98 protein-coding genes, 1 tRNA gene and 1 riboswitch (2 of these 100 only partly in view) are annotated in these 113389 nt (G+C 70.6%); of the genes, 44 read left to right on the top strand and 55 right to left on the bottom strand.

What is annotated here, in order from left to right:
- Together IEX89_RS13065 and IEX89_RS13070 are read right to left on the bottom strand one after the other, a co-directional pair.
- On the bottom strand, window positions 1-1333 hold the 5' portion of the coding sequence (locus IEX89_RS13065) for an ABC transporter substrate-binding protein (RefSeq protein WP_188913665.1). The gene continues 263 nt to the left of window position 1, outside the view; 1333 of the gene's 1596 nt are visible here — the first part of the coding sequence; it begins with the start codon at window positions 1331-1333; the stop codon falls past the left edge of the window.
- 11 nt (window positions 1334-1344) lie between these two features.
- Window positions 1345-3693, bottom strand: coding sequence for a sensor histidine kinase (locus tag IEX89_RS13070; protein ID WP_188913667.1), 2349 nt, complete (start codon window positions 3691-3693; stop codon window positions 1345-1347).
- 315 nt (window positions 3694-4008) lie between these two features.
- Between IEX89_RS13070 and IEX89_RS13075 the strand changes: the two genes are divergently transcribed.
- Genes IEX89_RS13075 through IEX89_RS13090 form a run of 4 tightly spaced genes read left to right on the top strand, consistent with a single transcriptional unit; the run spans window position 4009 to window position 5113 of the window.
- Window positions 4009-4197: a hypothetical protein gene (locus IEX89_RS13075; RefSeq protein WP_188913670.1), complete on the top strand. Its 189-nt coding sequence runs from the start codon at window positions 4009-4011 to the stop codon at window positions 4195-4197.
- The gene (locus tag IEX89_RS13080) at window positions 4194-4385 is read left to right on the top strand and encodes a hypothetical protein (protein WP_188913672.1); all 192 of its coding nucleotides are present in this window, start codon (window positions 4194-4196) and stop codon (window positions 4383-4385) included. The genes IEX89_RS13075 and IEX89_RS13080 overlap by 4 nt, the downstream gene beginning before the upstream one ends.
- A gap of 45 nt (window positions 4386-4430) precedes the next feature.
- Window positions 4431-4862: a cytochrome-c oxidase gene (locus IEX89_RS13085; RefSeq protein WP_188913673.1), complete on the top strand. Its 432-nt coding sequence runs from the start codon at window positions 4431-4433 to the stop codon at window positions 4860-4862.
- 23 nt (window positions 4863-4885) lie between these two features.
- Window positions 4886-5113, top strand: coding sequence for a hypothetical protein (locus IEX89_RS13090; protein ID WP_188913675.1), 228 nt, complete (start codon window positions 4886-4888; stop codon window positions 5111-5113).
- 36 nt (window positions 5114-5149) lie between these two features.
- Here IEX89_RS13090 and IEX89_RS13095 read toward each other — a convergent pair whose 3' ends face one another.
- The 6 genes from IEX89_RS13095 to IEX89_RS13120 all read right to left on the bottom strand — a co-directional run bounded on the left by IEX89_RS13095 (window position 5150) and on the right by IEX89_RS13120 (window position 10967).
- Window positions 5150-5533, bottom strand: a complete 384-nt coding sequence (locus tag IEX89_RS13095) for a hypothetical protein (protein WP_244645366.1) — start codon at window positions 5531-5533, stop codon at window positions 5150-5152.
- A 5-nt stretch (window positions 5534-5538) separates the two neighbouring features.
- The gene (hemB, locus tag IEX89_RS13100) at window positions 5539-6606 is read right to left on the bottom strand and encodes a porphobilinogen synthase (RefSeq protein WP_188913677.1); all 1068 of its coding nucleotides are present in this window, start codon (window positions 6604-6606) and stop codon (window positions 5539-5541) included.
- Between the two features lie 116 nt (window positions 6607-6722).
- Window positions 6723-7625, bottom strand: coding sequence for an EamA family transporter (locus IEX89_RS13105; protein ID WP_188913679.1), 903 nt, complete (start codon window positions 7623-7625; stop codon window positions 6723-6725).
- Entirely contained in the window at window positions 7615-8682 is a 1068-nt protein-coding gene (locus IEX89_RS13110; protein WP_188913681.1) for a D-alanine--D-alanine ligase family protein, read from the bottom strand. Before IEX89_RS13110 ends, IEX89_RS13105 begins: the two co-directional genes overlap by 11 nt.
- Before the next feature lie 3 nt (window positions 8683-8685).
- Window positions 8686-9930 carry an ATP-grasp domain-containing protein gene (locus IEX89_RS13115; protein ID WP_188913683.1) on the bottom strand — a complete coding sequence of 415 codons (1245 nt, stop codon included), beginning with the start codon at window positions 9928-9930 and terminating at the stop codon, window positions 8686-8688.
- Between the two features lie 191 nt (window positions 9931-10121).
- Window positions 10122-10967, bottom strand: coding sequence for an EamA family transporter (locus IEX89_RS13120; protein ID WP_188913685.1), 846 nt, complete (start codon window positions 10965-10967; stop codon window positions 10122-10124).
- 207 nt (window positions 10968-11174) lie between these two features.
- On the opposite strand from IEX89_RS13120, the gene IEX89_RS13125 reads away from it, so the two are divergent.
- The 3 genes from IEX89_RS13125 to ldtR all read left to right on the top strand — a co-directional run bounded on the left by IEX89_RS13125 (window position 11175) and on the right by ldtR (window position 13413).
- Window positions 11175-12224, top strand: coding sequence for an enoyl-CoA hydratase/isomerase family protein (locus IEX89_RS13125; protein WP_188913687.1), 1050 nt, complete (start codon window positions 11175-11177; stop codon window positions 12222-12224).
- On the top strand, window positions 12224-12697 hold the full coding sequence (locus IEX89_RS13130) for a DUF6163 family protein (RefSeq protein WP_244645367.1): 474 nt from the start codon (window positions 12224-12226) through the stop codon (window positions 12695-12697). Before IEX89_RS13125 ends, IEX89_RS13130 begins: the two co-directional genes overlap by 1 nt.
- Before the next feature lie 200 nt (window positions 12698-12897).
- Entirely contained in the window at window positions 12898-13413 is a 516-nt protein-coding gene (gene ldtR, locus IEX89_RS13135; RefSeq protein WP_188913816.1) for a transcriptional regulator LdtR, read from the top strand.
- 102 nt (window positions 13414-13515) lie between these two features.
- On the opposite strand, the gene IEX89_RS13140 is transcribed toward ldtR, so the two are convergent.
- Together IEX89_RS13140 and IEX89_RS13145 are read right to left on the bottom strand one after the other, a co-directional pair.
- On the bottom strand, window positions 13516-14250 hold the full coding sequence (locus IEX89_RS13140) for a GntR family transcriptional regulator (RefSeq protein WP_188913690.1): 735 nt from the start codon (window positions 14248-14250) through the stop codon (window positions 13516-13518).
- Window positions 14251-14350: 100 nt separating this feature from the next.
- On the bottom strand, window positions 14351-14683 hold the full coding sequence (locus tag IEX89_RS13145; RefSeq protein ID WP_188913691.1) for a hypothetical protein: 333 nt from the start codon (window positions 14681-14683) through the stop codon (window positions 14351-14353).
- A 150-nt stretch (window positions 14684-14833) separates the two neighbouring features.
- Between IEX89_RS13145 and IEX89_RS13150 the strand changes: the two genes are divergently transcribed.
- The gene (locus IEX89_RS13150; RefSeq protein WP_188913692.1) at window positions 14834-14968 is read left to right on the top strand and encodes a ribbon-helix-helix protein, CopG family; all 135 of its coding nucleotides are present in this window, start codon (window positions 14834-14836) and stop codon (window positions 14966-14968) included.
- 4 nt (window positions 14969-14972) lie between these two features.
- Here the strand turns inward: IEX89_RS13150 and IEX89_RS13155 are convergent, their stop codons facing one another.
- The 3 genes from IEX89_RS13155 to IEX89_RS13165 all read right to left on the bottom strand — a co-directional run bounded on the left by IEX89_RS13155 (window position 14973) and on the right by IEX89_RS13165 (window position 18061).
- The gene (locus tag IEX89_RS13155; protein ID WP_188913693.1) at window positions 14973-15455 is read right to left on the bottom strand and encodes a tripartite tricarboxylate transporter TctB family protein; all 483 of its coding nucleotides are present in this window, start codon (window positions 15453-15455) and stop codon (window positions 14973-14975) included.
- Window positions 15445-16980, bottom strand: a complete 1536-nt coding sequence (locus IEX89_RS13160; RefSeq protein WP_188913694.1) for a tripartite tricarboxylate transporter permease — start codon at window positions 16978-16980, stop codon at window positions 15445-15447. Before IEX89_RS13160 ends, IEX89_RS13155 begins: the two co-directional genes overlap by 11 nt.
- A 127-nt stretch (window positions 16981-17107) precedes the next feature.
- Window positions 17108-18061 carry a tripartite tricarboxylate transporter substrate binding protein gene (locus tag IEX89_RS13165; protein WP_188913695.1) on the bottom strand — a complete coding sequence of 318 codons (954 nt, stop codon included), beginning with the start codon at window positions 18059-18061 and terminating at the stop codon, window positions 17108-17110.
- Window positions 18062-18303: 242 nt separating this feature from the next.
- On the opposite strand from IEX89_RS13165, the gene IEX89_RS13170 reads away from it, so the two are divergent.
- The 5 genes from IEX89_RS13170 to IEX89_RS13190 all read left to right on the top strand — a co-directional run bounded on the left by IEX89_RS13170 (window position 18304) and on the right by IEX89_RS13190 (window position 22911).
- Window positions 18304-18591 (top strand): UxaA family hydrolase, encoded by a 288-nt coding sequence (locus tag IEX89_RS13170; RefSeq protein WP_188913696.1) that lies wholly within the window; start codon window positions 18304-18306, stop codon window positions 18589-18591.
- A 10-nt stretch (window positions 18592-18601) separates the two neighbouring features.
- The gene (locus IEX89_RS13175) at window positions 18602-19783 is read left to right on the top strand and encodes a UxaA family hydrolase (RefSeq protein WP_188913697.1); all 1182 of its coding nucleotides are present in this window, start codon (window positions 18602-18604) and stop codon (window positions 19781-19783) included.
- 134 nt (window positions 19784-19917) lie between these two features.
- Entirely contained in the window at window positions 19918-20955 is a 1038-nt protein-coding gene (locus IEX89_RS13180) for a YeiH family protein (protein ID WP_188913698.1), read from the top strand.
- A gap of 17 nt (window positions 20956-20972) precedes the next feature.
- Window positions 20973-21914, top strand: coding sequence for a hydroxyacid dehydrogenase (locus tag IEX89_RS13185; RefSeq protein ID WP_188913699.1), 942 nt, complete (start codon window positions 20973-20975; stop codon window positions 21912-21914).
- A gap of 4 nt (window positions 21915-21918) precedes the next feature.
- The gene (locus tag IEX89_RS13190) at window positions 21919-22911 is read left to right on the top strand and encodes an Ldh family oxidoreductase (RefSeq protein ID WP_188913700.1); all 993 of its coding nucleotides are present in this window, start codon (window positions 21919-21921) and stop codon (window positions 22909-22911) included.
- A gap of 19 nt (window positions 22912-22930) precedes the next feature.
- On the opposite strand, the gene IEX89_RS13195 is transcribed toward IEX89_RS13190, so the two are convergent.
- From IEX89_RS13195 to IEX89_RS13250, 12 genes are all read right to left on the bottom strand, one after another.
- Window positions 22931-23338 carry a DUF4332 domain-containing protein gene (locus tag IEX89_RS13195; protein ID WP_188913701.1) on the bottom strand — a complete coding sequence of 136 codons (408 nt, stop codon included), beginning with the start codon at window positions 23336-23338 and terminating at the stop codon, window positions 22931-22933.
- Window positions 23339-23429: 91 nt separating this feature from the next.
- Window positions 23430-28043, bottom strand: coding sequence for a translocation/assembly module TamB domain-containing protein (locus IEX89_RS13200; RefSeq protein ID WP_188913702.1), 4614 nt, complete (start codon window positions 28041-28043; stop codon window positions 23430-23432).
- A complete protein-coding gene (locus IEX89_RS13205) occupies window positions 28043-30010 on the bottom strand; it encodes an autotransporter assembly complex protein TamA (protein ID WP_188913704.1) in 1968 nt (655 codons plus the stop codon). The genes IEX89_RS13200 and IEX89_RS13205 overlap by 1 nt, the downstream gene beginning before the upstream one ends.
- Before the next feature lie 247 nt (window positions 30011-30257).
- A complete protein-coding gene (gene phnE, locus IEX89_RS13210; protein ID WP_188913705.1) occupies window positions 30258-31115 on the bottom strand; it encodes a phosphonate ABC transporter, permease protein PhnE in 858 nt (285 codons plus the stop codon).
- A complete protein-coding gene (gene phnE / locus IEX89_RS13215) occupies window positions 31112-32062 on the bottom strand; it encodes a phosphonate ABC transporter, permease protein PhnE (RefSeq protein WP_244645388.1) in 951 nt (316 codons plus the stop codon). Before phnE (IEX89_RS13215) ends, phnE (IEX89_RS13210) begins: the two co-directional genes overlap by 4 nt.
- Before the next feature lie 3 nt (window positions 32063-32065).
- The gene (phnC, locus tag IEX89_RS13220) at window positions 32066-32899 is read right to left on the bottom strand and encodes a phosphonate ABC transporter ATP-binding protein (protein ID WP_188913706.1); all 834 of its coding nucleotides are present in this window, start codon (window positions 32897-32899) and stop codon (window positions 32066-32068) included.
- An 88-nt stretch (window positions 32900-32987) separates the two neighbouring features.
- Window positions 32988-33908, bottom strand: coding sequence for a phosphonate ABC transporter substrate-binding protein (gene phnD, locus IEX89_RS13225; protein ID WP_188913707.1), 921 nt, complete (start codon window positions 33906-33908; stop codon window positions 32988-32990).
- 202 nt (window positions 33909-34110) lie between these two features.
- Entirely contained in the window at window positions 34111-35034 is a 924-nt protein-coding gene (phnD, locus tag IEX89_RS13230; protein WP_244645390.1) for a phosphonate ABC transporter substrate-binding protein, read from the bottom strand.
- 124 nt (window positions 35035-35158) lie between these two features.
- Entirely contained in the window at window positions 35159-36100 is a 942-nt protein-coding gene (locus tag IEX89_RS13235) for a glycoside hydrolase 5 family protein (protein WP_188913708.1), read from the bottom strand.
- The gene (locus IEX89_RS13240) at window positions 36097-36891 is read right to left on the bottom strand and encodes a TIGR04290 family methyltransferase (RefSeq protein WP_188913709.1); all 795 of its coding nucleotides are present in this window, start codon (window positions 36889-36891) and stop codon (window positions 36097-36099) included. The genes IEX89_RS13235 and IEX89_RS13240 overlap by 4 nt, the downstream gene beginning before the upstream one ends.
- A complete protein-coding gene (locus IEX89_RS13245; RefSeq protein ID WP_188913710.1) occupies window positions 36875-37504 on the bottom strand; it encodes a histidine phosphatase family protein in 630 nt (209 codons plus the stop codon). Before IEX89_RS13245 ends, IEX89_RS13240 begins: the two co-directional genes overlap by 17 nt.
- Complete coding sequence (locus tag IEX89_RS13250; protein WP_188913711.1) at window positions 37501-38622, bottom strand: inositol-3-phosphate synthase; 1122 nt, start codon at window positions 38620-38622, stop codon at window positions 37501-37503. Before IEX89_RS13250 ends, IEX89_RS13245 begins: the two co-directional genes overlap by 4 nt.
- Before the next feature lie 267 nt (window positions 38623-38889).
- Here IEX89_RS13250 and IEX89_RS13255 point away from each other — a divergent pair, with 267 nt between their 5' ends.
- Complete coding sequence (locus IEX89_RS13255; RefSeq protein WP_188913712.1) at window positions 38890-40248, top strand: polysaccharide biosynthesis/export family protein; 1359 nt, start codon at window positions 38890-38892, stop codon at window positions 40246-40248.
- A 13-nt stretch (window positions 40249-40261) separates the two neighbouring features.
- Window positions 40262-41224: a glycosyltransferase family 2 protein gene (locus tag IEX89_RS13260; RefSeq protein WP_188913713.1), complete on the top strand. Its 963-nt coding sequence runs from the start codon at window positions 40262-40264 to the stop codon at window positions 41222-41224.
- A gap of 69 nt (window positions 41225-41293) precedes the next feature.
- On the opposite strand, the gene IEX89_RS13265 is transcribed toward IEX89_RS13260, so the two are convergent.
- The 4 genes from IEX89_RS13265 to IEX89_RS13280 all read right to left on the bottom strand — a co-directional run bounded on the left by IEX89_RS13265 (window position 41294) and on the right by IEX89_RS13280 (window position 46600).
- Window positions 41294-42733 (bottom strand): exopolysaccharide biosynthesis polyprenyl glycosylphosphotransferase, encoded by a 1440-nt coding sequence (locus IEX89_RS13265; protein ID WP_188913714.1) that lies wholly within the window; start codon window positions 42731-42733, stop codon window positions 41294-41296.
- A 395-nt stretch (window positions 42734-43128) separates the two neighbouring features.
- A complete protein-coding gene (locus IEX89_RS13270) occupies window positions 43129-44457 on the bottom strand; it encodes an O-antigen ligase family protein (protein ID WP_188913715.1) in 1329 nt (442 codons plus the stop codon).
- A complete protein-coding gene (locus tag IEX89_RS13275) occupies window positions 44454-45428 on the bottom strand; it encodes a glycosyltransferase family 2 protein (protein WP_188913716.1) in 975 nt (324 codons plus the stop codon). The genes IEX89_RS13270 and IEX89_RS13275 overlap by 4 nt, the downstream gene beginning before the upstream one ends.
- On the bottom strand, window positions 45425-46600 hold the full coding sequence (locus IEX89_RS13280) for a glycosyltransferase (RefSeq protein WP_188913717.1): 1176 nt from the start codon (window positions 46598-46600) through the stop codon (window positions 45425-45427). Before IEX89_RS13280 ends, IEX89_RS13275 begins: the two co-directional genes overlap by 4 nt.
- 275 nt (window positions 46601-46875) lie before the next feature.
- On the opposite strand from IEX89_RS13280, the gene IEX89_RS13285 reads away from it, so the two are divergent.
- Genes IEX89_RS13285 through IEX89_RS13295 form a run of 3 tightly spaced genes read left to right on the top strand, consistent with a single transcriptional unit; the run spans window position 46876 to window position 49900 of the window.
- Window positions 46876-47721: a family 16 glycosylhydrolase gene (locus IEX89_RS13285; protein ID WP_188913718.1), complete on the top strand. Its 846-nt coding sequence runs from the start codon at window positions 46876-46878 to the stop codon at window positions 47719-47721.
- Complete coding sequence (locus IEX89_RS13290; RefSeq protein WP_188913719.1) at window positions 47718-48740, top strand: glycosyltransferase family 2 protein; 1023 nt, start codon at window positions 47718-47720, stop codon at window positions 48738-48740. The genes IEX89_RS13285 and IEX89_RS13290 overlap by 4 nt, the downstream gene beginning before the upstream one ends.
- Window positions 48737-49900: a glycosyltransferase gene (locus IEX89_RS13295; protein ID WP_188913720.1), complete on the top strand. Its 1164-nt coding sequence runs from the start codon at window positions 48737-48739 to the stop codon at window positions 49898-49900. The genes IEX89_RS13290 and IEX89_RS13295 overlap by 4 nt, the downstream gene beginning before the upstream one ends.
- Window positions 49901-49937: 37 nt before the next feature.
- On the opposite strand, the gene IEX89_RS13300 is transcribed toward IEX89_RS13295, so the two are convergent.
- The 3 genes from IEX89_RS13300 to IEX89_RS13310 all read right to left on the bottom strand — a co-directional run bounded on the left by IEX89_RS13300 (window position 49938) and on the right by IEX89_RS13310 (window position 54437).
- Window positions 49938-52193 carry a GumC family protein gene (locus IEX89_RS13300; RefSeq protein ID WP_188913721.1) on the bottom strand — a complete coding sequence of 752 codons (2256 nt, stop codon included), beginning with the start codon at window positions 52191-52193 and terminating at the stop codon, window positions 49938-49940.
- Between the two features lie 43 nt (window positions 52194-52236).
- On the bottom strand, window positions 52237-53247 hold the full coding sequence (gene galE, locus IEX89_RS13305; protein ID WP_188913722.1) for a UDP-glucose 4-epimerase GalE: 1011 nt from the start codon (window positions 53245-53247) through the stop codon (window positions 52237-52239).
- A 110-nt stretch (window positions 53248-53357) separates the two neighbouring features.
- On the bottom strand, window positions 53358-54437 hold the full coding sequence (locus IEX89_RS13310) for a glycosyltransferase (RefSeq protein WP_188913723.1): 1080 nt from the start codon (window positions 54435-54437) through the stop codon (window positions 53358-53360).
- Window positions 54438-54715: 278 nt separating this feature from the next.
- On the opposite strand from IEX89_RS13310, the gene IEX89_RS13315 reads away from it, so the two are divergent.
- From IEX89_RS13315 to IEX89_RS13335, 5 genes are read left to right on the top strand one after another with little or no spacing between them, the layout of a single operon-like run.
- Window positions 54716-56515, top strand: coding sequence for an ABC transporter ATP-binding protein (locus IEX89_RS13315; RefSeq protein WP_188913724.1), 1800 nt, complete (start codon window positions 54716-54718; stop codon window positions 56513-56515).
- A 5-nt stretch (window positions 56516-56520) separates the two neighbouring features.
- On the top strand, window positions 56521-57726 hold the full coding sequence (locus IEX89_RS13320; RefSeq protein ID WP_188913725.1) for a glycosyltransferase family 61 protein: 1206 nt from the start codon (window positions 56521-56523) through the stop codon (window positions 57724-57726).
- Window positions 57723-59591 (top strand): glycosyltransferase family 2 protein, encoded by a 1869-nt coding sequence (locus IEX89_RS13325; RefSeq protein ID WP_188913726.1) that lies wholly within the window; start codon window positions 57723-57725, stop codon window positions 59589-59591. Before IEX89_RS13320 ends, IEX89_RS13325 begins: the two co-directional genes overlap by 4 nt.
- Window positions 59588-60685, top strand: a complete 1098-nt coding sequence (locus tag IEX89_RS13330) for a glycosyltransferase family 4 protein (RefSeq protein ID WP_188913727.1) — start codon at window positions 59588-59590, stop codon at window positions 60683-60685. The genes IEX89_RS13325 and IEX89_RS13330 overlap by 4 nt, the downstream gene beginning before the upstream one ends.
- Before the next feature lie 24 nt (window positions 60686-60709).
- Window positions 60710-60997 (top strand): hypothetical protein, encoded by a 288-nt coding sequence (locus IEX89_RS13335; RefSeq protein WP_188913728.1) that lies wholly within the window; start codon window positions 60710-60712, stop codon window positions 60995-60997.
- Here the strand turns inward: IEX89_RS13335 and IEX89_RS13340 are convergent.
- The 9 genes from IEX89_RS13340 to IEX89_RS13380 form a co-directional block, all read right to left on the bottom strand.
- Entirely contained in the window at window positions 60994-62202 is a 1209-nt protein-coding gene (locus IEX89_RS13340; RefSeq protein WP_188913729.1) for a PQQ-dependent sugar dehydrogenase, read from the bottom strand. The genes IEX89_RS13335 and IEX89_RS13340 overlap by 4 nt on opposite strands.
- A gap of 148 nt (window positions 62203-62350) precedes the next feature.
- Complete coding sequence (locus IEX89_RS13345; protein WP_188913730.1) at window positions 62351-63796, bottom strand: gamma-aminobutyraldehyde dehydrogenase; 1446 nt, start codon at window positions 63794-63796, stop codon at window positions 62351-62353.
- A gap of 20 nt (window positions 63797-63816) precedes the next feature.
- Window positions 63817-64746, bottom strand: a complete 930-nt coding sequence (locus IEX89_RS13350; protein WP_188913731.1) for an ABC transporter permease — start codon at window positions 64744-64746, stop codon at window positions 63817-63819.
- Window positions 64736-65704, bottom strand: a complete 969-nt coding sequence (locus tag IEX89_RS13355) for an ABC transporter permease (RefSeq protein ID WP_188913732.1) — start codon at window positions 65702-65704, stop codon at window positions 64736-64738. The genes IEX89_RS13350 and IEX89_RS13355 overlap by 11 nt, the downstream gene beginning before the upstream one ends.
- On the bottom strand, window positions 65704-66696 hold the full coding sequence (locus IEX89_RS13360; RefSeq protein ID WP_188913733.1) for an ABC transporter ATP-binding protein: 993 nt from the start codon (window positions 66694-66696) through the stop codon (window positions 65704-65706). The genes IEX89_RS13355 and IEX89_RS13360 overlap by 1 nt, the downstream gene beginning before the upstream one ends.
- 34 nt (window positions 66697-66730) lie before the next feature.
- Window positions 66731-67888 carry an ABC transporter substrate-binding protein gene (locus tag IEX89_RS13365; RefSeq protein ID WP_188913734.1) on the bottom strand — a complete coding sequence of 386 codons (1158 nt, stop codon included), beginning with the start codon at window positions 67886-67888 and terminating at the stop codon, window positions 66731-66733.
- Between the two features lie 137 nt (window positions 67889-68025).
- Window positions 68026-68934 carry a LysR substrate-binding domain-containing protein gene (locus IEX89_RS13370; protein WP_188913735.1) on the bottom strand — a complete coding sequence of 303 codons (909 nt, stop codon included), beginning with the start codon at window positions 68932-68934 and terminating at the stop codon, window positions 68026-68028.
- An 88-nt stretch (window positions 68935-69022) separates the two neighbouring features.
- Window positions 69023-70891 (bottom strand): phosphomethylpyrimidine synthase ThiC, encoded by a 1869-nt coding sequence (gene thiC, locus IEX89_RS13375; RefSeq protein WP_188913736.1) that lies wholly within the window; start codon window positions 70889-70891, stop codon window positions 69023-69025.
- 65 nt (window positions 70892-70956) lie between these two features.
- Window positions 70957-71065, bottom strand: a riboswitch (TPP riboswitch).
- 183 nt (window positions 71066-71248) lie between these two features.
- Window positions 71249-72172, bottom strand: coding sequence for a LysR family transcriptional regulator (locus IEX89_RS13380; RefSeq protein WP_188913737.1), 924 nt, complete (start codon window positions 72170-72172; stop codon window positions 71249-71251).
- A 129-nt stretch (window positions 72173-72301) separates the two neighbouring features.
- On the opposite strand from IEX89_RS13380, the gene IEX89_RS13385 reads away from it, so the two are divergent.
- From IEX89_RS13385 to IEX89_RS13400, 4 genes are read left to right on the top strand one after another with little or no spacing between them, the layout of a single operon-like run.
- A complete protein-coding gene (locus tag IEX89_RS13385; RefSeq protein ID WP_188913738.1) occupies window positions 72302-73585 on the top strand; it encodes a TRAP transporter large permease in 1284 nt (427 codons plus the stop codon).
- 46 nt (window positions 73586-73631) lie between these two features.
- Window positions 73632-74636, top strand: coding sequence for a TRAP transporter substrate-binding protein (locus tag IEX89_RS13390; protein ID WP_244645391.1), 1005 nt, complete (start codon window positions 73632-73634; stop codon window positions 74634-74636).
- A gap of 25 nt (window positions 74637-74661) precedes the next feature.
- Entirely contained in the window at window positions 74662-75213 is a 552-nt protein-coding gene (locus tag IEX89_RS13395) for a TRAP transporter small permease (protein ID WP_188913739.1), read from the top strand.
- 49 nt (window positions 75214-75262) lie between these two features.
- Window positions 75263-76702, top strand: a complete 1440-nt coding sequence (locus tag IEX89_RS13400; protein WP_188913740.1) for an N-acyl-D-amino-acid deacylase family protein — start codon at window positions 75263-75265, stop codon at window positions 76700-76702.
- Between the two features lie 30 nt (window positions 76703-76732).
- Here IEX89_RS13400 and IEX89_RS13405 read toward each other — a convergent pair whose 3' ends face one another.
- Window positions 76733-77731 (bottom strand): AraC family transcriptional regulator, encoded by a 999-nt coding sequence (locus tag IEX89_RS13405; RefSeq protein WP_188913741.1) that lies wholly within the window; start codon window positions 77729-77731, stop codon window positions 76733-76735.
- Between the two features lie 171 nt (window positions 77732-77902).
- Between IEX89_RS13405 and IEX89_RS13410 the strand changes: the two genes are divergently transcribed.
- Window positions 77903-78400 (top strand): cupin domain-containing protein, encoded by a 498-nt coding sequence (locus IEX89_RS13410; protein WP_244645392.1) that lies wholly within the window; start codon window positions 77903-77905, stop codon window positions 78398-78400.
- A 61-nt stretch (window positions 78401-78461) separates the two neighbouring features.
- The gene (locus IEX89_RS13415) at window positions 78462-79946 is read left to right on the top strand and encodes a flavin-containing monooxygenase (RefSeq protein WP_188913742.1); all 1485 of its coding nucleotides are present in this window, start codon (window positions 78462-78464) and stop codon (window positions 79944-79946) included.
- Window positions 79947-79998: 52 nt separating this feature from the next.
- Here IEX89_RS13415 and hutC read toward each other — a convergent pair whose 3' ends face one another.
- A complete protein-coding gene (gene hutC / locus IEX89_RS13420; protein ID WP_210317631.1) occupies window positions 79999-80691 on the bottom strand; it encodes a histidine utilization transcriptional repressor HutC in 693 nt (230 codons plus the stop codon).
- Between the two features lie 35 nt (window positions 80692-80726).
- Complete coding sequence (locus tag IEX89_RS13425; RefSeq protein ID WP_188913743.1) at window positions 80727-82091, bottom strand: formimidoylglutamate deiminase; 1365 nt, start codon at window positions 82089-82091, stop codon at window positions 80727-80729.
- 79 nt (window positions 82092-82170) lie between these two features.
- On the opposite strand from IEX89_RS13425, the gene hutI reads away from it, so the two are divergent.
- The 8 genes from hutI to IEX89_RS13465 all read left to right on the top strand — a co-directional run bounded on the left by hutI (window position 82171) and on the right by IEX89_RS13465 (window position 92201).
- The gene (hutI, locus tag IEX89_RS13430) at window positions 82171-83370 is read left to right on the top strand and encodes an imidazolonepropionase (protein ID WP_188913744.1); all 1200 of its coding nucleotides are present in this window, start codon (window positions 82171-82173) and stop codon (window positions 83368-83370) included.
- Window positions 83367-84887 carry a histidine ammonia-lyase gene (gene hutH / locus IEX89_RS13435; protein WP_188913745.1) on the top strand — a complete coding sequence of 507 codons (1521 nt, stop codon included), beginning with the start codon at window positions 83367-83369 and terminating at the stop codon, window positions 84885-84887. Before hutI ends, hutH begins: the two co-directional genes overlap by 4 nt.
- Window positions 84888-84921: 34 nt before the next feature.
- Entirely contained in the window at window positions 84922-86607 is a 1686-nt protein-coding gene (gene hutU, locus IEX89_RS13440; RefSeq protein ID WP_188913746.1) for a urocanate hydratase, read from the top strand.
- 100 nt (window positions 86608-86707) lie between these two features.
- On the top strand, window positions 86708-87802 hold the full coding sequence (locus IEX89_RS13445) for a TRAP transporter substrate-binding protein (protein WP_188913747.1): 1095 nt from the start codon (window positions 86708-86710) through the stop codon (window positions 87800-87802).
- Between the two features lie 59 nt (window positions 87803-87861).
- On the top strand, window positions 87862-88383 hold the full coding sequence (locus tag IEX89_RS13450; RefSeq protein ID WP_244645394.1) for a TRAP transporter small permease subunit: 522 nt from the start codon (window positions 87862-87864) through the stop codon (window positions 88381-88383).
- The gene (locus IEX89_RS13455) at window positions 88373-89917 is read left to right on the top strand and encodes a TRAP transporter large permease (RefSeq protein ID WP_210317632.1); all 1545 of its coding nucleotides are present in this window, start codon (window positions 88373-88375) and stop codon (window positions 89915-89917) included. The genes IEX89_RS13450 and IEX89_RS13455 overlap by 11 nt, the downstream gene beginning before the upstream one ends.
- A gap of 145 nt (window positions 89918-90062) precedes the next feature.
- Window positions 90063-91379 (top strand): MFS transporter, encoded by a 1317-nt coding sequence (locus tag IEX89_RS13460; RefSeq protein ID WP_188913748.1) that lies wholly within the window; start codon window positions 90063-90065, stop codon window positions 91377-91379.
- Window positions 91380-91475: 96 nt separating this feature from the next.
- Window positions 91476-92201 (top strand): DUF262 domain-containing protein, encoded by a 726-nt coding sequence (locus IEX89_RS13465; protein ID WP_188913749.1) that lies wholly within the window; start codon window positions 91476-91478, stop codon window positions 92199-92201.
- A gap of 174 nt (window positions 92202-92375) precedes the next feature.
- Here the strand turns inward: IEX89_RS13465 and IEX89_RS13470 are convergent, their stop codons facing one another.
- Both IEX89_RS13470 and IEX89_RS13475 read right to left on the bottom strand, forming a co-directional pair.
- Window positions 92376-92663 carry a hypothetical protein gene (locus tag IEX89_RS13470; RefSeq protein ID WP_188913750.1) on the bottom strand — a complete coding sequence of 96 codons (288 nt, stop codon included), beginning with the start codon at window positions 92661-92663 and terminating at the stop codon, window positions 92376-92378.
- Between the two features lie 240 nt (window positions 92664-92903).
- Window positions 92904-93785 (bottom strand): transglutaminase family protein, encoded by an 882-nt coding sequence (locus tag IEX89_RS13475; RefSeq protein ID WP_188913751.1) that lies wholly within the window; start codon window positions 93783-93785, stop codon window positions 92904-92906.
- 133 nt (window positions 93786-93918) lie between these two features.
- Between IEX89_RS13475 and IEX89_RS13480 the strand changes: the two genes are divergently transcribed.
- Both IEX89_RS13480 and IEX89_RS13485 read left to right on the top strand, forming a co-directional pair.
- The gene (locus tag IEX89_RS13480; protein ID WP_188913752.1) at window positions 93919-94818 is read left to right on the top strand and encodes a transglutaminase-like domain-containing protein; all 900 of its coding nucleotides are present in this window, start codon (window positions 93919-93921) and stop codon (window positions 94816-94818) included.
- A 49-nt stretch (window positions 94819-94867) separates the two neighbouring features.
- Window positions 94868-96148 (top strand): DUF2254 domain-containing protein, encoded by a 1281-nt coding sequence (locus IEX89_RS13485; RefSeq protein WP_188913753.1) that lies wholly within the window; start codon window positions 94868-94870, stop codon window positions 96146-96148.
- A gap of 48 nt (window positions 96149-96196) precedes the next feature.
- Here the strand turns inward: IEX89_RS13485 and IEX89_RS13490 are convergent, their stop codons facing one another.
- Together IEX89_RS13490 and IEX89_RS13495 are read right to left on the bottom strand one after the other, a co-directional pair.
- The gene (locus IEX89_RS13490) at window positions 96197-96979 is read right to left on the bottom strand and encodes a sensor histidine kinase (RefSeq protein ID WP_188913754.1); all 783 of its coding nucleotides are present in this window, start codon (window positions 96977-96979) and stop codon (window positions 96197-96199) included.
- A 137-nt stretch (window positions 96980-97116) separates the two neighbouring features.
- Window positions 97117-97758, bottom strand: coding sequence for a Crp/Fnr family transcriptional regulator (locus tag IEX89_RS13495; RefSeq protein WP_244645396.1), 642 nt, complete (start codon window positions 97756-97758; stop codon window positions 97117-97119).
- Between the two features lie 246 nt (window positions 97759-98004).
- Between IEX89_RS13495 and IEX89_RS13500 the strand changes: the two genes are divergently transcribed.
- Genes IEX89_RS13500 through IEX89_RS13510 form a run of 3 tightly spaced genes read left to right on the top strand, consistent with a single transcriptional unit; the run spans window position 98005 to window position 101587 of the window.
- Window positions 98005-98241, top strand: coding sequence for a hypothetical protein (locus IEX89_RS13500; protein WP_188913756.1), 237 nt, complete (start codon window positions 98005-98007; stop codon window positions 98239-98241).
- A 35-nt stretch (window positions 98242-98276) separates the two neighbouring features.
- Window positions 98277-99368, top strand: coding sequence for a glycosyltransferase family 4 protein (locus IEX89_RS13505; protein ID WP_188913757.1), 1092 nt, complete (start codon window positions 98277-98279; stop codon window positions 99366-99368).
- A gap of 20 nt (window positions 99369-99388) precedes the next feature.
- Window positions 99389-101587: an amylo-alpha-1,6-glucosidase gene (locus tag IEX89_RS13510; protein ID WP_244645398.1), complete on the top strand. Its 2199-nt coding sequence runs from the start codon at window positions 99389-99391 to the stop codon at window positions 101585-101587.
- Between the two features lie 12 nt (window positions 101588-101599).
- Here IEX89_RS13510 and IEX89_RS13515 read toward each other — a convergent pair whose 3' ends face one another.
- From IEX89_RS13515 to IEX89_RS13540, 6 genes are all read right to left on the bottom strand, one after another.
- Window positions 101600-101983 (bottom strand): response regulator, encoded by a 384-nt coding sequence (locus tag IEX89_RS13515; protein ID WP_188913759.1) that lies wholly within the window; start codon window positions 101981-101983, stop codon window positions 101600-101602.
- Window positions 101980-105795: a chemotaxis protein CheB gene (locus tag IEX89_RS13520; RefSeq protein ID WP_188913760.1), complete on the bottom strand. Its 3816-nt coding sequence runs from the start codon at window positions 105793-105795 to the stop codon at window positions 101980-101982. Before IEX89_RS13520 ends, IEX89_RS13515 begins: the two co-directional genes overlap by 4 nt.
- Window positions 105776-106786 carry an extracellular catalytic domain type 1 short-chain-length polyhydroxyalkanoate depolymerase gene (locus IEX89_RS13525; RefSeq protein WP_188913761.1) on the bottom strand — a complete coding sequence of 337 codons (1011 nt, stop codon included), beginning with the start codon at window positions 106784-106786 and terminating at the stop codon, window positions 105776-105778. The genes IEX89_RS13520 and IEX89_RS13525 overlap by 20 nt, the downstream gene beginning before the upstream one ends.
- 152 nt (window positions 106787-106938) lie before the next feature.
- A tRNA-Gln gene (locus tag IEX89_RS13530) sits at window positions 106939-107012 on the bottom strand.
- Between the two features lie 166 nt (window positions 107013-107178).
- Window positions 107179-108018: an aldo/keto reductase gene (locus IEX89_RS13535; RefSeq protein ID WP_188913762.1), complete on the bottom strand. Its 840-nt coding sequence runs from the start codon at window positions 108016-108018 to the stop codon at window positions 107179-107181.
- 112 nt (window positions 108019-108130) lie between these two features.
- Complete coding sequence (locus IEX89_RS13540; protein WP_188913763.1) at window positions 108131-108526, bottom strand: hypothetical protein; 396 nt, start codon at window positions 108524-108526, stop codon at window positions 108131-108133.
- Window positions 108527-108784: 258 nt separating this feature from the next.
- On the opposite strand from IEX89_RS13540, the gene IEX89_RS13545 reads away from it, so the two are divergent.
- The gene (locus IEX89_RS13545) at window positions 108785-110659 is read left to right on the top strand and encodes an AsmA family protein (protein WP_188913764.1); all 1875 of its coding nucleotides are present in this window, start codon (window positions 108785-108787) and stop codon (window positions 110657-110659) included.
- A gap of 147 nt (window positions 110660-110806) precedes the next feature.
- Here IEX89_RS13545 and IEX89_RS13550 read toward each other — a convergent pair whose 3' ends face one another.
- Window positions 110807-111340: a hypothetical protein gene (locus IEX89_RS13550; protein ID WP_188913765.1), complete on the bottom strand. Its 534-nt coding sequence runs from the start codon at window positions 111338-111340 to the stop codon at window positions 110807-110809.
- On the opposite strand from IEX89_RS13550, the gene IEX89_RS13555 reads away from it, so the two are divergent.
- Window positions 111312-113389, top strand: the 5' portion of a protein-coding gene (locus tag IEX89_RS13555; RefSeq protein WP_188913766.1) for a hybrid sensor histidine kinase/response regulator. The gene runs 1483 nt beyond the window's last position; 2078 of the gene's 3561 nt are visible here — the first part of the coding sequence; the start codon lies at window positions 111312-111314; its stop codon lies beyond the right edge, outside the window. The genes IEX89_RS13550 and IEX89_RS13555 overlap by 29 nt on opposite strands.

Below are 113389 nucleotides of genomic sequence, written 5' to 3' on the forward strand. Positions count from 1 at the left end.
TGCAGCCGAGCAGCACGTTGAGGAAATTGTCCGGGTCGCCGTTGTCCCCGGTCCAGCCGAAGAGCGCGAGCGGTGCCTCTCCCGCCTGGAGCGTCAGGCGGTAGGCGTCCCAATCGGCCGTCTTCAGCGTCAGGCGGATGCCCAGCTTGGCGAGGTCGGCCTGGATCATCTCGGCGATGCGCCGGCCGTCGGGAGCGTAGGGCCGGCTCACGGGCATGTACCACAGCTCGCTGTCGAAGCCGTCGGCGTGCCCCGCCTGCGCGAGCAGCGCCTGCGCGCGGTCGATGTCGACGGGATCGGGGACGACGGCGTCGTTGTAGGCCCACATGGTCGGCGGGATCGGGTTCTTCGCCGCGACGCCCGCCCCGCCGTAGACCGTGTCGATGATCGCCTGGCGATCGACCGCATGGCTGATCGCCTCGCGCACCAGCGGATCGTCGAAGGGCGGCATCGTCACGTTCATCGCCATGTAGCCGACGTTGAGCCCCTCCTGCTGGAGGAGGACGAGGTCGGGGTCCTGCGCGATGGCCGCGACGTCGGCGGGGTCCGGGAAGGCCATGACGTGGCACTCTCCCGAGCGCAGCTTGGTGAGGCGCACCGCCGGATTGGGCGTGATGGAGAAGACGAGCGACTCGATCGGCTGGCGCCCGCCCCAATAGTGCTCGAACATGCGGTAGCGCACCGCGACGTCCTTGCGGTAGTCGACGAGGAGGAACGGCCCCGTCCCGATGGGCCGGCGGTCGAGCTCCTCGGGCGTGCCGGCGGCGAGCACGTGCGCGGCGTACTCGGCCGAGAGGATGGCGTTGAACGGGTCGGCGAGGGTCGCCAGGAACGGGGCGTGCGGACGTGTCAGCGTGATGCGCACCGTCGTCGGGTCGAGCGCCTCGATGGAGGCGAGGAGCTCGCCCATGCCGTTGTCGCGGAAATAGTCGTAGCGCCCGCCGGAGACGTCGTGGAAGGGGTGGTCCTCCTTCCATTGCCGCTCGAGCGAGAACAGCACGTCCTGCGCCTCCATCGTCCGCGTGGGCGTGAAGTCGCCGCGGGCGTGGAACGGCACGCCCGGGCGCAGGCGGAAGGTGTAGACGCGCCCGTCCGGCGAGATTTCCCAGCTCTCCGCCAAGGCGGGCTCGAGGCTGCCCGCGCCGGGCGCGAAGGCGACGAGGGTGTCGAACATGGGGCGCGCGGCGTTCATCCCCGTCGTCGTCGTGACGAGCTGCGGGTTGAGCGCTTCGGGGTTGCCCTCCGAGCAGAAGACGAGGGTCTTGCCCGCGGCGGGGAGCGCCGGGCTCGCGAGGCCCGCGGCGAGGAGGAGCACGACGGCGAGACGACGCATGAGACCAATCCTCATTGGGCGGCCGCCGGCAGCAGGCCTTCGCGGCCCTCCGGCGAGATCGGCAGGTCGATGACGAAGCGCGCGCCGCTGCCCGGGCGCGGGTCGAGCTCGATGCGACCGTCGAGCTTGGCGGTGACGAGATTGTAGACGATGTGCAGGCCGAGCCCGGTATTGCCGCGCTCGCGGCCCGTGGTGAAGAAGGGCTCGAACACCTTGGCGACGCTCGCCGGCGCGATGCCGCGGCCGTCGTCCTCGTAGACGATGCGCACGAGGCCCGGCGCGGCGCGGGTGACGGCGATGCGCATGGCCCCGGCCTCGCCCCCTGGATAGGCGTGGTCGACGGAGTTCATGACGAGGTTCGTCAGCACCTGCGCCAGCGCGCCGGGATAGGTGTCGAGCACGAGCCCGTCCGGGCAGACGGTCTCCACCGCGTGGCCGCGCTTGCGCAGGGCCGGCCCGAGGCTGGTCAGCAGCTCGTGCAGCCATTGCGCCATGTCGAAGCGCCGGCGGTCCTCGCTCGTCTGGTCGGCTGCGACGCGCTTGAAGCTCTGCACCATCTCCGCCGCGCGCGCGAGGTTGACGTGGACGAGCCCCGCGCCCTCCTTCAGCCGCGCCAGCGAGCGGTCGAGATCCGCGCGCCGGATGCGCCCGCCGTCCACCGCCCCGCCGAGGCGCGAGACCTCGCCCTCGAGGCTCGTCGCCGTGGTCAGCGCGACGCCGAGCGGCGTGTTGATCTCGTGCGCCACGCCCGCGACGAGCTGGCCCAGCGAGGCGAGCTTCTCGGCCTGGATCAGGTCGGCTTGCGTGCGGCGCAGCTCGTCGAGGGTGAGGTCGACCTCGTCCTTGGCGCGGCGCAGGTCGGATTCGCGTCGGGCGATCTCGGTGACGAAGACGTTCACCGCGTGCGCCATGGAGGCGAGCTCGTCGCGGATGCGCCCGTCGCGGCCGAAGCCCCAGCCGCGCTTGGGCGGGGCGATGATGCCCGCCGCGGGGTCCTTGGCGAGGACGAGCATGTCCTCGCGCAGCCGCTTCAGCGGCCCCGTGATCGAGCGCGCCACGAGGAAGGCCGCGATGGCGCCCAGCAGGAGGCCGATGCCTGCGCCGAGCACCAGGATCTGGCGCACGGTCACGCCGATCCGTTTCGCGCGATCGGCGAGCGCCTCGTTGAGATCCTGCACGCCGAGCAGCATGGCGAGCCCCGTCTGGCCCATCTCCTCCAGGAGCGCGTTCTGCGCGGCGAGGCTCTCCGCCGTCGTCGAGAGCCGCTCGCTCCAGCCCTCGATGGCGTCGAGCATCTCGGTCTGGATGAGGGGCGAGATCGGCAGGTCCGCCATGTGGTCGAGCAGCGCGCGGCTCTCCTCGACGATCGCGGCGACGGCGGCGACGTCGCGGCCGGCGAGGGCGTCCGCGGTGCGCCGCCCGAGCTTCAGCGTCTCGACGGCGACGTTCTGCGTCGCCTGCTCCGTCTCGCCGGCCTCCACCGAATAGGCGAGGAGCTGGGCGATGCGCTCGTGGCGCGCGCGGCTCTCGGTGGCGCCGATCTTGATGACGTCCTCGACCCAGGCGTCGAGCGCAGCCGCCTCCCGCCCCGTCGCCCGCCCGCGCTCGACGGCGTCGGCATAGGCGGCGACGACCGCGTCGGCCTGCGCACTCTCCTCGTCGCGGGAAGCGTAGCCGAAGGAGCGCGCGAGGTCCGCGCCCGCGTTGCGCAGGCGGGCGAGCGCGAAGCCGCGCCGGCGCTCCGCCTCGGCGGGATCGGCGATGGCGTCCTGCCAGGCGCGGGCGCGGGAGGCTTCCAGCGCGAGGAAGGCGGCGCGCACCTCCTGGGCGTCGTCGACGATGTCGCGGGTGAGGCGCATGCGCCGGTCGTCGTCGGTGATCGTCGCGACGATGTCGCCGTTCGAGGCGTGCTGGCGCGCGCGCGCCTCGTCGGCGAGACCGACGAGGGCGGAGGCGCGCAGCCCCATCTCGGCGATGAGCGCGTCCGACGTGCTCGCCAGGGCGACGAGCTCGTCCATCTGCTCGCGATAGATGCCGAGCGCCACCGCGAGCCGCCCCGCCGCCGCCCGGCGTGCCTCGTCCTCCTCGGACGCGGCGAGCGCACCGAGCGTCGCCTGCGCGCCGTCGGCCAGCACCGAGAAGCGGATCGCGTGCTCGATGCGCTGCGTGGGTAGCGCCTGGACGAAGTCGTCGGACGCGCGGGTGAGATCGGCGAGCCCGCGATGGGCGGAGACGGCGAGGGCGGCGCCGTCGCGGGCGCGCTCCGCCTCGGCCAGCAGGAGCCAGGCCGCGACCGCGATCGCCGCGGCGATGGCGATCGGGATCCCTCCGACGAGCGCGATCTTGCTCGTGATACGCATGGCGCCGTTCCGTCGAGCCGCTGTGGCGTCGTCCGGTTTCGGCGCTTGCCTGGCGCGGACGACGCTCAATCTACACGATCGATGCGCGGAACGGAAAGTACCGCGCATCGCCCGCGCACAGGCCTACGCGCGCGCGATTGCGCCCGCGTGTCGTCGGGGCGCCGGCTCTGTTTCGTCGCGCGGAGCCGGACGAAACATTTCGCGCAGGCGGCGGAGCGCGCGCAACAGTCCCGCTTCCATCGGCCGATCCCGCGCAATTCGCACGAAATGCCGCACCCCTAGACCTGTCCGGGCCACACGAGAGGAGGCCCGCCGATGCGCCTGTCGCTGATCCGTTTCGACCGACCCTGCCGCCGTAGGCGCGCGGAGCCGGATTACGAGGCGATCCGCGCCCGGCGGATCCGCGCGCTCGCGGCTCTCCTCGAGGAGATCAAGTCCCCGGTCGCGTCTCCCGGCGTCGTCGGCGCCGGGGCGGCCGGCACCCGATCAGGAACGACCCCATGATCATCGCCCGTCACCCCATCGCCGGCGAGGGCGCCCCGCGCCTGCGCCGCCGCAGCCTCCTCGCCCGCATCCTCCGCCGCCTCGCGCTGCGCCTGCGCCGCCGTCGCCGCGGCGGGCGCCTCGACGCGCGCGCCCTCGCCGAGCGCGGCATCGCCGCCTTCGACCTGCGCATCGCCAACAAGCTCTGACCAGGCAACCACCGAGAACAACGACCGAGAACCAGGACCAGAACGATGACCACGCTCTCCAACCGCTTCTTCCGCGCCGCCTTCGTCTTCTTCGGCATCGGCATCGCGCTCGGCATCGGCATGTCGCTGACGCACGATTTCACCTTCCGCCCGGTCCACGTCCACGTGAACCTGATCGGGTGGGTGGGCTTCTTCCTCTACGGCGCCTTCTACCGCCTCTTCCCGGAAGAGGGCGGGACGCGCCTCGCCCAGGCGCATTTCTGGAGCGCCCTCGTCGGGCTGCCGCCCATGGTCTCCGGGCTCGGCTTCCTCGTCTCGGGCATGCCCGCGATCGGCGTGCCGCTGCTTCTCGCCGGCGAGGCCGTGACGGTGCTCTCCGTGGTGCTCTTCCTCGTCGTCGGCTTCAAGGCGACGCGGACCGCCCCCGCCCTCGCCGAGCGCGCGCCCCGCGTCGAGCCCCGCTCGTCGGCGCTCTGAGAGCGGCCGCCAGGAGAAACGCCATGACGACCATGACCACCGCCCCGCTGCCCAGCGCCCGCATTCCCGGCGTCCAGACCCTCGTCGCCGCCAGCGAGGCGCTGCGACGCACCGCGAGCACCGAAACGCGCCCCGCCCGACCGGCGCTCGAGACCTGCGGCGGCTGCGGCACCACCCGCCAGATCGCCTGCCCGGGCCGCGTCCCGTGCGCCGGCTGCGCGCCTGAGGTGGCTGTCGCGACCGCGGCCTGAGCCTCTACCGACGACGCGAGACCGATCCCGGCGCGCTCACCCCGCGCCGGGATCGGCCGCTTGCGCGTCCGGGGTCTCCAGCCAGAAGCGGCGCATCAGGTAGAGGGAGGCGCCCGTGACGGGGCCCTCGTCCGTCTCCAGCGCCACCAGCTCCGTGCGCCCGCCGCGGATCGGGTCGTGCGCGAAGCGGCACAGCGCCCAGCGCTGGCGCGAGCGCCCGCCGATCTCGACGGTGTAGTCCACGCGCACGAGGTCGTCCTCCGGCGCGACGGCGCGCAGGACGGCGATCTCCGCCCCGTCGGGATTGAGGACGGGCAGCGTCAGCCGGCACAGGCGCGCGGCGTCGCGATCCGCCTGCCCGCAGGCGGCGAGCGTCGCGAGTACCGCCGCCGCGGCGGCGATCGTCGAGAAGCGCCCCACGAGCCTCAGCGCCGCGACAGGATCTCGGCGACCCGCGGCGCGAAATAGGTCAGCACCCCGTCGCAGCCCGCGCGCTTGAACGCCATCAGGCTCTCGAGCATGGCGCGCTCCCCGTCGAGCCAGCCGTTGCGCGCGGCGGCGCAGATCATCGCGTACTCGCCCGACACCTGGTAGGCGAAGGTCGGCACGCCGAAGGCGTCCTTCACCTTGGCGCAGATGTCGAGATAGGGCATGCCGGGCTTGACCATGACCATGTCCGCGCCCTCCTCGAGATCGAGGGCGACCTCGCGCAGGGCCTCGCGGGCATTGGCCGGGTCCATCTGGTAGGTGCGCTTGTCGCCGACGAGCGTCTTCGAGGTGCCCACCGCGTCGCGGAAGGGCCCGTAGAAGGCGGAGGCGTATTTCGCGGCATAGGCCATGATCTGCACCTCGGCGAAGCCCGCGGCGTCGAGCGCCTCTCGGATCGCGCCGACGCGCCCGTCCATCATGTCGGAGGGCGCGATCACGTCCGATCCGGCCTGCGCCTGCAGCACCGCCTGGCGCGCCAGCGTCTCGACCGTCTCGTCGTTGAGGATCATCTCGCCGGCCATGAGCCCGTCGTGCCCGTGCGAGGTGTAGGGGTCGAGCGCCACGTCCGTGACGAGGCCGATGCCGGGCACCGCCTTCTTGATGGCCGCGGAGGCGCGGCACACCAGGTTTTCCGGGTTGAGCGCCTCCGAGCCGACATCGTCGCGAAGGCCCGGATCGGTGTTGGGGAACAGCGCCAGCGCCGGGATGCCCAGGGCCGCCGCACGCTCGGCGTCCGCCACCGCCTCGTCCACCGACAGGCGCTGCACGTCCGGCATCGACTGCACGCCCTCGCGCACCCCCGTCCCGTCGGTGAGGAAGATCGGCCAGATCAGGTCGTCGACGGTCAGCGTATTCTCGCGCACGAGCCGGCGCGACCAATCGGCCTTGCGGTTGCGCCGGGGGCGCTGGCGCAGGTCGAGCCGGCCCGCCAGGTCCTGCGCGGCGGCGGCCCCGGCCTCCTCGGCGCGGGAAGAGGGACGCTGGAAGGGGGTGAGGCTCGACATGTCAGGCGTCTCCACGCCGGCGGGGGATGAGGGGGACGCCGACGCTATCGTTTGGAACACGTCTAGCATGCGAGCGCCCGAACGCCATGCGCAAGGTCCCGGATACGGGGCGAGACTCATCTCAACGCGGCGAGCGCAACCAAACCGCCGACGCTTAGACCCCCACCAATATATGCCCCAGATGAGATGGCCTCGTGACGCACGAGCGTCAGGAGCGGAAGGACCAGCAGAGGCGAAAGAGAGGTCGATGCGGCAGCAACAGCGGGAGACGCGAGCGCGACGGATGTCGTAGCGAATAATAATCCAGCCGCGGACGAGAGAAATGCGCTCAATAAAAATGGGCGGCCAATCCCTTTTTCGCTGACGATCGGCCTGAACGACAGCACTTCTCGTCCACGGACCGCCCCGATGACGATACCAAGAACCAAAGCTGCTATACCGGCCCTCAGCGCGCTCGCCACCAATGGATCAGTAGCCGTCGTCAACGCGCCCGCCAGTAGATGCAAACCGACTGCATGACACACAGATGCAATCGTCCCAAAGGCAAGTCCCGCTCGGAAACCGTTTGCAGGCTGCTCGGTCGACTGGTGCGTCCTGCACGCCACACAGACCATCAGACCAACGCAACTGCAGGCAACTGCGGCAGCTTCTAGCGGCATTATCGACTGCGCAGAAAGCACCTTCTCGCCTACAAAAGTCCAAGGAATATTCAATGAGAAAAGGACGAGCGTCAGATGCGGGCCGAGGCGACGAAGCGCTGCATATAAACAGACCTCCCCGACCACGATACCGACGATTGACGAAGCAGCGATCAAGAGGAACATCTCTCGACCCATCGTGCGTACTTCGCCGAACGATATAGCGATCGGAGCGAGAATCAAAGCTCCGAAAGACACTCTGAATAGGCTGAAACGAAGGGTTCCAAGGCGCATGACGACCTTGGTGGAAAAAAGCGATGCAAGAGCCCAGCAGAACGATGCAATCAGCCCAGCACCTGCGCCGACAAACTCAAGATCCATCATTACTCACCCGGTAAGGAGCTTGTGCCTGAACATCCTTTTGGTTACAGATACAGATTTTTATCAGATCGGATATAGACATACCTACTTGCTGCAACATCTGCGGGAATATATTCCCCCTCGTTAGACCTGGAAGTATGTTGTTCTCTAAGAAAAATATTTGGCCTTCATCGTCAATGATAAAATCCATTCTACAGAAATTATCAACTCTAGATGATCGTGCTACTTTTTCAGCTATATTTCTAAGCCGAAGAGCGAAGCAATCTTCCAGTTCAAAATCTACTGCGAATCCGTTGGTCCTTTTCTTTTCTTCAGATCCCAAGAAGCCGTGCTCTGTCCTGATCCAAGCGGGAGGGAGAGCTGTTGGCTCGCCATTCTGCACGATCACACCACAAGCGACTTCCTTTCCATGAATCATCTGTTGCCCCAAACAAAATCTGTCGAAATAGGACGTTGTGCGAACATGCTCTGCAATCAAACGATGATCGGAAGCAAGGAAGCGGCGAGTACAAAACGATCCCCCGAGCGAATTCGGCTTTACGACGATCTCGCCTGAACCAAAGCGCTCGTTGATCGCTTGGACGACTCCCTCAGGCGACGACGTCGGAAGACGCAGGTAAGGTATCTTCTTCAAATCCTTGCAAACGGCAGCAGCAAGTTCCGACATCAACGCCTTGTCCTGCGACATAGCAGCCCCTGCAATTGAGCCGAAACTCGACGGCACCTCCAATAAGGCACCTACGCCTTGGATCGTGCCATCCTCTCCATCACGACCCTGCAGGAGTGAGAATACGAAACAATCGAGACTTGTTAATATTTCTCCAATTTTTTGGATATTCGTTCTTTCTCCATCTCTTAATATATCCTCGTGCGAAAAATTCCCATCGACATCATAGATTACAAGCTCCCCGTCAAGGCTTATATATAGCACCTTGCGAATAGAAAAATCATGCGTTCTGTTGTTTTTCACGGTGTGCATGGTGTTCTCAAGCATAGCTACCGACCAGTCGTGCTCGACTGACCGACCACCGTATATGAGCGCAACATCGGTCGACATGCGTTATCTTTCCCATTCCAGATCTATCACGGAAGCAGCTGCATAAGCTCGCCGTTCCGCCTCTGCTGCTTCAGTTGAGATGGCGATTGCGCATGCGACGCGATCATGGTTCGACCCGCGTGGAGACCATGTCGTGTTCACGCCGCCGCGATGGCCCGCGTAAACGCAACCTTCGCTTTTCAGAGCGCGGTCCAAACTGATCCGTCGGAGGACAGCCTGCTCGTTCACAGTTCGGAAGTGTACGGCGCTGAAGTCATGCTTCGTCGGCTCAAGGCAGTCTCCTAAGGGCAGTCGACAGATCTTTCTTACGTACGCCTCCTCGAGGCGAACTCCGCTGGCGTGCTCAACGATCGAAGGCACATGCCCGCCGCCCAATCTTGGATTGATTTCTATCAGCCCGGCTTGGCCATCTTCCAACCTGAATTGAACATGCGCAGCCCCCCACGTCAGACCCGTTGCGAGAAGAGCTTGCTCGGCGTAGCCCCTCAGCATTGATTCGTCTTCACCGCGTAGTGGAGCAGGGAAAAGATGCCCGATTTCGACAAAAGAATCGATCTTCATCTGCACCTGAGTTACTCCAATAGCAACTCCATCAAAACACTCGACAGAATATTCTCTTCCCGGAATTATACTTTCCAGCAACACTGTGGGTCTTTGAGTACCTAAGTGTTTCAGCAGCTCAAAGAGATTGCCTACATGATTTTTACACTCCTCTATTGAGGCACAACTCGCGACTCCCGTCGCTCCATTTAGACTGTCAGGCTTTACAATGAGCGGGAAACTCAGCAAATGTTTTATTGGATCGATGTCCTCGGGTGAATTCAACACGTAGTTTCCAGGCGAAATTTCTGGCAGCAGTCTTCGTGTTTCGGCTTTTGATCGGCAGGCAGCCAGCGCGACGCCATCTGGGGCGGGTAATCCGCGATTCTTAGCCTCGATCTGCGCTACTTCTAAGCCGAAGTCACTTGTGGTACCGATTCCTTTTATATGAAAATAGCCAGTCAACTGATTCACAATGTCCGAAACGTGCGCATAATTCTTCGTATCGCACTCGATACATTTTGTACACGTGCCCTGATATTCATACGGAGCAAGGTTGGATGCAATCAAAATCGGTTCAAGTCCGAGGCGACGAGAAGCTGTGACAACACGCTCTCCGGATCCCATCAGTGTTCCTTCGATGAAGACGACTGCGGCAGCGTACCCATTTTTCTGTTTCATAATTTCATCTTCTCTTGATAATTTCATCTTCGCAGAGCTTGCGATTACTTTTTTCGGCTGCTTAGTAACCCGCCGCGAAGATTACCTAGCGTCACTTTAAGGTGCACTTGTCGATCAATGCAGCTCATGCGGGCAGGAGATCATGTGGGCATTTCGATTGCAACCCTTCCTCGAAGAAATTGTTTTCGATCCGCACCGGGCGGCCGCCTCTTCCCCGCTCACGCCATGCGGATCAAGAGGATGCCGGCGAGCGCGGCGCCGGCGCCGGAGAGCTTCGCCCGGTCGAGCCGCTCGCGCAGGCGCAGGCGGGCGAGCGCGAGCGCGAAGAGGATGCTCGTCTCGCGCAGAGCGGCGACGAGGGCGATCGGCGCATTCGCGAGCGCCCACAGCGCGATCCAGTAGCAGGTGAACGCGATCGAGCCGGCGACGAGCCCGACCCGCCAATGCGGGATCGTCGCGGAGAACGCCGCGCGCCCGCGCGTCACGCCGGCGAAGAGGATCATGCCGAGCCCGTCGAGCACGAACATCCAGGCCGCGAAGGAGGCGACCTCCCCCGCGAGCCGCACGCCGATCCCGTCGACGATCGTGTAGGCGGCCGCGCTCGCCGCGGCGCCCAGCGTGATCGCGAGGGTGGCTGTCCGCAGCCCGACGAGGGCGCCGGCTTTCGGCCCCGAGAGAACGACGACGCCCGCGCCGATCACCCCGATCCCGACGAGCCCGAGCGGCGCCACGCTCTCGCCGAGGAGACCCACGGACGCGCCCGTGACCAGCGCGAGGGTGAGCCCGCGCATGATCGGGTAGACCCGCGCGAGCTCGCCCGTGTCGTAGGCGCGCGCGAGGAACACCTTGTAGGTCGTGTGCGGGATCGCGGTGAGCACGAGCCAGGGCCACGCCTCCGCCGCAGGCAGCGGCACGAAGGGGAGGATCACGAGGGCGATCGCGGTCTGGACGCCCGCGATCATCAGCATCATCGTGAAGCGATCGACGTTCGCCTTCACGAGCGCGTTCCACGCCGCATGCAGGAAGGCCGCGAAGAGGATCGCGGCGAGGACGAGCGGGTCCATGCGGGATCAAGCCTTCGTTTTGTCGAGCTGGATCGGTGTGCGCCAGAGCACGTTGGCCTCCCGGGACGTCGATGTGCGCGAGCGTTAGCGTGCATCGGCGTCGCGGTGCAACACGAAGCATCCCTCCACCCACCGGCCCGTGCCGCCCCCGGCGTTGACGCCCCCTCCCCCGCCCGCCTAAACCCGTCCTCGACAGGAGCGCCTGCCATGACCGACAGCCAAGACGCCCGTTGCCGCATCGAAGGCGCCGCCGGCCTGATCACGCTCGACCGGCCCAAGGCGCTCAACGCGCTCACGCTCGACGCCGTGCGCGCCATGCGCGCCGCCCTCGACGCGTGGGAGCACGATCCCGCGGTGACGCGAATCGTCATCGAGGGCGCGGGCGAGAAGGCGTTCTGCGCGGGCGGGGACATCCGCCGCCTCGTCGAGGCCGGCAAGGCCGGGCGGCGGGAGGAGGCGCAGACCTTCTGGCGCGAGGAATACGAGCTGAACGCGCTCATCGCGCGCTATCCGAAGCCCTATGTCGCGCTGATCGAGGGCATCGTCATGGGCGGGGGCGTGGGCGTCGCGCTGCACGGCTCGCACCGGGTCGTGGGCGAGCGGGCGCTCTTCGCCATGCCGGAGGTCGGCATCGGCTTCTTCCCGGACGTGGGCGCGAGCCACGCGCTGCCGCGCCTGCCCGGCAAGACCGGGCTCTACCTCGCGCTCACCGGCGCGCGGCTGGGGCCGGCGGACCAGCTCGCCATGGGCCTCGCCACGCACGCGGTGGGCGCGAGCGCCATGCCCGAGATCCGCGAAGGCCTGATCGCGGGGGAGGACGTCGACGCGCTGCTGTCGCGCCATCGCCACGATCCCGGCCCCGCGCCCATCGAGACGATCGCGGCGACGATCGACGCCTGCTTCGGCGAGAGCTCGGTGGAAGAGATCGTCGCGGCGCTCACGCGCATGGCGGGCGAGGGCGACGCCCCGGCAGAGACGATCCTCGCGCAGATCCGCGGCAAGTCGCCCACCTCCCAGAAGATCGCCTTCGAGCAGATGCACCGCGGGGCTGGCCTCTCCTTCGAGGAGGCGATGCGCATGGAATACCGCATCGTCTCGCGCATCCTCGACGGCGAGGACTTCTATGAAGGCGTGCGCGCTGTGCTCATCGACAAGGACCACGCACCGCGCTGGAAGCCCGATCGGCTGGAGGACGTCACGCCCGCGATGATCGAGGCCTATTTCGCGCCGCTCGGCGAGCACGAGCTCGCCGTCTGATGTGGCCCTTCCGGCGCCGGGGCGCGCCCGCCGAGGACAGGAGCCCCGAGCCCTCGCCGGCGGACGCGGCGCTGCGGCTCTCGGAGCCCTCGTCGAAGGCGGGGCTGCGCTGGCAGACGGTGCTGACCTGGTTCATGCGCCTGATGGCGCTCCTGTGGATCGCCAAGGGCCTGTCCTTCTGGGCGGTGATCGTCGGTGCCGGCGACGTGGCGCCGCCCTTCCAGGACCGCTCGCTCGGCTTCCAGGCCACCGTCGTCTATTTCGCGGTGATCGACCCCATCGCCGCCGTCGGCCTGTGGCTCACGGCCACCTGGGGTGGGGTCCTGTGGCTGCTCGCCGTGATGAGCCACCTCATCCTGGCCCTCTTCTTTCCGGGCGTCGTCCCCGTCAGCCTCACCCTCGCGGTGGCCTATTGTGCGCTGATGGTTACCTATCTCCTGATCTCGTACCTCGCATCCGGTGAAGACGGGTAAGGGTTAATGAGATGTCGCCTAGATCTCACAAGGCCTCGCGCCTTTTCAGATGAATATCGGCGTATCTTTCTGGGATTGGCCTGAAAGCGGAAACTTGTCGTTCATCCTGTCGTTTAAACTCGTTTTTATCGGAGCAACCTAGTTTCGCCTCATGAACGAGCCGGGAAGCCGGCCAGTACAGAAAAACAGTGAGGCGCATGATGAACACTCTGGCGAAGTCCATCGTCGAGCCCGTGTCCCAGGAGGACGCCGAGGCCCCCGTGAAGCCCGCCTACCTGGAGGCGCTCCACCTCGTCGAGCGCCTGCACCGGCGCCTCCTCGACGTGATCAAGGACGAGTTCGAGCGTCGCGGTCGCGACGACGTCAACTCGGTCCAGGCCCTGCTCCTCTACAATATCGGCGACAAGGAGCTGACCGCGAGCGAGCTGCGCACCCGCGGCTACTATCTGGGCTCGAACGTCTCCTACAACGTCAAGAAGCTCGTCGAGATGGGCTATCTCCACCACGCCCGCTCGCGCGTCGACCGCCGCGCGGTGCGCATCTCGCTCACCGAGAGCGGCAAGGAGGTGCACGACATCGTGCACGCGCTCTACGAGAAGCACTCGCGCACCATCGCGCCCATCGGCGGCATCTCGGACGAGGACTTCGTGCGCCTCAACACGGCGCTGACGCGGCTCGAGCGCTTCTGGACCGACCAGATCCGCTACCGTCTCTGACGAATTCGGACAGGAACACCGACGACGACACCGGGGGCCGGGGGGCCCGACGGGCGACACGCGGGCGGCGCGGCCGGGAGGCTTCGCCGCCCGCTTCCGCGTTCAGCGCAGGTCGGACGCGTAGTGCACCCTGTCCGTCCGGCACAGCGACAGGCGCCATTCCACCGGCGCGCCGTCGATGGCTGTGGCGACGCGGTCGACCTGGAGGAGCGGGGCGCCCTCCGCGACGCCGAGCGCCGCCGCGATCCCGGCGGGGGCGCCCATCGCCTTCAGCCGCTCCACGGCGCGGGCGACGGGGACGCCGTAGGAGGTCGCGTACATCTCGTAGAGATTGTTGGGCAGCTCGCGCTTCTCGAGATCGGCGAAGCGCGCCTTCTCGACGACGATGCGCTCGTGCACGCAGACCTCGCCGTCGAGCGCCCGCACGCGCTCGAGGCGGGTCACGCGCGCACCGCGCGCGAGGGAGAGCCGCGACGCCTCGGCGGCGTCGGCGCGGCCCGAGCCCACCGAGAGGAAGCGGCTCGTGGGGAAGCGCGCCGGTCCGTCGTCGGGCACGAGCTTGAAGAACTGGAACAGGATGCGCGCGTCGTCGTGGCGCGCGACGTAGGTGCCCCTGCCCTGCCGGCGCACCACGAGCCGCTCCGCCGCCATGGCGTCGAGCGCCTTGCGCACGGTGCCCTGCGAAACGCCGAGATCGGCCGCGAGCTCCGGCTCGCTCGGGATCGCCGCGCCCGCCTGCCAGACGCCGTCGGAGATGCGCTTGACGAGCACGTCCCGCACCTGCCGATAGAGCGGGCGATATCCCAGCGCATCCTGCGCCGCCCCGCGCTCGATCATGACCACACCCGTCCTCTGCTCTTCGATCAGCTATCTTATAGAAGAGTGAGGAGAGGACAAGCGGTTGCGTGTATTCCATGCCACCGCCCGATCCGGCACGCTAGCGGCACGCTTCCTCGAGCAGCGTCGCGACGAGCCGATCGCGATCCTCGGCGTCCTCGGCGAACAGCTCCGGGTCGAGCTGATCCTTCAGGGCCGCGACCTTGAGCGCGAGGTCGTCGCGCGTCTCGCCGGGAAGCCTGATCAGCGTTCGTGCGAGCGCGTCGCAGGCTCTGAGGAGCGCGACCTGAGCCTCGTCGAGCGCCGCGTACTCCCGGCGCAGGCGCATGTCGTCCGCGGCCGCCAGTGAGGCTTTCTCCGCAGGGGTGACGATCGCCCAGAGCGCGCGGTGGCAATCGCGTGCGTCCGAGAGGATCGCGGAGAGCCGCCTCACGCGCGTGTTCGTGCTATCAACGGCTCGCGGCATGCGATCGGCTCCGCGTCGACGGGTCTATAGTTTGGGTACACCGAAATTATGTCCGATGCAATAGGGGTGCACCAAAAAAGAAAGCGCGGGCGACCTGCGACGGGGCGCGACCCGCTCGTGAGCCTGCGCCTGCCGGAAGACGTCCTTCGCGCCGTGGAGGAGATCGCAGCCGAGCAGCACGTCTCGCGCTCGGAAATCTTGCGCGCCGCTGTCACTGAATGGGTCGCCGCGCGCCGATCGAGCGAGCGCTGAACGCTCAGAACAGCACCCCCCGCGGCACCGGCACGAGCAGCACCTCCACGAAGAGGAGGTAGAAGCCGCCCACCATCGCGAGCGCGGCGGCGACGTAGGCGGCGGTGCGCTTGGGCGTCCAGCGATCGTACTCGGCGATGGCCAGCACGGCGAGGAACCCCACGATCGAGGTCGTGAAGAAGCCCAGCCGCGGCATCAGCCCGGCCCACGCCACGAGGGCGAGGCACAGGAGGAGGCGGCGCGGCGTCGAGCCCGTCTCCACCGCCGCGGGCGGGCTCGCGCGGCCGAGCGCGCGCAGGGCGAGGATCGCGAGCGCGCTCGCGATCATCACGCCCGCGATCACCCGCGGGAAGACCGCGCCGAGCGGGCTCATCGCCATGGAGCCTGCGAGCATCCAGATCCCCAGCGCCACGAAGAGGACGCACAGGACGATCGTGCCGAGATCGCCTCTCGAGCGCGCGCCCGGCGTGGTCGGCTCAGTCCGCATCGATCGGCTCCTTCTTCGCGCCGTCGGCGCGGCGCGCACGGCGCGCCTTCAGGGTATCCATCAGGACCGGGTAGAACAGGGTCAGCGCCGCGAGCGCCGCGATGGCGAGGCTGATCGGGCGGCCGAAGAACATGCCGAGCACGTTGCCCTGCGCGTTGCCGATGAGCCAGGCCTGGACGAAGCCCTGCTCCGCGATCGGCCCCAGGATCACGCCGAGCACGATGGGCGAGGGCTGGAAGCCGTAGCGCGCCAGGATCCAGCCGATTAAGCCGAGCCCGAGCATCGTGTAGACGTCCGTGATCGAGTTGTGGATCGCGAACGAGCCGATGATGGTGAGGAAGGCGACGGTGGGAACCAGCACCGCCTTGGGGATCGAGACGATGGCCTGGTAGGCGTAGCGCCCGACGAAGAGGCCCGTCGGCAGCATCAGGATCGTGGCGATCAGAAGCCCGAAGATGAAGGTGAAGACGATGTCGCCCTGCCCCGTGAACAGGCCGGGCCCGGTGCGGATGCCCTGCACCAGCAGCGCGCCGAGGATGACGGCGTCCGGGGGCGTGCCGGGGATGCCGAGCACGAGGGTGGGGATGAAGCCGCCGCCGACGGTGGCGTTGTTGGCGCTCTCGGTGGCGAGGATGCCGCCGGGCTCGCCCTTGCCGAAGCGCTCGGGATGACGCGAGGAGCGCCGCGCCTCCGAATACGAGACGAGGGAGGCGATGGAGCCGCCCGCACCCGGCAGGATGCCCACCACCGTGCCGATGACCGAGGAACGCACGAGGTTGAACCAGTTCGCGACGCACAGCCGCAGCGCCTCCGCCAGCCGGTAGCCGCCCGCCTGGACGGAGACCTTCAGGTGCGGATCGGGCCGTGCCACGAGGTCGATGACGACGGGGATGCAGTAGAGCCCGATCAAGGCCGCGATGACGTCGAAGCCGCCCACCAGCATCGGCTGGTCGAGCGTGTAGCGCACGTCCCCGCCCACCACCGCGACGCCCACCGTCGCCAGGAAGAGGCCGAAGGAGGCGCCCAGGATGCCCTTGAGCGTATCCCCCTGCGAGAGCGCCGAGATCAGCGTCAGGCCGAAGATCGCGAGCCAGAAATATTCCGGCGGCCCGAAGGCGAGCGCCACCTTCGAGAGAGGCGGCGACAGGAAGAGCAGCGCCAGCGCCCCCACGATCCCGCCCACGACCGAGGCGAGCGTCGCCAGCGTCACGGCGAGATTGCCGTCCCCGCGCTTGGCCATGGGAAAGCCGTCGAAGGTCGTGGCGATCGCGGACGGGGTGCCGGGCGTGTTCACCAGGATCGCCGCGAAGGCGCCCCCGTAGATCGCACCCGTATAGATGGCGCCGAGCGCGATCAGGCCCGAGGCCGGCGGCATGGCGAAGGTGAAGGGCACGAGCACCGCCACCGCCATCGTCGCGGAGAGCCCCGGCAGCGCGCCGATCAGCGTGCCGAGCAGCACGCCGCCGAAGGCGAGGAGCAGGTTGAAGGGCGTGAGCGCCTGGGCGAGGTATTGAAGGAGGTCCATGAGCGCGCGATCCGGTGCGCCGGGGCGGCTCGTCGCGCGCCGTCGGCGGGATGCGGGACCCGGCACGCCCGCGCGATCTCGCGCGACGTGCCGGGTATCGGGACGGCTCGGCTGGCGTACGCCGACGTCAGTTCGACGCCTTCGCCGCCTCCTCGATCTCGGCGCGCCGCTCGGACATGAAGCTCTCCATGTCGGAATAGGGCACGTCGATGACGACGAAGGCGCCGTCGTCCATGGCCTTGCGCATGGCGGGCTGGTTGTTCATCGCCTGGAACGCGTCGGAGACCGCCTGGCGCGTCTCCTCGGGCGTGTCCTTGGGGACCGCGACGCCGCGATAGGCGCCACCCGTCATGTCGTAGCCGAGTTCCTGGAAGGTCGGCACGTCGGGGAAGAGCGGCAGGCGCTCCTCGGAGGCGACGGCGAGCATGCGCACCTGGTCGCCCTGCGCGGCGGCCACCGTGGAATAGCCCCACGACGCGGTGACCTGGTCGCCGAGCAGCGCCGTCACCGACGGGCCGGTGCCGGAGAAGGGCACGTAGGTCGTCGTCACGCCGGCGAGCGCGTCGAAGCGCGACTTGGCGAGACTATTGGCGGAGTTCGAGCCCGAACCGGAGAAGGTGACGAGGCCGGGATTGGCCTCGGCGAAGGTCACGAGGTCCTCGAGCGTCTGGAACTGGCTGTCCGCCTTCACGATGATCGCGTCGGGCGTGTAGTGGAACCAGTAGACCGGGGTGAGGTCCGCCGTCTCGTAGCCGGGCGAGCTCATCATCGGCTGCAGGATCACGTGGGGCAGGTTGATGCCCATGATCGTGTGGCCGTCGGCCGGCATCGAATTGAGCTGCGACCATGCCTGCGCGCCGCCGGCGCCGGCCTGGTACTTCACGATGAGCTGATGGTCGTATTCATCGGCGAAGACCGGCTGCTGCAGGCGCGCGGCGATGTCCGACTCGCCGCCGGGCGAGAACGGGATGATGTAGTCCACGTCCTTGTCGGGGAAGGCGAGCGCCGGCGTTGCAGCGATGGCGGCGCCGAGCGTCGCCGCCACGAGGGGCGCGGCGAGGAAGGGTGTCTTGCGGATCATTGCAGCGTATCCTCTCCGGTGGGGATGAGATTGTCCCGATCCGCCCTCTGGCGGGGCGGTTGACCGAGAGGAGAGCGCGGCAGGCTCCCCGAGTCAAACGTTTTTCTATCTGTTGTCTTATGCAAGACTGGATGCGAAATCGCGCCCCGCCAAGGCTTCGCGCACGGCGCGGCGTGTCTTGACCCTCCATCTTATGTCTTATACAAGACCTGCACCGCCACCTGACCCGAGAAGAGGAAGCCATGGGGATCCCGCATCTCCTCGTGCACGACAAGAAGGACACCGTCGGTGTCGTCGTCGTGGAGGACCTGAAGGCCGGCACCGAGATGCTGTGCGTCGTGACGGAGGACAATTCCTCCTTCCACCTCAATGCCAAGATGGACGTCCCCATCGGCCACAAGATCGCGCTCAAGGACATCGCCGAGGGCGACACGATCTGGAAGTACGGCCAGGACATCGGCAAGGCCGTGAAGCCGATCGGCGTCGGCGAGCACGTCCACGTCCACAACGTCAAGACCAAGCGCTGGTGAGGACGATCCCATGACGATGCAATATTCGAACCTCGAGTTCATGGGCTGGCGTCGCGAGAACGGCCGCGTCGGCGTGCGCAACCACGTCGTCCTGCTCCCCCTCGACGACCTGTCCAACGCCGCCTGCGAGGCGGTGGCGAACAACATCAAGGGCACGCTCGCCCTCCCCCACGCCTACGGACGCCTGCAGTTCGGCGAGGACCTCGACCTGCATTTCCGCACGCTGATCGGCATCGGCTCGAACCCGAACGTCGCGGCGGTCGTGGTGATCGGCATCGAGGACGGCTGGACCCAGCGCGTCGTCGACGGCATCGCCAAGACGGGCAAGCCGGTCACGGGCTTCGGCATCGAGGGCACCGGCGACATCATGACGATCGCCAAGGCCTCCCGCGTCGCCAAGGACTACCTGCAATGGGCGTCCGAGCTGCAGCGCGAGACCTGCCCGATCAAGGACCTGTGGGTCTCGACGAAGTGCGGCGAGAGCGACACGACGACGGGCCTCGCCTCCTGCCCCACGGTGGGCAACATGTACGACAAGCTGATCCCGCTCGGGCTGACCGGCGTGTTCGGCGAGACCTCCGAGATCACCGGCGCCGAGCACCTCTGCAAGGCCCGCGCGGCGAGCCCCGAGGTCGGCGAGAAGTTCATGGCGACCTGGCAGGCGTACATGGACGAGGTGATCGAGCCCTTCAAGACGTCGGATCTCTCCGAGAGCCAGCCGACCAAGGGCAACATCGCCGGCGGCCTGACCACTATCGAGGAGAAGGCGCTCGGCAATCTCGAGAAGATCGGCCGCGAGTGCACGTACATCGACGTGCTCGAGCCCGCCGAGGCGCCCGCCAAGGGCCCGGGACTCTACTTCATGGATACGTCCTCGGCCGCCGCGGAGTGCGTCACCCTGATGGCGGCGGCAGGCTACGTGGTCCACACCTTTCCCACGGGCCAGGGCAACGTCATCGGCAACCCGATCGTCCCGGTGGTGAAGATCACGGGCAATCCGCGCACCGTGCGCACGATGTCCGAGCACGTGGACGTCGACGTGTCCGGCGTTCTGCGTCGCGACATGACGATCCCGGAAGCCGGCGACGCGCTCATCGACATGGTGGTGCGCACCGCCAACGGCCGCCTCACCGCCGCGGAGGCGCTCGGCCACCGCGAGTTCGTCATGACGAAGCTGTACCGCTCGGCGTGACGAGGCATGCGCGTCGCGCTTCGGCGAGCCGAGGCGCGACGCGCACCCTCCCCTCCTCCTTCCCTGTAGGGGAAGGAGAAGAGCGGCACGCGCGTCATGCGAGGCTGCCGCCGCATCGAACCAGAAGAGCGCGCATGAACGCCCCCACCTTCCTGCCGAGCGGCTCGACGACCCGCCGTCTCGTGCCCGGCATCCTGTTCGCCGCCGCCGTCGCGGTCGTGGCGACGCTCGCGGCGCCGGCGGTGGCGCTCGTCTTCCCCATCCCCGCGATGGTGCTCGCGCTCGTCATCGGCATCGCGCTCAACAAGCCGGCCGCCGCGCCGATCTTCCAGCCGGGGCTGACCTTCTGCGTGAAGACGCTGCTGCGCTGGGCCGTCGCGCTGCTCGGGCTTCGCATCGCGCTCGGGGACATCGTGGCGCTCGGCCTCGGCGTCGCGCTGATGGTGATCCTCGCCATGGCGGCGACGATCCTCGCGGGCTTCGCCCTCGCCCGGGTGTTCGGCCAGCGCGCGGAATACGGCGCGCTCGCGGGCGCGGCCACCGCCGTGTGCGGCGCCTCCGCGGCGCTCGCGACGACGACGGTGCTGCCGAGCTACAAGGGCAAGGAGGCGGACGTCGCCTTCGTCGTCGTGGCGGTCAACGCGCTCTCGACGCTCGCCATGATCGCCTACCCGCCGCTGGGGGCGCTGCTCGGCTTCGACCACCAGACGACGGGCGTCCTTATCGGCGCCACGATCCACGACGTCGCGCAGGTCGTGGGCGCCGGCTACGCCGTCTCGGAGACCGCCGGCAACACCGCGGTCGTGGTGAAGCTGTTTCGCGTCTTCCTCCTCCTGCCGGTGGTGCTGATCATCGGCTGGTGGTTCGCGCGCGCCGGCGGGCACGCCGAGAACGCGAAGGTGCCGGCGCCGGTCTTCGCCTTCGTGTTCCTGGGCCTGTGCCTCCTCAACACCGCGATGGCCTATGCACCGGCCCTGCAACCGGTGTACGACCCCCTGCGCGAAATCGCCATCCTGGCGTCCACCTGGGGTCTCCTGATCGCCATCGGCGCGCTGGGGCTCGGCACCTCGCTCTCGGCCATCGCCCGGCTCGGCTGGCGCCACATCGCCACCGTGACGGGCACGACCCTCGTCATCCTCGCGCTCGCCGCGGGCGCGCTCCTCGTCCTGTGAAGCAAGAGATCACGGCCATGGCAGACATCGTCGTCAGCGAGTTCATGGACGAGGCCGCGATCGCCGCCTCGCTGTCGGGCTTCGACGTCCTCTACGATCCGGGCCTCGTCGATCGCCCCGGCGACCTCGCGGCGGCGGTGACGGGCGCGCGCGCGCTGATCGTGCGCAACCGCACGCAGGTCCGCGGCGCGCTGCTCGAGGCGGCGGACGCCCTCGTCTGCGTGGGGCGTCTCGGGGTGGGCCTCGACAATATCGACGTCCCGGCCTGCGAGGCGCGGGCCGTGAAGGTCTTCCCCGCCACCGGCGCCAACGACATCGGCGTCGCGGAATACGTCATCGGCACGGCGATGATGCTCTTGCGCGGCGCCTACACCGCCACCGACGAGGTGATCGCCGGCGCCTGGCCGCGCAACCGGCTGATGGGCCGTGAGGTCTACGGCAAGACGATGGGCCTCGTCGGCTTCGGCTCCATCGCGCGCGAGACGGGCAAGCGCGCGGCGGCGCTCGGCATGACGATCGTCGCCTACGACCCCTTCGTGCCGGAGGGCGACGCCGCCTGGTCGCAGCCCTGGGGGCGCGTCGCCAAGCGCGAGCTCGAGGCGCTGCTCGCCGAAGCCGACGTGGTGTCGCTCCACGTCCCGCTCACCGACGCGACGCGAAACCTCGTCGACGCGGCGGCGCTCGCGCTGTGCAAGCGCGACGCGATCCTGATCAACGCCGCCCGCGGCGGTGTCGTCGACGAGCCCGCCCTCGCCGCCGCCTTGAAGGAGGGCCGCCTGGGCGGCGCCGCGCTCGACGTGTTCGAGACGGAGCCCCTCGCGGCCGAGAAGGGCGGGGTCTTCGCCGGCTGCCCGAACCTCGTCCTGACGCCGCACATCGCCGGGGTCAGCGTCGAATCGAACGTGCGCGTCTCGGCCGTCACCGCCGAGAACGTCCGCCGCTGCCTCGAAGGAGCCTGATCCGATGCCGGTCCTGACCATCGCCGAGGCCGAGGCCGAGATCGCCGCCGCGCTCGTGCGGGCGAATACCTCGCCGGAGAACGCCGCCCACGTCGCCCGCGCCCTCGTCGCGGCCGAAGCCGACGGGCTGAAAGGGCACGGCCTCTCGCGCGTTGCGACCTACGCGGCGCAGGCGAAGGCGGGCAAGGTCGACGGGCACGCGACCCCGACCGCCGCGCGGCCGAAGCCCGGCGTGCTCGCCGTCGATGCGGCCCACGGCTTCGCCTATCCGGCGCTCGCCCTCGTCGCCGACGAGCTCCCCGAGATCGCGCAGGCGCAGGGTGTCGCCGCCGCCGCGATCCGCCGCTCGCATCATTGCGGCGCGGCCGGGCATCCGGTGGAGGCGCTGGCGGAGAAGGGACTGGTCGCCCTCCTCTTCGCCAACACGCCGGCCGCGATCGCGCCCTGGGGCGGCAAGCTGCCGGTCTTCGGCACGAATCCCATCGCCTTCGCCTGCCCGATGCCGGGGCGTGCGCCCGTCGTCGTCGATCTCTCGCTCTCGAAGGTGGCGCGCGGCAACATTCTCGCCGCCAAGCAGAAGGGCGAGCCGATCCCGGAGGGCTGGGCGCTCGACGTCGACGGCAACCCGACGACGGACGCCGAGGCGGCGCTCGAGGGCACGATGCTGCCGCTCGGCGACGCCAAGGGCACGGCGCTCGCGCTCATGGTCGAGCTCCTGGCCGCCGGCATCACCGGCGCGAACTACGCGGCGGAGGCCTCTTCCTTCCTCGACGCCGAGGGCCCTCCCCCGGGCACGGGCCAGCTGATCCTCGCCCTCGACCCGCAGGCGCTGGGCGGCGAGGGCGCGCTCGCGCGCGTCTCCGCGCTCGCGGCCATGATCGAGGGTCAGGACGGCGCGCGGCTCCCCGGCATGCGCCGCCTGGCCTTGCGCGAGAAGGCGCGCGCGGAGGGCCTCCAGGTCGCGGACGCGGCACTCGCGGCGATCCACGCGATCTGACGCGCGGGCGCGGGCTCGGTCAGTAGGTCATCATGGGAGGAAGCGTCTTCGCTTCCTCGATCCATGTCGCGACCTCCTTGGCGCTCGGCACCGAGCGGACGAGCTTCTTCGCCTCGTTGGTGGCGGCCATCGCGGCGGCGAGGTTCTCCGGATTGCGGCGGGCGAGCTCCTTCACCGTATCGACGCCCGCGGCCTCGAGCAGCTCGGCCATCTGGCCGGCGACACCCTTGATGCGGAACAGGTCGCAATGGTTCGCCCATTTGAGGATCAGCTTCGTGCTGATCCCCGTCGCCTCCGCGAGGTCGGCGCGACCCTTGCGAACCTTGGCGCGGGCCAGGAACGCGTCCGTCGTCCTGATGCCGTGCTCGCGCAGCGTCTGCGCGTAAGCCGGGCCGATGCCCTCGACCTCCTCGATCCCGTCCGCCATGGCGATCCCCCTCCGTCGCGTTATCGCTTGGGGGGACATTCCTCGACGTTCGGGTCGCGGTCAAGGGCGCGGACGACCGACGGCTGTGCGCTCAGTACTCGATCTCGTAGCCGATGCCCACCGACGAGCGACCGTCCGCGCCCACAGCGCCCTGGAAGCGCAGGCGGTCGCTGAGGTCGATGTCGAGGGAGACGCCGGTGTCGTCGGGCCGCGCGCCGGCGCGGATGCCCAGGCGCACGTTGTCGGCGATGTAGCGCCCGACGCCCACCGTCGGGCCGCCCTCCCCCGCGGAGATGTCGAGGCTGTCGACGCCCAGGCTCTTGCGGATCTCCTCGAAGAGCCCGCCGCCGCCGCCGCCCGCGAGGCTGGCGACGCCCTGCGCGAGCTGCAGCGCCTGCGCCGCCGAGAGCCCGCCCGCCGCGCGCCCGAACAGGATGCGCGAGAGGATCTCGTCGTCGGGCAGCTGCGGCGTCGAGGAGAGCTCGAAGCGCGGCGCATTGGCGGGGCCGCGCACGGCGATCTGCGCCGTGATGTCGTCGGCCCGCGTCTGCGCCACCAGGTCGAGCGAGGGCGTCAGCGAGCCCGCGAAGGTGAGGCGACCGCGGGTGAAGTCGAGGCGCTGGCCGAGGATGTCGAGGCGCCCGCGGCGCAGGTCGAAGGCGCCCACCGCGTTCGGATCGCTCGTCGTGCCGGTGAGGCGCAATTGCCCGCCGAGCTCGGCGTTGACGCCGCGCCCGCGCACGAAGATCTGGTTGAGCGCGTTCACCGTGATGTCGAGCCGGGCATCGAAGGGCGCGCCCGCATTCGCCGCCTCCCGCGCCGCGCGCTCGCGGGCGAGCGCGAGCCGCGCGGCGGCCTGGGGCGGCGGAGCGACGTGCTCGGTGCCCGGCAGGGGCTCGAGCGTCGTCGGCAGGCTGTCGGGGATGGCGACGTCGAGCTCGCGCAGATCGACGCTGCCGGCGATCGTCGGCGTCGTCGCGAGAGGGCCCGAGACGTCGAGGTCGAGATCCGCCGTCGCCGTCAGCAGGTCCGAGCTGACGAGCTGGGCGTTGCGCCCGGTGATCGTCAGGTTCGCGGGGAAGCCGCCGGAGAGCCCGACCGTGCCGCCCACCGACAGCGTGCCGCCGTTGGGCGTCTGCGCGGTGAGATCGGCGATGCGCACCGTGTCGCCCTCGGCGCTGACGCGCCCGGAGATGCCGGTGAGCGTCACGCCGCGCAGGTCGTCGCGGAAGGAGCCGCCGGACAGCGTCGCGCCGCCGGTGATCTGCGGATCGGAGAACGTGCCGCCGATGTCGAGATCGACCTGCGCCTGTCCGCCGACGCGCTGGCCGGGATCGAGGAAGCGCGAGAGCGGATCGAGGGTGACCGGACCGCTGACCGCGATGTCTATCGTGCCCGACGGGTCGAGCGGCACGGAGCCGTCGACGGACAGCGTGCCGAGAGGCGGCGCCGCGACGCTGGCGTCGATGGTCGCGCGCTCGCCCGTCAGGCGGCCCGAGGCCGTGACGTCGATCGCCGCGATGCCGGCGTCGCGCGTCTGCGGCAGAGCCAGATTGTCGACCTGGAGCGTGTAGGAGCCGGTGGGCGCCTCGATCGTGCCGCCGAGATCGGCATTGAGCGAGGCCGTACCGGAAATCTCGAGATCGGGCGCCGCCGCGCGGGCGAGCGCCAGCGGGAGCGCGGAGGCCGACACGTCGAGGTCGATCTCGCCCGACGGGTCGAGCGGGACGGAGCCCTCGACGGAGAGGTTGCCGCCGCCGACCGCGAGGGTGGCGTCGACGCTCGCGCGCTCGCGGGTGAACGTGCCCTGCGCCGACGCCTCGACGCCCGGCAGGCCGGCGCGACGCAGCTGCGGCACGGAGAAGCCCGAGACGGACACGTCGTAGGTCCCCTCCGGCGCGGAGGGCGTGCCGGCGACGTCGATCGTGCCGTTCACCACGCCTTCGATGCCGAGGTCCGGGACGAAGATCTCCGCCACCGAGAGCGGCAGGCTCGTGATCTGGGCCTCGAGATCGAGCGTCTCGCCCACCGTCCCGTCGAGCGCGACGAGGCCCCCGTCGGCGCGCAGCTGCAGGCCGTCGATGGCGACCGCGCCGTCGGCGATGGTGACGGAGGCGTCCTGCGCCAGCGTCACGCTGCGGCCGTCGCGGGTCGCCTCGAAGCGCGAGAGCGCGATCGTCGTCGCGCCGTCCTCTGGGATCACGCGCCCGGCGGCGTCGAGGTCGAAGCCCTGGGCCGTGGCCGATGCGGTGAAGTCGGTGGCCTCGGGCGTGCCGTCGAAGGCGAGGCGCACGCTCTCGAATGTCTGGCCGCCGGCGACGAGCTCCTGCGCCGACACCGACCCGTCGAGCACCGGTGCGCGGAAGAGGTCCTGCGCCCGCAGGTCCACGAAGACGTCGGAGAGCGCCACCTCGCCGAAGCGCAGGGACGAGCCCTCCGCCATGACGTCCGCGTTCTGCCCTCCGTCCTCGACGGCGAGCGAGACGTCCGCCTCGAGAGCGCCGGCGAGCTCGGTGAGCAGCAGCGGCGCGAGATCGGAGAGATCGCCGGCGTCGAGGCTGATCTCGCCGGCGGCGAGGCCGGCATCGCCGATCGTCACGTCGCCCGCGAGATCGACGGAACCGATCGTCAGGTCGAGCCCTTCGAGCGAAATTCCACCCGTCTGCGTGCGCAGGACGCGCGCCATGCCCTCGGCGGCCTCGCCCGCGACCGAGCCGGAGAGCGCCACCTGCGCGTCGAGATCGCCCGTCACGTCCGCGGCGGAGACCCGCAGGTCCAGGCGCTCGATGGGGCGATCGAGAGCGACGACGTCGCGCAGCGACACGGTCGCGGCGACGTTGGGCGTCTCGAGCGAGCCCGTGAGCCGCGCCTGCGCGCTCGCGCTGCCCGCGCTCACCCGCTCGTCGAGGGGTGCCAGCATGGGGATCGTGAGATCGAGGGTGAGGTCGGCGTCCTCGTCCGTGGCGCGACCGTCCGCCACCAGCATCAGGTTGGCGCCGTCGAGCATCAGGTTCGTCAGCGCGAAGCCGCCGGGGATCTGCTGAGCGGTGCCCGACAGCGTGGCGGTGTCGCCGACGAGGCCGTCGATGGCGGGATTGCCGGTCTCGAAGCCCTCGAGCGTGCCGTCGAGCTGCGCCGTGATCTGCTGCGCGGACGGATCGCCCACGAGCCGGGCCTCGATGTCGGCGGAGCCGGCGAGATCGAGCCCCGCGAGGCGCGAGAAGGCGGAAAGGTCCGGGATCGCGGCGTCGAGCGTGCCGTTCAGGTCGTTCGCGCCCACGCGTCCCGAGAACGTCGTCGAGGCGGTCTGCGTCTCGATCGCCGCGGTCTCCACGTCCGCGACGCCCTCGGCGCTCACCTCGCCGCGCGCGACGACGGAGAGCGAGGGCCCGATCGCGTCCTGGAGCGCGGGGTCCTCGAAGGCGAGGCCCTGCGCGTCCGCGTCGAGATCGAAGGAGAAGCGCGTCGGCGGGTCGTCCGTGCCGACGGGGGCGGAATCGATCGTCAGGTCGAGGCTGTCGAGGGAGACGACGGGCGTGACCACGCCGCGCGCGACGATCTCGCCGTCCACGCGAGGCGCCTCGATCGAGCCGTTCACGTCGACGTCGAGGGAAAGCTCGCCGATCTGGGCCTGCCCGGCCTCCGTGACGCCGCCTTCGGTCGGGAGCGCACGCCCCTCGACCGAAATGTCGAGGGCGCCCTCGGGTCCGATGGCGCCGCCGACGGTCAGCTCCGCCACGCGCGACGCGAGGCGCACCTGGTCGAGGCCGATGCGGCCGGCGTCACCGATGCCGACGTCGCCGGAGAGCTGCGTCGTGCCCTCGAAGATCGGCGCAACCGCCTCCGGCAGGAGGCCGGCGATCTGCGCGGCGAGATCGAGATCGAGCGCGTAGGCGCCGTCGACCCGCTGCACCGTCGCGCGACCGTCGGCGCCGATGGTGGGGCCGGCCTCGAAATCGAGGTTCGCCGCGAAGTCCTCGAGCGGCCCCTCCCCCTGCAGCGTGAGCATGACCGGCGGCAGCCCGGGCAGGTCGGCGAGGCGTGCCACGAGGCCGCCGGCCGGCTCGTCGAGGGAGACGTCGAGCGCCAGCGTGTTCGCGGCCGGCTGGTAGGCGATGTCGGCCGAGAAGGCGCCGGGCTGATCGAGGCGCTCCGCCGAGAGGTCGAGGGTGATGCCCTCGTCGGGATCGCCGATGCGCGCCGAGCCCTCCGCCGAGAGGCGGGCGGCGGTGCCGAGCACCGGCTCGCCGAGCACCAGCTCGCCCAGGGCGAAGCGGTCGACGTCCACCTCGAGCGGCAGCTCGGGGAAGATCGGCCCGTCCTCCACGTCCTCCTCGTCGACGGCCTCCTCGCCCGCGGGCAGGCGCTCGATGGTGAGCGTGCCGAGCGTCAGCTCGTTGACCTCGAGCCGGCGCTGGAACACCAACGCGGAGCGGTTCCAGTCGATCGTCGCACTGTCGAGGGAGAGCCACACGCCCTCCTCGTCCGAGATGCGGATGTCGCGGATCGTCGCCTCGGAGGAGAGCGCCCCCTCCACCGCGCCGATGGAGATCTGCTGCGTCGGCGTGGAGAGCAGGTTCGAGATCAGCCCGGCGAGGACGCCCTGATCCTCCTGTGCGCGCGAGGAGGAGGTGGCGAGGACGCCCGCGACGCCGGCGAGAGCCAGCGCGGCGAGCGCGAGGAGGAACGTGCGGGTGCGCGTCATCAGAAGGCCTGCCCGATGCCGAGATAGAGGCCGAACGCGTCGTCCCCGTCCTCCGGGTTGAGCGGGAAGGCGATGTCGGCGCGAATGGGTCCGATCGCCGTGTGGTAGCGCAGGCCGATGCCCGCCGCGAAGCGCAGCTCCTCGTCGAAGCTCGGATAGCTCTCGCGGAAGGAGGAGCCGGCGTCGACGAACGGCACGATGCCGATCGTGTCCGTCACCCGCAGGCGCGCCTCGAGCGAGGCCTCGAACAGGGAGCGCCCGCCGATCGGCTCGCCGGCGAGCTGCGGACCGAGGCTGCGATAGGCATAGCCGCGCACCGAGCCGCCGCCGCCGGAGAAGAAGCGCCGGTTCGTCGGCACCTCGCCGAGCTCCGCGCCCGCGATGGAGCCCACCTCCACGCGCCCGGCGATGACGTAGCGCTTGCGGGCGTCGAGGGGGAAATAGGCGGAGGCCTCGAGCTCGGCATAGGTGAAGCCGACGGTCGAGCCGAAGGCTTCGAGATAGGGCGTGACGCCGGCGCGCAGGCGGTAGCCCTCGCGCGGGTCGAGCCGCGAATCCGTCATGTCGAGCTCGCCCGCGATCGGGATGCCCACGAGCGTGTAGTCGTACTCGCCCAGCACGTCCGTGCCGCGGCCGATCTCGTATTGCACGCCCACCTGCACGTTGGCGCGCTCGGCGAAGCGGTGGCGGATGCCGGCGGTGACGTTGAACAGCTCCGCCTCGTAGCCCGCCGTACGGTCGCGCGACACCAGCGCATCGGCCAGGAGATCGTTGCGGGTGCCCCACAGAGCCGGCTTGATGAAGCTCGCCGACACCTTGCCGCCGAGGTCGTCCCACCACTCTTCCTCGTCGGTGTTGCGGAAGCGGGCGCCGTCCTGGGTGAGGTAGAGGGCGGTGGCCTCGAGCCGCAGGCGCTCGGCGCCGCCGAAGAGGTTGCGGTGCGCCCAATAGATGGACGCCGCCGGCCCGTCCGAGGTCGAGTAGCTCGCCGAGACGCCGAAGAGGCGCGGCAGGCGCTCGGAGACGACGACCTCGAGCGGCAGGTTGCCGTTCTCGTTCAGCGCGTCCGCCTCGTTCACGCGCACGGCGGAGATCGCCTCGATCTGGCCGATGGAGCGGCGGATGGAGGCGAGCGCCTCGGGCGAATAAGGATCGCCGGGCTCGGTGTAGATGAAGGAGCGGATGACGTATTCGGGCACGCCCTCGTTGCCGCTGACAGCCACCGGCCCGATGCCGGCGATGGGCCCCGGCGCGACGGTGATCGAGAGATCCATTACGCCCTCGGGATGGATCACCACCGGGTCGACGGCCGCGATCTCGACGAGCGGGCGTGAGGCGGCGCGGTAATAGTCGACGATGTTGGCCTGTGCCGCCAGGATGTCGGCGCTCGCCGCCGCATCGCCGGGCTCCAGCGCGTAGGTGCCCTCGGGAAGCGCGAGCGGCGCGCCGTCGGGGCCGAGCACGCGCAGGCTGCGGATGGCGAAGACCTCGCCGGGCTCGATCATCACACGCACCGGCACCAGCGCGCTGCCGCGAAAGCCCCGCGCGGCCGCGACGGCCGCCTGCGCGTTCTCGCCGCGGATCGTCAGGGGCACGCCCGCCACCTCGATGCGCACGCGCGCATTGTAGTAGCCGAGCCCCCAGAGCGCGTCGATGAAGGGAACGAGGTCGCTCTGCGCCCGGCGCACGAGCGCCTCCGCGTCCGGCGGCGGGTCGCCGCGCAGGCGGAAGAGCGTGGAGACGGTCTCGAAGGAATCCTCGATGTCGGCCTCGCCCTCGACGACGATGTCGAGATCGTAGGGCAGCGCCTCCGCGCTGGGCTCCGGCGGCTCCTCGTCGGAGCCGAACAGGCCGAAGAAATCGAACTGCGCGCGCGCCGGCGCGCTCCACGCGACGAGGCCCGCAGCCACGAGCAGGCACAACGCCGTCGTCGCCCGTCCCCGACCGTTCCATTCGGCTCGTTGCATCCGAGACTCCGCCGCATCCGGCCACATACCGGCGCCGGTTCTAACGCCTGCAGCTCCCCCCGTGGACCCGGAGAAGATCATGAAAGCGCGTCCGTGGCAAATTCGACACGGGAAGCGTGGCAATAGTGTCGGCTGCCCGGCGCGCGCCGCGGATCGGCGCGAAGCGTTGCCGTTCAAGGGGATCGTCGTTTCGACCGAGCGTCCGGCGCGGCCGGGCGGGCGCGTCGGCCCCCGCCCGCAGCCGCGATCAATGGCCGCGCTCGCCGATGAAGCGCCTGCGGATCTTGCTCGAGATCCAGTCGATGAGCGCGATGACGACGAGGACGTTGATCACCACGAAGGCCACCTGGTCGAACAGGCCGGCGCGGAAGCGTTCGATGATCACCATGCCGACGCCGCCGGCGCCCACGAGGCCGAGGATCGTCGCCGAGCGCGTGCTCGATTCGAAGGAGTAGAGCGAGAGCGAGATGAAGACCGGCAGGATCTGCGGGATGATGCCGAAACGGATCGTGCGCGCGCCGTCGGCGCCGGTGGAGCGCACGCCCTCGACCTGCTTCTTGTCGATGTTCTCGATGGCTTCCGAATAGAGCTTCGCGAGCGTCCCCGTGTCCGACACGAAGATGGCGAGCACGCCGGCGAGGGGGCCGAGCCCCACGGCGCGCACGAAGACGAGGCCCCAGATCACCTGGTCGACGCCGCGAAGGACGTCGAGGACGCGGCGCGTCGCCTGGCGCGGCAGCCACATCGGCATCGTGTTGCGCGCCGCCGCGAAGGCGATGAACAGCGCGAGGATCGTCGCGAGCAGCGTGCCGAGGAAGGCCATCGCGATGGTCTGGGCGATGCCGACATAGATCTGGTCGTACATCCAGGTGTCCATGTCCTGCCAGACGAACATGCGCGTGATCATGCGCAAGGCGTTGTCGGACGCCTGGAACAGCTTGTAGAACTCGAACAGCCACAGCGAATAGGCGAGATACGCGCCGATCACGGCCCAGGAGCCGATGACGAGCGCGCGCCGCAGCGGGTCGCCGAAGGCCTTCGGGTTCTGGGCGCGGGCGGCCTGGATCTCGGCGGGACCGACGGCGGCGAGGCTGAACGTCCTCATGTCAGGTTCTCCCGGCCGATGAAGGCGTGGCGCACGCGCTCGGAGATCAGGTCGATGATCGTCACGGTGAGGACGATGAGGATGAGGACGGCCAGCACCCGGTCGTCGGAGAAGAAGCTGATCACGTGGTTGAGCTCCTGCCCGATTCCTCCGGCCCCCACGAAGCCGACGATGGAGGAGGCGCGCACGTTGATCTCGAAGCGCAGGAGCGCATAGGAGGCGAAGTTCGGCAGGACCTGCGGGACGATGCCGTAGCGGATCTCCTCGAACCAGGTGCCGCCCACCGCGCGGATGCCGTCCACCGGGCGCATGGAGGCGTTCTCGTTCACCTCCGCGAAGAGCTTGCCGAGGGCCCCCGCGGTGTGGATCGCGATGGCGAGCACGCCCGCGAGCGGACCGATGCCCACCGCGAAGACGAGGACGAGGGCGTAGAGGATCTCGGGCACGCCGCGGCAGATCTCCAGCACGCGCCGGCAGAGCGTGCCGACGACGCCGTTCGGCGAGAGGTTGCGCGCCGCCGGGAAGCAGAGCGCGAAGGCGGCCGCCGCGCCCAGGATCGTCGCCGTGATCGCCATCAGGATCGTCTCGAAGATCAGCGTCACGTACTTGGTGAAGTCCGAGTACCAGAAGGTCAACGAGCCCGGGACGGCGCGTCCGTCCTCGCCGCGGGGCAGGAAGAGCTTGTCCCATTCGAGGTTCGGCAGGATCGTGCCGAAATACTCGAAGATGCGCGGGATGCCCTGCGCCAGACGCTCCGGGAAGAAGCGGGAGACGTCGATCGACCAGGCGAGCATGGCCAGGAAGAGGACGAGGAAGAGGATGTTCGTCCACATCTTCTGGCGGATGAGCGCCGCGCGATGCGCCTCGAACAGCGCGACGGCGTCGTGCGCCTGCGGGCCGCCTGCGGCGGAGGAGCCGAGCGTGGAGGTCGTCATCGAACCGGCCATGGCTCAGCCCACCGCCGCGCGCGCGGGCTGCGGCATCGTCGGCGCCGGGCGCGTATGGCCGCCGAGCGACGTCGAGGTCAGACCCTCCTGGAACGCCTCGCCGGCTTCCGCGCCGTAGATCTCGCGGGCGGCGGCGTCGGTCAGCTCGTGGGCGGCGCCGTCGAAGACGACGCGCCCGGCCTGCATGCCGATGATGCGGTCGCAATAGGCGCGCGCCGTGTCGAGCGTATGCAGGTTGCAGATGACGGTGAGCCCGTCCTCGGTGTTGATGGCGCGCAGCGCGTCCATGACGAGCTTGGCGTTCAACGGATCGAGCGAGGCGATGGGCTCGTCCGCGAGCAGGATCTCCGGCTCCTGGACGAGGGCGCGGGCGATGGCCACGCGCTGCATCTGGCCGCCCGAGAGCGTATCCGTCTGCTGGAGCGCGGTGTGCGCCATGCCGAGGCGATCGAGCGCGCGGATCGCGAAGGCGCGCTCCTGGGCGGAGAACATCTGCAGCATGGCCGAGAGGAAGCCGTGCTCGTGCAGGCGACCGGTCATGACGTTGGTGATGACGTTGAGGCGCCCGACGAGGTTGAACTGCTGGAAGACCATGGCGCAGTTCGAGCGCCAGGCGCGCAGCTCGGCACCCTTGAGCTTGGCGACGTCGACGCCCTTGTGCAGCAATTCGCCGCCCGACGGGTCGGCCAGCCGGTTGATCATGCGCAGCAGCGTCGACTTGCCGGCGCCCGAGCGACCGATGATCCCGACCATCTGCCCCTGAGGGATGGTGAGGCTGACGTCCTCGACAGCGACCTTGTCGTTGAAACGCTTCGTCAGCGCCTTGAATTCCAGCATGACGTCCTCGCGGGGGTTCGATGGCTCGGCCTCGACGAAAACGGACCCCCGCGTGCCCACGAGGGTCCGTCCTGGTGCGGATGGGCGCTCAGCGCGAGCCTTCCATCTCCGCCTGGCGCATGCGCACGACGCCCTCGTAGAAGGCGTGGTCGACCGGCTGCCAGCCGGCGCCGTCGCCGAAGGAGACGTTGACGTAGCACTCGCGGTCGATCTCGCGCTGGTTGCCGAAGTACTCGACCACGATCTCGCGCACCTCGGCCGGGACGTCCTTGCGCAGGACGATCGGGCCGTTGGGGATGAGGTTCGACTCCCAGATCACGCGCAGGTCGGCCATGTCGAGCAGGCCGTTGTCCACCATGCGGCGCAGGTTGCCGCGGCTGTAGCCCTCGGAGACCTCGCCGACGCCCGACACCCAGGTCACGCCGCCGTCGTACTGGCCGTTGAGCACGGCGACGATCGCCTGCTCGTGACCGCCGCCGAAGCCGGTCTGCGCGAAGTAGTCGTCGGCAATGCCCTGCTGGCCGAGCTCGAAGCGCGGCACGAGGTAGCCCGAGGTCGAGTTCGGGTCTGCATAGGCGAGGGTGCGGCCCTGCATGTCCTCGAGGGACTCGATGTCGCTGTCGGCGCGCACGACCATGACGGACTTGTAGCCCAGCGAGCCGTCGGCCTCGGCGTTGGTGAAGATCGGCTCCACGGCCTCGGCGTCCTGCAGGTAGATGCCGGCATAGCCGGACGCGCCGAGGAAGGACATCTCCAGCTGGTCGGCGAGGAGGCCCTGCATCACGCCGGCGTAGTCCGGCGCCGGGAACAGCTCCACCGGCACGCCGAGGCGCGAGCCGAGCGCCTCGATCAGGCACTCGTTGTTGCGCAGGCGGTCCGCCTCGTTCTCGCCGCCGAGCAGGCCGATGCGGAACACGGGCAGATCCTGCCTCCAGTCCTGGGCGAAGGCGGGAGCGGCGGCGACGAGCGCGACCGCGGCGGCGGTGCCGAGCAGAAGGGTGCGGAACATGGAGGTCGTCTCCGATCCTTGAAGGACGTTCGGGAAGCGGCGCTCAGGGCGCGTGGTCACGCTCTATTGCGGCTCGGTAACAGTTTTTTGACGGATATACTTAGGGAGCTAAGAGAATTACTCGTTTAGCCGGCAATAATAGGTGTGACGTCGGCGGGAACAGGCACGTCCCCGCCGACCTCTCGGCCCCTCGCGCGCCGTGTCAGCGGCTCTGGGCGATCTCGCGCCGACGCATCTCGATCGTCTGCTCGTAGAAGGAATGATCGATCGGCTCGAAGCCCGCCGCCTCGCCGCCGGCGACCTCCGCGAAGCATTCGGGATGGGTCTCGTGCATGGTGCCGTAGAGGTCGACGACGATCTCGCGCGCCTCCTGCGGAAGGTCCTTGCGCACGACGATGGGGCCGTTGGGGATGATGCTGGACTGCCAGACGATGCGCACGTCGTCCATGTCGAGGAGGCCGTTGTCGACCATGCGGCGCAGGTTGCCGCGGGTATAGCCCTCGGCCCGCTCGCCCTGGCCCGAGATCCAGGTCACGCCGGCGTCGTACTGCCCGTTGAGCACGGCGACGATGGCCTGCTCGTGTCCGCCGCCGAAACCGGTGCGCGAGAAGTACGCATCCTCGATGCCCTGCGCAGCGAGCTCGTTGCGCGGCACGAGATAGCCGGAGGTCGAGTTCGGGTCGGCATAGGCGAGCGAGCGGCCCTGCATGTCCTCGAGGGACTCGATGCCCGAATCCGCGCGCACGATCATCACGGAATAGTAGCCGAGCGAGCCGTCGACCTGCGCTGTCGTGAAGACCGGCTCGACGGCGTCGGGATCCTGCAGGTGGATGCCGGCATAGCCGGAGGCGCCGAGGCTCGCCATGTGCAGCTGGCCGGCGACGAGGCCCTGCATCACGCCCGCGTAGTCGGACGCCGGGAAGAGCTCGACCGGCACGCCGAGGCGCTCGGTGAGGAGGTCGTCGAGGCACTGGTAGCGACGCAGCCGGTCGGCTTCGTTCTCGCCGCCGAGCAGGCCGATATTGTAGCTGCCGAGCTCTTCGCGCCAATCGGCCGCGGCTGGCACGGCGACGAGCGCGGAGGAAGCCGCGGCCGCCGCCGCGAGCACGAGCATGTATTTCGCCATGGAAAACGTCTCCCGTCTAAGCATCTCGCGCGGGCTGCGAGACGCGTCGGGGTAGACGCATCGTATTACGTTAGGACGACACCAGTGCTCTTTCGCCCACTGCTGCGTAAACGCTCGCCGCGGCCTACGCCGCCGTCGTGGAGCGCAGCGGAGCGGGCGCGTGCGACACGACGCCCGTGCGGGCGGCGTAGCGCTCCATCATCAGGTGGCAGAACTCCGCGAAGTCCTCCTTGCGCTGCGGCGGGCTCGTGTGGTGCGGCGCGATGCCGAGATGCTCGGGCGTGAAGCAGAAGGTCACGGTCACGTCGAACTCCGCGAGCGCGTCCATCATCCGGTCGAACCAGGCCTGCGCGTTGGGGCGATACCAGTCGGCCCAGGAGAGGCCGGTGCGCAGGTGACGCACGCCCAGGCGGCGCATCCAGATCACCGCGTCGTCGAGCCGGTGATCCTCGAAGTGGAACCATTGGCAGAGCCCGAGATCGGGCGTGTGCTGCGCGAAGACCTCCAGCGAGGGCTTGGGCGTGCCGTCCTCGCGGACGAGGCCGAGATAGAAATGGCGGTAGTAGGAGGAGCCCTCCGCCTCGCGATGGCGGGTCGTGGCTTCCCAGCTCTTCGGCAGATCGAAGAGCGAGTACCACAGGATGCGCGGCGCCTCGCCCTTGAGCAGCTCCGCAGTGCGCGCGAGACCCCAGGCCTGCACCTCCTCCGCGCCGAAGGTGGAGACGCCGACCTCGCTCACCCAGACCGGCAGGTGCGTCAGCGCGCGTATCTCGGCGACCTTCGCCGGCCAGTCGTGGATCGACCAGTGGTTCCAGTCGAGCGGGAAGCCGTGCACGGCGAGCGCCTCGACGTTGTCGAGCACGCCGCGCAGCTGCATGTTGCGCACGAAATTGGCGTCGATGGGCGACATCCCGCCCAGGACCCGCGGGACGCCGGAATGCGCGTCGCGGATCGCCTGCGCCCCGGCGACCGCCGTCTCGGCGAAGAGCCGGAAGTCGGGGTCGAGCTCGAGGTCCCAGTGCGACTTGTTGTTCGGCTCGTTCCAGATCATCGCGGCGTCGATCATGCGGCGCGTCCCTTCTTCTCTCGTGCGGATGCGGTCTCGTCGGGCACGCGCGCCGGGTAGACCGGCTCGGCGCCGTCGGCGCGCGCGGCGCGCCGGCAGATGAAGACTTCCTTCTCGGGCTGCGAGAAGGGCCTGAAGCCGGCGGAGCGCAGCATCGCCTGCGTGCAGGCGCTGTTGGGCGCCCACCAGTTCGTCGGATCGCCGGCGTAGCGCTTCTCGATGAAATGCAGCTTGGGCCAGCCCGGCGCGTCGAAGGCGTCCGTGTCGAAGAAGTCCATGTCGTCGGGCGGCTCGAGCACGTCGGTGGCGCCGCGCTGCATCGACTGGAAGACGAGCACGTCGTCGGCCACGTGCTCCCAAAGGAGGTCGAGAGCGAGCAGCGGATGGCGCAGGTGGTAGGCGACACCCATGAACAGCACGATGTCGAAGCGCTCGCCGAGCGCGCCGACGTCGTAGACGCTCATCTCGTGGAATTCGCTGTCGTGGCCGAGCACCTCCGCGGCGAAGCGGGCTTGCGCGAGGTAGAAGGGCTCGGAATCGATGCCGACCACGCGCCCCGCTCCGCGGCGCTTCATCTCCGCGCAGTAGAAGCCGGAATTGCAGCCGATATCGAGGACGGAGCGCCCCGCCAGATCGTCGGGAAGCGCGTGGCGGAAGCGCCGCCACATGATGCCGGGGAAATCGCCGAGGAAGTGGTTCGGCGCGGTCCAGACCCCGTCGAGGTAGAGGTTGTGGAACCACGGCCCCAGCGCCTCGGCGCGCTCGGCGATGGCGTCACGCGACGGCTTCACGCAGCGTCTCCCGTTCGGCGAAGGTCGGCCTGTGGTTCACCACCAGCACCCGCGTACCGTCGGCGTCGAGGGACAGGGTGGTGCGGCTCGCCGTGTCGATGTCGATGGCGAAGAGCGCCTGGAAGGGGCGCTGCAGCGCGCGGCAGAGCACCGCGCGGATGACGTCGCAATGCGTCACGAGGGCGACCTCGGCCTTCTCTCCATGATCCGCGACGAGGTCGGCGACGAGGCTCTCCACCCGCCGCGCGACGTTGGCCATGGTCTCGCCGGCGAGCGTCGCCGCCTCGTCGCGCGCGACGTTCCAGCGCCGCCAGGAGGGATCGGCTTCGAGATCCGTGAAGGTGCGCCCGGCCCAGGGGCCGAAATCGATCTCGTCGAGGGCCGCGTCGATGGCGATGCCGTGGCCGGCGGCGAGGATCTCCGCCGTCTCGACCGTGCGCGGCTGCGGGCTCGACACGATGCGCGCGAGCCGCGCGCCGGGCAGCGTCGCCGCCAGCGCGTCGACCTCGCGGCGCCCCGCATCGGACAGGTGGATCGAAGGATCGCGCCCGGCGAGCGAGCCGGGCGCACCGTCATGGGCGCCGTGGCGGACGAGGTGGAGGAGCAGGCTCATTGCAGAGTGCCCCCCGGCAGCGTCGGCCCCGCCGCGTCGTTCTCGTCGCCCGTGATGAAGCGCTCGGTCCGGTCGTGCGCTTCCGCGTCGGTGAACTGACGCGGGGGCGACTTCATGAAGTAGGAGGACGGTCCCGTCACCGCGCCGGAGAGCCCGCGGTCGAGGGCGAGCTTGGCGCAGCGCACGGCGTCGATGACGATGCCTGCGGAATTCGGGCTGTCCCAGACCTCGAGGCGCATCTCGAGCGAGATCGGCGCGTTGCCGAAGGCGGTGCCCTCCATGCGGATGTGCGCCACCTTGCGGTCGCCGAGCCACGGCACGTGGTCGGAGGGGCCGATGTGGATGTCGTCGGGGTTCATCGGCGTGCCGAGCTGGCTGTCGACGGCCTGGGTCTTGGAGATCTTCTTCGATTCGAGGCGCTCGCGCTCGAGCATGTTCTCGAAGTCCGAATTGCCGCCCACGTTGAGCTGGTAGGTGCGGTCGAGCCGCACGCCACGCTCGCGGAAGAGGTTGGTGAGGACACGGTGCGTGATCGTGGCGCCGACCTGGCTCTTGATGTCGTCGCCGATGATGGGCACGCCCGCGTCCGCGAAGCGGCGGCGCCAGTCGGGGTTCGAGGCGAGGAAGACCGGCATGCAGTTCACGAAGGCGCATCCCGCCTCCATCGCCCGCTCGGCATAGAACTCCGCCGCCTTCTGCGAGCCGACGGGAAGGTAGGAGACGAGCACCTCCGTCTCGGAGCGCTTGAGCGTCTCCGTCACGTCCGCCGGGGCGGCCTGCGATTCCGACACACGTGCGCGCAGATAGCGTCCGAGCCCGTCGAGCGTCGGGCCGCGGGTCACGGTGACGCCCGTCTTCTCGACGGGGGCGAAGCGCAGCGTGTCGTTGGGCGCGGCATGGATCGCGTCGGCGACGTCGAGGCCGACCTTGCCGTCCGTCACGTCGAAGGCGCAGGACAGCACGATGTCGCGGACCCGGTAGCCACCGAGATCGGCGTGCATCAGGCCCGGGATCGGCTCGTTCGCCGCCGCGCTCTCGTAGAAGGTGAGACCCTGGAGGAAAGCGCTCGCGCAATTGCCGACGCCGACCAGACCCACACGAACGGTGCCAGCGGCCATGCGAAAACCTCCCGGATTGGCCGACGGACGTGCTCGTGCACGCGACCCGACGGCAAGGCGCATACGGTGTCGCTACGCTCGACCCGTCGGCTTTGTTCCCGGGCGAGACGGATCGTTTTCGGATCGTGCGGGATTCTTTTCTCCCGGTGACGGTGGGGCGTCGCACGGGGTACGCGCCGCCGCGAGAAAGAAGCGGGGCGAGGCGGATACCTGCGGGCTCGAAAGCGTTGGCACGCGGAATTCCGCGCCCAACCCGAAGGTCCCCGCATGCCGCGTCCGACGCGCCTCTTCTCCCTCGCCGGGCTCATCGCCCTTCTCGTCGTGCTCGTCGGTGCCGTCGGCCCCACGGCGGCGAGCGCCCAGCCGGCCTCCCCCCCGGCCATCGGGCCCGGCGACACGGTCCGGGTTCGGGTGCTCGAATGGCGCCCGGCCTCGGGCGAGGCGTATTCCTGGCAGGCGCTCGACGGCGACTACGTGGTGGGGCCGGACGGGCTGCTCTCGCTGCCGCTCGTGGGCGGCGTCGCCGTCGAGGGACGTACGCGCGCGCAGATCGGCGAGGAGATCGGGGCGCGGCTGAAGCAGCGCGCCGGCCTGCTCGAGGCGCCGAGCGCCGTCGTCGAGGTGGCCGAATGGCGGCCGGTCTACGTCGCGGGCGCCGTCGAGGCACCCGGCGCCTACGACTACCGCCCGCAGCTCACCGTGCTCCAGGCCGTGAGCCTCGCCGGCGGCATGCGCCGCTCGGCCGATGCGCTCGACCGTTTCGAGCGCGACGCGATCTCCGGGCGCGGCCAGCTGCGGCTCGTCGCCCTCGAGCTCGACCAGCTCGCCGCCCGCCGGGCACGGCTCGAGGCGGAGCTCGAGGGCGAGGCGCAGATCGATTTCCCTGAAGGGCTCGCCGAGCGCCGGGAGGATCCCGCCGTCGCGCGTCTCCTGCGCGAGGAGGAGCTGATCTTCCGCTCGCGGCGCGAAGCGCTCGACGAGGAGGTCGCCGCCAACGAGCGCCTGCAGAGGCTCCTGCGCGAACAGGTGGAGCAGCTCGAGGAGCAGATCGCCCTCAAGGACAGCCAGCTGGCCTCCCTCCAGGAGGAGACCTCGCGGGTCGCGAGCCTGGTCGAGCGCGGCCTCGCCACGGCGACGCGCCTCGCCGACCTCGAGCGGCGCGTGGCCGATTACGAGGCGGATCGCGGCAACATCACGCGCTCGATCATCCAGGCGCAGGTCGACATCAACCAGGCGGAGCGCAACGTCATCGCGCTTCGCGCCAATCGCCGCCGCGAGATCGCCCGCGAGCTTCGCGAGGCGCAAGCCACCATCGAGGAGCTGCGCGAGCGCTTCGCCACCGCGAGCGCCCTCGTGCGCGAGGCGGAGGTGATCGCGCCGGCCAAGATGCTCGCCCGCGAGCGCCGCACGGCGTTCGAGCCGTCCTTCTCCATCGTCCGCAGCGTCGACGGTGCGCCCACCGAGATCGCCGCCGAGGAGACGACCCCCGTCCTCCCGGGCGACACGGTGCGCGCGCGCGTGCCGCTGCCCGACATCGACGCCGTCCTCGACGACGGCTTGGCGAGCGGCGGCCCGGCGGCGGCGCCGGCGCAGAACGGCGCGAGCATCGCCTCCACCACCCGCTGAGGACGGATCATCCATGCAAGACGTCGAGGTGAGCTATCTCGTCCCCGCCTTCCGCGCGGCGGAGACGATCGAGACGGCCGTGCGCTCCGCGCTGGCGCAGGAAAATATCGCGATCGAGGTCGTCGTCGCCGACGACGCGTCTAACGACGGCACCGCCGAGACCGTCGAGCGCCTCGCCGGCCGCGATCCCCGCATTCGCCTCGTGCGCCTGCCCGAGAACGGCGGCCCCTCCCCCGCCCGCAACGCCGCCATGGCGGCCGCCCGCGGACGCTTCCTCGCCGTGCTCGACGCCGACGACACGCTCGAGCCCGGCCGCACGCGCGCGCTCCTCGATCTCGCGACCCTCACCGGGGCGGACGTCGTCGCCGACGACCTCGTGCGGCTCGACGCGTCCGGCGAGCCCGTCTCGCGCGCTCTGCCGGAGGGTCCCGCGCCCTATTCCTTCGTCGTGGATGCGCCGCGCTATCTCGAAGACAACGTGCCCATGGCCGGGCGCTTCGGCACGGGCTACCTCAAGCCGATGGTGCGCGCGGACTTCGTCGCCGCGCACGCGCTCGCCTACGATCCGGCCGTGCGGATCGGCGAGGACTTCCTGTTCTGGCTCGATGCGCTGCTGGCAGGCGGGCGCTACGTCGTCTCCTCGCAGGCCGGCTATCGCTATTGCGCGCGTCCCGGCTCGCTCTCCCACCGCATCGTCCCCGGGCGGCTGCGGGAGCTCGAGGACGGCCTCGACCGGGTCGTCGCGCGCCACGCCTCCGCCGAAGCCGATCCCACGATCGCCGTGGCGATGGCGGGCTATCGCGCGGGGCTCTCCCGGGCGCGGGCCTATCTCGACGCGGTGGAAACGGCGAAGGCCGGACGGCCGGTGGACGGGATCGTGCGGCTCGGCCGCGCGCCGGCTCTGTGGCCCCTCGCCTGGCGCTACGGCGGCGAGGCGATCGGCGCCCGTATCGCGGGCCGCCGCCGTCGGGCCTGAGCGGGCTCTCTCTTTCTCGAAGCGTCAGCCGAGGATCTTGAAAGAGAAAGCCGCCCTCTCGGGGCGGCTTCAGTAGGCGTTGTCGTCCTTGAGCACCACGAGGGCGGTGCGGACGATGATCCGCAGGTCGAGCCAGAGCGACCAATTGTCGATGTACCACAGATCGTGCGTCACGCGCGCCTGCATGTGGCCGACCTCGGGCGTCGCACCGCGATGGCCGTTGACCTGCGCCCAGCCGGTGAGCCCGGGCTTCACGTGGTGACGATCGGCATAGGCCTCGATGAGGCCCGTATAATACGCGTCGTGCGCCATGGCGTGGGGCCGCGGGCCGACGAGGGACATCTCGCCGCGCAGCACGTTCACGAGCTGCGGCAGCTCGTCGATGCTCGACGCCCGCAGGAAGCGCCCGAGCGCCGTCGTGCGATCGTCGTCGCGGGACGCCTGGCGCACCTCCGCGCCGTTCTCGGCGCAGCTCATGGAGCGGAACTTCAGGATCTGGAACGTCCGACCCGAGAAGCCCCGCCGCGTCTGGCGGAAGAAGACGGGGCCGGGGGAATCGAGCTTCACGGCCGCGGCGACGGCCACGAGCAGCGGCGCGAGGAAGAACAGCATCGTCGCCGAGACCGCCACGTCGAGCGCCCGCTTCTGCAGGCGGTCGGCGAGGTCGAGGGGCGCACGCTGGATCTCGTAGCCGCAGGCGAAGCCCGCATCCACGCTCGCGCCGCGCAGGACCTCGGAGGCGTGGTCGTCCGGGAAGAGATAGACCGGGACCGGCAGCTTGCGCAGCTCGGAGCGCAGGCTGCGGAAGCGCGGAGCGTCGCTCCAGGGCGTGAACAGGTAGACGGCGTCGAGATCGCGGGCCGCGAGCGCCTCGCGGCAGGCCTCGACCAACCGACGGTCCGGACCCTCGTGATAGGAGAGGGTCGCCGCCGGGTCGACGCCATTGCGGCGCAGGTTCGCGCGAAAGCGCTGCGCCGCCCGGTCGTCGCCGTCGTGGATCACGACGACGCGGCGGGTCGCGAGGCGCATGCCGCGCAGCTGGCTCTGATAGCCCGCGAGCGCCGCCTGACGGAGCGGCAGCATCGCGGCGATGCCGACGACGAAGGCGAGCGAGACCGTCCCGCGAGAGGCGTCGCTCGTCGCCTCGGTCAGGAAGGCGATCCAGCCGATCACGAAGAAGGCGGCGAGCCACGCCCGCAGGAAGCTCGCGGCGCTGTCGAAGCCGCGCTGCATGGTCGCCGCGGAATAGCCTCGCGTGAGCGCGATGCCCGCGACCGTCAAGAGCCCGAACTCGGCACCGAGCACGACGGCGTCGACCGGCTGCGTGCGGCCGCGGCTCAGGAGGTCGTGGAACATCACCTCCGCGCTGACGAAGGCGAGCATGGCGAGCAGGACGTCGAGGCCCGCGAAGGCGATTCCGGCGAGGTAGTGCGGCAGGTAGGCGGGGGGCTCGGCGGCTCTCGCTCTGGCGGCGATAGCGACGGCGCGCCGGTTGACCGATGTCGGCATCGAGATCCTCGCGGGGAGAGGCGATCCGCTTTCGGAACGCCGTGAATGGAGTATGTCGGAGCCGCGGCCTCGTGACGCCTCATGGCATCGGGCGCGTCGCTCCGGGGCGTGCGGCCGGTCGAACGCGACGAACGGGGACGTGTTCCCGCCACGACCCCCGGAAATGCTGCAATGCATGAATTTGTCGGAACGGTTTAAAAAGGTTAACATGCTTTCGTTACGGTAGCGTGCCTAAGCTGGGGGAACGCCGACGTGTTCGTGATCTTGATCGCAGCCGCGATCTCCGGGGTGATGGCCTTCGTGGTGGGGCTTGCGGGGTGGTCCCTCGCCACGGCGCTCGTGGCCGCGCCGGCGGCGGGGAGCCTCGCCGCTCTGGCTACGGGCCTTGCGCTCGCCTATCGCCGCCGGCGCCGTGGCGTCGACGAGCGCTCGGGCGCGCGCGGCTCCGTTCGGCGCTGACGCAACGTCGGCTCGGCCAGGCGCCGGGCGAGCGTCGCGTGGACGAGGGCGTAGAGGAAGAGGCCGAGCGAATATTCGACCGTGAAGTCCACCTCCAGCGCCGAGCGCAGGGCGAGGTAGGCGAAGGCGGCGACGATCCCCGCGTCGGCGGCCCGCAGCCTGTCTCTGGCGATGCCGCCCGCGAAGAGGCCGAGGACGCGCCCGAGCAGGATCGCGTGCGCGGCGATGCCGAGAAGGCCCGTCCCCGCGAGGATGTCGAAGAAGGCGTTGTGGTGGTGCCAAGCGGCCGTGGGTGGCAGGTGGAAATATTCCAGCACCTCCACGGCCGGCGGATAGTAGGGCACGAAGAAGCCGCGATACCCCACCCCCAGCAGCGGCGCGCTGGTGAAGTTCTCCCAAGCGAGCTCCCAGAGCAGCGTGCGCCCCGTCAGCGTCGGATCGCGCCCCACCGCCACCATCCAGCGGGTGACGAGCTCGAACTCCGCGACGAGCCAGAGCCCCATCACGGCGGCGAGCGTCGCGCCCATCACGATCGCCGGCGCCAGCACGGAGCGGTGGAAGACCCGCGTCGAGAGGAAGGCACCGGCGAGCGCCAAAGCCGCGCTCGCGCCGACGATGGCGCCGAGCGAGCGCCCCGCGAGCAGGAAGGCGAAGCCGAGCGCGACGGAGGCGAGCCCGTAGGCGCGCCCCATGGGCCCGCCGGCCGCGCATTGCCCGGCGCCGAGCATCACCAGCGCGCCGACGACGAAGGAGTAGTTGTTCTTCGAGGAGAAGATCCCGACGAAGGCGATCTCTCCCGTATGCCCGACATAGTGATAGGCCGGAAACGCGACGCTGAGCGCGAGGCCGGCCCAGATGGCGAGGCTCGCGATGCGCATGAGCGCGAGGAGCGGCAGCGACAGGGCCAGCGCGTAGAAGACGAGCGCGCTCACGGCGTATTGCGTGCCGTACCAGATCGTCTCGCGCGGGTGCAGCGACGTCGCCGCCGAGGCGAGGGCGACGAGGCAGGGCAGGAGGAAGATCGCCGTGTCGGCGGCATGCGTCGTGAGCCGATCGCGGGCGAGGAAGAGCACGCACATGCCCGCGCCCGCGAAGGCGAGGACGCCCAGACGCCCGAGGACCGGGATCAGCACGGCGGCGCCGAGCACCACCATGCCCAGCAGCACGATCGCGTGCGTGCGCGACAGGACGAGCGCCGGCCCGCCTCGGCGCGGGGGCGCTTCGCCGGCGCTCCCCGTATGGAGCGCGCGTCCGGCCGCGCTCATCGTCCTGCTCCCGCGGGGGCGCCCGGCCGGCGCGGCATGCCGCGCTCGCGCAGATGCGCGAGGCATTGCCCGGCGACGTGGCGCAGCGTGTCCGCGTCGGCGCAGGCGGCGCGCACCGCGCCGCCGAGGGAGCCCGCCTTGTAGTCCTCGACGAAGCGTGCCCACGCGGCGCGCCGACGGGCGCCCGCATGGTGCAGGACGAGCGCCTCGCGCGTGCCGGGATCGCAATCCGCTGGCAACCGCGCGAGGGCGGCGGCATCGGCGTCGCGAAGGGCCTCGAGATCGACGGCGCGGTGGCGGGCCGTGAGCGACTGGGAATGCACGGCGTAACGGTAGAGCGGCGCGCTCACAATGCGCCAGCGCGCGCCCGCGAGGAGGCAGGCGAGCGCGAAGGTGTAGTCCTCCGCGAAGCGCATCGTCTCGGGATAGGCGAGCCCGTGCCGCTCGAGGAAGGCGCGCGAGACGACGGGCTTGAGGAAGCCCGCCCCGCGGCGGGGCGCGCGCGGATCGGGAAGATCTGCCAGCGCGAAGGCGGCGGCGTCGAGGGTCGGCGGCAGCCCGCCCGGCCCGAACATCGGTCCGAGGTTCTCGCCGGTGTCGCCGTCGACGAGGAGGAGATCGTCGCAGACCATGTCCGCGCCGGTCTGCTCGGCATGGGCGATGAGAGTCTCGAGGCGCGTCGGCTCGAAGGCGTCGTCCGCGTCGAGGATCGCGACGAAGCGCCCGCGTGCAGCCGCGATGCCCGCGTTGCGCGCCCGCGCCGGGCCGCCGTTCTGCGGCAGGTCGATGATCCTCAGGCGCGGATCGCCCTCCCCCCTCGCGCGAGCGACCTCGCGGGTGCGATCGCGCGAGGCGTCGTCGACGACGATGACCTCGATCTCCCGCAGGCTCTGGCCGAGCGCGGAGGCGATCGCCGCGCCGATGCTCGACTCGGCGTCGTGCGCGGCGACGATGACGCTCGCGGCGATCATGCCCGCTGCTCCGGCGCCATACGCTCGTGCGCGAGATCGGCGGCGCTGCGCGAGCCCTGCCAGGAGACGAAGCGGCGTCCGGCGACGGCCCGCGCGACGCCCCATCCCGAGGCCGCGAGGAAGGCGACCAGCACGACGATGCGGCGCGCCCGCACGTCCGCCGCGGCGGCGAGCGCCACGAGGGCGAGCCCGAAGAGAGACAGCGCGACGAAGGCCTGCGCGCCCACGAGCCGCCACAGGATCACGGCGCACAGCAGGCCGAGGAGCGCGAGCTGGAACGGCAGCAGCCAGCGCAGGTACTTGTGGAACAGGTAGAGCGCCTTCACCCGCGCGGGCAGCACGTGCAGGCGCTCGCGGTAGTGCAGGTGGGCGCAGAAGGAGTTGCAGGCGACGCGGACCTTGCGCGAGAGCTCCGAGCGCAGGCTCGTGCGCCCCACCTCGCAGGCGGCGAGCGCGGGCTCGAGCACGATGCGCCGGCCGGCGAGCAGCACGTCGTAGGCCATCGCCTGGTCGTCGGCCATGCCGGGCACGAGCGGGCGGATGCAGGCCGTGCGCACGACGCAGGCGCTGCCGTCGAGATGGACCATGGAGGCGAGGCGCGTCTCGAGCGCCGAGGTCTCGAGGTCCGAGCGCGAATAGCCGCCGAGCGCGCCGGCGAGCTCGCGGTCGTCCTGCCGGTTCTCGACGACGAGCTGCACCGCGCCGACCTGCGAATCGGCGAAGCGCGCCACCGCCTCGCGGGCGCGCTCGGGCGAGAGGAAGACGTTGACGTCGCTGAGCACCGCCACGTCCGCCGCGGCCCGCGCCAGGAGGCGATTGAGCCCCTCGATCTTGCCGATGCGCTCGCGCGAGGCGACGATCTCGACGCCGTCGGCGTCGCCCATCTGGCGTGCGACGTCTGCGGCGTCGCCCCCGTCGACGAACAGGATCGCGCGGCTTCCCGGCACGGCGGCGCGGCAGGCGGCGAGGTTCACGATCTTGCCGGGGATGTGCGCCTCGTCGGCGCGGGTGCAGGTGAGGAAGGCGACGCTGGCGACGTCGCTCGCCGCCTCGTCCTGGACCGGCACATCCGCATCGGGCATCCGGCGCGCGATGCGGCGCAGCGCCAGCCGATAGAGCGAGATCGTGGCCGCCGCGACGAGGGCGACGAGAAGAGCGGTCGTTTCGAGCATGAAAGGTCCAAGGGCGGGCCGGCAAGGGCGACCGGCGAGGGCGACTGGCAAAGGCGACTGGCAAAGGCGAGCCGGGTGGCGAGCGATCCGCACCCGAACGCGAAAGCCCGGACTTGGTTCGCACGCGCCTCGGCGCCTTTTCCCGCCACGCTTCGCGACGGGTCGCACCGGCCGCGGGATCGATTCCGCGCCGCACGCGTTCGCCCGCGGAAATCAGGCCTCCCCCACCGCGCCTCGCCTCCGAACCCGCGCCTCGCCTCAGGAGAGACATCCGCATGCGAAGCCCCGTCCTGCGCGCCGCCTCCCTCGCGGCCGCGCTCGTTCTCCCCGCCCTCCCCGCGACCGCGCAGGATTCCGAGGAGCGGACCGCGCCCGAGACGGCCATGCCCGAGACCGACATGCTCGAGACCGGCGGCTCCTTCCTCGACACGTTCGAGGCCGAGCAGCTCGACCGCGAGCGCTGGTACGTCGCCGAGGGCTGGGTCAACACGCCCGACCACGATTGCACCTGGAGCGCGACCGCGTTGAGCAAGCCGGGCGACCGGTTGATCTTCGAGATCGAGCGCGAGCCCACCGCCGAGCGCGACTTCGTCTGCGCCGAGGTGCAGTCGACCGAGGTCTACGGCCACGGCACCTACGAGGTGCGCATGCGCGCCTCGGACGCGCCGGGCACGCTCGCGGCGTTCTTCACCTATACGGGGCCCTATTTCGGCGACCCCCACGACGAGATCGACATCGAGCTGCCGGGTGCCCGACCCGAGAGCGTCGAGCTCAACACCTGGGTCGACGGCGACGATTTCGGTGGCCCCGACGAGATCACGCCCGGCTTCGACGCGTCGCGCGACTTCCACGACTACGCCTTCGAGTGGACGCCCGACGCGATCCGCTTCTTCGTCGACGGCGAGCAGGTGGGCGAGGTGACCGACCCGGCGCAGATCCCCACGAGCCCGGGCAAGATCTTCCTCACGCTCTACAGCGGGCGCGGCGCCTACGAGCCCTGGCTCGGCCGCTTCCGCGAGAGCGAGAGCGTGCCGACGATGGCGGTCGAGCGCGTCGCCTACACGGCGCCGGGCGAGCCCTGCCAGTTCCCGGAATCGATCGTCTGCGAGGGCGGGCGATGACCGCGACGCCCACCCGCTCGGCGCCCATCCGCTCGACGCCCGTTCGCTCCGTGGCGATCTGCGTGTGCAGCTACGAGCGCCCGGCGAGCCTTTCGCGCTGCCTCGCCTCGCTGGAGCGGCTCGCGACGCCGGCGCTGGCGGACGAGGCCGTGCGCATCGTCGTCGTCGACAATTCCCCCTCCCGCTCGGCGGCGGAGACCGTGGCGATCCACGCCGCCGCGAGCCGCTTTCGCGTCACGGGCGTCCACGAGCCGGCGAAGGGTCTCTCCCGGGCGCGCAACGCCGCCATCGCCGCCGTGCGCGCCGGCGGCGAGGACGCGTTCGCCTTCATCGACGACGACGAGGTGGCGACGCCGGGCTGGCTGGCCGCGCTCCTCGCGACGCTGGAGCGCACGGGCGAGCCCGCGGCCGTCGGGCCGGTCCACCCGATCTTCGAGGAGCGCCCGCCCGAATGGGCGCTGCGCGGCGGTTTCTTCGCCGACGTCGACCCCGACGGCGCCCTCCATGCGCGCGAGGGGCGGACGAACAACGTGATCATCCGCCGTGCGGCGCTCGACGAGGCCGGCATCGGCTTCGATCCGGTCTACGACGAGCTCGGTGGGGAGGACACCGCCCTTTTCCGCGCCCTCGCCGCGAAAGGCTGGCGCATCGCGGTCGCGCCGGACGCGATCGTGCACGAATGGGTGCCGGCGCGGCGCGTGGCGCTCGCCTGGCTCGCGCGGCGCTGGTATCGCACCGGCGGGCTCGAGGCCCGCACGCATGCCCTCCCCTACGGCTCCCCGGCCGGCCGCGCGACGGCGCTCGCGCGTGGTCTCGCGCGCATCGGCGCGGGCGGCGCGCTCGCTGCGGGCACGGCGCTCGCCGGCGGCTGGCGCGACCCGAGCCGGCTGGTGCATCGCCTCTTCACCATCGCCCGCGGCGGCGGCCTCGTCGCGAGCGTCGTCGGGCGCGAGAGCCGCGAATACGCGACCCCGCGCATCGAGGCGACGCCCACCCGGCAGGAGGACGCGACCGGATGAGCACGGACGCATCCCTCGTCGCCCTGTTCGGCCACGACGCCTACGACAGCACCGTGCGCAAGCGCATCGCCGGCATCCGGGACGCCGGTCGGCGTGTGATCGGCTTCACCTTCGCGCGGCGGCGCCCGGAGGACTCGCGCGCACCCGAGATCTTCTGGGAGAACGTCGCGCTCGGCGAGACGCGGGACCGGAACTACGCGAAGCGCCTGCCCGTCCTCGCGGCGGCGCTGCCGCGGGTGCTGCGCCACGCGCGGGCGCTGCGCGAGGCGCGGGTGATCTACGCGCGCAACATCGACATGATGGGCCTCGCCGTCGCGGCGAAGCGGCTCACCGGCTCGCGCGCGACCCTCGTCTACGAGGTGCTCGACGTCCAGCGCGTCTTCCTGCGCGAGGACGCGGCGGGCCGCGCCTTCCGCGCCGCGGAGCGGCGGGCGCTGCGAGAGGCGGATCGGCTCGTGGTGAGCGCGCCGGCCTTCGTCGCACGCTATTTCGAGCCGATGCAGGCGTATCGCGGCCCCTGGAGCCTCCTGGAGAACAAGATCCCGGCCGCCCGCATCGCGGCGGCACCGGCGCGCTTCGCCCGCACGCTGACGCATCCGCCCCTCGACGGGCCGATCGTCATCGGCTGGTTCGGCGTCCTGCGCTGCGCGCGCAGCCTCGTCCTGCTGGAAGAGATCGCCGCGCGGCTCGGGTCGCGGGTGCGGATCGTGCTGCGCGGCAAGCTCGCGGAGGAGGACGTCTCCCGAGAGCGGCTGGCCGCGGCGACGGCGCGCTGCCCGAACATCGTCTACGAAGGGCCCTACGCGAGCCCCGACGACCTCGCCGACCTCTACGGCGGCGTCCACTACACCTGGGCGCTCGACTACACGGACGCGGGCGCGAATTCCGACTGGCTCCTGCCGAACCGCCTCTACGAGGGCGGCTATTTCGGTGCGCCGACCCTCGCCCGCGAGGGCACCGAGGTCGGCCGCCGGGTCGCTGCCGACGATCTCGGCCTCGCGCTGCCGGAGCCGCCGGTCGAGGCCGTGTGCGCCCTCGTCGAGGGCTGCGACGCGCCCGCCTACGTCGCCCAGCGCGAGCGTCTCCTGGCGCGGCCGCCCGCCGCCTTCGTCGACGAGCACGACACCGCCGCGCTCCTCGACGACCTGGAGCGCGGCTGATCCATTCCCGTCCGAACGGTTTTCTCCGCCCCGCGGCTCACGCGGCGGCGCGGCTGCGCCGGCGCGAATAGCCCTCGTCCGTCGGCCTGTGGCCGTGGGCGCGCATGGCGCGAAGCCGCGCCTTGTTGAGGACGCCGCCGGCGATGGTGGCGCCGTGGCGGCGCAGGCTCTCCGCCATCTCCTGCAAAGCCGGGCGGCTGGTGCTGCCCCATTGCGTGACGACCACGAACGAATCGACGAGCGGCGCGACGGCGTTGGCGTCCGGCACTGTCTCGAGCGCCGGCAGGTCGAGGATCGTCACCTCGTTCCGCTCGCGCGCCTCCTCCAGGAAGGCCCTCATGCGCTGCGAGCCCAGGAGGTCGGCGCCGCTGGGCGTGCCGGAGGGGTCGTTCTCGGTGGGGTCGCGCAGGCGTTCGATCAGGTCCTCGCTGCCCAGCGCCGAGAGCCGTCGCACCGGCGTGTCGCCCTCGGCGTGGCTGAGGGTGCGGGTGTGCAGGTTCGCGTCGACGAGGAGCGTCGTCTGGCCGCCCAGCGCGAAGAGGCGCCCGAGATTGCCCGCGACGGTGGAGGCCCCCTCCCCCGGCGAGAGCGAGGCGACGCCGATCACGGCGCCCTTGCCGCCGGGCGGCAGGCTGCGCGAGATCTGCGCCTTCACGCGCCTGAGCCCGTTGGAGAAGGGCGTGCCGGGCGCCGCTATGGCGTAGCCGAGCCCGTCCGCCGAGCGCCGGCTGAAGGCCTTGTCGCGCGAAACCAGAGGCACGACGCCGAGCGATTCGACGCCGGCGTCCTCCAGGTGTCGCGGCAGGCGCACGGCGCGGTCGAAGCTCTCGACGAGGATCGCCAGCGCGAGACCGAGCCCGCCGCCGAGGATCGCGGAGAGGACGAGGATGATCGCCTTGCGTGGGCTCGTCGGCGCCGTCGGCACGAGGGCGGGCGAGATCATGCGCGCGGTGAGGAAGGGTGCGCTCTGCTGCTGGATGACGTCGGTGTAGCGGCGCAGATAGCTTTCGAAGGCGGCCTGGAGCACGTCCGCCTCGCTCTCCAGCTGCTGCACGCGCACCCCCGCCTCCTCCGTCTCGTTGGAGCGGGCGATGAGGCGGGCCATCTCGTCCTGGAGATTCTCCTCGCGGGCGCGGGCGACGTCCGCCTCCGTGCGCAGGCGCGAGGCGAGGCGGCGCAGCTCGTCTCGAATGGCGTCCTCGGTGCGGGCGAGGTCGCGCCGCACCGCCGCGAGCGCGGGGCTGTCCTCCGAGAGGCGCGCGGCCCGCTCGGCCTCCTCGTCGGCGAGCTCGATCCAGCGCGCGCGCAATTCGGCGATGATCGGGCTCTCGCTGCTGTCGACGGCATCGAGGGCGATCTCGTCGCTCTCGAGCGCCCGCTCTATGCGTGCGACCCGCGCCTGTGCCTCCGCGGCCTGGGACGACGCCGCGACGAGGCGCTGGTTCACCTCGCCGAGCGCCTGCTCGTTGATGAGGCCCCGACCCTCGCCGGTGTCGACGATCTCGTTCTCGGCGCGGAAGCGCTGCACCTGGCGCGCGGTGTCGCTGAAGCGGCCCTGCAGCTCGGCGATGCGATCGCGCAGCCAGTCGGCGGCGTTCTCCGCCGCGTCGAAGCGTGCCTCCAGGCGATTGCGGACGTATGCCTCCGAGACGGCGTTGGCGATCGCCGCCGCCATCTGCGGGTGATTGCCCTCGTAGCGCACGTCGACGGCGCGCGAGGAGCCGAGCCGGTAGACCTGGAGGTCCTGCCGGATCGACACCGCCGCGCGCTCGCGCGGGGTGAGCGCCGTGCCGGCCGCGCCGGCCGCGTCGCCCGTGCCGCTCGTCGGCGCGCCGTCCTCGACGACGAGGGTCGGCGGCTCGGGCGCGAAGGCGGCGTCGAGGCTGTTCCGGACGGTGGCCCGCAGGCGCCCGACGAAGCCCGTGACCACGTCCGGGCGGTCGGGGATGAAGAGCGGATCCTCCACGAGATCGAGCGCGTCGACGACGGCGAGCGCCACGTCCTGCGAGCGGATGATCTGCATCTGCGTCTCGATGGCGATCATGCTCTCCGCGCTGGGCGTCGTGCCGGTGCCGAGGCGGCCCGCGTCCGTCTGGGGATCGTCGATGATCAGCCCCGCCACCGCGGCGAACTTGGGCTGCGCCGTGAAGGCGTAGAGCCCTCCGATGCCGATGCAGGCCACCATCGCGAGCGCGATGATCCACGCCCGCCGACGCAGGAACGCCGCGAGCGCCGGCAAGTCGATGCGCAGGCGGGGATCGTCTCCGGGGCGACCTTCGTCGAGGAACGGCATCGGGGGTCCTTGTCGGTTGGGGATCGGGTCTCGCGGGTGCCGGTCAGCCCGCGGCGGCGCGGGAAGCCTTCTCGCGCTCGTCCGGCAGGCGCGCCTCCCAGGCGAGCGCCTGGGACACGATGGCGTCGAGGTCGGCGAAGCGCGGCGACCAGGCGAAGGTCTCCCGCAGGCGCGTCGCGTCGGCGATGAGCGCCGCCGGATCGCCCGCACGGCGCGGCGCCGCGCGCACGGCGAAGTCGACCCCGCTCGCGCGCTTGACGCTCTCGATCACCTCGCGCACGGAGGCGCCGCGGCCGTAGCCGCAATTGAGGACGAGGCTCTCGCCCCCGCCGCGCAGATGCTCGAGCGCACGCAGATGCGCGTCGGCGAGATCGCTGACGTGGATGTAGTCGCGGATGCAGGTGCCGTCGGGCGTCGGATAATCCTCGCCGAAGACGTCGAGCGCGGGCCGGCGGCCCAGAGCCGTCTGGCAGGCGACCTTGACGAGATGCGTGGCGTTGGGCGTGCACTGGCCGATGCGACCTTTCGGATCGGCGCCGGCGACGTTGAAGTAGCGCAGGATGACGTAGTCGAGGCCGTGCGCACGCGCCGCGTCCTCGATCATCCATTCGCTCATGAGCTTCGAGCGGCCGTAGGGGTTGATCGGGTCCGGCGCCGCGTCCTCCGACATCATCGGCTGCGAGGGCTCGCCGTAGACCGCGGCGGTGGAGGAGAACACGATGCGCCGCACGCCGGCGCGCACGGCCGCTTCCAGCAGCGCGCGCGTCTTCAGCGTGTTGGCCTCGTAATAGTAGAGCGGGTTCGCCACGGAGGCCGGCACCTCGATCTTCGCGGCGAAGTGCAGGATCTCCTCGATCCCGTGCTCCGCGACGAGGCGGCCGACGAGATCCTGGTCGGCGACGTCGCCGACGACGAGCTGCGCCTGGGAGGGCACGCTCTCGCGCAGGCCCGTGGAGAGGTCGTCGAGCACGATCACGCGCTCGCCGCTCTCCACGAGCGCGAGCGCGGCATGCGCGCCGATGTAGCCGGCGCCGCCGGTGACGAGGACGGGCATGAGGTAACGATCTCCGCTGATGCGAGGAATGGCCGGAACGGACCGGCGTCGCGCACCGAACGCCGTGGGGCCCGACACGTTCCGACGGCCGAGCCTGGTCGCGCTCCGCCTCAGCCGGCCTGCGCCGCGGCGCGGCCCGGCCTGCGCGGGCGCAGCGCGACCAGCGCCCGCCGGTCGAGAGCGTGGCGCGGCGAGAGCGTCGCCGCGAAGAGGAAGAGCGCGCGCGCGACCGCGCGGTCGCCCCAGAGGTGATGTCCCGCCTGCTTCACGGCGGAGGCCGCCGCCTCCGCGCGCAGCGCCCGCGCCGCCCGGCGCCCGTAGCGCGCCGGCACGCGTCGCAGCGCCTCGCGCAAGAGGGGGATGGCCAGGCGAATGGCGTCCGGCTCCAGCCGCTCGTAGCCCTGGTAGAGATCGACCATCGCCGCCGCCACCTCCTCGTCGAGCGGGCGCTCGAGGTGGGCCGCGAGCAGCGCGCGGGGCGTGCGCAGGCTGGTGCGCCGGCCGGCGGCGCCGCGCGTCTTCATCACCGAGGAGCCGTGGACCCGGTAGCGCACGAGCGGCTCGGGGAGGTTCGAGAAGCGGGTGGTCTCGCGCAGGCGCGCCCACAGCGCGCTGTCCTGGGCGGAGGTGAAGCTCTCGTCGTAGCCGCCGGCGGCGTGCACGATGTCGGCGCGCATCATCACGCTCGGATGCAGCACGCTGCTCGTGAAGAGCTGGCGGGCGGCGATGATCTCGTGCTCGGGCGGCGGGGAGATCGTGGCGATCGGCGTGCCGTCCTCGCGCATGCGGGTGTAGGCGGTCCCGAGGACGCCGATCTCCGGGTGCGCTGCGAGATGAGCGACCTGCTTCTCCAGCCGATCGGGCGCGTAGGCGTCGTCGGCGTCGGCGCGGGCGATCAGCGGGGCGCGGCAGGCGCGGAGCCCGACGTTGAGCGCCGCCGTGACGCCGAGGTTCTTCTCGTTGCGGATCACCCGCACGCGGGGGTCGCGCGCGGCGTAGCCGGCGAGGAGATCGGGCGTCTCGTCGGTGCTCGCGTCGTCGACGACGACGAGCTCGAGATCAGCGTGGGTCTGCGCGAGGATGGTCTCCACGGCTTCGGAGAGGAAGCGCGCGCCGTCCTTCACGGTCATCAGCACGCTCACCGAGGGCTCGGGGCGCATCGGCGGCGTGGTCGTATCGGGCTTCGTCATGGAGGGCGCTCCGCTGGGCGAATGATGATCGCTCGCACTGGTGATCGCGATCCGGCGACCCCTGCGAACGCGTCGAGGCCGCCGATGTTCGTCTCTCGCAGCTGCGAAAAGATCGGGCGGCGGATGCGCGATCGCGCGGAACTCCGCGTCGGGAGTCGACTTGAACCCGGACCTCGACGCGGCCGCGGCCGCGCACCCCTTCCGCTCGTCCGTACGAACCGACCCGTCCTCCCGACCAGCCCTTCGATGGGCCGAGGATGCTTCGAAGAGGAGCCGCCGTGCTTCGGTCCATCTCCCATCTCTACGCCCTCCTGCGTCCGAAGGACCGTCGCAACGGCGCGATCCTGCTCGCGATGATGATCGTCGGCGCCGTCCTGGAGGTCGTCGGCGTCGCCGCGATCCCCGCCTTCGTCGGCATCGTCGTCAGCCCTGAGCGGCTCGCGAGCATCCCGACCGTGGGCCCCTGGCTCATCGAGCGCGGGTATGCCGGCTCGCCCTGGCTCGTCGTGTGGGGGGCGCTCGTCCTGTTCGCGATCTTCGCGCTCAAGAACGCCTTTCTCGTCGCAAACGCCTACGCCCAGGTGCGCTACATGCTCAATCGGCGCTGCGAGCTCGCCGATCGCATGATGCGCGCCTACCTGTCGGCGCCCTATTCCTTCCATCTCACCCGCAACACCTCCGAGCTCCTGCGCAACGTCGACCGCGAGACCAACGTCGTCTCCCAGCAGGTCATCGGCTCGCTGCTCGAGGTGACGACGAAGGGCGTCATCGCGGTCTCGATCCTCGGCTTCCTGTTCGTCGCCGAGCCGCTAATCACGCTCTTCTGGGGCCTGCTCTTCGCCGGCGTCATGGTGCTGATGCTCCTCGCCACGAGCCGCAAGCTGCAGGACTACGCGCGCGACGAGCAGGCGAACCGCAAGCAGTACATCCAGGCGCTCTACCAGGCCTTCGGCAGCATCAAGGAAGCGCGCGTGCTGGGCCGCGAGGGGCATTTCGCGAGCCGCTTCTCGGACGGCATCACCCGCACCGCCGTCGCCATCCGCTACAAGACCTTCCTGTCGCGCATCATGCCGCCGATGACGGAGATGCTCGCGATCACGGGATTGCTCGCGCTCGCGGTGACGCTGATCCTGCTCGAGCGCCCGACCGACTCGATCCTGGTCACGATGTCGCTCTTCGTCGTGGCGCTGGTGCGGCTGCGCGACTCGTTCAGCACGGTCATGTCGCGCCTCGCGGACCTGCGCTACAGCCTCGTCTCCATCGAGCCGGTCCAGAACGAGCTCTCGAAGCTGGAGACGCCCGCCTCGCAGGACCTGCAGAAGCTCCAGCGCGCCCCCGACAGGCTGCGCCTGCACGAGGCGATCCGGCTCGAGGACGTCTGGTACACCCACCAGCAGGCCGAGCGCCCCGCTCTGCGCGGCATCGACCTGACGATCCCCGCCGGCAGCGCCATCGGCCTCGTGGGCAGCACGGGTGCGGGCAAGTCGACCGTCGTCGACGTCGTCCTCGGCCTGCTCGAGCCCGATCGCGGCGCCATGCGCGTCGACGGCACCGACATTCGCGAGGCGGGCGTGCGGCGCTGGCAGGGCTCGATCGGCTACGTGCCGCAATCGATCTACCTGCTCGACGACACGATCCGCCGCAACATCGCGCTCGGCGTGCCCGACGAGGAGATCGACGAGAACGCGCTCGCGGCCGCGATCGAGGCCGCCCAGCTCGGCCGCTTCATCGATCGCCAGCCGCACGGGCTCGACACGGAAGTGGGCGAGAACGGGCTGCGCATATCCGGCGGCGAGCGCCAGCGCATCGGCATCGCCCGCGCGCTCTACACCGATCCCGACGTCGTCATCCTCGACGAGGCGACCTCGGCCCTCGACAACACCACCGAGCGGGCGGTGATCGAGGCGGTGGACGGGCTGCGCGGCAGCCGCACGGTGATCATGATCGCCCACCGCCTCTCGACGGTGCGGCGCTGCGACACGCTCTACTTCCTCAAGGACGGCCGGATCGAGGCCCGCGGCACCTACGACGAGCTGCGCGAGAGCCACGACGAGTTCCGCCTGATGGCGGCGGAGTGATCGCGATGGGCGTGACGCAGACGATCGACCGCCTCCGCTGGTCCGCCCTGTGGCACGCGCGGCGCATGCCCGCGCGCGCCGTCGAGCGCGGCCTGCCACCGCGCCTCCTCGGCGACCGGTATCGGCCCCACGAGACGCTTTCCGAGCACGCCGCCCGCGATCCTCGCGCCCGCATCGAGACGATCCACCCGCAGACGGCTCTCGACAACCCGCTGCCGCGCAATATTGAGCGTCGCGACGACCTCCCCCGCGACGGCGCGCTGTGGGGCTACTCGATGTTCGACGTGCCGAAGCGACACGCGGCTGCGACGCTGCTCGCCGAGGTCCACGATTGCCGCATCGCGTTCTTCGCGGACGATCGGCGGGGCGAGTTCCACCCCGCCATCGTCACCGCCGACGGGCACGACCTGCGCCTTCGCGAGATCCGGTGGCGCCCGCCGCATCGCGCGCAGACGCGCCCTGGTCGCACGGCGCGTCGCTTGGAGCGCGCGACCTGGATCGCGGAGCGGGTCTACGACAACCACTCCCACTGGCTCTCCGCGCACCTGCCCAAGCTCGTCCTGCTCCAGGAGCGCGGGCTCCTGGGCGACCTCGTCCTGCCGAAGACGCGCACGCGCGTCATGGACGCGAGCCTCGCGGCGCTCGGCATCGATCCCGACGCGTGCATCACGTGCGACCCGGACGAGCCGCTGGACGTCGGCACGTTGACGCTCCTGTCCACGGATCGCTTCCGTCCGGAGCTGCTTCGGCCCGTGCGCGATCGCCTCGCCCCGCCCGATCCGGAGGCGGCGGACGCGCGGGTGTTCATCAGCCGCAAGGCCTCGCGCGGGCGCCATCTCCTGAGCGAGGACGCCCTTCGTCCGCTGCTCGAGGCGCGGGGCTTCACGCTCGTTAAAATGGAGGATCTCGGCTTCGCCGAGCAGGTAGCGCTCATGCGCCGCACGCGCGTGCTCGTCGCGCCGCACGGTGCGGGGCTGACCAACATGATGTTCTGCCCGCCGGGCGCCCAGATCGTCGAGATCGGCGATCCGGGCTTTCCCAACCCCAATTTCTACGCTCTCGCCTGCGCCATGGGGCTCGGCTATCGGATCGTCGCCGGCACGTCGGTCGGCGAGGCGCCGCATCCGCTCGAGCGCGACCTCACCATCGCTCCCGACGACCTGCTCCCGGCGATCGACGCGGCGATCCGGGACGCGGAGACGTCCCGATGAGCATCGCCGTCGTCGTCCCCGCGTTGAATTCCCGGAGCACGCTCCCCGCGACGCTTCGCACGCTGCTCGCGCAGACGCGCCCGCCGGACGAGATCCTCGTCGTCGACAACGGATCGCAGGACGACACGATCGCCGTGGCCCTGGCCTTCGCGCCGCGCGTGCGCGTCCTCTCGTGCGCACGGCCCGGCGCCGCCGCCGCCCGCGCGGCCGGTGCCGCGGCGAGCGAATGCGAGCGGGTGATGTTCCTCGACGCCGACGACGTCGTTGCGCCCGATACGCTGCAGGCGCTCGACACCGCCCTCGACGAGGCACCCGACGGCGTCGCCGCATGCCCCTGGCTACGCTTCGAGCCGCATGCGGAGGGCTACCGGGTCGCGCCGGCCTCCTGCCGCGAGCGGCGCGTGGGCGAGGACGCCCTCGGCGCCTGGCTGACCGGCTGGTACCACCCGCCCTGCAGCGTGCTCTGGTCGCGTGCCGCCTACCGGGCGAGCGGGGGCTGGGATCCGGCGATCGGCGTCAACGACGACGGCGACCTCGCCATGCGCGCCCTCGCCGCCGGCGTGCCGCTCGTCACGACCTCGCGCGGCACCGGCTATTACCGGCGTGCGCTCGAACCCGCATCGACACTCTCGGGCGCCCGCGCCAGGCCCGACGGGCTCGCCTCGCGCCTCCTCGTGCTCGACCGGATCGCCGGCATTCTCGCCCGGGAGGGCCGCCTCGACGACGCGCGCCGGACCGCGCTCGCGCGCGCCTACGAGATCGTGCAAGACGATTCCGGGGACGTGCCCTCCTGTGCCGCGGCCCGCGCCGCGGCGATCGACGCCGCTCGGGCGCTGACGCGCGGGGACCTCCCGTCGCGCGCGAAAGAGGCGGCGACGCGCGGACCGCAGCCCGCTCCGGGTGCGATCGTCTGCGAAGCACCCGACCCGGCGGCTGCGCCCGAGCTCGACGAGCCGCTCGTGAGCGTCGTCATTCCCGCTTTCCGCCGCGTCGACACCCTGCCGCGCGCGGTCGAGAGCGTCCTCGCGCAGACCCGTTGCCGGCTGGAAATCCTCGTCGTCGACGACGCCTCGCCCGACGACACGGCGGAAGTCGCCCGGCGGCTCGCCGCGCGGGATCCGCGGGTGCGGCTCCTTCGCCAGGAGACGAACGGAGGCGTCGCGGCGGCCCGCAATCGCGGGATCGCCGAGGCGCGCGGCGACCTGATCGCCTTCCTCGACGCCGACGACGAATGGCTGCCCGAGAAGCTCGCCCGCCAGATCGCGGCGCTGAAGCAGGGCGGGCCGCGGGTCGGGCTCGTCTACACCGGCGTCGAGACGCTGGGTGCGGGGGGCGACCGCATCGTCGAGCCCGCGACGCGCAGCGGGTTCCTGTTCGCCGACATGCTCGCCCGCAACGTGCTCCACGGCGGCGGCTCGAACACGCTCGTCCCACGCTTCGTCTTCGACGTCGTGGGCACGTTCGACGAGACCCTGCCGGCGGCGGAAGACTGGGAGATGTGGCTTCGCATCACCCGCTTCTTCGCGGTGGCGGCGGTGGAAGAGCCGCTCATCCGCTATCATGATCCCGCCGGCGATCCCGCCGAGGATTCGCGTCGGCGCTCGCGCCAGCGCGGGCCCAACCGCGCCGCGCGCGAGACGATCCTCCAGCGCTATCGGCTCGAGATGCGCCGCGCGGGCGTCGAGCACCTCTTCTTGATCGACACCGCGCGCCGCGAGCGGGCGATGGGCGACGGCCGCGGCTTCGCCCGCCAGCTCGTACGGCTCGCGCGAAGCGCGTCGGGCCGCGCGCACCTCGCCCGCGCGGCGCTGCGCCGGATCCCCGGCGCGGGCGGGCGCGGCGCCGCCGCGGAGACACCGCCATGAGCCGGCCGCGCGAGACGATCCTGATCTGGTCTCCCGTGGAACGTTCGGCCGCGGGCGGGGTCCAGCGCGTCGTGCGCCGGCTCGTCGACCATCTGGGCACCGGCGACGCGAAGGTCGTCACGGCCTGGGCGGAAGGGGCGCGGGTCGAGGGCGAGAGCGGTGTCGTGCTGCCGCTGTGGGTGCGCCCGAGCGCGAAGCGTCCGCTCCATCTTCCCTCGCTCGCCGCCGCGGCGCGGCTTCTCGCCCGCGTGCGCCCCGACGTCGTGAACGTGCACTTCCCCACCGCGGGAGCCTGGTACTTCGTCCTGCTCAAGCCGCTCTTCCGCTTTCGTCTCGTCCTGTCCTTTCACGGCAGCGACCTGCTGCGGCCCCTTTCCCACGACGAAGCCTTCCTGCCGCGCCTCGTCGCCGGCGCGGACACGATCACCGTGGTCTCCGACCACCTGCGCGGGCGCCTCGGTGAGCTCGCGCACGGCGCGCGCGAGGTGGTGAGCGTGCCGAACGGCATCGATCTGGGCTTCTGGTCACCGGATGCCCAGATCTCCGAGCGGGACGGCCCGCTCCTCGCCGTCGGCCGGCTCGAACCCGTCAAGGGCTTCGACGTGCTGCTCGACGCCGTCGCCCGCGTCCGCGCGGCGAACCCGGACGCGCGGCTCGACATCCTCGGCGACGGTAGCCAGCGCGGCGCGCTGGAGGCCCGTGCGGAGGCGCTCGGGATCGCCGACGCGGTCGCTTTCGCCGGCGACACCGACCACGCGACGATTCGCGAGCGCCTGCGGCGGACCCGCGGCTTCGTGCTCTCCTCGCGCAGCGAGGGCATGCCGCTCTCGCTCCTCGAAGCGATGGCCTGCGGCGCCCCGTCGATCGCGACCCGCGTCGGCGGCGTCGAGCAGGTGCTCGCCGGCCACGGCCTCGTCGTCGAGCCGGAGGATCCCGCCGACCTCGCGGAGGGCATGGAGACCCTCCTCGCCGACCCGGCCGCCGCCCGCGCCCGCGCCGCACGCGCCCTCGCCCACGCGGCGACCTTCGACGAACGCGCGGCCAACGCCCGCTATGAGACGGTGCTCCTGAGGGAGGCGAGCGACACGCCTTGAGGTGTGACCCGCCGCGGACGCCGCTTGCGCGCTCGGCATGAGCGGGATACCGAGGCTTCCACGCCTCCGCCTGGGTCCTCCTCACCGTCGCCTGGGGGGAGCCTTCACGGCGACCCTCTACGTGACGAGCGGCCTCCTCGGGCCGCCGGCCACGGCGCGCTGGGATCGCTCTCGATCCTCGCCCTCGTCGTCGGTCTCGCCAAGGCGGACCGCGCCGAGGAGCAGGCCCTCGTGCGGTTCGCCCTGGCGGTGGTGATCGCGAACACGATCCTCGTGGGCGCGACCGGGCTCGCGCTGATCGCGCTCCTCTAGCCTCGGCCGCCGTCGTCGGGACCCGAGCGGCCGCCGTCGGCTTCCGGCGGGTCGACCTCCATGGGCTCCATGCGCCACACGGCGCCGCTGCCCTCGCTGCGCACGTTGGTGAGGAGATAGATGGCGCCGTCCGGCCCCTGCTCCACCTCGCGGATGCGGGTGTTGAGCGGCAGGAATTCCGTGCCGGCGACCTCGCCGCCCTCCATGTCCACCCGCTCGACGCCGCCCGCGGAGAGCGCGCCGAAGAGGATGTCGCCCTGCCATTCGGGGAAGAGATCGCCCGTGTAGACGATCATCCCCGCCGGCGAGCGCACCGGCGACCACACGTGCGTCGCATCCTCGAAGTCCGGGAACTCCGTGGGGTCGGGGATGTCGACACCGTTGTAGTTGATGCCCCAGCTCACGACGGGCCAGCCGTAATTGGCGCCGGCCTCGATGGCGTTGAGCTCGTCGCCCCCGAGCGGGCCCATCTCGACGACGTAGAGTTGGCCGGTCTCTCGGTCGATCGCGGCCGATTCGATGTTGCGGTGGCCGTAGGAGAAGATCGCGTCGTCCGCGCTCTCGTCGCCGACGAAGGGGTTGTCGTCGGGGATCGAGCCGTCGGGGTTCAGCCGCACCACGGTGCCGAGCGTGTTCGAGAGGTCCTGCGCCGGGCCGAACTGGAAGCGCTCGCCGAGCGCGAGGAAGAGGTGCCCCTCGTCGTCGAAGACGATGCGGTTGCCGAAATGGGCGGGCCCCTCGACCTTCGGCTCCTGGCGGAAGATCACCTCCCACTCCTCGATGCGGTTGTCGACGAGGCGCCCGCGCCCGAGCGCCGTCGCCGCGGTACCGCCCTCGCCGGGCTCGGCGAAGCTGAGATAGACGCGCTGGTTCTCCGCGAAATCGGGATCGAGGGCGACGTCCATGAGCCCGCCCTGCCCCTGGGCGAAGACGGTGGGCGTCCCCTCCAGCGGCTCGGAGACGGAGCCGTCGGGCGAGACGATGACGAGATCGCCCGGCAGCTCGGTGACGAGCATGCGCCCGTCCGGCAGGAAGGCCATGCCCCAAGGCGTGTCGAGGCCGGTGGCGACCTCCAGGATCGCGACCGCGACCTCGCCGGTATAGAGCGATTCCACCTGTGACTGCGGCTGCGTCGGCTGCGCCAACGCGAGCGTCGTCGCCGCGGGGGTCGCGAGGAGGGCGAGGAGAAGGGGAGAGGTTCGCATGAGGCGCTCCTTGGCCGTAGGGCGGTTCGTGCCGGGGCGGTTCGGTGGCCCGAACGACCACCCCCGGTCGGAGTTCCCCTGCGGCATCCCGCCGAGCGGGCATCGCCGGCGCGACGTCTCCCCTCCCCGCTGTCCCCTCCTCGCGCGCTCAGTGCTTGATCATGACGTGGCGCACCGCGGTGTAGTCCTCCAGCGCGTAGGACGACATGTCCTTGCCGTAACCCGATTGCTTCAGGCCGCCGTGGGGCATCTCGTTGACCAGCATGAAATGCGTGTTCACCCAGGTGCAGCCGTAGCGCATGCGTGCCGCGGTCGCCATGGCGCGCCCGACGTCCTTCGTCCAGATGGAGCTCGCGAGCCCGTAATCGGAATCGTTCGCCCACGCCACCGCCTCGTCCACGTTCGAGAAGCGCGTGACGGAGACGACGGGGCCGAACACCTCGCGGCGGACGATCTCGTCCTCCTGGCGCGCGCCCGCCACCACGGTCGGCTGGTAGTAGAAGCCGTTCTCGCCGTGCGCCGCGCCGCCCGTCGTGATCTCGATGTGCGGGTTCTCGCGGGCGCGCTCGACGAAGCTCGCGACCCGGTCGCGCTGGCGCAGCGAGATCAGCGGGCCGATCTCGTTTTGCGTGTCGTCGGCGAGGCCGTAGGCGATGGAGGAGACCGCCGAGGACAGGTCCGCCACGAGCCGGTCGTAGACCTTGGGGCCGGCATAGATGCGGCAGGCGGCCGTGCAGTCCTGCCCCGCATTGTAGTAGCCGAAGGCGCGCAGGCCCGAGACCACCTCCTCGACGTCGGCATCGTCGAAGACGACGACGGGCGCCTTGCCACCGAGCTCGAGATGCGTGCGCTTCACGGTGCGCGCGGCGGCGGCGAGCATCTTGCGACCCGTCGCGACGTCGCCCGTGAGCGAGATCATGTCGACGCCGTCGTGGTGGATGAGGTGGTTGCCCACCGTCTCGCCGCGCCCGGGGATGACGTTGACCACGCCCGGCGGCAGCACGTCGGCGAGGACGCGCGCGAGCTTCAGCGCCGTGAGCGGCGTCTGCTCGGAGGGCTTGAAGACGACCGTGTTGCCGCCGCCGATGGCCGGCGCGAGCTTCCAGGCCATCATCATGAGGGGGTAGTTCCACGGCGCGATGGAGGCGACGACGCCAATCGGGTCGCGGCGGATCATCGAGGTATGGCCCGCCATGTACTCGCCCGCCACCGCGCCCGTGAGGCAGCGCACCGCGCCCGCGAAGAAGCGGAAGCAGTCGACGATGGCGGGGATCTCGTCGCCCTTCGCGGCGCCGATGGGCTTGCCGCAATTGAGCGCCTCGAGCGCGGCGAAGCCGTCGGCCTCGGCCTCGATCCGGTCGGCGATGGCGAGGAGCGCCGCGGAGCGCTCCGCGGGCGTGGTGCGCGACCAGCCGTCGAAGGCGGCGCGCGCGGCGGCGACGGCGCGGTCGACCTGCTCGGTCGAGGCCTCGGGGAGCTCCAGGATGAGCGATCCGGTGCGCGGGTCGAGGATTCGCTCGGGCGCCTCCTCGCCGGGCTCGAAGGCCTCGCCGATCAGGAGGGCGGTGTCGAAGGCGGGGGCGGCGTGATCCATGAATGGTCCTCCTCGAGGCGTCATTTCCCCTGGCCGGCGGTCTCCTCGCCGCCGCGGGTGAGATAGTAGGCGATCAGGATCGGCACGAAGGTGAGCACCACGACCACGATCGCAACGACGTTGGTGACGGGGCGCTGACGGGGGCGCACCAGCTCCTGCAGCATCCAGATCGGCAGCGTCGATTGCTGGCCGGCCGTGAAGGTCGTCACGATCACCTCGTCGAAGGAGAGCGCGAAGGCGAGCATGCCGCCGGCGAGCAGCGCCGAGCCGAGATTGGGCGCGAGCACGTAGCGGAAGGTCTGGAAGGCGTTGGCGCCGAGATCCGCCGACGCCTCCAGGATGTGCACCGAGATGCGCCGGAAGCGCGCGATGGCGTTGTTGAAGACGATCACGATGCAGAAGGTCGCGTGGCCGAGCACGATCGTGAAGGTCGAGAAGGGGATGTCCATCACGTGGAAGGCCGAGCGCAGCGACATGCCGGTGATGATCCCCGGCAGCGCGATCGGCAGGATGATGAGGAGCGAGATCTGCTCGCGCCCGAAGAAGCGCGTGCGCGCCATCGCGGCTGCGCACAGCGTCCCCAGGACGAGCGCGAGGACCGTGGAGACCGCCGCGACCCGCAAGGACAGGAAGAGCGGCGGCCAGACGTCCGCGCGGTTCCAGGTGACCTCGAACCATTGCAGCGTCAGGCCCGGCGGCGGGAATTGATAGGTCCGCTCCTCCGTGGTGAAGGCGTAGAGGAAGATGAGCAGGATCGGCAGGTGCAGGAAGGCGAGGCCCGCGATCGCGGCGATGGTCAGCGCGAGCGGCGGGCGGCCGGTGCCGGCGTCCGCGCCGTTGGCGTCGCGGCGGCGGCGCTTCGGCGCGGCCTCGACCGTCGACGTCGCGACGGGGGTGGAGGCGGCGCGCTCCGCCGCATTCCGCTCTAGGGCGGGCGCGTCAGAGCGCATCGAAGGCCCCCTTGCGCTTCGCGATCGCGAGATAGACGAGCATGATCAGGATCGGCACCATGGCGAAGGCGGCGGCGAGGGGGATGTTCCCCGCCGTGCCCTGCAGCTGGTAGACCGCCTGCCCGATGAAGCGGCGCGAGGAGCCGATGATCTGCGGGATGATGTAGTCGCCGAGCGTCAGCGAGAAGGTGAAGATCGACCCGGCGATCACCCCCGGCATGGCGAGCGGCAGAATAACGTGGCGGAACGTCTGCCGCGACGAGGCGCCGAGATCGGCGGAGGCTTCGAGCATGCTGCGCGGCACGCGCTCCAGCGAGGCCTGCATCGGCAGGATCATGAACGGCAGCCAGACGTAGAGGAAGACGAGGAAGGTGCCGATGTAGCTCGTCGACAGCGACGATCCGCCGATCGTCGGCAGCGCCAGCACGGCGTTCAGGATCGCGGACGCGCCGAGCCCCTCGAAGGCCCAGGAGACGATGCCCTCCTTCGCCAGGATCAGCTTCCAGGCGTAGACCTTGACGAGATAGCTCGACCAGAGCGGCAGCATGATGCCGAGGTAGAACGCCGCCTTCCAGCGGCCCTTGGCGTAGCGCGCGGCGAAATAGGCGATGGGGAAGGCGATGATCGCCGAGGCCAGCGTCACGCAGGCGGCCATCGTCACCGTGCGCACGATGATGTCGAAGTTCGACGGCCGGAAGAGCTCGGCATAGGTGCGCAGCGTGAATTCGGGCACGACGAGGCCGGAGAACTCGTCGATGGAGTAGAAGCTCTGCAGGAGCAGCGCCGCGAGCGAGCCGAGATAGACGATCCCGAGCCAAGCGAGGGGCGGCGCGAGAAGGAGCGCGAGGAGGAGCCGCGGGCGCCGCCAGAACAGGTCCGAGATGCGGTCGGCGACGCCGCGCACCGGCAGGAACGCGGCCGTCGTCGCCGTCCCGTGCGCAAGCGTGAGGGCCGTCATCACGGCGCCTCCATCAGGTGGATCGCCTCGGGACGAAAATCGAGGCCGACCATCGTGCCCGGCGCCGGCGGCGGCTCGCCGGGGCCGACCATGGCGACGATCTCGAAGCCGCCGATGTCGGCGGTGACCCGCGTTCCGGCGCCGAGATAGCGAAGCGCGGTGACCCGCCCCGCGAGCCGCCCGCTCGTCTCCGGCGCGACGCGGATCGCCTCCGGCCGCAGGCTCGCCCAGCCGGCGCCGGCGCCGATGCGGGCGCTCACCTCCGGCGGCAGGACGTTGGAGGAGCCGACGAAATCCGCGACGAAACGGGTCGCCGGGCGCTCGTAGACCTCCGCCGGCGTGCCCACCTGCACGACCTTGCCGTGGTCGAACACGGCCACGCGATCGGCCATGGAGAGCGCCTCGCCCTGGTCGTGGGTGACGAAGACGAAGGTGATCCCGAGCCGCTTCTGGAGGGCTTTCAGCTCGTCCTGCATCTGCTCGCGCAGCTTCAGGTCGAGCGCGCCGAGCGGCTCGTCGAGGAGGAGCACGCGAGGCTGGTTGACCAGCGCCCGCGCGAGAGCCACGCGCTGGCGCTGGCCGCCGGAGAGCTGGGCGGGCTTGCGGTCGCCGTAGCCCTCGAGCTTGACCAGCGCGAGCATCTCCTCGGCGGCGGCGCGGCGCTTGGCCTTGTCCACGCCCTTCACCATGAGGCCGTAGGCGACGTTGTCGCGCACGTCGAGATGGGGGAAGAGCGCGTAGTCCTGGAAGACGGTGTTGACGTTGCGCCGGTTCGGCGGCGTTTCGCCGGCATCCTCGCCGAAGATGCGCACGATCCCCGAGGTCGGCCTCTCGAAGCCGGAGATCAGCCGCAGGCAGGTCGTCTTGCCCGAGCCCGAGGGCCCGAGCATGGCGAAGAAGGCGCCCTCCTCCACCGCGAGGTCCACGCCGTCGACGGCGCGCACCGGGCCGTAATGGCGCGCGACGTTCTCGAAGGCGACGGCGTGGGTCATGGGACGTCCTCGCTGGCTCTTGGTGCCGGCGGCCTCACCGCCCGCCGATCACGCCGATGTAGTCCGACACCCAGCGGTAGTAGGGCACGCACTCGCCCTGGCTCTCGCAGCGCGAGACCGGCGTCGTCCAGAAGCGGATGCGCTCGAAATCGTCGAAGCCGTTCTTGGTGCAGCCCTCCGCCGTCTGCATGCCGCGCCCGTCGGTACAGGCGGCCGGGACGACCGGGTTGGCGCCGAACCAGACGGAGAGGTCGCTCTGGAGGTTCGAGGCGAGCGTGTGCTCCATCCACAGATAGGCGCAGTTGGGGCTGTCGGCGTCGACGTGCAGCATCGTCGTGTCGGCCCAGCCGGTGGCGCCCTCCTGCGGGATCGTCGAGGCGATGGGCGCGCCGTCGGACTGGAGGAGATTCACCTGGAACGGCCACGAGCCGGAGGCGACGACGCCCTCGTTCTTGAAGTCGTCCATCTGGATGAAGGCGTCGTGCCAGTAGCGCGAGACGAGCTTGCGCTGCTCGCGCAGGAGATCGAGCGCCGCCTGGTACTGCTCGTCGTTGAGCTCGTAGGGCGAGACGATGCCGAGCTCGGGCTTGTGGAACATCAGGTATTGCGCGGCGTCCGCCACGTGGATCGGCCCGTCATAGGCCTGGACGCGCCCGGAATTCGACTGCCCGTCGGGCAGCGTCTGCTCCTCGAAGACGACGGACCAGGAGGTCGGCGGCTCGGGGAAGACCTCGGTGTTGTACATGAGAACGTTGGGGCCCCATTGATAGGGCACGCCGTAATGCACGCCGTCGACCACGTACCAGGGCGCGTTCTTCAGCCGCTCGTCGACCGTCTCCCAGGAGGGAATGAGCGAGAGGTTGATCGGCTGCACCCGCTTGCCCGCGACGAGGCGCAGCGAGGCGTCGCCCGAGGCGGTGACGAGGTCGAAGCCGCCCTCGTTCATGAGCGCCACCATCTCGTCGGAGGTGTTGGCGGTCTTGACGTTGACCTTGCAGCCCGTCGCCTCCTCGAAGGAGGTGACCCAGTCGAAATCGGCCATGGTCTCGCCGCGCTCGATGTAGCCGGGCCAGGCGACGATATCGAGCTGGCCCTCCGGCTCGCCGATCTCCTGGACCATCTCGGCCGCGCCGGCCGGCGCCGCGAGCGCGAGGGCGAGCACGCTCGCCGCGAGAAGCTTCGTGTTCCTCATCGTCATTCCCCTCCGAAACGTGATCGTCTCGCGGTCTCGCGCGAAGGCGGCGCGGCCGTTTGAGGGAAGCGTACGGCTCGGTTTCGAGTGATCGCAATGTCAAAACGCAGAACGGAGATATCGGCAAAACCGATTGCTCAATAGCCGCGCGCGCTGATCGCCGTCTGGGCGGAACGGACGAAATTTCGGGCAGCCGGTGCGAGCGGCGCGCCCTTGCGCCAGACGAGGCCGACCTGCACGCTCGGCAGGTCGCCCGACACGTCGCGGATCTCGATGCGGTCGCCTTCGAGCGACCAGGGGCGGTAGACGAGGCTCGGCAGGAGCGCGATTCCCGCGCCGGTGGCGACGAGGGAGCGCACCGCCTCCACCGAGCGCGTGCGGAAGGCGACGTTGAGCTTCGCCTTCGTCGAGGCCGTGAGGCGGCGCATGCTCTCCTCCATCTCGTCGGTGGTGAGCATGATGAAGGGCTCCTCGACGAGCTGCTCCAGCGAGATCGCCTCGACGTCCGCCAGCTCATGGCCCAGCGGCAGCCAGAGCCGATAGGGCGAGACCTGCAGCTGCTCGATGTGGAGCGCGGCGCGGTCGCGGATCGAGGAGGTCAGCAGCACCGCGCAATCCACCTCGCCGCCGATGAGGAGGTGCTGGATGTACTCGCCGCTCTCCTCGATGGCGGTGACCGTGACGCCCGGATAGGCGCGGCGGAAGCGCGAGAGGATGTCGGAGAGGACGTAGCCGGCCACGAGCGAGGTGACGCCCAGAGACAGCGCACCGCCCTGCGCCTGCGCGTCTTCGCGAAAGGCGTGGCGGGCGTTCGAGACGTCGCCGAGGATCTGGCGCGCGTGCCGCAGGAAGAGGCTGCCCTTGTGGGTGATCTCGAGCCCCCGCGCGCGCCGCTCGAAGAGCGAGACGCCGAGATCGAGCTCGAGCGCGTGGATCGCCTCGGTGACGGAGCTCTGCGAGATCGACAGCGCACGCGCCGCGCCGGAGACGCTCCCCTGCTCCGCGGCGGCGACGAAGAATTGCAGCTGACGGATCGTGAACGCCAAGTCTCGGCCCAGCCCTCGCTACGCGAACGCTAAGCGAGGCGTGCGAGGACCGCAAGGCGGCCCGCGCACCCTCGCTCGTGCCGCCCGATCAGGTCACGGGGTCGCCGGTCTCGCCCGGCGCCGGAACGTAGAGCGCACCGCCGCCTTCGACGAATTCCCGAGCCTTGTCTCGCATGCCCTCCTCGGCCGCGGCGAAAGCCTGCACCTCGGCCCGGATGTCCTGGGAGATCTTCATCGAGCAGAATTTCGGGCCGCACATGGAGCAGAAATGCGCCACCTTGTGCGCCTCCTTCGGCAGGGTCTCGTCGTGGAAGGCGCGGGCCGTGTCGGGGTCGAGCGACAGGTTGAACTGGTCCTCCCAGCGGAAGGCGAAGCGCGCCTGCGAAAGCGCGTCGTCGCGGATGCGCGCCAGCGGGTGGCCCTTGGCGAGATCGGCGGCGTGCGCGGCGAGCTTGTAGGTGATGACGCCCGTCTTGACGTCGTCGCGATCCGGCAGGCCGAGATGCTCCTTGGGCGTGACGTAGCAGAGCATGGCGCAGCCGAACCAGCCGATCATCGCCGCCCCGATGCCCGACGTGATGTGGTCGTAGCCCGGCGCGATGTCGGTGGTGAGCGGGCCGAGCGTGTAGAACGGCGCCTCCCCGCAGGCCTCGAGCTGCTTTTTCATGTTGGCCTCGATCTTGTGCATCGGCACGTGGCCGGGGCCCTCGATCATGACCTGGCAGCCCTTGTCCCAGGCGATGGTCGTCAGCTCGCCCAGCGTCTCCAGCTCGGCGAATTGCGCGGCGTCGTTGGCGTCCGCCACCGAGCCCGGCCGCAGGCCGTCGCCGAGCGAGAAGGAGACGTCGTAGGCCCGCAGGATGTCGCAGATCTCCTCGAAGCGCTCGTAGAGGAAGCTCTCGCGGTGGGCGGCGAGGCACCAGCGCGCCATGATCGAGCCGCCGCGCGAGACGACGCCGGTGACGCGATGCGCGGTGAGCGGCACGTGCGCGAGGCGAACGCCCGCGTGGATCGTCATGTAGTCCACGCCCTGCTCCGCCTGCTCGATCAGCGTGTCCTTGAACACCTCCCAGTCGAGCTTCAGCGGATCGCCCCCGACCTTCTCCAGCGCCTGGTAGATCGGCACCGTGCCGATCGGGACGGGGGAGTTGCGGATGATCCAGGAGCGGATGTTGTGGATGTTGCGCCCCGTGGAGAGGTCCATGACCGTGTCCGCGCCCCAGCGGATCGCCCAGACCATCTTCTCCACCTCCTCCGCCACGGAGGAGGTGACGGCGGAATTGCCGATGTTGGCGTTGATCTTCACGAGGAAGTTGCGGCCGATCGCCATCGGCTCGAGCTCGGGATGGTTGACGTTGGCGGGGATGATGGCCCGCCCGCGCGCCACCTCGTCGCGCACGAATTCCGGCGTGACGAAATCCGGGATCGCCGCGCCGAAACGCTCCCCGTCCGCGAGCCGGGCGCCGGCCTCGGCGGCGGCGGCCTCCCGGCAGAGGTTCTCGCGATGCGCGACGAAGGCCATTTCCGGCGTGACGATGCCCGCGCGGGCGAGCTCGAGCTGCGTGACCGGCGCGCCGGCGCGTCCCCGCAGGATCGTCCGCTCGGCCGGGCATCGCGGCACGAGCCGCTCCCCGCTCGCGCCGCCATTGTCCTCCGGGCGAACCGCGCGACCGGCGACGGTCTCGAGCCCGCGCTCGGCGAGCCAGGGGGCACGCAGGCAAGGCGCGCCCGCGGCGAGGTCGATCGCCGCCGCGTCGTCCGTATAGGGGCCGGACGTGTCGTAGACGCGCACGGGCTCGAGGCTCGGGTCCGAAAGCGCGATCTCGCGGAAGGGCACGCGCAGGTCCGGCCGCTCCGCCGGCCGGGCGTAGACCTTGCGTGAGCCCGGCAGGGCGCCGACCGTCACGGCGACGGGGGCCGCGGTGTCGGATGAAATGTTGGGTGACGTTCGTGACATGGGATCTCCCTCGACGTGGAGACCCGGGCCTCATGGATGTCAGGCAGACATGACGCGCGTCGCTTGGCGCGCGTCGGTCCCGTCCCTCCGCCGGCATGACCCGGATCAGGTTCAAGGGTCACGGCGGAGCAGCCGAATCTCAGCCCGTCCGATCGGGCCCCCCTCGGAACACGTCGAGCCTGCGCCTACGAGGTGGAGCCGCGCAAGGTGCGCGGGGGACGCCCTCCGATCGGCATTTCGCCACGAGGGCGAGCGGGCGAGCGTCACAGATCGCCGACGGCGCGCGCCTCGATCTCGGGCCGGGTCTCGTAGGCGACCGCGATCACCGGACGAGCTCGGCGAGGAGGCGAGACGTCGTCAGCGGGCGCGCTCGCCGGCTCCGGCGAGGAGAGCGCGCAAAGCTTCGACCAGGATCGGCCCCGCGCGGCGCGTCTCGAGCGGCCTGACCGAGAGCGCCAGGATCTCGAACACGAGCGGCGGCTCGATGGGCACCGCCGAGACGCCCACATGCGTCGCGGCCTGCGCCGTGAACGCGTCCACGATCGACACGCGCCCGAGCGTGTGCACGAGGTTGGGCACGGCGAGGAGCGAGCTCGCCGTGATGCGCTCGCGCCCGCCCGCATCCGCGCGCGCGCCCTCCCCTGGGACGAGATGCGCCACGAGACGGCCGATCGGCCGGTCGAGCGGCATGCCGATGAGGCGCGGCTCCGCCGCGATCTCGGCCTGCGACACGCCAGCCCGCCCCTCCCACGGGTGCCCCGCCGGGACGAGCGCCACGAGGCGGCCCTCGCCGATGCGGGTCGCGTGCAGGTCCGGCGCATCCACCGATCCCGCGACGATGCCCACGTCCGCGCGGCCCGCCCTGAGCGCGGCGAGCTGCTGGATCGCGCCGCCGACGTCGACGTCGATCTCGAGCTCCGGCATGCGCCGCGCGAGCTCGGCGATGGCGCGGGGCAGGTGGAGCTGGGCGAGGAGGCCGACGCAGGTGATGGAATAGCGCCCGCCGAGCCCCGTGCGCACCTCGGCGATGGCGCGCTCTAGGCGATCGAGCCCGTCTCCAAGGAAGCGGCTCTCGGCATAGATGCCCTGCGCCTCCGCCGTTGGGTAGATGCGCCCGCGCTCCAGCACGAAGAGAGGCAGGCCGACGGCGCGCTCGAAGTCGCGCAGGTGGCGGCTCACGGTGGGCTGCGAGAGCCCGAGCAGCCGCGCGGCGGCGCTGACCGAGCCCTGCTCGTAGACCGCGCAGAAGACCTGCAGACGTTGAACGGTGACGAAGCGCATGGCGAGACCTCGTGCCGAGCCATAGAAAGCTTCTATGGAGGGCGCAAATCTTTTCTGTTTCCGAAACGGCAGCCGGCTTCTTTACTGGTTCCGCTGCAGCGGCATCAGGCCGCCCGAGGGTGTTTGCGGATGCAGGCTGGCATCGTCATCGGCTTTCTCGTGGTCGGGCTCCTGTCCGGGGCGGCGATCGCCTACGCCATCGGCGCGGCCGCGGTGCTGACCTTCGTCGTCGCCGACAACACCCGCTTCCTCGCGGTCCTGCCCCAGCGCCTGTTCTCGCAGCTCGACGTCTTCGCCTTCCTGGCGATGCCGCTGTTCATCCTCGCCGGCGACCTGATGAACCGCGGCGGCCTAGCCAAGGCGCTCATCGACTTCTCGATGGCGCTGGTCGGGCGCCTCAAGGGCGGGCTCGGGCACGTGAACGTGCTCACCAGCGTGTTCTTCGCCGGCGTCTCCGGCTCGGCCGTCTCGGACGCGGCCGCGCTCGGAAACGCGCTCGTGCCCGAGATGACGCGGCGCGGCTACAAGCTCGACTACGCCGCCGCCATCACCGGCGCGTCCTCGATCATCGGGCCGATCATTCCGCCGAGCACGATCCTGATCTTCTACGGCGCGCTGATGGAGACCTCGGTCGCCGCGCTCTTCGCGGCCGGCATCGTGCCCGGCCTGCTGCTGGCCGCCGCGCTCATGGCCATGAACGCCTTCTACGCCTGGCGCGACGATCATCCCGGCGGCGCGGGCGTCGAGGTGCCCCGGCTCCTGCCGTCCTTCGCCAAGGCGCTGCCTGCGCTGACGCTGCCCGTGATCATCCTCGGCGGCACACTCTTCGGCGTGATGACCCCGGCGGAGGCCGCCGCGGTGGCCGTCGTCGCCGCGCTCGCCATCGGCGTCGCCTACGGCGATCTCGACGCCGCGCGCGTCCTGGCGAGCCTCAAGCGCACCGGCGTGCTGCTGGGCGCGCTGTTCATCATCCTGTGCGCGATCTCGACCTTCAGCTACCTCGCGGCGCTCCAGCAATGGCCGCAGGCGATCGCGGCGGCGGTCGCCGGCTGGGGGCTCTCGCCGCTGGGCTACCTGATGCTCGTCAACGTCGTCTTCCTCGTCGCGGGCATGGCCATGGACGTGAAGGCGGCGGTCGCGCTCTTCGCCCCGATCTTCGTGCCGCCGGCCCTCGCCATGGGCATCGACCCTGTGCATCTGGGCATCGTCATCTGCTTCAACATCACGACGGGGCTCTTGTCGCCGCCGCTGGGCGGCGTGCTCCTCATCCTCGCCACCACCGTGAACATGAACTACTGGCGCCTCATCCGCGCGACGCTGCCCTTCTTCCTGGCGGAGCTCGGCATCCTGGCGCTGCTCACCTTCTTTCCCGCGATCACGCTGGCCCTGCCGCGTGCGCTCGGCCTCGCCTGAGGCCGGCTCCATCCGTCAACGAGAAGACTTGAACAGGAGAGCGGACATGACCCGGACAGCCTTCGCCCCCGCGATGCTCGCGGCGGCCCTCCTCGCCGGAACGGCGCTCGTTCCCGGCGCGGTGCTCGCAGCCGAGATCAAGATCGCGATGAACGGCGTCGACGATCCGCAGACCAACGCCGAGGCCGCCTTCGCCCGCGGCTTCGCGCAGGCGCTCGAGGGCAGCGACTTCACGGCCTCGATCTTCCCGTCGGGCACGCTCGGCAGCGAGCAGGAGCGCTTCGACCAGGTGGCGCAGGGGCTCGTCGAGGTGAACCTCGCCACCGTCTCCACCGCCTTCGGCATGAGCCCGCTCCTGCGCGGCGTGCTGCTGCCCTTCATGTTCGAAAGCAACGACGAGTTCGACGCCATCGTCGCGCAGACCGAGCTGCTCGACGAGATGAACGAGCCGCTCCTGCCCAACGGCGTGCGGCTCGCGGGCTTCAACTACATCGGCATGCCCATCGGCATCCACAACACCGAGGTCCCGGTCACGACGATGGCCGACCTCGAAGGCATCCGCTTCCGCGCGCTCAACGCCGAGCAGCTCGAATACATCGAGGCGCTGGGCGCCAACGGCACGATCGTCGCCTGGTCGGAGGTGGCGAACGCCATCCAGACCGGCATCGCCGACGGCTACTTCAACCCGCCGAACTCGGCCATCCGCACCGGCCACACCGAGTTCCTCAAGCACTTCACCCAGGCGAACATCTCGCCGTCGACCCGCGCCGTGCTGATCTCCGAGGACTGGTACGCCTCCCTCTCCGACGAGGAGCGCGCCACGATCGACGCGGCGATCGAGGCCGGCATCGAGGCGAACCGGGCCTGGATCGAGGAGTGGTCCGGCATCGTCACCGAGCGGCATCGCGAGGCGGGCGTCACGCTCTCGGAGCTGGCGCCGGGCGAGCGCGACAAGATGGCGGAGGCGACGCGCCCGACCTGGGACGAGATCATGACCGCCGAGGACCTCCAGGCCTATCTCGACGCGCTGGCGCAGGTGCGCGCCCAGTGACGCCGCACGGGATCGGAGCCGCACGATGACGACGACGACGAGGACGCCCGGACACCTGGTGATCGCCGCGAGCGACGCGATCGACCGCGTGGCGCGGGCGCTGACCGTGACGTTCCTGTGCGTCCTCGTCGTCGCGGTGATGATCCAGGTCGTGGCGCGCTACGCCTTCGCCTCGCCGCCGGCGTGGACGGAGGAGCTCGCGCGCTACGCCATGATCTGGGCGGGGCTGATGGGCGCGACGATGTCGTTCAAGCGCCGCTTCGACCCCGCCATGTTCCAGAACCCGCGCCCGCGGCTCGCCGCGCTGGCGATCGGCGCGGCCGTGCTGCAGTCGGTCGTGGTGCTCGTCTACCTGCTCCCGATCCTCTGGCACAGCGTCTACGGGCCCGGCATGAACTTCGAGCGCGGGTTCCTGCTGCGCCATGCCCGGATGACGGCGAGCACGCTCGAGGTGCCCACCCTCGTCGTCGCCATCGCGGTGCCGCTGATGGTGGTGTTCATCCTGGTCCACCTCGCGGCGCGCTGGTGCGGCGACCCCGCCGGCTCCGGCCCGTCCGCGCACGATGCCGACGGCTGAGCCGCCGAGCGATCCCCCTACGAGAGACCCACACAGAGGAGGCACCCGCATGCGGGCCGACATCCTGTTTCGCGACGCCGAGATCATCGACGGCACCGGCGCGCCGCGCCGCAGGGGCGACGTCGCGATCGTCGACGATCGGGTCGTCGCCACGGGCGACCTCTCCGGCTGGAGCGCGAACCGGGTCGAGGATTGCGCGGGTCTCGCGCTGGCTCCGGGCTTCATAGACCCGCACACGCACCACGACGAGGTCGTCCTCGCCGACCCCGACATGGCCTGCATGGTCAGCCAGGGCGTGACGACGATCATCAACGGCAATTGCGGCTTCTCCATCGCGCCGCTCACGCGCCCCGGGCCCTGGCCCGCGCCGCTCGGCATGATCCTCGGCGAGGACGCGCCGATGTTCGAGAGCTACGGCGCCTACCGGGCGCGGCTCGACGCCGAGCCGCCGGCCGTGAACACCGCCTGCCTCATCGGGCACGGGACCTTGCGCATCAACGAGGTCGCCGATCTCGACCGCGCCGCCGACGCCGCCGAGACGCGCGCCATGCGCACGGCGCTCGACCGCGCCTTGTCCGAGGGCGGGATCGGCCTCTCGACGGGCCCCTTCTACCCGCCCGCGCGCGCAGCGCCCACCGCCGAGCTCGTCGCCATGGCCGAGATCGCGCAGGCCCACGGCAAGCTCTACGTCACGCACATGCGCGACGAGGGCGACCGGGTGATCGAGGCGCTCCAGGAGACGCTCCAGATCGGCCGCGAGGCCTGCTGCGGCGTGCACGTCTCGCACCACAAATGCGCGGGGCTCGCCAATCACGGCCTCTCGGAGACGACGCTGCGGATCATCGACGAGGCCCGCGCGCGCCAGGACGTGGGCCTCGACACGACGCCGTGGATCGCCTCCTCGACCATGCTCAATTCCGGGCGCCACCGCCAGGCGACGCGGGTGATCGTCGCGGAATCGAAGCCATATCCGGACTGCGCCGGGCGCGATCTCGCGGACATCGCGGCGGAATGGGGCGTGGATCTCGACGCGGCCGTCGAGCGGCTGCTCCCGGCGACGGGCATCTTCTTCATCATGGACGAGGCCGACGTGCAGCGCATCCTCGCCTACGAGCACACGATCGTCTGCTCGGACGGGATCGCCAAGGGCTCCCACCCGCATCCGCGCACCTGGGGGACCTTCCCCCGGGTGCTCGGGCGCTACGTGCGCGAGCACCCGCTCTTCACGCTGGAGGAGGCGGTGCGGCGGATGACGTCGATGCCGGCGGACCGCTTCGGCCTCGCCGGGCGCGGACGCATCGTCGAGGGCGGCTTCGCCGATCTCGTCCTGTTCGACCCCGCCGCGATCCGCGAAGGCGCCACCTACGAGACGCCCACCCGCCCGGCGGAGGGCATCCGCAGCGTGCTGGTGAACGGCCGCGAGGTCTGGCGCGACGGCACGGGGACCGGCGCGCGCCCGGGACGGACGCTCGACCGGGCGGTGGCGTAATCGCACGGGCCGCAGCGGGCCGACCGGGAGCTAGCGCGCGCGATCCCGCGTCTCCCGCGGCGTCTCGCCGAAGCGGGCGCGGTAGGCCTGCGCGGCACGCCCGAAATGCCAGAGCCCGACCTCCAGCATGATCTCGCCGACGGGCCTGCGGTCGGCGGGATCGCGCAGGCGCGCGCGCAGCGCCTCGAGGCGGCGCTCGCGCACGATCTCGGAGATCGTGCGCCCCAATGCACGGCGAAAGGCGCCCTGGAGCGCGCGCAGCCCGACGCCCGCCTCCGCGCACAGGGCGGCATTGTCGATGCCGTCTGTGAGATGCGCGTCGATGTGGGCGAGCGCTCGGGCGACCGCCCGCGGCGGCGCGGGCACGACGTCGTCCGCGTCGGTGTCGGCGCCCGAGACGTTGGACGCGTGGCCGAAGAGCAGCGTCGCGATCGCCGCGTCCATCACCTCGCCGAGCCGCGGGAGAACGCCCGGCTCGCCGGCGCCGATCTCGGCGAGCGTCGCCATGCGTTCCATCTGGGCGACCACCGCGGGGCCGACGCCGCGCTCGAGATCGAGCGAGGGCGCGAACACGACGGCGCCGTCGTCGCGGTCGAGGAAGCGCGCCGCCGCCCGCTCCACGTGGGCGCGATCGAGCATCAGGATGAGCTGGGCGCACGAGCCGCTCCAGCGCATGGTGACAGGCTCCGTCGGCGACAGGATCGAGGCGGCGCGTCCCGGCGCCGTCGGCGTCTCGCGACGTCCGCAGGCGATGTCGGCGCCGCCGGAGAGCGGGACCTGGACCAGGAAGAAGCGATCGAGGCAGCCCGGATCGATGAGGACGTCCCCGCCATAGGCGACGAGGTTGATCGATCCGGCACGCGCCGCACCGACGCTGATGGGCGCGCTGTGATGGCGGGCGTGGAAGAGCCGAGGACGCGATCGCGCGCTCAGGCGATGCGCGCAGAAGATCCGGCCGACCTCGCGGGCGGCCTCGTCGACGTCGCGCGTGTCCACCTCCGCATGGGCGGCGAGCCGGAGCCGAGCCATGGCGCCTCCTCCCGGTCCGGGGCGATGACGACAGGTTAGCAGGCTTCGCGAAGCGGACAACGGGTTCGTGAAGCGGATAGACGCGGGCGCGGCGGCGCGCTTCACTGACGTTCGGGAATACGGGCTCGCATGGACCGGCAAAGCCGGCCCGAGCCTCGGGAGGACGACGAGATGGACAAGACCCCTGCAAACATGGCACCCGTGGCCACCCCCGCCGGCATCACCAAGGCCGGGACCGGTCTCGACGGCGTCGAGTGGTCGATCCTCGGCCACACCTACCGCCTGAAGACCGAGGGCGAGGCCTGCTTCTCCTTCGAGACGCTCGACCCGCCGGGCACCTTCGTGCCGCCGCACGTACACCCGACGCAGGACGAGTTCATCTTCGTGCTGGAGGGCCGGTTCGACCTCTACCTCGACGGCGCGCATCACCAGGCCCATGCCGGCGATCTCGTGCGCATGCCCATGGGCATCCCGCACGGCTACTACAACCTCACCGACCAGAACGCGCGGGCGCTGTTCTGGGTGAGCCCCGCGCGCCGGCTGCGCGAGCTGTTCGACAACCTCCACAATCTCGGCGATCCGGCCGAGGTGGTGCGCCAATCGGCCATGCGCGAGGTGCTCTTCCTCAAGCCGGAAGAGATGGCCTTCGACCCGCTGAACATGACGTGACGGCGCCGGGGGCGGTCGCACCCGCTCCCCGGCCACCTTCGTTCACGGCAGGAGACATCCCATGGCGACACGCAAGCGCGTGATCGTCGTCGGAGCCGGCGTGTCCGGGCTCGCGGCGGCGCACGCCTTCACGCGACGCGGCCACGAGGTGCGCGTCATGGAGCGCGCGGCCGATCTCGGCGGCGTCTGGGAGCCCGCGCGCTCCTATCCCGGCATCAAGACCCAGAGCCCGAAGGACCTCTACCGCTACTCGGGCCGCGCCATGCCGGCGGACTATCCCGAATGGCCCTCGGGCCGGCAGGTCTACGAGTATCTGCGCGGCTTCGCCGAGGAGAACGGGCTCCTCCCGCTCGTGCACTTCGGGCACGCCGTCGTCGGGTCCGAGCGGCGACCCGAAGGCGGCTGGCGGGTCGAGGTGCGCGACGACAATGGGCAGGTGGCGAACGAGGAATGCGACGTGCTCGTCGTCGCCTCCGGCGTCTTCAACGATCGCAACATGCCTAGCCATCCCGGCGAGGACGCGTTCGTCACGGCCGGCGGCGTCGTCGTGCATTCGAGCGAATACACCGACCCCGCCCTCGTGCGCGAGAAGGACGTCGTCGTCCTCGGCTTCTCCAAGTCGGCGACGGACGTCGCGGTGAGCGCCGCCAAGGAGGGTGCGCGCTCGGTCACCATCGTCTATCGCGAGCCGATCTGGCGCATCCCCTATCGCTTCGCGAACGCGATCAACTTCAAGCACATCCTCTACGCCCGCGCCTCCGAGCGCATGTTCCCCTCCTGGGGTCTCGGCGCCGCCGGGCGGGCGGCGCACGTGCTCGCCAGGCCGATGGTGTGGGCGAACTGGCGCGCGCTGGAAGCGCTCCTCGACCGCCAGTTCGGCCTCACGAAGCTCGGCATGCGGCCGACGCGGCCCATCGAGGACACGATCTATTGCGGGCTGCCGGTGGCGACGGAGGGCTTCTACGACCTCCTCCATTCCGGGCGCATCGTGGCGCGCCAGGGGACGTTCGCGCGCTACGAGGACGGGCACGTCGTCCTCTCCGGCGGGGAGCGGCTGCCCGTCGACGTCGCCATCCAGGCGACGGGATGGCGGCTCGGGGTCTCCTACCTGCCGGAGACCGTGTTCGACACGCTGCGCGAGCCGGACGGACAGTTCCGCCTCTTCCGGCTGATCGTGAACCCCGACATCCCCGATCTCGGCTTCGTCGGCTTCAACTCGAGCTTCGCGAGCGTGCTGACGAGCGAGATGGCGGCGGAATGGCTCGTGCGCTTCGTGGACGGCGCGCTCGCGCCCATGCCGAGCCGCGACGCGATGAACGCCGCCATCGACGCGCATCTCGCGTGGCGGCGCGAGGTCCGGCCGGTGGCCCAGGCCTATGGCGGGCTGTGCGCGGCGCCGTTCCACTTCCGCCATCTCGACGAGCTCGTCGCCGACATGGGCTGCCGGGTGCGCCGCCGGAACCCGCTCGCCGACGCCTTCCTGCCGCCGAGCGCGGAGGCCTACGGACGCTTCGTCGCGAGCGCCCTGGACTACCGCACGGCGTGAGCACGCGGCGTCCGGGGAGTCGCTGGCGGCCGCTGCGTGCGCTTGCGCGCACCTACATCGTCGTCGCCAGGCGATAGCCCTCACGGTAGATCAGCGTCGCGGCCGTGATCGGGACGGCGTCCATGAAGGTCGTGCGGTCCATGGCGAGAAGTGCCGCACCCTCGGGGCAGGCCATGAGCGCGGCGAGCTCCGCGTCGGCCGTGCGCGCGGAGAAGCCGAAGGAGCCGGCCGAATAGGCGAGGTTGCGCAGGAGCCACTCGTTGGCGCTCAGCGCGTCGAAGACGGCGCGCTCGGGGGGGACCAGCTCCGGGTTGAGCCAGCGGATCTCCAGGCAGAAGGGCGCGTCGTCCGCGAGGTGGAGGGCGCGCACGTGCCGAAGCGGCGTGCCCTTCGGCAGGCCGAGCGCGGACGCGATCTCGTCGGGGGCCGCGCCCGTCTCGTCGCCGAGGAGCCGGTAGCCATGCCGGTGCCCGCGCGCCTCGACGTCCTGGCGGATCACCGCGATCTCGAAGGTGGCCTTGCGGACCGGCGTCTCGGGCACGCGCGTGCCGCCCTTGCGGCGACGCTCGAGATAGCCTTCGGCGGCGAGGTCGCGCAGGGCGCGGTTGACCGTGGCGCGGGCGCAGCCGAGCTCGGCCGCGAGCTCGGCCTCGTCGGGGATGCGGCTGCCCGGCATCCATTCGCGCTCGCGGATGCGCCGGATGGCCTCGGCGCGCACCGCCTGCCAGGTGAGGTTTCCGCCCACTCGACCCTGCCCCCCGGAGCCGGCGCGGCTCTCGCTCACAGACCCGTCAGCCGCGCCGTCGTGGCGCGGTAGGCGCGCACGATCGCCTCGCGGGCGACGTGCCGCCCGTCTCGCACGAGATGGCGCCCGGCGGACCAGACGTCGCGCACCGCACGATCGTCGGTCGCGAAGACATACGCGTCGACGAGCGTGTCGCCCGTGCGGCCATACAAGTCCACATGGTTCGTGTCGAGCGCCATCAGGTCCGCGAGCCGGCCCGGCGCGATGGCGCCGGCATCGCGCCCCGCCGCCTGCGCGCCGCCGCGGGCGGCCTCCTCCAGGAGAACGCGCCCCGTCGAGCGCTCGGCCGTGGCGAGCGCCGCGCGGGAGCGGTCGCGCAGGCGTTGCGAGTACTCCAGCGTGCGCAGCTCTTCAGACAGCGCGATGCGGATGTTGCTGTCCGAGCCGATGCCGAAACGCCCGCCGGCGCCCGTCCAGGCGACGCCGTCGAAGATGCCGTCGCCGAGGCTCGATTCCGTGATCGGGCACAGGCCCGCCACCGCGCCGGTGGCCGCCAGCGCGAGGGTCTCGGGCCGCTCCATCTGCGTGCAGTGGATCAGGCACCAGCGCGCGTCGACGGGGGCGTTGGCGAGGAGCCATTGCGTCGGCCGCGCGCCGGTGGCGGCGAGGACCTCCTCCACCTCAGCCACCTGCTCGGCGAGATGCATGTGGATCGGCACGTCCGGCCGCAGCGCGATGCAGGCGGAAAGGCCCTCGGCGGAGACCGCGCGCAAGGAATGCGGCGCAATTCCGAGGCGCGCGTCCGCCGGCAGGGTGCCGAGCGCCGCCTCCGCCTCCTCGACGAGGCGGGCGAAGCGTTCGGGATCGTTACCGAAGCGGATCTGGCCCGGCCCCAGCGGGCGGCGGTCGAGGCCGCCGTATTCGTAGAGCACCGGCAGGAGGGTCAGCCCGATGCCGCTCGTCGCGGCGGCGGCGGCGATGCGCGCCGACATCTCGCCCAAAGCCGCATAGGGCGTGCCGCCCGGCGCGTGGTGCAGGTAGTGGAACTCGACGCTCGCGCCGTAGCCCGCCTCCAGCATCTCCATCTGCACGAAGGCGGCGATCGCCTCGACGTCGTCCGGCGTGAGCTGGTCGAGGAAGCGGAACATCAGCTGGCGCCACGTCCAGAACGTGTCGCGCGGATCGGGCCCACGCCGTTCGGTCAGGCCGGCCATGGCGCGCTGGAAGGCGTGGCTGTGGAGGTTCGTCGGCGCCGGCAGGAGCGCGCCCACGCGGGTCGCATCCGGGCCGGGTGCCGTGCCGGACCGGACCGAGGCGATGCGGCCGTCCGCGATCGCGACCTCGACGTCCCGGCGCCAGCCCTCGTGCGTCAGCGCCTGCTCTGCCCAGATGATGTGCATGACCACTCCTTGGACGTCGAGCGTGTTGACAGCGGATTAAGTCTATACATAATCCGATCGAACGCGGGAGGCAACGACCATGCAGGACGCGGCGATCCAGGTTCTCGTCGGTGCGCGGCTCGCGACGCTCGCCGATCCGGTGGACGGTCCCGGCGCCGTCGTCATCGCAGGCGAACGCATCGCCTGGGTCGGCCCGCAGGCCGCGCTGCCCGCCGATTACGCGAGCGCCCCGCGCCGCGATTGCGAAGGCCGGCTCGTCACCCCCGCCTTCATCGATTGCCACACCCATCTGGTTCACGGCGGCCACCGCGCCCGCGAGTTCGAGATGCGGCTGGAAGGCGCCTCCTACGAGGAGATCGCCCGGGCCGGCGGCGGCATCGTCTCGACGGTCGCCGCCACCCGCACCGCCTCCGAGGACGCGCTCCTCGCGCAGGCGCTGCCGCGGCTCGACGCGCTCCTCGCCGAGGGCGTCTCCTGCGTCGAGGTGAAGTCCGGCTACGGGCTCGACGTGGAGACGGAGCTGCGCATGCTGCGCGTCGCCCGCCGGCTCGAACGAGAGCGGCCGGTGCGGGTCGTGACCTCCTTCCTCGGCGCCCACGCGATCCCCGCCGAGTACGCGGGACGCGCCGACGCCTATCTCGACGAGATCTGCCTTCCCGCTCTGCACGCCGCCCATGCGGAAGGGCTCGTGGACGCCGTCGACGGCTTCTGCGAGGGCATCGCCTTCTCGGCGGACCAGATGGCGCGCGTCTTCGCCGAGGCGAAGCGCCTCGGCCTGCCGGTGAAGCTGCACGCCGAGCAGCTCTCGCACCAGGGCGGCACGGCGCTCGCCGCACGATGCGGCGCGCTCTCGGCGGACCACGTGGAATACGCGACCGAGGACGACGCGCGGGCGATGGCCGCCGCCGGGACCGTCGCGGTGCTGCTGCCGGGCGCCTACTACTTCATCCGCGAGACGCAAGCGCCGCCCGTCGCCGCCTTTCGCGCCCACGGCGTGAAGATGGCGGTGGCGACGGACGCCAATCCCGGCTCCTCGCCGCTGACGTCGCTTTTGCTGGCGATGAACATGGCCTGCACGCTGTTTCGCCTCACGCCGGAGGAGGCGCTCGCCGGCGTCACCGCGAACGCGGCGCGCGCGCTCGGCCTCGAGGACACCGGCCGCATCGCCCGGGGGCTGCGCGCGGATCTCGCGATCTGGGACGTCGAGACGCCCGCCGAGCTCGCCTATCGCATCGGCTTCAACCCGCTCCACGCGCGCATCTTCGCAGGCCGCTCATGACGACGACCCTGACGCCCGGCGCCGTGCGCCTCGACGATCTCGAAGCGATCTGGCGCGACGCCACCTCCGTTCGTATCGATCCCGCGGCGCGCCCCGCCGTCGAGGCGGCGGCGGCGCGCGTGCGCGAGGCCGCCGAGGGCGAGACCGCCGTCTACGGCGTGAATACCGGCTTCGGCAAGCTCGCCTCCGTGAAGATCGCGCCGGGCGACACGGCGACGCTCCAGCGCAACCTCATCCTCAGCCATTGCTGCGGCGTCGGCGAGACGCTCGACGTCGCCGCGACACGGCTGACGATGGCGCTCAAGCTGATCAGCCTCGCCCGCGGTGCGTCGGGCGTGCGCTGGGAGCTGATCGCGCTGATCGAGGGCATGATCGCGCGCGGTGTCACGCCGGTGATCCCCGTCCAAGGCTCGGTCGGCGCCTCCGGCGACCTCGCCCCGCTCGCCCACATGTCCGCGGTGATGATCGGCGAGGGCGAGGCGATCTACGACGGCCGCCCCATGCCCGGTGGCGAAGCGCTCGCGGCGGCGGGGCTCGCGCCGGTGACGCTCGGCGCCAAGGAGGGCCTCGCCCTCATCAACGGCACGCAGGTCTCCACCGCCTTGGCTCTGGTGGGCCTGTTCGACGCCCGGCGCAACGCCGAGGCCGCGCTCGTAACGTCATGCCTGTCGACGGACGCGATCATGGGCTCGACGGCACCGCTCGAGGCGGAGATCCACACGCTTCGCGGCCATCGTGGGCAGATCGAGGTGGCCGACGCCATGCGCGCGCTGATGGCCGGCTCGGAGATCCGCGAGAGCCATCGCGAGGACGACGCGCGGGTGCAGGACCCCTATTGCATCCGCTGCCAGCCGCAGGTCGCAGGCGCGGCCGTCGATCTCCTGCGCTTTGCCGCGACGACGCTCGAGACCGAGGCGAACGCCGTCACCGACAACCCGCTCGTGACCGCGGCGGGCATCCTGTCGGGCGGCAATTTCCACGCCGAGCCCGTTGCGTTCGCGGCGGACATCGTGGCGCTGGCCATCGCCGAGATCGGCGCCATCGCGCAAAGGCGCGTGGCGCTCATGGTCGACCCGACCTTGAGCCACGACCTGCCCCCCTTCCTCACGCCCGATCCGGGGCTCAATTCCGGCTTCATGATCGCGGAGGTGACGACGGCGGCGCTGATGAGCGAGAACAAGCATCTCGCCAATCCCTGCTCGACGGATTCGACGCCGACCTCCGCCAACCAGGAGGACCACGTGTCGATGGCGGCGCATGGCGCGCGGCGGCTTTCGCGGATGAACGCGAACCTCTCCGTCATCCTCGGCGTCGAGGCGCTGTGCGCCGCGCAGGGCATCGACTTCCGCGCCCCGCTGCGCACGTCGCCGGCCCTGCGCAACGTCCTCGCCCGCCTGCGCGAGACGGTCCCCCCGCTCGCACGGGACCGCACGCTCGCCCCCGACATCGAAGCCGCCGCCGCGCTCGTGCGCGAGGGCGCGCTCGTCGCGGCCGCGGGGCTGGAGCTTCCGCTGTGAACCACCTTGCACGAACCTTGCTGGACGATCGCCCATGACGAACCCCCGCCACAACGCCCGCGACGTCTACCCGCCGACCGGGCCGGAGATCTCCGCCAAGAGCTGGCTCACCGAAGCCGCCATGCGGATGCTCATGAACAACCTCCACCCGGACGTGGCGGAGAACCCGCACGAGCTCGTCGTCTATGGCGGCATCGGGCGCGCGGCGCGGACCTGGGAGGATTTCGACCTCATCGTCGCCACCCTGAAGCGGCTCGAGGCCGACGAGACGCTCCTCGTCCAGTCCGGCAAGCCGGTGGGCGTGTTCCGCACGCACGCGGACGCGCCGCGGGTGCTCATCGCCAACTCGAACCTCGTGCCGCGCTGGGCGACGTGGGAGCATTTCAACGAGCTCGACCGCAAGGGGCTGGCCATGTACGGCCAGATGACCGCGGGCTCGTGGATCTACATCGGCACGCAGGGCATCGTGCAGGGCACCTACGAGACCTTCGCCGAGGCCGGGCGCCAGCATTACGGCGGCGACCTGCGCGGCAAGTGGATCCTCACCGCCGGGCTCGGCGGCATGGGCGGCGCGCAGCCGCTCGCGGCGGTGATGGCGGGCGCCTCGTGCCTCGCGGTGGAATGCGACGAGACCCGCGCCGACTTCCGCATCCGCACCCGCTATTGCGACGCCAAGGCCCACACGCTCGACGACGCGCTCGCGATGATCGCGGACTGGACGGCGAAGGGCGAGGCGAAGTCCGTCGCGCTCATCGGCAACGCCGCGGAGATCTTTCCCGAGCTCGTCGCCCGCATGAAGGCCGGCGGGCCGCGCCCGGACATCGTCACGGACCAGACCTCCGCCCACGATCCGATCCACGGCTATCTGCCGCTCGGCTGGAGCGTCGCGCAATGGCGGGCGCGCCAGGAGAGCGATCCGACCGCCGTCGAGGCGGCGGCCCGGGCCTCGATGAAGACGCACGTCCAGGCCATGGTGGACTTCTGGAACGCCGGCGTGCCGACGCTCGACTACGGCAACAACATCCGCCAGGTCGCCCGCGACGAGGGGCTCGAGAACGCCTTCGCCTTCCCCGGCTTCGTGCCGGCCTACATCCGCCCGCTCTTCTGCCGCGGCATCGGGCCTTTCCGCTGGTGCGCGCTCTCCGGCGACCCGGAGGACATCTACCGCACCGACGCCAAGATGAAGGAGCTGTTCCCCGAGAACACGCACCTCCACGATTGGCTCGACATGGCCCGCGAGCGCATCGCCTTCCAGGGCCTGCCGGCGCGCATCTGCTGGATCGGCCTCGGCGACCGCCACAAGGCGGGCCTCGCCTTCAACGAGATGGTGCGCACCGGCGAGCTGAAGGCGCCCGTCGTCATCGGCCGCGACCACCTCGATTCGGGCTCCGTCGCCTCGCCCAATCGCGAGACCGAGGCGATGCTCGACGGCTCGGACGCGGTCTCCGACTGGCCGCTCTTGAACGCGCTGCTCAATACGGCGTCCGGCGCGACCTGGGTGTCGCTGCATCACGGCGGCGGGGTGGGGATGGGCTATTCGCAGCATTCCGGCATGGTGATCTGCTGCGACGGCAGCGCCGACGCCGATCGGCGCATCGCCAACGTGCTCTGGAACGACCCCGCGACCGGCGTGATGCGCCACGCCGATGCCGGCTACGAGATCGCCCGCGACTGCGCCCGCGAGCACGGGCTCGATCTGCCGGGCATCCTGAAGGGCTGATTGCAGCCCCGACGCGATGCCCGCGAGAGAACCGATCGCCGGCCGGGAGCAACAGGACGCCGGCGATCGTCACGACGAACGAGAACCAGAGGAGTGGACGATGGAAAGAAGGACCTTCCTGAAGAGCGCCGCGATCGGCGCCGCCGCCGCGACGACGCTCGCGACGCCCGCCATCGCGCAGGGCACGCGTCGCTGGCGCATGGTCTCCGCCTGGCCGCGCAACCTGCCGGGCCCGGGCGTCGCCGCGCAGATGCTCGCCGATCGCATCGCCACCCTCTCGGGCGGGCGCATCGAGGTCGAGCTCTTCGCCGCGGGCGAGGTCGTGCCGGGGCCGGGCGTGTTCGACGCCGTCGGCGAGGGCACGGCGGATCTCTACCACGCGGTGCCGGCCTATTGGGGCTCGAAGTCCAAGGGCATCCTGCTCTTCGGCTCGCAGCCGCTCGGCCTCACCGCGATGGAGCAGCACGGCTGGATGCTGCACGGCGGCGGCCAGGCGCTCTATGACGAGATGTACGCGCGCTTCAACCTCAAGCCCTTCCTGTGCGGCAATTCCGGGCCGCAATGGGCGGGCTGGTTCCGCAACGAGGTGAGCTCCGTCGACGACCTGCGCGGCCTGAAGTACCGCACCACGGGCCTCAATTCCGAGGTGATGGCGAAGCTCGGCGTCGCGGTGGAGGCCATGTCCGGCCCGGCCATGTTCCAGGCGCTCCAGTCCGGCGCGCTCGACGCGGGCGAGTTCATCGGGCCGTGGACCGACAGCGCGCTCGGCCTGCAGCAGATCACGAAGCTCTACTACAACAACGGCGTCGGCGAGCCCTCCTCGGCCGAGGAATGCGCGGTCAACCTCGACAGCTGGAACGACCTGCCGGACGACCTCAAGCAGGCGGTCTCCTTCGCCGCCGAGAGCCTCTACAACCCCGTCCTCACCGAGTACAACACCAAGCACGCCATGGCCCTGCGCGAGCTCGTGAACACCCACGGCGTCGAGGTGAAGGATTGGCCGCAGGAGATCATCGTCGCTCAGGGGCGGGCGATGGGCGAGATTGTCGGCGAGCTCCTCGAGAACGAGGACGAGCTCGTGCGGCGCATCACGCAGAGCTTCCTCGACTATCGCGGCCTCATGGCCGACTACCAGCCGAACGCGGAAGCCGCGCAGCTCGCCGCACGCCGGCTCGTGCCGGACTATCCGCGCTGAGGTGACCAGCGACGCGGGCGCGGCTCTCCGCGCCCGCGATCGCAAGGAGGGGGACGGGCATGGGGGCGGGTTTGGGGCGCATCGCGGACGGGCTCGACAGGATCAACCGCAGCGTCGGTGCCGTGGTGATGTGGCTGACGCTGGCCATGGTGCTCCTGCAATTCGCCGTCGTTCTCCTGCGCTACGTCTTCGGCATCTCCTCGATCTTCGTGAACGAGGGCGTGCTCTACCTCCACGCGACGATCTTCATGCTCGGCGCGGGCTACACCCTGCTGGTGCAGGGCCATGTCCGCGTCGACATCTTCTACGCGAACCTGACGCCGCGCCGCCGGGCCATGGTCGATCTCTTCGGCCACCTCTTCCTGCTCGCCCCCTCTCTCGTGATCCTGCTCTACTGGTCCTGGCCGATGGTGACGCGCTCCTGGGCGATCCTGGAGGGGCCGATCTCGGTCGGCGGCATTCCCGCCTCCTTCCTCCTGAAATCGCTCGTGCCCGCCTTCTGCGTCCTCCTCCTGATCCAGGGCGCCTCGGCCACGATCCGCGACCTGATCCGCCTCAGCGAGCCCGACGATGCCGCTTGATCTCCTGATGTTCGCGGCGCTCATCGTCTTCATCCTGATGGGCTATCCGGTCGCCTTCACCATCGCGGGCGTCGCCACGGCCTTCGCGCTGCTCGGCTTCGCGCTCGACGCCTTCCCGATGAGCCTGCTCGGCGCGCTCGGCCAGCGCTTCTTCGCGGTGATGACGAACCCCGTCCTGACCGCGATCCCGCTCTTCGTCCTGATGGGCGTCGTCCTGCAGAAATCGCGCATCGCGGAGGACCTGCTCGAGACGATGGGCCGGCTCTTCGGCGGCATTCGCGGCGGGCTCGGCGTGTCGGTCATGGTGGTGGGCGCGCTGCTCGCGGCCTCCACCGGCATCGTCGGCGCCACCGTCGTCGCCATGGGGCTGATCGCGCTGCCCGCGATGCTGCGCAACGGCTACGACCCGAAGCTCGCCGCCGGCAGCGTCTGCACCGCGGGCACGCTGGGGCAGATCATCCCGCCCTCGACGCTGCTCATCATCCTCGCCGAAGTGATGTCCTCGGCCTTCCAGCAGGCGCAATATCGCCAGGGCAAGTTCTCCATCGAGACGATCTCGGTGGGACAGACCTTCGCCGCCGCGCTCGTGCCCGGATTGCTGCTCGTCGTCGTCTACATCGCCTACATCCTCGGCCGCGCCTGGCTCTTCCCCAAGGACGCCCCGGCCTTGAAGGAGCGTCCGCAGGCGGTGAGCCGGGCGGAGATAGCCGGCGCCATCGTGCCGCCGATCCTGCTCATCGTCGCCGTGCTCGGTGCCATCATCGGCGGCGTCGCCTCGCCCAACGAGGCCGCGAGCGTCGGCGCCATCGGCGCGATCCTGCTCGCGGGCTGGAAGCAGGGCACGTCGCGCTGGCTGGTCCTCGCGGGCGCGGCGGCGCTCCTCGCACTCGCCGTGGCGGCGGGCGTCGAGCCGGTGCGCCTGCAGCGCTCCGACACCGGTTCCTACGAGATCACGCTGGGCGTCGTCTATTGCGGGCTCGCGCTCGTCGGCATCACCGCCATCGTGGCCTCCCTCGCGACGCTCCAGCGCCGCGCCCTCGTCGTGCCGGCCATGGCGCAGACGCTCGTCGTGACCTCGATGATCTTCGCCACCATCCTGATGGCGTCGTTCTTCAGCCTCGTCTTCGTCGGGCTCGGCGGCGAGCACCGGGTGGCGGCGATCCTCGAATCGCTGCCCGGCGGCCCGACGGGCGCGCTCGTCTTCGCCATGGCCTTCGTCTTCGTGCTGGGATTCTTCCTGGACTTCGTCGAGATCTCGGTGATCCTGCTGCCGCTGCTCATCCCGCCGCTCATCCTCATGGGCCACGATCCGATCTGGCTCGCGGTGCTGATCGCGATCAACCTGCAGACCTCGTTCCTCACGCCCCCCTTCGGCTTCTCGCTGTTCTACCTGCGCGGCGCGGCACCGGCGAGCATCACGACGGGGATGATCTATCGCGGCGTCGTGCCCTTCATCTGCTTGCAGGTGGTGGCGGTGGCGATCGTCTGGCTCGCGCCCTCCATCGCCACCTGGCTGCCGCGCGCGATGTTCTGACCGGCAGCCCCGGGTGGCGCGCGGCACGGCTCTCCGCTAGGCTCGACGCCGAACCACAAGCGGGGCGTCGCCCGAACGCTCCCGCCCGCCGCGCCCGCCGCCCGCGCGCGCACGACACGCGACCAGCCAGCCGGAGCCTTGCCGGATGTTCCAGGTCTTCGCCGGCGTCTGGGCCCTCTTGCTCGGCGTCGTTCTGATCATGCTGGGCAACGGCATGCACTTCACGCTGATTGGCCTGCGCGGCGGGATCGAGAGCTTCTCGGCGGCCGAGCTCGCCATCGTCACGTCGGCCTATTTCGTGGGCTTCCTGTCGGGTGCGCGCTATGCGCCGAAGCTGATTCGCCGCGTGGGGCACGTACGCGTCTTCGCGGCGCTCGGCAGCTTCATGTCCGCCGGGCTGATCTCGTTTCCGCTGCTGGCGGAGCCGTGGGCCTGGACGCTGCTGCGGCTGCTGATCGGCTTTTGCATGTCGGGCATCTACGTCGCGGCGGAGAGCTGGCTCAACGACGCGGCCACCAACGAGACCCGCGGCAAGCTGCTCTCGGCCTACATGATCGCGCAGACCGTCGGCATCATCGGTGCGCAGGGCCTGCTGACGCTCGGCGACGCCGGCACGTCTGTCCTGTTCATCGGCGCCTCGATCCTGGTGTCGATCTCGTTCGCGCCGATCCTCCTCTCCGTCGCCGCCGCGCCCGTGGTGCAGGTGACGCGGCCCATGGGGCTGCGCGCGCTGTTCTCGGGATCGCCGCTCGGCACGGTGGGCATCTTCCTGCTCGGCACGGTCTACGCGACCCAGTCCGGCATGGGCGCGGTCTTCGGCACGCAGATCGGGATGAGCGCCTCGCAGATCGCGCTGTTCATCGCCATGCTCTTCGCCGGTGCGCTCGTGCTGCAATACCCGATCGGCTGGCTCTCGGACCAGATGGACCGCCGCAAGCTCGTCTTCGCCGCAGCCTGCCTCGGCGCCGCCGCCTGCGCGCTCGGCTTCGTCACCGGCGGCGCGCTCTGGCCCTTGATGGCGGCGGCCTTCCTCGCCGGCGGGGTGACGACGCCGCTCTACGCGCTGCTCCTCGCCTACACCAACGACTACCTCTCCGCCGAGGACATGCCGGCCGCCTCCGGCGGCCTCGTCTTCACCTTCGGCCTCGGCGCCATCGTCGGGCCTCTCGCCACGGGCTGGGCGATGGAGGCGCTCGGGCCCTCCGCCTTCTGGCTGGTGCTCGCCACGACCTTCGGCGCCATCGCGCTCTATGCGCTCTACCGCATGACGCGCCGCGCCATCGTGCCCGTCGACGAGACGCAGAGCTATCTCGCCGTCGTCCCCACCGCATCCGCCGTCGCGGTGGAGGCCGCGGGCGCGTGGGCGGCCGAGCAGGCCGAGCAGGCGGAGGCGGAGCGGGAGACCGAGGCTCGCGCGGACGACGCCGCGAGCGACGAGACGCCCCCGCCGACCGCACCGTGATCCGCGTGCGCGCGCCCCGGTTTTCGGCTAAGCTCGGCGTTACGCCGGGCGTCTCGATGGATCGGAACGCCGGCTCGCGGGCCTCGGGAGACCATCATGGCGCGGGTCACGGTGAATGGCGAGCTCATCGAAACCGTCATGCGGCGGGCGAGCGAGGGCTTCCTCGCCCCGGCCGCCTTTCGGCGCCCCTACGTCTGGGGACAGGACGACGTCGAGCGCTTCTGGGCGAGCCTCCTGCGCGGGTGGCCGACGGGCCAGTTCCTGATCTGGCGCCCGCCGGAGGGCACCGACCTCGCCGGCGCCTCGCGTGGGCGGATCGGCCCGGTACAGCCCCATTACGCCCGGCGCTTCTCGATCCTGCTCGACGGCCAGAACCGCCTCGCGACCTTCGCCTGGTCGATGGCGCCGTTCGACGCGCCGGGGCCCTCGGACATGACCCAGGCGGAGCGCGCGACGTGGCGCTCGGGCAAGGCGCTCGTCGCCGACCCGGAAGCGCGCGCGATCCGCTTCGTCCCCGCGGCGGAAGCGGAGAGCGGCAACCGCGTGCCCGTGCGCGCGCTGTTCGAGAACGCGCTCCTCTGGTCGCGCGTGATGCGCACGCCGGGGCGCGTCGTGCCGCAGGCGCATCTCGACTGGTTCGACCAGGCGACGCGGGCGATGATGGACGCGCGCTGCCACGTCACCGAGCTCGTCAACCTGCCGCCGCAGGAGGCGCTGGACGCCTTCCGCCACCTCGCCCGCGCGGGCGTCGCCATGGCGGACGAGGAGTTCGAGGCCGCGATGGCTTGGGCGCTGCCGTCGTCCCGGCGTGGGGGGACGTGAGGGGCGCGCCGAAGGCGTGCTCGGAATGGGGCATTCGCCCTCGACACCCGTCACGGGCGCGACGATGGTGACAGCCGCTTCCTGTCGCCGTCGCGGACCCGGGCGATCATCGCGAAGCCGCAGGAGCGCCACGAGATCGTCGGCCCCGGCCTCTCTGCGAGCGCCGATCCGTCCCTAGCTCGACGTGTGCGGCCGACCATCCGTGCGCCCGCGGCGCGTCTCGTCGTCGCGAATACCCGCTTCGCGCCGCTGCTTGCGGAAGGCGCGGGCCTGGAGGCGCGGGGCAAGCGCCCAGGCGATCGGGACGCCGAGAACGAAGCTCGCCACGACGACCCAGGGGATCAGCGTCGCGGCCTGCGCGTCGAGTGCGGGCACGGCCAGGACGGTGACCGCGCCTATGCCGAACAGTACCGCGTTGATCGGCAGGTAGACGAGCGCGGCGACGATGGTTCGCTTGCTCATCGAAAGTGCTCCTTAATTTTCAAAGGGTCGAACGCGGGCCGCGGCGGCGGCGTTCCTGCGGCGACGACGATCCCGCCGCTCGGCGGGTCGCGGGGCATGCCGCTGGGCGGACGCGAGCGCCCGCTCGTTGCCTTCACGGTCTTCACGTCCACGCTGATCCACGGGGCGACGGCGCGGATCTCGTCGATCGCGTGGTCCGACGACGGGCGCCCGAGGAGCCGGCCGGACCGCGAGCGCCGATCACGGGGCTCGCGCCACCGCGACGCGGACCTCCATGGCCGTACACGACGCACCGCCCGTCGCCTCGAAGGTCCCGCTCACCGGCAACGCCTGGGCGGGCGTGCGCGTGCTCGCGACGCGGACGAGGTTGCGACCCGCGACGATGCGATTGGTGGGGTCGAACTCGATCCAGCCCGCCCCCGGCAGGAAGACGTCGGCCCAGGCGTGGGTGGCGCCACCGCCCGTCATCGCCGGGCCGCTCGCGGCATCGGCCGCCGGATCGTAGAGATAGCCGGTGACGAAGCGGGCGGCGAAGCCGAGCGCGCGCGCCGCCTCCATGAACAGGAAGGCGAAATCGCGGCAGGTGCCGCTGCCGACGGCGATCGTCTGCGCCGGAGACTGAACGCCGCGCTCCTCCCGTCGCCGGTAGGCGAAGGCACGATGCACGGCCTCGCCGAGCGCGTCGAGCACGTCGAGGCTGGAGCTCGGCGGAACGGGGAGCACCGAAGCCAGCCACCCGGTGACGCTCGCCGCGTCCTCCGGGCGGTCGATGGCGATGAGCGGCCCCAGATCGACGCGCTCGTCGGCTTCGTAGCGCACGGGATAGGCGCCAGCATGACGGGCGATGCGCGGCAAGGGCTCGTCGAGACCGTAGCGCCGCAGCAGGAGCTCGCTCGAGACGACGAGTTCGTCCGCCGCCTCGCGGAACGTGAGCAGCGCCACGGAGTTTCCGAACGTGTCGTAGGACCAGTGGATGTCGGCCCGCGGCGAAACCGTGAGGCTGGAATCGAGGATGCGCATGTCGTGCCCGTCGCGGGGGCGCAGCATCAAGTGATGCGGCCCGAAATCGACGGCTCGATCGTAGGTATAGCGCGTCAGATGGCTTATGCTCAGCGTGCTCAACGGGCGGGGTCCTCGGTCGCGACGCGATGGGGGCGCGCCCACGACGGACGGAACGCGGGCGCGAAGGCGCCATCGACGATCTCCGGCCCCTGCCGACGGTCGCTCATGATAGCTCGAAGGCGGGATGGTGGCGATGCTTATTCGGATCGGTTTCGAAATCGGCCTGACGTGCCGCACGGAGACGACGCTGATCCTCGCGTTGTCGCCGCACACCAGCTATGCGGGCCGGGTCGTCGGCTCCGACAGGCTGCGCACGTCTCCCGACCTCCAGACCCAGGACATCGTCGACCCGTTCGGCAACCGCCTGACGCGGTTGAAGGCGCCGCCGGGGGAACTGACGCTCGCCTCGGACTGCATCGTCGAGAACGACGGCGCGCCAGACCCCTTCGACTGGAACGCCCGCCAGCACGACATCATCGACCTGCCGCCCGAGACGCTGCCCTTCCTCACCGCCAGCCGCTATTGCGAATCCGACGCGATCCGCGACGAGGCATGGGCGCTGTTCGGCACCAGCCCGCCCGGCTGGGCGCGGGTGCAGGCGATCAGCAATTTCGTGCACAACCACCTGACCTTCGGCTACGGCTTCGGCCGACCGACCAAGACCGCCGCAGACGCCCTGCGGGAGAAGACCGGCGTGTGCCGCGACTTCGCCCATCTCATGATCGCACTGTGCCGTGCGATGAGCATCCCGGCGCGTTACGCGAGCGGATATCTCGGCGACATCGGCGTGCCGCCCTCGGGGCCGGGCGATTTCTCCGCCTGGACCGAGGTCTATCTCGGCGGGCGCTGGTACACCTTCGACGCGCGCCACAACACGCCCCGGATCGGGCGCGTGCTGATGGTCCACGGGCGCGACGCCGCCGACGGCGCCATGATGACCAGCTACGGCGCCTACGACCTCACGGCGTTCAAGGTCTGGACCGACGAGGTCGAACCCGCTTCGGACGCCGCTCTCGTCGATCTCTTGAGGCAACGACCCGACGTGCCGGCGCTGACGCTCGCGCCGGTCGGCGCCGTTCACGTGAGCACCTGACGGACCGGCGACGGCCCCACGGGCGCGGATACCGCAGGCGGGAGACGAGATGAGCTGGGTCCCTTTTCGCGCGCGACGACTCCTGCGTCAGATGTGGTTCCTGCCGGCGGTCTTCTGCTCGGCCGCGATCGGCATGATCGCCCTGGCGCATTACTCCGCATTGCTGCTGCCCGACGAGTTGCCCTTCGACGTCTCGAGCAGCGCCATCGAGGACATTCTGTCCATCGTCGCGGCGAGCATGCTGTCGGTCGCCGTCTTCGCGCTCGCGACCATGGTCAGCGCGCTCTCCGCCGCCTCGCAGACCGCGACGCCGCGGGCCGTGCGCCTGATCGCCGAGGATCGGACCGCCCAGACGTCGATCTCGATCTTCGTCGGAGCCTTCCTCTTCAGCATCGTGGGGATCATCGGCATCTCGGGCGGCCTCTACACCGCGTCCGGCCGCCTGATCCTGTTCGCCGCCGCCATCGTCGTCGTCGCCGTGGTGGTGGGGGCCCTGATCCGATGGATCAACCTGATCTCGTCGATCGGTCGCGTCGGCGAGACGATCGGCAGAGCCGAGACGGCCGCGAACGCGGCCTTCGACGAGCTCGCGCGCCGGCCCGGCCTCGGCTGCCGCGAGGCCGCGACGCCGCCGCCGGGGGCAGTCCCCGTGCACGCGCACGCCGTCGGGTACGTCCAGCATCTCGAGCCCGCGCGGCTGCAGGAGGTGGCGGCCGATTTCGGCCTTCTCGTCCACGTCGCGGCGCGACCGGGCACCTTCGTCACCCCGATCCGTCCCTTGGCTTTCGTCGTCGGCCCGATGAGCGAGGAAGCCGCGACGTGCATCCGCTCCACCTTCGTCGTCGGCGACGAGCGCACCTTCGACCACGATCCGCGTTTCGGCCTGATCGTGCTCAGCGAGATCGCGAGCCGGGCGCTCTCGCCTGCGGTGAACGATCCTGGCACCGCCATCGCGATCATCCACACCGTCTTGCGCATCGTCGACCGGTGGGTCGGCGCCTGCGAGCGCGAGGAGCCACCGGCCTTCGAGAACCTGTCGGTGGCACCGCTCTCGATGCGAGACCTGATCGACGATGCATTCCGCCCGATCGTGCGCGACGGGTCGGACAAGGTCGAGGTCTGCCTCAGGCTCGTGAACGCGCTCGCAGCGATCCGCGCGCTCTCGCCCGATCTGCTCGGCCCTGCGGCGACGCGCATGCTCGGCGATCTCCTCGAGCGAGCGCGCGCGACGATGAGCCACCCGGCCGATCTGGAGGCGGTGGAAGACGCCGTGTCGGCCGTCGCGGACGCGCCGGCGAACGCCCGCGGCGGCCTTATGCACGCCTCGTAGGAGGGCGACCGTTTCCAGAGTTCCGTGGGACGCCCGCGCACGCGACCGCTACGGCAAGGGCGCATCGAGGTGATAGCGCAGGCCGTCCACCGACAGGTCGACGACGGCACTGCCCCGGAGCTGTGCGGGCGCCCACCGGCCGAGCAGTCGCGTTCCGAACCCGGCGCCTGTGCGCCCCGAGTGACCGCGTGCGCCGCCGGCGCGCTCGCACCATCGGAAGTCCAGCCTGTCGACGCCGTCGCGCCTCGTCACGCCCCACCTGACGTCCACGCGTCCGTCGGGCGTCGCAAGCGCGCCGTGCTTGACCGCGTTCGTCGCGAGCTCGTGGATGGCCAAGCCGATCATGCGCGCGGCATCGGCGCACATCGGCAGGCTCGGTCCCTCGAGCTCGATCTGCCCCGGATACGTGTCGCGGTAGACATCGAGCTGCGTTTCGACGACCCTCACGAGGTCGATGGCGCCACTTCCGTCGTCGATCAGGGCCTGCCGCAGCGCGATATCGATCGACGAAAGCCTGCCGAGGAGCGCCTCGGCGAAGTCCGTGACGTCCGTCGCCCGTCCCGCGGTCTGTCTCGTGAGCGCTCGGACGATGCAGAGCAGGTTGCCAACTCTGTGGACGGCTTCGCGCGCGACGACGGCGAGACGCTCGTTGGCGACCGCGACCTCACGCGTGCGCTCCGCCACGTCCCGTTCGAGACCCGCACATGCGCGCTCGAGGTCTCGCACACGGACAGCATGTCGAGCGGCGTTCGCGCGACGAGCGTTTTTCCGGGCGCCGACGCTGAGGCCGTCGGTCGGTGGCGTCGGCGCATCGTCGGTTCGCGTATTCATCGCATACACTCCATCGATGCCGACCGGCGTCGCCGCGCATTCTGCGGGCCGCCGGGGGTTGTCCCGACACGTACCGTCTCCTTTCGAAGCGGATGGCACACTGATCGAGGTCAGCGGGTCTGTTCATCCGATCGATCTCACGTCAGCAACGGGCGTTCCTGATCGAGATACGTGGGGTCGAAGTCGGCGAGCGCGACGAGACCGCCGTAATCGTCGAAAACGACCGTCCCGTCCCGGAACGTGACGAGGCCGAGCTCGCGCAGCTGACGCAGGACGCGATTGATGTGCACGGCGCTCAGCCCGAGCGCGTCCGCAAGCAGATATTGCGTCAGCGGGCAGGCGTATCCCGCTTTCGTGCCGAAGCCGACGAGCGCCAGCCGAGCCCCGAGCTCGAGAAGGAAGTGCGCCACGCGCTGCGGTGCGGCTCTGCGACCGAGCCCCGCGAGGTGCTCGACGACCATGGCTTCGTCGCGCGATGCCGCCCAGAGAACCGCCGTCGCCAGCCGGGGCGTGCCGGCGAACGCGGCGAGGAGATCGCCGGAGGGAACCTCGCAGACCTGGATATCGGTCACCGACTCGATGCTGTGGTCGGACGTTTGCAGCAGCGTGCTGCGCAGACCGAGGAAATCGCCGGGGATCTGGAAGTCGACGATCTGTCGCGCGCCGTCCGGGAGGGTCTTGTACGAGCACACCCATCCGGAGACCAGGATGTACACGGCCCGATCGGACTGGCCCTGATGGACGATCTCCCGCCCCGCCGCGAAGGGGCGCCGGCGCACCTGGAGGCGCTCCAGAACCGAGAGCTCCGCGTCCGACAGGGCGACGAAGCAGCCGAGCTTTCGGGCCAGAGGGCTCGTCACCGTCGTATCCAAGACTGCCTCCCGTCGCTGCGGACCTTACCGCGCCTTCGGGCATCGACACTGCCGCAGATCAGCCCACCGTGCGCGAAGATGCTCCAAGGTCTTTTTTTGCCGAGACACGCTGCGGCGCCTGGGCGAGCCGCCCTCCTTCGAAGGAAAGCACGAATGCCGACCATCAACGAACTATCGGGAGCAGCGGCGCTGTCGATCTGCGAATCGCTCCTGCTCGCGATGAACGACGGCAAGCTGCTGTCCGAACCCGAGATCATCGCGATCCTGAAGGACGCCGCGGCTTCGCACGAGGAGGCTGCCGATGCGGAGGACGACGACGGAACGCACCGCGGCGTCGCACGCCTGATCAACGGGATCATCGCCGGCGGCAACTCGGTCCGTCGGCCCTGACGCCGCACCGGCTCCCTCCAGAAGGATCGAAGGACATGAAGATCGCACAGGTCGCGCCGTTGAGCGAGAGCGTGCCGCCGAGGCTCTACGGGGGCACGGAGCGGATCGTGTCCTATCTCACCGAGGAACTCGTCCGCCTCGGCCACGAGGTCACGCTCTTCGCCTCCGGCGATTCGGTCACGAGCGCCGAGCTCGTGCCATGCTGCCCGCAGGCGCTGCGCCTCGACACGGCCGTGCGCGACCAGCTGCCGCACCACCTCCTCATGCTCGAGCAGGTCGTCCGGCGCGCGCCTTCGTTCGACGTCATCCACTTCCACGTCGATCTCCTGCAGATGCCGCTCGTGCGCGCTTTCGCGAGCTCCACGATGACCACCGTGCACGGGCGCCTCGACCTGCCTGATCTCGTGCCGTTCTACCGCGTTTTCTCGCAGGCGCAGCTCGTCTCGATCTCCGACGATCAGCGCCGGCCGCTGCGCTTCGCCAATTTCGTGCGCACGATCCAGCACGGTCTGCCGACCGATCTCCTGCCCTTCGTCGCCGAGCCGCGTGGCGGGTACCTCGCCTTCCTCGGCCGGATCTCCGAGGAGAAGCGCCCCGATCGCGCCATCGAGATCGCGACCCGCGCGGGCCTGCCGCTGAAGATCGCCGCGAAGATCGATCGGGTCGACGAGGCCTATTGGCGCGAGACGATCGCGCCGATGATCGCGATGAACCCGAACGTCGAGTACATCGGCGAGATCGGCGAGCGCGAGAAGGCCGCGTTCCTGGGCAATGCCCGTGCGCTCTTGATGCCCATCGACTGGCCCGAGCCGTTCGGCCTCGTGATGATCGAGGCGATGTCCTGCGGGACGCCGACGATCGCGTTCCGCCGCGGGTCGGTCCCCGAGATCCTGGAAGAAGCGCGCTCGGGCTTCATCGTCGAGGACGTCGCGGAGGCGGTGCGCGCCTGCGGGCGCATCGACGCGCTCCCACGGGAGGGTGTCCGCGCGGCCTTCGAGGAGCGCTTCACGGCCGCACGCATGGCGATGGACTATCTCGACGTCTACCGGACGCTCTCGCATGGCGCGTCGCCGGCGACCGGCCCGCTGGTAGACACCGGCCTGCAACAGCCCCACACGCTCTCGTGAGCGAGATGGAATCTCCAATCATGACCGCCACGACCGAACACGGAACCTGCGAGGCGCCCGAGCGGGTCGCCCCGCATTACGCCGTCGTCGCCCACGGCTCGCCGGGCGAGCGCCGCGCTCGCATCCTCAAGTCTGGCGACACCTTCACCGTGCTCGACCCGACCGGCGACATCCTTTCGGGGCGCGAGAGTTCCGACGGGCTCTTCCACCGCGACACCCGGCACCTCTCCCACCTCGATCTCACGATCGACGCCGAGCGCCCGATCCTGCTCTCCTCCGTCATGCGCGACGACAACGCCTCGCTCACCTGCGACCTGACGAACGGCGATCTCCAGGACGCCCACGGGGCGATCGTGCTGGAGCACGACCTCGTGCACGTGCGACGCAGCAAGTTCCTGCACGGCGATGCCGCCTACGAGCGGATCGGCGTGCGCAGCTTCGCCGACCGGCCGCTCACGCTCGAGATCGCCTTGCGCTTCGCAGCGGACTTCGCCGACCTCTTCGAGGTGCGCGGCGCCAAGCGGGCGCGCCGCGGACGCTTCCTCGACCCCGAGGTCGGCGCCGACACGGTGCGTCTCGTCTATGTCGGGCTCGACGACGTCGCGCGCACGACGCGCCTGCGCTTCGCGCCCAGGCCGACGACGCTCGGACCGGACCGCGCGACCTTCACGGTCGCTCTGCAGCCCGGAGGTCAGGCGGTTCTCAACCTCGAGGTCGGTTTCACCGAGAGCGCGCCGACGGCGGCGCCGGGGGTGCGGTTCCGCACGGCGGCGCTGGAGGCCCGTCGCGCGCTGCGGCGCGCGTCGTCGCGGGCCGCCTCGGTGGCGACCTCGCACGAGCAGCTCAACGGGTCGCTCCGGCGCGCGATGTCCGACCTCGCCATGCTGGCGACCGATACCCCGCACGGCCCCTATCCCTATGCGGGCACGCCATGGTTCTCCGCCGCCTTCGGCCGGGACGCGCTGATCACGGCGTTCCATATGCTGTGGCTCGATCCCGCGCTCGCCGGCGGCGTGCTGCGCTTTCTCGCGGCGCACCAGGCCGACCGCGAGGACGCGGCCTCGGACGCCGAGCCCGGCAAGATCCTGCACGAGATGCGCTACGGTGAGATGGCGGCGCTCGGCGAGGTGCCGTTCCGCCGCTACTATGGCACCGTCGATGCCACGCCGCTCTTCGTCATGCTCGCCGGCGCCTACCTCGCGCGCACGGACGACGTCGCCACGATCCGCACGCTCCTTCCGGCGATCGAGCGCGCCCTCGCCTGGATCGACGATTACGGGGACCGCGACGGCGACGGCTTCGTCGAGTACGCGCGGCGCACGGAGAGCGGGCTGCAGAACCAGGGCTGGAAAGACAGCCACGATTCCATCTTCCACGCGGACGGCAGCTTCGCCGAGGGCCCGATCGCGCTGTGCGAGGTGCAGGCCTATGTCTACGGGGCGAAGCGCGCGGCCGCCGACATCGCCGCTCGCCTGGGCGACGACACCCGCGCGAAGCGCCTCGACGGCGAAGCCGAGGAACTCGCGGCGCGTTTCGAGGACGCGTTCTGGTGCGCCGATCTCGGCACCTACGCCATCGCGCTCGACGGCAAGAAGCGGCCCTGCCGCGTGCGGTCCTCGAACGCGGGCCATGCGCTGTTTGCGGGGATCGCCTCCGAGGCGCACGCAGCGGGCGTCGCGCACACGCTGATGGGCGAGGCCTCGTTCTCCGGTTGGGGCGTGCGCACGCTCGCCCGCGGCGAGGCGCGCTACAACCCGATCTCGTACCACAACGGCTCGGTCTGGCCGCACGACAACGCGCTCGTCGCCGCCGGCCTCGCTCGCTACGGCTACGGTCGCGAGGCGGCGCGCATCCTCGACGGTCTCTTCCACGCCTCGACCTACATGGATCTCCAGCGCTTGCCCGAATTGTTCTGCGGCTTCTCGCGCCGGCCCGGACAAGGTCCGACGCTCTATCCCGTCGCCTGCCTGCCGCAGGCCTGGGCGGCGGCCACGCCCTTCGCCCTGATCGTCGCTTGCCTGGGTCTGCGGATCGACCCGCGCGGACAGGTCGTGCGGCTCGACCGCCCGATCCTCCCCGAATTCCTAGACGAGATCGTCGTCCGAAACCTGTCCGTCGGTCCCGGCCGGATCGACCTCGCCGTCCGCCGTGCGGGCGACGAGGTCGTCGCGCACGCTCACTCCCGGACGCCGGGCGTACGGGTCGAGGTCGTAACTTGAACGGAACGCGGCCTACCCGTGCGCGACGAACCGGTCGGTCATCGCGGCGCCCAGGCTCTGCAGGCTGAACGGCTTGGTCAGGCGCGGCACCTCGTCGAGCCGTGGCGAGATGCCGGACCGGGCGGCGTAGCCGGTCACCATCAGGTAGGGAACGCCGCGCGCCGACAGCATCTCCGCGACCGGCAGCACGTGCTCGCCGCCGAGATTCATGTCGAGGAGCACTCCGTCGAGCTCGTTCGCTCCGATCGCCGCCAGCGCCTTCGCCACGGTCGGGGCCGCGCCGACGAGATCGCACCCGAGCTCGAGCAGCATGTCCTCGATCTCCATGAGGATCAACGCCTCGTCCTCGACGACGAGGATGCGCAGGCCGCGCAATGCGTCGGTGCGTGCCTTCATGGCGCGCTCCCCTCTCGTGCTCGCGGTGCGATCGGGAAGGATCCGACCGGAAAGCCGATCTCGTAGCGAAGCCCGTCGGCTCGGAAGTCCGGCGTCGCCGTCCCGCCGAGCTGCTGGACGATGGTGTACGCGATCAGGCTCGTCCCGAAACCGCGCTGAGACGGTGCCGTCACGGGAGGACCGCCGATCTCCGTCCATCGCAGTCCGACCCGGCGCACGCCGGACCCGTCCTCCAGTCGCCAGGTCACCTCCAGTCGGCCTCCCTGGTTGGACAGGGAGCCGTACTTGACCGCGTTGGTCGCGAGCTCGTGGAGCACCATCGCGATGGCGACGCCCGACTGAGGCGGCAGGTGCAGGCCCGGACCGTCCAAGGCGATCCGGTCGCCCAAGCCGTACGGGTCGAACGTTCGCTTCACGATCTGCCCGAGCTCGACGCTGGCCCAATCCTGCTTGACCAGGACGTCGTGAGCACGGCCGAGCGCGTGCAGGCGCCCGTTGAAGGCCGTCTTGAACTCGGCCAGCGAGGCGCTCCGTCGCAGCGTCTGGGAGCCGATGGACTGAATTATCGCCAGCGTGTTCTTCACGCGGTGGCTCAGCTCGGCGATGAGGACCTCGCGACGGCTCTCCGCCTCGACGAGCCGCGTGACGTCCTCGATGGCGAGCAGGATCAGGTCCGGTCGATGGCCGCCGCCCGCGAGCCTGCGCGCGTTGAGCAGCATGTGCCGCCGTCCGAGATGCGGGAACTCGTGCTCGATCGGAAAGCCGTCGAAGGTTCGGTCTGCGTTCAGCGCCTCTCGCAGCATCCGTCGCAGCTCTGGAATGTCCCAGGCGCCGTGATCGAGCTCGTCGAGGGGGAAGCCGACCGTTTCCTCGACCGGGCATGCGAACGTGTCGCAGAACGTCGGATTGACCGAGACGACCTGCAGGTCGCCGTCGAGCACCATGATCGGATGCCGGACCGTCTCGATGATGGTCTCCGCGTAGAGGCGTGCCTCGTTGACCGCGTCCGCCGCCCGCTTGCGCTCCGTGATGTCGATGAAGCTGATGACGACGCCCGCGATGCGATCGTCGTGCGTACGGTAGGGGAGGAGGCGCCGCAGGTACCACCGCCCGGCGTCGCCCCGCACCTCCGCATCGATCCGGCTCAGCTTCCGGAGCGCCGTCTCGGCGTCGCGCAGCAGCGCCTCGTCGGCCACCTTCCAGGCGAAATGCGTCACCGGCCGTCCGATGTCCGACGAAACCAGCTCGAGCAGCTCCTTGCTGGCGGGGGAAAACCACCTGATGCAGAAGTTGGCGTCGAGGAACACCGTCGCGATCTCGCTGCTGGCCAGCAGGTTGTTGAGCGTGTCGGTGGCCTCTTCCAGCTCCTGGATCTTGTGCTGCAGCTGGGCATTGACCGTCTGCAGCTCTTCATTGAACGACTGCAGTTCCTCCTGCGCGGTAACCTGCTCCTCGTTGGTGCTCTGGAGCTCCTCGTTCATCGCGGTGGCTTCTTCGTTGGCCGCCTTGAGCTCCTCGTTCGCGGCCGCGAGCTGCGCGATCGTATCCTGCAGCTCGGCGCGGGTGCTGCTCAGCTCCTCCTCGAACGGCTGGCGCGCGCCCTCGACGTCGCGCTCGTCATGGAGCGCGACCGCCGCGGGCTGCGGTGCGTCCACGGGGCTGAAGCTGACCAGCAGAAGATGCTCCTGCCCGGGCGTAGCGAGCGGCGCGACGGTCACGGCGACCGCCTGCGACCTGCCGCCTTGCCGAATCCGGGCTTCGAACGCGGCCGGTCGCTTGTCGGCGACGGCGCTGCGGATGCCGTCGCGCAGCTTGAGGCGCAGGCCGTTACGCGCCATCGCCAGCAGATCCCGGCTCGGCTCGCCGGGCGGGGGCTCGAGATAATCGCCCGTCTGACCGTGGAACCACAAGGCCCGGCAATTGCCGTCGATCAGAACGGAGGCCGGAGCGAACCGGTCGAGGAGTGCGCCGCGCGCCACGTCGGCGAGACGCGTCGGCGGCCGGCCCTCGACCGAGGGGTTCGGCTCCTCGTCGGAACGCGTGCGACCGAGCGTGGACGGAGCCGGGAAATCGACCATCTCGCGGCGCGCGTGCCGCAGCCGCCGATAGATGCGCCACTTCTTGGAGACCGTTTCGAAGAGCCCGTCGCCTCGGACGACGGTCTCGGCGTTGCCCAGAAGCAGGTGCCCGCCCTCCTTCAGACCGAAATGAAGCAACGAGATCGCCCGGCTCTGGGCCGCCGGATCCAGATAGATCAGGAGATTGCGGCAGCTGATCACGTCCATGCGCGAGAACGGCGGATCGCGCAGGAGGTTGTGGGCGGCGAAGACGACGAGGTCGCGCAGCTCCTTCTTCACCTGATAGGCGCCATCGAGCTTGTCGAAGAAGCGGTGCAGGAGCTGCGGCGGGATGGTCGCCACCGCACTCTCGGCGTAGATGCCGGCGCGGGCCACGTTCAGGTTGTCCTCACGGCCGTCGGTCGCGAACACCTTCACGTCGAGGCTTCTGCTCGCGGCTTCCATGCGGGCGATCACGAGCATCGCCAGGGTATAGGCTTCCTCTCCCGTCGCACAGGCGGGAACCCACAGGCGCACCGTCGTGCGCCCGTCGCGCTCGGCGACCAGCGGCGCGAGCACCGTTTCGTCGAGCGCCGCCCAGGCTCCCGGATCTCGGAAGAAGCCGGTGACGCTGATCATCAGGTCCTTGATCAGGGTCTCGATCTCGGCGGGGTTGGCGCGCAGGAACGCGACGTACGCGTCGAGCCCCTCGATGGCCTGGAGGCTCATGCGCCGCTGAATCCGGCGCACGAGCGTGCTGGGCTTGTACTGGCGGAAGTCCTGGCCGGCATGCGTCCGCAGCAGTGCCAAGATGGGCTCTATCGAGGGTCCGTCGGCGATCGTCTCGTCGGTGACCTCGGGTCCCGCGACGTATGGGTGGCGGATGTAGCGGAGCAGGACGTCCGGCATCTTCTCGGGAGCGAGCACCCGGTCGGCGAGGTTTGCCTGTATCGCGCTGCGCGGCATGCCGTCGAAGCGTGCGGTCGCAGGGTCCTGCACGAGCGTGCAGCCGCCCTGCGCCTTCACTTCCCGCAGCCCTTCCGTACCGTCGCTTCCCGTGCCCGACAGGACGATGCAGATCGCGCGTTCACGCCAATTCTGCGCCAGCGACACGAACAGGCGGTCGATCGGATAACGGTGTCCGCGGCTTTCGGCCGGCGCCGTCAGCCGCAGTCTTTCGCCGTCGACCGTCAGAGAGCAGTCCGGCGCGATGACGTACACGTGATCGGGCTCGATGGGCATGCCGTCGGCCGCCTCCGCGACCCGCATCGCGCTGTGACGACCGAGCAGGTGGGCGAGCCCGCTGTCGCGGTTCGGGTCGAGATGCATCACGACGAGGAAGGCCGCGCCCGTGTCGGACGGCAGCGCTTCGAACAGGCGGATCATCGCTTCGATCCCACCGGCCGAGGCGCCGATCCCGACCACGGGACAAGCGATCGACGGCGCGCTTTTCGGCGTCGTCGCGTCGGGGGCGACGGCGTCGGACGTCGCGCTCTCCGGCGGCGGTGCGGGCGGCGGCGCATCTCCGTACGGGCGCTCTTCCGACGATCGTCGGCTACCCTCGTGCTCGTCCGGGCCGTTCGTTACCTGGTTCATACCTCCCCTGACCGCCGTGCGTTCGGCTCGAGGTTCCAGTCGAGCCGAACCCGAGGTGAGCCATGCACACATTGGTGTGCGATCGCACGACACGCTGAAAGAGGTGTAGCACGGATCCGCCGCGAGTTCCGAGAAATGCTCACGGTCCTTTCTGTCCACGACTTGCCGCGAGACCAGATCGGGGCCCGTTGCCCGTTCCGCCGCGCAACCCGTCTTTCCCGGTCTTGCCGGACGTCCGTCCCGACTGCTCCGTCAGCCCCCAGAAGCCCGCTATTCGGCGGGTCGACGAAATGCCGACCTCGAGCATGTACGCGCCTGCGACTCCCAGGCCGTCGCCCCCCTCCGCCGCAATCGGCGTACCGTGACCCATCCGGGCGATGACATATTCCTCGATCACTTCCCGCCCACCGCGTTCGCACCAGACCCGGCGCGGAAAGCCGTCGACCTCCTCGATCCGCGTCGGTGGTCCTTCGACGCCGTGGATCTTCTGCCACTGCCGAACGATGGCATGCGCATTGATGCTGGCGACGGTCGTGTCGTGATCGCCATGCCAGACCGAGATCGTCGGCCAGCGGCCCTTGAACGTCGAGGCACCACGGACGAGCGCGTCGAGCTCGCGGTCCGAGGGGCCGCCATAGCCCTTCATGCGAACGAGCGCCTGCATCAGGGTGCCCGCGCTGCGGTAGGGCAGCCCGGCGATGATCGCGCCGCCCGCGAACACGTCCGGGTAGGTCGCGAGCATCACGGACGTCATGGCTCCGCCCGAGGACAGCCCCGTGATGAAGATGCGCTTGGGGTCGATCGCGTGATCGTCGACGACCCGCCCGATCATCTGGCGAATGGAAAGCGGCTCGCCGCCGCCGCGCCGGGAGTCGCCTCGCTCGAACCAGTTGAAGCCGCCGATGGCGTTGTTGCTCCGTCTCTGCCCGGGGAACAGGAGCGCCAGCCCGCATTCGTCGGCGAGCGTGGACCAACCCGATCCGCTATCGTAACCCTCCGCCGACTGGGTGCTGCCGTGCAGCACGACCACGAGCGGGCCGTTCTTCGGGAAGCTCGACGGAAAATGAGTGTGCGCAAGCAGCGAGCCGGGGTTCGTTCCGAACTCGTGCAAGGGGGTGAGGCGACCGTCGATGTCTGATGATGTCGGCAAGGGGATACCCGCGTCTCGGCCAAAGCATCATAAGCGCGTCGGCTCGACGCCGTTCCGTGCGCGTGTCCGCATGATCTGCCGCGCGGAGGCGACATCATCGACGATGTCCACGCTGAAGAGCACGTCGGCTTTACGAGGGATCGGAAATCAAGTGGCTGGGGGACCTGGATTCGAACCAGGACTAGCGGAGTCAGAGTCCGCGGTTCTACCGTTAAACTATCCCCCAGCAGGGGCGGCGCTCTTCTCGGAAGAGAAGTCGGAGCCTCTCGCCGACGGCAACGCATCGGGCGTGGCCCGGTTCCGCTCGGCGATGGCGGGTAGATAGCGAGGCGATGCGGGCTTGTCCAGCCCTTTCGTGACGCGAACGTGGCCGGTTTTCCGACGCTCGCGCGTCAGATGATCGAGAGCGGCGTCTTGCCTTTCGGCGGCGGGAAGGCGCGATCGAGCGCCGCGCGATCCTCGTCGTCGAGGACGAGGTCGAGGGCGGCGCGGTTGTCGCGCAGGTGCTCCTCGCGCACGGCCTTGGGGATCGCGATCGTGCCGGGCCGCGAGAGCACGAAGGCGAGCGCCACGCGGTGCGGGGAGACGCCGTGCTTCTTCGCGATCGCCGCGAGCTTGCGCTCCGGCAGGCTCCCCTGCCCCACGGGGCTGTAGGCCATCATCGGAACGCCGCGTTCGCGCAGCGCCGGCATCAGGTCGTATTCCGGGCCGCGCTCCTCGACATTGTAGAGCACCTGGTTCGTGGCGCAGGCCTCCCCGCCGGGTAGCGCCCAGAGCTCCTCCATGTCGTCCGTGTCGAAATTGCTGACGCCGAAGCGCGCGATCCGGCCGTCCTCCACGAGATCGCGGAAGCCCGCCAGCGTCTCGGCGAGCGGCACGCGGCCGCGCCAATGCAGGAGGTAGAGGTCGAGCCGCTCGACGCCGAGCCGCGCGAGCGAGCGGGCGCAGGCGGCCTTCACGCCCTCGCGGGTGGCGTTGTGAGGGTAGAGCTTCGAGACGAGGAAGACCTCCTCGCGACGCCCCGCGATCGCCTCGCCGACGACCTCCTCGGCACCGCCGGAGCCGTACATCTCGGCGGTGTCGACGAGCGTCATGCCGAGATCGAGGCCGAGCCGCAGCGCGCGGATCTCCGCCTCGCGGGCGCGCTTGTCCTCGCCCATGCGCCAGGTACCTTGGCCGAGCACCGGCACGGGCGTGCCGTCGGGCAGATCGACGGTGGGGATCGCGGCCATGGGCTTCTCCTTCTCGCGACGCCGGACGACGCGTGCCGGTCCGGCGGGACGGGCGGCAACGCGCCGGCCCGTCCTTCGGTTGCGGGGAGGCTGGCCCTCGCGGGCGCGGGCGTCAATCGGCGTTGATCACCGAGACGACGCGGAACGTGTGCATCGCGTCCATGTCGTCCTTGATCGAGACGTACTCGCCGACCTGCAGGACGTGGTCGCCCAAGCGGAAGGCCGCCTCGTCGTCGTCCTCGCGGTTCGGGTCGTAGTCGAAGATCCAGGCGTGGCCGCCCTTGCCGCCGGCCCGGTGGACGAGATGCCCGACCTGATCCTGCTCGCCCTCCCAGAAGCGGCGCACGCGGCAGACGTCGCGGCGCGAGCGCCAGGCGTCGGCGTCGATCTTCCCGTTCGCGTCGAGCGGCGCGACGATGTCGTAGCCGTGTCGCGCGGATCCGTTGGGATGATCGTGGCCGCGGGCGAGATGAAGGGTGATTCGCTTGAAGTTGTGGGGGAGACTCATGACGTTGCCGATCCCGTCTCGATGCGTTCGCGAGGGGAAGACGAGCACGCGCACGCCCTCCGCGCCTTGATCCGGCGCAAACGAGACGCACGCTCGTGCCGTTCCGCCGATCGGGAATGCCGCACGATCGCCTCCTTTTCAGGCGAACAACCACCGTATGGGGCTTCCTCCACACCGCCCCGCTTGGTTAAGAAGACGTGTCGCGGGCTCGCCGCGGCGCCCCGCCCGACTGGCTCGTCCTCGAAACAACGGCTCGGCATGCGCAGACAGACCTCCCTTCGCACGCGGGTGATCGCCGGCCTCGTCGGCGCCTGCGTCGTCGTGGGGCTCGTCCTCGCCGTCGCTCCCTGGACCGTCTCGTCGGATGCGCTGCGCGAGGCGGTGGCGCGCCAGCTCGCGCGCGAGCTCGGCATCGACATGCCGGTCACGGGCCGCACCACCATCGCCTTCCTGCCCGCGCCGCGGGTAAAGTTCGAGGACATGCGCCTCGCCACCACCGACGGCACGCCGCTCGTGGACGGCGGCGCGCTGCGCGGCCAGCTCGCCTGGGCGCCCCTCGTTCTCGGCCGCATCCGCTTGACCGAGGTCTCGCTGGCGCAGGCGCGCGTTCTCGTTCCCGTCGACGCCCAGGGCCGCTCGCCCTGGGATCCGGCGCTCGCGCGCCTCGATGCGCGTCTCGCGGACGACGAGGGCGACGCCATCGGCACGCTGGGGCTCGTCGACACGACGATCGTCTATTCCGACGCGGCGACGGGGCGGCGCGAGATCGTGCGCGACGCCGACCTCGTCCTCTCCTGGCCGAACGCAGCCGGCCCGCTCTCGCTCTCCGGCTCGGCGGCGCTACGCGGCGAGACGATGCAGATCGCGCTCTCCGGGCTCGTCCCGGCGCAGCTCGTCGCCGGCGCGAGCAGCCCGCTGGACCTGCGCCTGACCGGGCGCCTCGGACGGCTGTCCATCGCCGGCACCATCGCCACCGGGCGCGACAGCCCGTGGCTGACGGGCCGCGTCTCCTTCGAGACGCGCATGGCTCGCGACGTCCTCGCCTGGAGCGGCACGCGCCTGCCGCTCGGCCCCTCCATCGGCCCTCTGAGCCTGGAGGGCGACGCGAACGGCGTCGGGCGAACCCTGTCCTTCTCGGCACTGCGGCTCGGGCTGGGCGGCGATCCGATGGAGGGCGCGCTCACCGCCCGCTACCAGGACGGTCGCCTCGGCATCAGCGGCACGCTCGCCGCCGGCTCGCTCGACGTCGACCGCTTCGCCGCCCCCGTGGTGGTGGCGAGCGACCCCGCCTCCTCGCAGCGGCGCGCGCCGCTCGGCCTTACTCAGCACGCCGCAGCCGATCTCGACCTGCGGCTCTCCGCGAGCGAGGCGCGCATCGGCGGCGCACGGCTCACGGACGTCGCGATGGCCGTGCTCGTCACGAAGGGCAAGATCGAGACCTCCGTCTCCCGCGCCGGCCTCGCCGGCGGCGAGGTGCGCGGGCGCTTCACGCTCTCCGATCTCGGCGACATGATCGAGATGCGGCTCGAGGCGGAGGGGAGCGGCGTCGATCTCGGGCCGCTCGGCCGCGATCTCGGCTCGGCCTGGATCGCGGGTCCCGCCACCGGCGAGATCGCCCTCGTCGGCACCGGGCGCCATGCGGAGGAGCTCCTCGGCACGCTCGCGGGCGAGGTGGCCGTCGAGGTCGCGCCGGGCGAGTTCGTCGGCGTCGATCTCGCGGAGGCGCTGCGCCGCTTCGAGCGCCAGCCGCTCACCGCGACGCGCACGCTGCGCTCGGGCCGCACGCCCTTCACCCGCGCCGCCGCGCGGCTCGACGTCCTCGACGGCGTCGGCACGCTGGTCGACTCGGGCTTCGAGAGCCCACAGCTTTCGGGCATGCTGGAGGGCACGGTCTCGCTCGCCGCGCGCCGCATCGACGCCAAGGCGGCGGTGGAGAGCGTCACCCCGGTGGGCGAAGGCAACCTGATCTCCGCCCTCACCTTCGGCTTCCGAGGTCCGCTGACCGACGTGACCCTCGTGCCGGACGCCAAGGCGCTGATCCAGCGCTCCGGCGCAGCCCGCCTCCTCCTCGGCGCGCCGGAGCCCGAGACGGAGACGGCGCTGCCCGCCTTCGCACCGGCCGCGCAGCAATAGAGCGCGCGCCTTCACAGGAATGCCGAGGCGCGCGGGGCGGACGGCCGAAGCGCGGGGTGAGGCGAGTGTGGTAGCGTCCATCTCGGGAGAACGCCGCAGGCGGAGCGCGATTTTGTCACGCCCTCGTCGCGCAACCGCCTTCGCGTGTTACGCGGGGGGGCGAGCGCTGTTGTCGATATGGACGTTGATCACGGGCTGAACGGTGTTGGTGTTGTTCGCCGCGATCCCCGGCATGCCGTACGCGCCCGCCGCCCCGTAGCCGCGATTGGCGAGCCAGCTGCGATGCCAGGAATTGTAGAAGAAGGGGAAGACGAGCCACGAAAGCCCGAAGGTCAAGAATGGTGCGATCGCCATGACCAGGGCGGCGAGTATGTGCCCGCGCAGGAGCGCCGGGAACATCCCGAAGAACAGCGTCGTCCAGGAAAACCCGACATACGCGATGCGAACATGCCCCGTCGCGGGGTTCGAGACCGTCACGGCTTGTGCCATTGTCATCCTCCAGCCGAGCACACCATCCATACGGGAAGCTCGGCCGGCAATCGGTAGATCTGCGTAGACGATCACAATTCTCGCGCGTCGTTGCGCGGCTTCGCTTTTCCCGCCGCCGGCATTAAGGTCGACGCCCCGAAGGTCCCGGCACAGGCAGCGCACCATGGTCGCGGGTTGGGCGGTCGTCGTCACGGCCCTCCTCTATCTCTCCCTGCTCTTCGCGGTCGCGCATTGGGGCGATCGCTCGGGCGCCTCGCTCGTCGCGGGGCGGGCGCGGCCGTGGGTCTACGCGCTCGCGCTCGCGGTCTACTGCACGTCCTGGACGTTCTACGGCTCTGTCGGCCTCGCCACGGGATCGGGCCTCGACTTCCTGATGATCTATGTCGGGCCGATCCTGGTCTTCGTCTTCGGGCACCGGGCGCTCGCGCGCATCGTGCGCATCGCCAAGGACCAGAACATCACCTCGGTGGCCGACTTCGTGGCCGCCCGCTACGGCAAGTCCGAGCGGGTCGCGGCGCTCGTGTGCCTCATCGCGGTGGTCGGCTCGCTGCCCTACATCGCGCTCCAGCTCAAGGCCGTCTCCTCCTCCCTCGACGTCTTCCTCGCGGCCGACGAGACGATGGCCTACGCCCGCACCACCTTCCCGCTGTTCGGCGATCTCGCCTTCATCGTGGCCGCCGTCCTCGCCTTCTTCGCGGTGGGCTTCGGCACGCGCCACGCGGACGCGACGGAGCACCAGGACGGGCTCGTGCTGGCCATCTCGCTCGAGAGCGTCGTGAAGCTCGTCGCCTTCCTGATGGTGGGCTTCTGGACCGTCGCCACCGTCTTCGGCGGCCTGCCCGGGCTGATCGAGCGGCTCGCGGCGCCGGAGGCGGGCCTCGTGCCCGTGGGCGACTTCCTCGGGCAGACGTCGAGCCCCGGCTACCTCGCGACGCTGGCGCTGCTCTCGGCCATCGCCATCGTCATGCTGCCGCGCCAGTTCCACATGGGCGTCGTCGAGAACCGCGAGCCCGACGACCTGCGCCGCGCGGCATGGCTGTTCCCGCTCTACCTCGTCCTCATCAACGTCTTCGTCGTGCCCATCGCCATCGCCGGCGCCGACGCGCTGGCGCCCGGGGCGGTCGACGCGGACATGACCGTGCTCGGCATCCCGCTCTCGCAGGGCGCGGGCGCGATGGCCCTCGTCGCCTTCATCGGCGGGCTCTCGGCGGCCACCGCCATGGTGATCGTCGAATCGGTGGCGCTCGCCATCATGATCTCGAACCACCTGGTCATCCCGCTCGTCCTGCGCCGCCGCGGCGCCTTCGCCGCCGCGCAGCCGGGCGAGCGCGGGGCGGTGCCGGACGATCTCGGCGGCTTCGTCCTCGTGGTGCGCCGCATCGCCATCGTGGCGATGATCATGCTCGCCTACCTCTACTACCGCGCGGCGGGCGATGCGGCGCTCGCCGCGATCGGCCTCCTCGCCTTCGCGGCGCTCGCGCAGATCGCGCCGGCCTTCATCGGCGGCCTCGTCTGGGGACGGGGCACCGCGGCGGGCGCGGCGGCGGGGCTGACGATCGGCTTCCTGGTGTGGGCCTACACGCTGATGCTGCCCTCCATCGCCTGGCATTCGCCGATCGTGGACGATCTCCTGGCCTACGGCCTCTTCGGCATCGACAGCCTGCGCCCGACGAGCCTGTTCGGCTCGAGCCTGCCCGAGCTCACCCACGGCGTCGTCTGGAGCCTCGGGCTCAACGTCGCCGCCTACGTCCTCGTATCGCTGGCGCGGCCGATGACGGCGCTCGAACGCCTCCAGGCCGCCGCCTACATGCCCGTCTCGGACGCGCCGGCGACGCCCTCCTTCCGCTTCTTCCGCGCGGTCGTCACGGTGGACGAGCTGCGCGCGTCGGTCGCGCGCTATCTCGGCGAGGAGCGGGCGAACCGCTCCTTCGAGGGCTTCGCCTCGGCCCGCGGCGCGCGGCTCGATTCGGGGGCGGAAGCCGACATCCACCTCCTGCGCTATGCCGAGCACCTGCTCGCCTCGGCCATCGGGGCGGCCTCGGCGCGGCTCGCGCTGTCGCTCGTGCTCAAGCGCCGCAACGTGTCGACGGCGGATGCGCTGCGCCTCCTCGACGACGCGTCCGCCGCGATCCAGGCGAACCGCGACCTGCTCCAGCATGCTCTCGACCACGCGCGGCAGGGCATCACCGTGCTCGATTCCGAGCTGCACATCCTGTGCTGGAACCGCGCTTTCGTCGATCT

Origin of the sequence: Salinarimonas ramus (assembly GCF_014645695.1) — a bacterium.
Taxonomy (GTDB): domain Bacteria; phylum Pseudomonadota; class Alphaproteobacteria; order Rhizobiales; family Beijerinckiaceae; genus Salinarimonas; species Salinarimonas ramus.

What these genes read in the sequence shown, in the direction of transcription:
- IEX89_RS13385 (WP_188913738.1), top strand. Translation starts at nt 72,302, where the DNA reads ATGCAGGCTGGCATCGTCATCGGCTTTCTCGTGGTCGGGCTCCTGTCC.
- IEX89_RS13455 (WP_210317632.1), top strand. Translation starts at nt 88,373, where the DNA reads ATGCCGCTTGATCTCCTGATGTTCGCGGCGCTCATCGTCTTCATCCTG.
- IEX89_RS13185 (WP_188913699.1), top strand. Translation starts at nt 20,973, where the DNA reads ATGGCAGACATCGTCGTCAGCGAGTTCATGGACGAGGCCGCGATCGCC.
- IEX89_RS13470 (WP_188913750.1), bottom strand. Translation starts at nt 92,663, where the DNA reads ATGAGCAAGCGAACCATCGTCGCCGCGCTCGTCTACCTGCCGATCAAC.
- IEX89_RS13360 (WP_188913733.1), bottom strand. Translation starts at nt 66,696, where the DNA reads ATGACCCACGCCGTCGCCTTCGAGAACGTCGCGCGCCATTACGGCCCG.
- IEX89_RS13180 (WP_188913698.1), top strand. Translation starts at nt 19,918, where the DNA reads ATGAACGCCCCCACCTTCCTGCCGAGCGGCTCGACGACCCGCCGTCTC.
- phnE (WP_244645388.1), bottom strand. Translation starts at nt 32,062, where the DNA reads ATGGCCGGTTCGATGACGACCTCCACGCTCGGCTCCTCCGCCGCAGGC.
- IEX89_RS13120 (WP_188913685.1), bottom strand. Translation starts at nt 10,967, where the DNA reads ATGGACCCGCTCGTCCTCGCCGCGATCCTCTTCGCGGCCTTCCTGCAT.
- IEX89_RS13245 (WP_188913710.1), bottom strand. Translation starts at nt 37,504, where the DNA reads ATGAGCCTGCTCCTCCACCTCGTCCGCCACGGCGCCCATGACGGTGCG.
- IEX89_RS13345 (WP_188913730.1), bottom strand. Translation starts at nt 63,796, where the DNA reads ATGGATCACGCCGCCCCCGCCTTCGACACCGCCCTCCTGATCGGCGAG.
- IEX89_RS13460 (WP_188913748.1), top strand. Translation starts at nt 90,063, where the DNA reads ATGTTCCAGGTCTTCGCCGGCGTCTGGGCCCTCTTGCTCGGCGTCGTT.
- IEX89_RS13195 (WP_188913701.1), bottom strand. Translation starts at nt 23,338, where the DNA reads ATGGCGGACGGGATCGAGGAGGTCGAGGGCATCGGCCCGGCTTACGCG.
- IEX89_RS13415 (WP_188913742.1), top strand. Translation starts at nt 78,462, where the DNA reads ATGGCGACACGCAAGCGCGTGATCGTCGTCGGAGCCGGCGTGTCCGGG.
- IEX89_RS13325 (WP_188913726.1), top strand. Translation starts at nt 57,723, where the DNA reads ATGAGCATCGCCGTCGTCGTCCCCGCGTTGAATTCCCGGAGCACGCTC.
- ldtR (WP_188913816.1), top strand. Translation starts at nt 12,898, where the DNA reads ATGAACACTCTGGCGAAGTCCATCGTCGAGCCCGTGTCCCAGGAGGAC.
- IEX89_RS13170 (WP_188913696.1), top strand. Translation starts at nt 18,304, where the DNA reads ATGGGGATCCCGCATCTCCTCGTGCACGACAAGAAGGACACCGTCGGT.
- IEX89_RS13395 (WP_188913739.1), top strand. Translation starts at nt 74,662, where the DNA reads ATGACGACGACGACGAGGACGCCCGGACACCTGGTGATCGCCGCGAGC.
- IEX89_RS13390 (WP_244645391.1), top strand. Translation starts at nt 73,632, where the DNA reads ATGACCCGGACAGCCTTCGCCCCCGCGATGCTCGCGGCGGCCCTCCTC.
- IEX89_RS13160 (WP_188913694.1), bottom strand. Translation starts at nt 16,980, where the DNA reads ATGGACCTCCTTCAATACCTCGCCCAGGCGCTCACGCCCTTCAACCTG.
- IEX89_RS13320 (WP_188913725.1), top strand. Translation starts at nt 56,521, where the DNA reads ATGGGCGTGACGCAGACGATCGACCGCCTCCGCTGGTCCGCCCTGTGG.
- IEX89_RS13445 (WP_188913747.1), top strand. Translation starts at nt 86,708, where the DNA reads ATGGAAAGAAGGACCTTCCTGAAGAGCGCCGCGATCGGCGCCGCCGCC.
- IEX89_RS13545 (WP_188913764.1), top strand. Translation starts at nt 108,785, where the DNA reads ATGCGCAGACAGACCTCCCTTCGCACGCGGGTGATCGCCGGCCTCGTC.
- IEX89_RS13465 (WP_188913749.1), top strand. Translation starts at nt 91,476, where the DNA reads ATGGCGCGGGTCACGGTGAATGGCGAGCTCATCGAAACCGTCATGCGG.
- IEX89_RS13255 (WP_188913712.1), top strand. Translation starts at nt 38,890, where the DNA reads ATGCCGCGTCCGACGCGCCTCTTCTCCCTCGCCGGGCTCATCGCCCTT.
- IEX89_RS13275 (WP_188913716.1), bottom strand. Translation starts at nt 45,428, where the DNA reads ATGATCGCCGCGAGCGTCATCGTCGCCGCGCACGACGCCGAGTCGAGC.
- IEX89_RS13295 (WP_188913720.1), top strand. Translation starts at nt 48,737, where the DNA reads ATGAGCACGGACGCATCCCTCGTCGCCCTGTTCGGCCACGACGCCTAC.
- IEX89_RS13075 (WP_188913670.1), top strand. Translation starts at nt 4,009, where the DNA reads ATGCGCCTGTCGCTGATCCGTTTCGACCGACCCTGCCGCCGTAGGCGC.
- hutI (WP_188913744.1), top strand. Translation starts at nt 82,171, where the DNA reads ATGCAGGACGCGGCGATCCAGGTTCTCGTCGGTGCGCGGCTCGCGACG.
- IEX89_RS13270 (WP_188913715.1), bottom strand. Translation starts at nt 44,457, where the DNA reads ATGAGCGCGGCCGGACGCGCGCTCCATACGGGGAGCGCCGGCGAAGCG.
- IEX89_RS13250 (WP_188913711.1), bottom strand. Translation starts at nt 38,622, where the DNA reads ATGGCCGCTGGCACCGTTCGTGTGGGTCTGGTCGGCGTCGGCAATTGC.
- IEX89_RS13540 (WP_188913763.1), bottom strand. Translation starts at nt 108,526, where the DNA reads ATGAGTCTCCCCCACAACTTCAAGCGAATCACCCTTCATCTCGCCCGC.
- IEX89_RS13105 (WP_188913679.1), bottom strand. Translation starts at nt 7,625, where the DNA reads ATGGATCTTGAGTTTGTCGGCGCAGGTGCTGGGCTGATTGCATCGTTC.
- hutU (WP_188913746.1), top strand. Translation starts at nt 84,922, where the DNA reads ATGACGAACCCCCGCCACAACGCCCGCGACGTCTACCCGCCGACCGGG.
- IEX89_RS13235 (WP_188913708.1), bottom strand. Translation starts at nt 36,100, where the DNA reads ATGATCGACGCCGCGATGATCTGGAACGAGCCGAACAACAAGTCGCAC.
- IEX89_RS13285 (WP_188913718.1), top strand. Translation starts at nt 46,876, where the DNA reads ATGCGAAGCCCCGTCCTGCGCGCCGCCTCCCTCGCGGCCGCGCTCGTT.
- IEX89_RS13265 (WP_188913714.1), bottom strand. Translation starts at nt 42,733, where the DNA reads ATGCCGACATCGGTCAACCGGCGCGCCGTCGCTATCGCCGCCAGAGCG.
- IEX89_RS13090 (WP_188913675.1), top strand. Translation starts at nt 4,886, where the DNA reads ATGACGACCATGACCACCGCCCCGCTGCCCAGCGCCCGCATTCCCGGC.
- IEX89_RS13365 (WP_188913734.1), bottom strand. Translation starts at nt 67,888, where the DNA reads ATGAGGAACACGAAGCTTCTCGCGGCGAGCGTGCTCGCCCTCGCGCTC.
- thiC (WP_188913736.1), bottom strand. Translation starts at nt 70,891, where the DNA reads ATGTCACGAACGTCACCCAACATTTCATCCGACACCGCGGCCCCCGTC.
- IEX89_RS13165 (WP_188913695.1), bottom strand. Translation starts at nt 18,061, where the DNA reads ATGATCCGCAAGACACCCTTCCTCGCCGCGCCCCTCGTGGCGGCGACG.
- hemB (WP_188913677.1), bottom strand. Translation starts at nt 6,606, where the DNA reads ATGTCGAGCCTCACCCCCTTCCAGCGTCCCTCTTCCCGCGCCGAGGAG.
- IEX89_RS13110 (WP_188913681.1), bottom strand. Translation starts at nt 8,682, where the DNA reads ATGTCGACCGATGTTGCGCTCATATACGGTGGTCGGTCAGTCGAGCAC.
- IEX89_RS13280 (WP_188913717.1), bottom strand. Translation starts at nt 46,600, where the DNA reads ATGCTCGAAACGACCGCTCTTCTCGTCGCCCTCGTCGCGGCGGCCACG.
- IEX89_RS13290 (WP_188913719.1), top strand. Translation starts at nt 47,718, where the DNA reads ATGACCGCGACGCCCACCCGCTCGGCGCCCATCCGCTCGACGCCCGTT.
- phnC (WP_188913706.1), bottom strand. Translation starts at nt 32,899, where the DNA reads ATGCTGGAATTCAAGGCGCTGACGAAGCGTTTCAACGACAAGGTCGCT.
- IEX89_RS13115 (WP_188913683.1), bottom strand. Translation starts at nt 9,930, where the DNA reads ATGAAATTATCAAGAGAAGATGAAATTATGAAACAGAAAAATGGGTAC.
- hutH (WP_188913745.1), top strand. Translation starts at nt 83,367, where the DNA reads ATGACGACGACCCTGACGCCCGGCGCCGTGCGCCTCGACGATCTCGAA.
- IEX89_RS13380 (WP_188913737.1), bottom strand. Translation starts at nt 72,172, where the DNA reads ATGCGCTTCGTCACCGTTCAACGTCTGCAGGTCTTCTGCGCGGTCTAC.
- IEX89_RS13190 (WP_188913700.1), top strand. Translation starts at nt 21,919, where the DNA reads ATGCCGGTCCTGACCATCGCCGAGGCCGAGGCCGAGATCGCCGCCGCG.
- phnD (WP_244645390.1), bottom strand. Translation starts at nt 35,034, where the DNA reads ATGGCGAAATACATGCTCGTGCTCGCGGCGGCGGCCGCGGCTTCCTCC.
- IEX89_RS13510 (WP_244645398.1), top strand. Translation starts at nt 99,389, where the DNA reads ATGACCGCCACGACCGAACACGGAACCTGCGAGGCGCCCGAGCGGGTC.
- IEX89_RS13515 (WP_188913759.1), bottom strand. Translation starts at nt 101,983, where the DNA reads ATGAAGGCACGCACCGACGCATTGCGCGGCCTGCGCATCCTCGTCGTC.
- IEX89_RS13490 (WP_188913754.1), bottom strand. Translation starts at nt 96,979, where the DNA reads ATGAATACGCGAACCGACGATGCGCCGACGCCACCGACCGACGGCCTC.
- IEX89_RS13080 (WP_188913672.1), top strand. Translation starts at nt 4,194, where the DNA reads ATGATCATCGCCCGTCACCCCATCGCCGGCGAGGGCGCCCCGCGCCTG.
- IEX89_RS13125 (WP_188913687.1), top strand. Translation starts at nt 11,175, where the DNA reads ATGACCGACAGCCAAGACGCCCGTTGCCGCATCGAAGGCGCCGCCGGC.
- IEX89_RS13085 (WP_188913673.1), top strand. Translation starts at nt 4,431, where the DNA reads ATGACCACGCTCTCCAACCGCTTCTTCCGCGCCGCCTTCGTCTTCTTC.
- IEX89_RS13155 (WP_188913693.1), bottom strand. Translation starts at nt 15,455, where the DNA reads ATGCGGACTGAGCCGACCACGCCGGGCGCGCGCTCGAGAGGCGATCTC.
- phnE (WP_188913705.1), bottom strand. Translation starts at nt 31,115, where the DNA reads ATGAGGACGTTCAGCCTCGCCGCCGTCGGTCCCGCCGAGATCCAGGCC.
- IEX89_RS13505 (WP_188913757.1), top strand. Translation starts at nt 98,277, where the DNA reads ATGAAGATCGCACAGGTCGCGCCGTTGAGCGAGAGCGTGCCGCCGAGG.
- IEX89_RS13340 (WP_188913729.1), bottom strand. Translation starts at nt 62,202, where the DNA reads ATGCGAACCTCTCCCCTTCTCCTCGCCCTCCTCGCGACCCCCGCGGCG.
- IEX89_RS13260 (WP_188913713.1), top strand. Translation starts at nt 40,262, where the DNA reads ATGCAAGACGTCGAGGTGAGCTATCTCGTCCCCGCCTTCCGCGCGGCG.
- IEX89_RS13300 (WP_188913721.1), bottom strand. Translation starts at nt 52,193, where the DNA reads ATGCCGTTCCTCGACGAAGGTCGCCCCGGAGACGATCCCCGCCTGCGC.
- IEX89_RS13500 (WP_188913756.1), top strand. Translation starts at nt 98,005, where the DNA reads ATGCCGACCATCAACGAACTATCGGGAGCAGCGGCGCTGTCGATCTGC.
- IEX89_RS13485 (WP_188913753.1), top strand. Translation starts at nt 94,868, where the DNA reads ATGAGCTGGGTCCCTTTTCGCGCGCGACGACTCCTGCGTCAGATGTGG.
- IEX89_RS13330 (WP_188913727.1), top strand. Translation starts at nt 59,588, where the DNA reads ATGAGCCGGCCGCGCGAGACGATCCTGATCTGGTCTCCCGTGGAACGT.
- IEX89_RS13535 (WP_188913762.1), bottom strand. Translation starts at nt 108,018, where the DNA reads ATGGCCGCGATCCCCACCGTCGATCTGCCCGACGGCACGCCCGTGCCG.
- galE (WP_188913722.1), bottom strand. Translation starts at nt 53,247, where the DNA reads ATGCCCGTCCTCGTCACCGGCGGCGCCGGCTACATCGGCGCGCATGCC.
- IEX89_RS13130 (WP_244645367.1), top strand. Translation starts at nt 12,224, where the DNA reads ATGTGGCCCTTCCGGCGCCGGGGCGCGCCCGCCGAGGACAGGAGCCCC.
- IEX89_RS13175 (WP_188913697.1), top strand. Translation starts at nt 18,602, where the DNA reads ATGACGATGCAATATTCGAACCTCGAGTTCATGGGCTGGCGTCGCGAG.
- IEX89_RS13200 (WP_188913702.1), bottom strand. Translation starts at nt 28,043, where the DNA reads ATGACGCGCACCCGCACGTTCCTCCTCGCGCTCGCCGCGCTGGCTCTC.
- IEX89_RS13450 (WP_244645394.1), top strand. Translation starts at nt 87,862, where the DNA reads ATGGGGGCGGGTTTGGGGCGCATCGCGGACGGGCTCGACAGGATCAAC.
- IEX89_RS13140 (WP_188913690.1), bottom strand. Translation starts at nt 14,250, where the DNA reads ATGATCGAGCGCGGGGCGGCGCAGGATGCGCTGGGATATCGCCCGCTC.
- IEX89_RS13480 (WP_188913752.1), top strand. Translation starts at nt 93,919, where the DNA reads ATGCTTATTCGGATCGGTTTCGAAATCGGCCTGACGTGCCGCACGGAG.
- phnD (WP_188913707.1), bottom strand. Translation starts at nt 33,908, where the DNA reads ATGTTCCGCACCCTTCTGCTCGGCACCGCCGCCGCGGTCGCGCTCGTC.
- IEX89_RS13070 (WP_188913667.1), bottom strand. Translation starts at nt 3,693, where the DNA reads ATGCGTATCACGAGCAAGATCGCGCTCGTCGGAGGGATCCCGATCGCC.
- IEX89_RS13410 (WP_244645392.1), top strand. Translation starts at nt 77,903, where the DNA reads ATGGACAAGACCCCTGCAAACATGGCACCCGTGGCCACCCCCGCCGGC.
- IEX89_RS13400 (WP_188913740.1), top strand. Translation starts at nt 75,263, where the DNA reads ATGCGGGCCGACATCCTGTTTCGCGACGCCGAGATCATCGACGGCACC.
- IEX89_RS13350 (WP_188913731.1), bottom strand. Translation starts at nt 64,746, where the DNA reads ATGCGCTCTGACGCGCCCGCCCTAGAGCGGAATGCGGCGGAGCGCGCC.
- IEX89_RS13425 (WP_188913743.1), bottom strand. Translation starts at nt 82,091, where the DNA reads ATGCACATCATCTGGGCAGAGCAGGCGCTGACGCACGAGGGCTGGCGC.
- IEX89_RS13355 (WP_188913732.1), bottom strand. Translation starts at nt 65,704, where the DNA reads ATGACGGCCCTCACGCTTGCGCACGGGACGGCGACGACGGCCGCGTTC.
- IEX89_RS13405 (WP_188913741.1), bottom strand. Translation starts at nt 77,731, where the DNA reads ATGGCTCGGCTCCGGCTCGCCGCCCATGCGGAGGTGGACACGCGCGAC.
- IEX89_RS13205 (WP_188913704.1), bottom strand. Translation starts at nt 30,010, where the DNA reads ATGCAACGAGCCGAATGGAACGGTCGGGGACGGGCGACGACGGCGTTG.
- IEX89_RS13310 (WP_188913723.1), bottom strand. Translation starts at nt 54,437, where the DNA reads ATGACGAAGCCCGATACGACCACGCCGCCGATGCGCCCCGAGCCCTCG.